This is a genomic window from Flavobacterium sp. 1355, from assembly GCF_017833415.1.
Taxonomy (GTDB): domain Bacteria; phylum Bacteroidota; class Bacteroidia; order Flavobacteriales; family Flavobacteriaceae; genus Flavobacterium.
On the sequence record NZ_JAFICC010000015.1, the window covers coordinates 1 to 115343 of the forward strand.

Consider the following 115343-nt stretch of genomic DNA (forward strand, 5'->3'; position numbering starts at 1 on the left):
ATTTCTCATATTTAACTGGATTAAAATCCAGCCCTACAATATATTAATCGAGCCGATGGCTCTTTCATTTCTCATATTTAACTGGATTAAAATCCTGCCCTACAATATTAATCGAGCCGATGGCTCTTTCATTTCTCATATTTAACTGGATTAAAATCCAGCCCTACAATATTAATCGAGCCGATGGCTCTTTTGAATATCTTTAATATTCTTAATTTGAATTTTATATAAATCATAGAACTTTTGACCCAAATTGTATAAGACATTTTTTATAGTGCTGCAGTAATTTTATTATTGAATATAAAACTCAACATCATGCAAAATAAAATTACACGTATGTTAATGGTATTCGTAATACTATTTTCATTTACAAGCTGCGAACTAGTAGGAGACATTTTTCAAGCCGGAGTGGGTGTCGGAATTTTTATTGTCGTTTTAATCATCGCAATAGTAATCTGGATCTTTGCCAGGTTTTTCAGGAAATAAAAAACATAAAAAAACCCAAATTCTATTTTAATTGGAATTTGGGTTTTTTAATATTTTAATTTTTATTATTAAAGATTATACATCTTTTTTCTTTGTTCCTGAATTTTTTCATCATCAAGATATTCGTCAAATGTCATGTAACGATCGATTACTCCGTTTGGTGTCAATTCTACGATTCTGTTACCAACTGTTTGTGCAAACTCATGGTCATGTGTAGTAAAAATTACAGAACCTTTAAAGTTTTTCAATGAATTGTTAAACGCTGTAATAGACTCCAAATCTAAGTGATTTGTTGGTTCATCAAGCATTAAAACATTAGCACGCTCCATCATCATTCTGGACAACATACAACGTACTTTTTCTCCTCCGGATAAAACCCTGCTTGTTTTAAGTGCTTCTTCTCCTGAGAAAATCATTTTTCCTAAGAAACCTCTAATAAATACCTCATCACGTTCTTCTTCTGTCTTAGCATATTGGCGTAACCAGTCTACTAATGTTAAATCATTTTCGAAAAAAGAATGGTTTTCTGCAGGAAGATAAGCCTGATTGGTTGTAATACCCCAGTCAAAAGTTCCGGCATCTGCTTTTTGGTTGTTGTTTAAAATCTCGTAGAAAGCTGTTGTAGCACGCGAGTCTTTGGAGAAAAGAACGATTTTATCGCCTTTTGCCATATTCAAATGAACGTCTTTAAATAAGATTTCACCATCTACAGAAGCTGCTAAACCTTCTACATTTAGAATCTGGTCTCCTGCTTCACGATCCTGATCGAAGATAATCGCCGGATAACGACGGCTGGAAGGTTTGATTTCTGAAATATTCAATTTAGAAATCATTTTTTTACGAGAAGTTGCCTGCTTAGATTTTGCAACGTTTGCACTAAAACGACGAATAAATTCTTCCAGCTCCTGTTTCTTCTCTTCTGCTTTTTTGTTTTGCTGTGCACGCTGTTTTGCTGCTAACTGGCTTGACTCGTACCAGAAAGTATAGTTTCCTGAATAGTGATTGATTTTTCCAAAATCGATATCAGAAATATGTGTACAAACTGCATCTAAAAAGTGACGGTCGTGAGATACTACGATTACGGTATTTTCATAATTTGCAAGGAAATTTTCTAACCAGGCAATGGTCTCAAAATCCAAATCGTTGGTAGGCTCATCCATAATAAGCAAATCAGGGTTTCCGAAAAGCGCCTGTGCCAAAAGCACACGAACTTTCATTTTTCCCTCCATATCGCCCATTAAGGTATAATGATGCTCTTCGTTAATTCCTAAGTTTGATAACATTGCTGCAGCGTCTGAGTCGGCGTTCCACCCGTTCATTTCTTCAAACTGAACCTGAAGCTCCCCTATTCTGTCGGCATTTTTATCGTTGTAATCTAAATAAAGTTCATCCATTTCTTTTTTAACAGCGTACAGAACTTTATTTCCCATTAAAACGGTTTCCAAAACAGTATGCTCATCGAACATGTTGTGATTTTGGTTTAAAACCGACATACGTTTTCCCGGTTCTAAATGAATGTGCCCGGAAGTCGGGTCCATATCGCCGGAAATGATTTTTAGAAATGTAGATTTTCCAGCACCATTGGCTCCAATAACGCCGTAAATATTTCCGTGAGTGAATGTGGTATTTACTTCGTCAAACAAAATTCGTTTGCCAAATTGAACTGATAAATTATTGACTGTTAACATGAATGTCTTTTTAATTAATTTGGTGCAAAAGTACGGAAAAAGGTTCTAAGTTGCAAAGGTGCTGAGGTTCTAAGTTTTTTTTGTTCAAACGTGGATTTTCTTGCAGAGGCGCAAGTTTTGTTTCACAAGTTGACTATTACCCCTTGTCATTTCGACGAAGGAGAAATCACACTAGAAACTCCGCACAGAATCTCGCCAATCTTTGTCGAATCCCGCGTGTGATTTGCTTCGCCAGTCGCTATCGCTCGAGTCTCCTTCGTCGAAATGACAAAAAATGAGGTTATTTTGCGCTCTTATGCCTTAGCGAGATTAATTCAACTACAATTTACTTTCCTTAGCCAAAGCTACTTCTAAACTTTCGAAGTTTGGCAGCACTTTAGATATCAAGCCTTCTTTATTTAGAATGAAATGCGTTGGAAATGAATTTAACTGCAAAGCTTCATTCATATAAATCTTCATATCCGGAATGACGGAATAAGACAGTGGCTTTCGCACCAAAAACGTTTTTAATTGTTCTGCTGAATCTTCGGCCAAACTCATAAAAACAATATCTTTTCGGTCTTTGTATTCTTCTGTAAGTTTATTGACCTGTGGAAATTCCCTAATACATGGTGTGCAGTGAATGTACCAGCATTTTATTACGATAATTTTTCCTTTCATGGATTCATTCGTAACCGGATTTCCGTCTAGATCTTTAAATGAAAATGAAGGAAAAGCAGTTCCTTCCATCTTGAAATTTTTATAGGCATCAAAACCAATCTGATTGATGGTTGCTTTTATACTGGTATCTGTTTTGGGCAAAATTTTGAAAAGTTTGTAAACATATACGCCATTCTCAGATTTTAGCCTAACCGGAATAAAATTTCCGTTTGCAAGCTTATCCAAAAATGCTTCTTCTGAAATTTCTTCTGAAGCAAGACCAAGCGGCGTAAAATCGCGCGAAAGCATTATATTTTTACTTTGATAAGCAGACCACTCACTGAAAGTTTTTTGAATTTGAATCGGATTAACTTCGGGTTTTCCGAATTTGGTCTGGGCGAAACCTGATGTGAAGATTAGGAAAAGAAGTATGTTGATTGCTTTTTGCATTTTTGATTTTATTGAAATTCAAAAGTAGCTATTTTTTTTTAACCGCGAAGAGTGGTAAGGTTTACGCCAGGTTCGCAAAGCTTGTCGGTAGAACGCGGATGACGCGGATTTGCTTTGCAAAGACACGGATTATTGCGGTTTTTTTATCGCAATTTTACTCGCATTTTATGTCAGTCTGAGCGTCCCGAAGCCTCGGGAGAAGGAAACACAAGAAACTCCGCACAGAAAATCGCTAATCTTTGTAGAGCCACTATCGTTTCTTCGACTCCGCTCAGGATGACAAACCTACCTGAAAATATATTACACTTTCTGATTAAACGTAAAGCCCTAGCCCTGATAGAAGTGGAAATCCTTTTGTGAAATGAAATGGAACAAAAGATTGAAACGGATAGCAGGAAATAGCTCCTGAAAAAAAATATTATTCTGTTTTTTGAATATCAGAAATAGAATTGGCTTTTCTTTTTTTAACCGCAAAGTTCGTAAGCTTGCTGGTTGAACGCGGATGACACGGATTTGCTTTGCAAAGACACGGATTATTGCGGATTTTTTATCGCATTTTTACTCGTATTTTATGTCAGTCTGAGCGAAGTCGAAGGAAACACAAGAAACTCCGCACAGAAAATCGCTAATCTTTGTAGAGCCACTATCGTTTCTTCGACTCCGCTCAGGATGACAAACCTACCTGAAAATATATCACACTTTCTGATGAAACGTAAAGCCCTAGCCCTGATAGAAGTGGAAATCCTTTTGTGAAATGAAATGGAACAAAAGATTGAAACGGATAGCAGGAAATAGCTCCTGAAAAAATATTATTCTGTTTTTTGAATATCAGAAATAGAATTGGCTTTCTTTTTTTAACCGCAAAGTTCGTAAGCTTGCTGGTTGAACGCGGATGACGCGGATTTGCTTTGCAAAGACACGGATTACCGCGGATTTACTCGCAATTTTGTCATCTCGACGGAGGAGAGATCACACACGAAACTCCGCAATGAAATTCGCCAATCTTTGTCGATTAGCTATTGTGATCTATCCTCCGTGGAGATGACAAGCTTGATCTTTTACTTCGGGTTAAAACCATAAAAAAACCCGACAATTAAATTGCCGGGTTCATAATGCGCTCCTCTAGGTGAAAACCAAATAACAAATCACTTAAATTCGCAGCATTTATTCGAAATAAAAATTAGATTAAAACATAAATAACCAAACTCAATTTTAACCATCCCATTTTTTTTATTTCTAGGTTTTTCATTCTTAAGTTATACTCTTAGTTTAAGAAGTTCATTACTTTGAATGATTTTTTGTTTCCTGATTTGTCTGTCACAATTACTATAAACATTTGTTTCTTAGAAAAACTGTGATTCTGAATCAGTACTTCTTTATTATTCTGAACATTTTTATAGTTCACTAATGGCTGTCCGATTGTATTGAACACATCTACCTGAGTGATATCGTCTGTATCATTTGTAACCGATAAAGCATCATTTTTAAAATAAGCTATTGTGGTGCTTTTCGCTTCAATTTTGTCAAGAGATAATGTTTTTGCTGCTGACTGTGATGCAAAATATGCCGCATAAGCTTTAGACAATTCAGATGAATTACCACAAGAAGATGCATCCCAGTTTACAGACCAGGTCATTAAACCTCTTAAAGAAGGATATGGTCCGCCTGGCTGCATAGTGTATGTTCTTCCAGAAAAAGTGGTTCCGGTTCTTAAATAATGCATAGCATTAATTCCTTCTGTCGGTGTTAAATAACCGCTGCCTGCTGCACTTGGACAAGCTGGCAAAGCAATAAGAACTTTTGAGGGCGGTAAACCATCAAAATGCATTCCTGTTGTAGCAATGTTATATCCTTTTATCACCATATCAGTCAGGGCTGTTACCATGTTTGATTTCTTAGCTGAACCATAATATTGGCCATCTAATCCGTTTTCTCCTCCTGTATTATACAATTGTACCGCTAACAAATCCAATTCATTACGCAAGTTTTGAATGATTGGCAGGAAGGAACCAAAAGTATCCGTATAGGTAGAATATCCACCTTGTACGTATTGTGTTTCCGGAGCTGCAGTTAATAAAAATCCAGGGCCATAGTAAGCTTTTAATTCTTTGAAAGCGTCTACTACGTTTTTTAATCTTGGATAAGCAGAAATACCTGTATAAGAAATATCTCTTAAGCCTCCTGCATTAAAATTCATCGATCCGCCTTCAAAATCAATATCAACTCCATCAAATTGATACTCATCAATAATGGCTTTCAGACCATTAACAAAAATATTTTTTTGAGCTACATTGTCCAAAACAACATGTCCATTTTGACCTCCGATAGAGACAATAACAGGAACGCCGCTATCTCTTAAGGATTTTATATCATTTTTTAACAATTGCTTATTGAAAACACCATTGGTCAGGTATCTGTTGTCATTTGTAGTTAATACTGGCGTATAACCATCACGATTAACTGTTTCTACGAAAGAATAATCAACTACGTTAAACTTACTTCCCACCATTTGAGAAAAATATAAAAATGGAGCACCTGCATTTTCCCAGGAATGGGCATATCCTAAAATAATTTTAGATGGAAGCGGAATGAATCTGTTAGTGCTTACCGGAGCAATTTTAATTGTATTGTTTAATGTAGTTACACCAGATTGATTATCGGTTGCTTTGATTACAACTGGATAATCCTGATAAGCAGATGGTGTAAAATTATACGTGTATGTATTATTTGTACCTGCTGTCATGTTAAATGTACCTCCATTTATTGTAATAGTAACACCTGAAACTGATCCGTTACTATCAACGGCTGTAACTGAAATTGGCACAACCTGAAAAGAACTTTGGGTTACAGTAGTATTCGATGGTGAATTCCATGTAATTACCGGCAATGAATTTGGGCAATTTGCACCTGAACAACTTAATGTAAAACTATATGTTTTTGATTCTGTTGTTCCGTTTGATGCAGTAGCCGTAACCGTTAACGTATGAGGAAGCGAAAACTGATTTGCTGCTGGTGTCCAAACCGCTGTATAAGTTCCGGAAGAATTGGCAGCACTCAGGCTTTGTCCATCTAAACTAAACACAACAGATGAGATTGTAGTCGCATCCGCAGCGCTTAAGCCAACACTTGCAACAAAATTAATTGCTGATCCTAAATTTATAGCAATCGCCGAAGCTGTTGGCGCTGTAATAGTAACCACTGGCTTGGTCGCAACCACCGCTTGTCTGTTAAAATTATAAATCGTTGGAGTTGTTGGAACTGCAAAGTTGGTTAAGTTATTTGGATAATAAGTCACTTCACCATTTTCCCATGAATTTAGTTTTAGACTTAAAATTTGCGTATAACCTGCTACAACTGAATTATCAAAAGTATAATTTCCTGAGGCATCTGTTGTTGCCAAAACGCTTTTCCAGTTGTGGGTGTTGTCTGTCCAGGGCAACACTATTTCTACTTTTGCACCAGCAACCGGAGTTGTTCCGTTTTTAACTGTTCCGCTGATTAAATTTACGGCTGCAGCCAATGCTGATTTTGCTGTAGAACTCGTATTAAAATTGTAAACTGTTGGGTTTGCAGGAACTGCAAAGTTTGCCAGATTGTTTGGAAAATAAGCTGTTTCTCCGTTTTCCCAACTATTTAATTTTAAGCTTGTAACGGTTGTGTAACCTGCTACAACCGAATTATCAAAGCTGTATTTTCCTTGTGCATCTGTTATAGCAATTACGCTTTTCCAGTTGTGTGTACTGTCTGTCCAGGGTAAAACAATTTCCACTTTTGCGCCTGCAACCGGAGTTGATCCGTTTTTAACTGTTCCGCTAATTTTACTTGAAGGAACTACAATTACATCTTGCGCAAAGTTTAATGTTTTGTTTGCTGTAAGGTTTGTATAAACTGTAGAAGCAGGAGTAAATGTTTGCCCGGCTAAAGCTGCTGTTACGGTATAATTTCCGCCTGCAGGCAAATTAGCTATTGAATACACTCCGCTTGAATTTGTAGTTGCTGTAAAAGTTCCGGTTGTTGATGTTGCCGTTACTGTTACGCCAGAAACCGGAGTTGTATTGTTTAAAACAGTTCCGCTTACTGTGTAATAAACAACTGGTGCACCCTGAGCAAAATTCAACGTTTTGTTGGCATCAATTGCGTTATAAACTGTTGAAGTTGGTGTATAAGAGAATCCTGTTTTTGCAGCTGTAACTGTAAAGTTAAGCCCGGCTGTTAAACCTGCAATGCTGTAAACCCCGCTTGCATTAGAAACTGCAGTTAAAACTGTAGCTCCTGAGGTTGCTGTAACCGTTACGCCAGAAACTCCTGTTGCTCCATTAAGAACAGTTCCGCTTACTGTGTATAAAGGCTGTGTTCCGTTAATAACAACTGCCGTTTGGTTCGTTGTTACATTGGTTAACGTTACCGGAGTAAAAGTATACGTTGCTTTTAATGCCGTTACTTTATAGGTCTGTCCGGAAGGTAAATTACTAAATGTGAAATTACCTGTTGCAGAAACTACAGTTTGTAGTATGGCATTTGCAGCATCTCTTAATTCAACTGTAACATTTGTAACTAAAGCTAATCCGCTTTTTGCAGAACCCGAAATACTTACTGCTCCCGGAACTACGCTGCCAAATGATGTATCAACCTGATTTAATAATGAGTTTGGAATTGAACCTCTTGTATCCTGAGATAATTCCCAAACCATACCTCCGGCAAGATTTCTCGATTTAATATACTGCACTTTTAAATCCATCGATTGCTTATCTTCATAAGAAATAAACTGTTTTAGAGTAGCATTGTATAAATAAGGAACTTTTGTTGTATTATCAAAATAGCGTACCCAGCCTGCAGAAGCTGCAGTTGGAGTAACCAACATTGTACTTGGATCTAGGTAAGGATGTGAATTTGTAACCGGATTTCCGACCAAATCGCAAATTTCGATACTTCCTGATTTTTCACAGGCTGCGGGACCATCCCAGGTTCCTGTTGGATTTTGCGGGTTTGTACATCCCGAAACGATATATCGTGGCGCAGCAACGAATAATCCAGGTAAATTTGGATTGGTTCCGTTATTGGCAACATTATCGAATTTTTTTCCGTAAAAAGGCAATCCCATGATTAATTTATTCGCAGGAAAACCAACAACGTTCAAATATTGATTCGTTAATTCGTCTAATGATTCTGATTGTGTTGCGCCATAAAGCGGATCGTTTGTGTTTCCACTTGCATATAATGGAGCATTGTAGCATGTTTTATCATACCAGTTTCCACCAAAATCATATCCAAAATAAGTAATGTAATCACAATAAGTCGAAATATCTTCTGTCATTCCGTATTGTGATCTGTTTGATGGCCCTAAATATTGCTGAGCCACTTTTCTAACATTGTTTCCGGCAGCAATAGTCACTAATTTATTTGGCATTGCCTGACGCATTGCTTTCAATAAATACACTAAATTTTTGTTGTCGTCCGGGCTGTATTTTTGTGGAGGAATTGGCGCTCCGTTAATTACTTCGGTACCGTCTGTTCCTCCCGAAAGAGGATATTCCCAGTCAATGTCAAATCCGTCAATAAAAGGATAAGTTGTAATGAAGTTTGCCATGTCTGCAGCCAAAGCAGCTCTTGCGACAGGACTAGCCGCAATTGGAGAAAGGTCCTGGCCTTTTGTCCATCCTCCAACAGAAATTAAAATTTTTAGATGCGGATACTTTTCTTTTAACTTTTTCAAGTCATAAAAGTTCCCTTTTACAGGAGCATCCCACGGAATTCCGCCTTCCATATGCTCAAAGTCGGCATAGGTATCCAAACAATGGAGTTTTGTATTCTCCGGATGGGCAGGATCAAAAGTTGTTCCATAAAAAGAATAATTCAAATGCGTAATTTTACTTCCGTCTATTTTCGGAACATTGAAATCCCGGGCATAAATAGACCATTGCGCATAATACCCTACTACTTTTTTACCATGAGCTGGTTGAGCCATGGCGAGCAGGGGAAACAGTAACAATAAAAGCAATCTGTAATAATGTTTCATAATTAATAAATATTGGTTAATAGAAAAAAATATTCCAATCATTATAAATTACATACTGACGATCAGTATGTAAAACAACAACCGGGATTCAATCAACTGCAAATGGAAACTTACAGCTGTTGGAAAATTAATTCGATTCACTTTCTATAAATAAATATTACTATTACTGATTTCTACCATAATCATTAGTCAATAGTATTGATTGATATTTATGTATAACTTCTTTTAAAAAATTAAGTATAAATAAAAAAGATAAATTTGGGGGCAACTCATCAATCTGGTATTCTACTTTTTTGTCATGTTTTTGTGTTATTCTTTTATTTGGTTTTTAAAGGTTAATAATATTTTTAAGGTTATTTTTTTAAGTCTGAAAAAGTATTTTGTTTCTGGTTTACCATAATTATCTCTACCGGAAAAATCCCGGCAGAGATAACTAAAACAATCTGGTAACTTAAACTCTCAATTACTAATTCAAACCAAATTTTTATATTAATTTCAACAAGCTTTTGTAAACTGCCAGCTCAACATCTGCATGATCTTTTGTATTGCATTGTTCAACCAGGGCTTTTAAATCGTCTGTTTTAAGTGTTGATTTGTTCTCCAAAACAAGTAACAACTGTTCTGAAACATCATTTAATTTTTTTGACAAAGGCAGGATTGGCTGTACCAAAGGTGCATTTGCACTTAACTCATTTAAACCTTTATTGACCGCAATCCATTTGTTGAAAAAAGCGGCAACCCTAGTTTTATTTTCTGCTGATTTATTTGTCAAATATTGACTAACAGCACTATCAAAAGCCAAAGCATCCTCAGCATCTGGTGTACAGGCGTCTGCAAAAAGAGTAAACGGAGAATACATCTGATATTCCGTTCCGTTTTTATTTCGTGTATATCCTTTTAATGGTTCACAAACATTAGAAAATTCGTTTAATGAACTTGTATTCTGATTATTAGAGATATTTCTCAATATAACTTCTTTGTTACGAATATGTGTCAGCCCAAGTTCTTCTAATCTAAAAGACATAACTTCCAGGCGTTTTCTCATATTGGCAACATCGGTAACAGTTTCCGCCGACCAAAGTCTTTCTGCAATGGCAGCCGTTCTTGGCCAAACTCTCGAATCTATAGTTGTCGGAGTTGCAAGTTCTGTCCACATTGTTGCTTCTCCTCCCAGAATCCTTGCTTTTTCTTCTGCAGTGAGCGAAGCATCTTTTGGCATCGGATCATTTAGATAATGACTTTCTACAGGATACATTAAATCGATATAATAACCGTTTGAAAGAACTGTTTTGTATCCTTTTTTAACTGCATCTACCAATGACTGTCCGGCTATTACACCCTCATTTGGTCCTCTCCACGAATGAATGATGGCTTCTTTTGACATGTTTTTTGTCAAAATTTCTTCCCAGCCCATTAATTGCTTTCCGTGTTTATTTAGCATTGGAACCAATTGCATGGTAAAATAAGTCTGCAATTCATGATTGGTCGCTAAGTTATGCTTCTTTTTAAATTCCTGAATTTTAGGATTTGCGTCCCAGTCTTTCCCTTCGTTTTCATCTCCCCCGATATGAAAATAAGACCCGGGAAATAATGGGCACACTTCGTCAAAAAATTCACTTAATAATTGATAGGTTTTAGGATTTGAAGGATCTAATGTTGGCGAAAAAATACCTGCATTTCTTTCAATTCCATAGGTTGCAATTGCAGTTCCCTGAATATTTTTTTCTGATGTTCCGCCAGTAAGCGTAATTACTTTACTGCCAATTTCAGGATAAGCTGTTAAAATGGCCGATCCATGACCGGGAACATCTATTTCGGGTACTATTAAAATACCACGCTCATCAGCATATTTTACAATGTTTTTGATTTCTTCTTGTGTATAATATAATCCATCCGAAGCTAATTCGATTAATTTAGGATGTTTTTTCATTTCAATTCTCCATCCCTGGTCATCTACTAAATGCCAATGAAAAACATTCATTTTCGTAGCTGCCAATGCATCAATATTTCTTTTGATAACATCAACCGGCTGAAAATGTCTCGAAGCATCAATCATCAGGCCTCGCCAGGTAAATCTTGGAAAATCTGAAATGTTTGAATTCGGAAAATAAAAGGAGTTATTGTTATTCTGCAACATCTGCAATAAGGTTTCAAGCCCATGCAAAGCTCCTAAATCACTTGTTGCATTTATTGTGATTTGATTTTGTTTGATGTCCAAATGATAACTTTCGTCTTCATACAAACCAATTTTTCCGCTTTTGGTACAGTTAATTTGTAATTGAGCGGTTGGAAATTCATTTAGTTGTGTAATGAAACCCTGTTCAAAAAAGATACCTGTTCTGCCATCCAGACGACGCAAAAAACGGGTTACACCACCAAAAATTCTTGGATTAGGATTTCCGGTAATGTTTACCTTAAAGTTTTTATTTAATGCAAAACTTCCATCGTTTAAAACAACACTCTGAGGCCAGGGCATAAGATTTAGTTGCTCTTTCTGAATTTGAGCACCAGATGTCAGACCCGCTAATAGTAGGACAAATAAATATTTCATTTTAATTTTTTTGAAATGATGTTATCGGCGATAACATTAATAAATAGATAAAAACAAAACTCAGAATGATTTCTATTGAACCTCACTAATCGCTATAAAAACAATCTGAGTTTTTGTTATTGATTCGCTCTCACCCGAATCGGTTTTAAAAAACAACTTTAATAATCAAAACGTTTGAAGGCTTCTATAGCTTCATATTCAGCTAAACCTAAATCATCATATAAGATGGCTGTATTTTTATTACGGTCTTCTGCCCTTACCCAAAATTCTCTTGAATCATTCCCCTGGAACATAACTCTGTCTTTTTGAGACTGATGGTATAAAATGGCATGACGTTTCAGTAATACTTCTGATGGGCTTAACGGTACTGCCATATCAATTTCGTGAATGTCCCATTCGTGCCATGCACCTCTGTACAGCCACAACCAGCAATCATCCATGTATTTTTCTGATTTTAGTGCTGCCATTGCAGCAAATATGGCATTCAGGCAAACTTCATGCGTACCGTGAGGATCGGCAAGATCTCCTGCTGCAAATACCTGATGCGGTTTTATTTTTGCAATTATATCTTTTACGATCGCGATATCTTCCGGACCTAAAGGATTTTTCTTTACTTGTCCTGTCTCATAAAAAGGCAGATCGAGGAAATGTGTATTTTCATCTTTTAAACCAATATATCTTGTTGCTGCATAAGATTCTCTTCTTCTGATAAGTCCTTTTAGTTTTCTTACTTCCAAAGAGTCAATTTGGTTTTGTGATTTATTATTTAAAAATTTAATTACCGATTTAAAGTCAATGTCTGCGCCTGCACCAATAAAATCGCTGCCAACTTCGGCAAATTTTAATGCTTCGTCATCTGTAACGGCTATATTTCCGGAGGTTTGATATACTACATGTACATCATGACCTTGTTTTATCAATTTTGAAAAAGTTCCTCCCATAGAAATGACATCATCATCTGGGTGTGGACTAAAAAGAATTACTCTTTTTTTAGCCGGATTGGCTCTTTCCGGACGGTGCGAATCATCTGTATTTGGTTTTCCGCCTGGCCATCCTGTAATCGTGTGTTGTAAAACGTTGAACATATTGATGTTCAAATCATAAGCTGAACCTTCTTGTGCCAAAAGATCAGACATTCCGTTGTTGTTATAATCACGGTCTGTCAATTTTAATATAGATTGTTTTGTTTTTTGGCATAACCAAACAATCGCTTTGCTTTTTAATTCTTGTGTCCAAATACATTCTCCTACTAACCAAGGCGTTTTAAAACGAGTTAGTTCTACTGCTGCAGACTGATCTAAAACGAAAGTCGCATTTGGGTGGTTTTGTAAAAATGTTGCCGGAACTTCAGAGCTTATATCTCCCTGAACCGTTCTTTTGATAATGTCTGCTTTGTTTTGTCCCCATGCCATTAATACAATCCTTTTAGATCGCATAATGGTAGAAACTCCCATTGTAATCGCTCTTTTTGGTACGTTGTCTATACCATTAAAGTCAGATGATGCATCTACTCTTGTAATGTGATCCAGTGTAATAATACGTGTACCTGAATTAATGTGCGATCCCGGTTCGTTAAAACCTACGTGACCAGTACGACCAATTCCTAAAAGTTGAAAATCAAGCCCGCCCGCTTGTTTAATATTCATTTCGTAGTCAATACAGTATTGATTTAATTCATCAATAGAAACTGTTCCGTCTGGAATATTAACATTATCGGGATTGATATCAATATGATTAAAAAGATGCTGATGCATGAAATAATGATAGCTCTGATTGTTCTCTTTTGACATCGGATAATATTCATCCAGGTTAAAAGTGATTACATTGCTAAAACTCAAGCCTTCTTCTTTGTGCATTCTAACTAGCTCTTCGTATACTTTTACAGGAGAAGAACCTGTTGCCAAACCTAGTACGCAAGATTTTCCTTTTTCTTGTTTAGATCTGATTAACTGAGCAATTTCCTGCGCAACAATTATGGAAGCCTCTGCAGAACTCTTGAAGATTTCGTTGTGGATTTTTTCGAATCTCGTTTCTTCAAATTTCCCCGCACTTTTGTAGCTGATATCAGGTTTTATTTCTAAAGCACTTTTCATTTTTTTCTTTTTTGTAGTAATTACCCCTTTGGTTTTTGAAATGGTATAAGCAACGAGTGTTACTTATACCATTTACTAACCAAACTTAAAATCTTATAATTTTTTGATATTTTTTAGAAATTTGGAGCATCAACATCCCACCAAAGTCTTGTCCCTCCATTGTCAGGACCACCAAGTTTAGCAATACCTGAATCAACACCAGCCTGATTACTGGCTTTCTCAGATTGAACGAAATTAATTCGACGAACTCCTAAAGTAGATGAAATTGTTCCACCACTATTATTTTTAAGAATAGGAAATAATTTAGGATAGCCCGTTCTTCTGTAATCTGACCAAGCTTCCTGTCCTTCAGGGAAACCGGCAATCCATTTTTGAGTAATTATTTTTTGCAATTTAACCTCATTAGTAGCACCTTCATTCCAAGCAACTGTAACATTATTAACAGCAGATGAATTATTTACCGGGAATTTTGGATCAACATACGCTTTAGGTAATTTTGTATCATCAGCAATATAAGCTGCTACTCCTGATGCATCTCTTTGTCCAAATGATGCTGCAATACCTTGCTCATATAATGTTTTGGCATCGCCTCCCATATCCCAGCCTCTTAATGCACCTTCGGCTCTAAGAAAATAAGCCTCTGCGGTAGTCATTAAAACTATTTCATTTGTTTTTGCAACACCTCCTAAGCCAGAAAAATCCTGGTGATCTGCTTTTGCTGCAATTTCAATTCCTGTACGGACACCTTTATACTGACCTGGAAACTGAGTTGAGGGATCAAAATAGCTTTCTATTCTAGGATCTTCATATCCGCCCATAATAGATTCCATATCAGCAGACATGCGAATATCTAACCATGAGCCACTAATTGTTGCAAGTGGATTTGTATAAACCGGAGATACAATTTTAAACAAATCTGCATTTGATGCCATGACTCCAAATTTATGGGATACAGCTTTCTCTGCTTCTATTTTAGCTAATGCCGGATTAACTTTTACGATACGCATCGCTAATCTTAGGCGCAATGTATTAGCAAATTTTACCCATTGTTTATATTTTCCTTTGTATCCAGATAAATCAGTTGTTTTAAAAGTAGCTTCACCAGTATCCCCATCATCCACTCTCTTTGTTAAATCTGCTACAGCAATATCTAACTCATTAAAAAACTGATTATAAACTTGCTCCTGACTGTCATATTCTGTAGAAATTGTATTCCCATATTTAGAATAAATTATAGGACCAAAAGTGTCGGTTAATCTATGCATTCCTTCTACTTTCAAAATCAATGATAAGGCATAAAATTGGTCAAATTTTCCTTTTGACTTTTTCTCTATGTCAACTGCATTATACATTACATTTTTATATGCATAATCCCATATAAACCCATTCCAACCATCAACCAACGAGTAAGTTGTATTATTTACACCTCCAGCAAAACCTGTAGGTGTAGCCATATAACCTGACCAAATATCACTATTAAGATTTTGTTGTAATTGATACACCCATTCAAAATTGGCTGTGATAACTTGTATATTATTAAATATAGGCCCAAACCCTTGTTTAATATGATTAAAATCCTGCTCCAATAATTCTGGTGTAATTCCTTGTTTATTGGTATTAATTTCTTCAAAATTATCTGTGCAACCAAACGTGGTCAACAATGATAAACAGACAGCTGCTTTTGTTATATTATTTAGTTTCATGTTTTTAATTTTAGAAAGTTACGTTTAAATTAAGACCGATACTTCTCGTAGATGGTAAACCATAAATATCTACTCCTTGTAAACCTTGACCTGTACTTAATGCAATGTTTGGATCGAAAGGTGCATCTTTGTAAATAAAGAATAAGTTTCTGGCAATTAAAGAAATACTAGCAGATTGAATAAAAGGTACAGCTTTAGGATTAAAATTATATCCAATAGACACCTCTCTTACACTTACATTTGTTGCGTCATAAATATATTCACCAGTGATACCTGCTCTTCCTCCAACTTGTGTATAATATGATTGCGCTGATACATTTGTTACTGCCACACCATCACTAGCTCTAACTGCATTCACTGCTACTCCACCTGCATTTCTAGCATCACCTGAAGCTTTTGAAACTCCAAAAGAATCATTTTGTGCTTCCGTTAAACTCATTACATCTCCGCCAAATCGACCATCAATCAATACGTTTGCGAAGAAAGAACCGAACTTAAATGAATTTGAAAAACCTAGCATAAAGTCTGGATTAGAATTTCCAACTTCCTCAAAATCAGTTTTTTGAAAAGTTCCATCATCATTCATTAAAATTCTTCCCTGACCGTCTTTTTTAAAGTTGATTCCTTCAATAACACCATAAGGCTTACCTTCAATCAGAGCATATCTATAGCTATTTACGCCAGCTTCAGTTAAATTAACTCTACCTCCTAATTCAGTAGGGATTTCTTTTACCTTATTCTTGTTTTGAGAAAAATTCACTGCGGTGTCCCATGAAAACTTATCTCCTCTAATAATTCCTCCGTTTAAAACAACCTCAATACCTTTATTTTCAATACTACCTGCATTTATTCCGTAAAAATCATATCCTAGATCATTTACCCCTGCTACTACTTGTAAATATTGATTCTTAGTTTCAGAATTGTAATAAGATACTTCAAAACCTAATCTATTATTGAACATTCTCCATTCTGTACCAAACTCAAATTCAGATTTTAACTCCGGTTTTAATTTTTCACCTGGTCTTGGTCCTACTTTAGGATTTATTCCTGAAACTCCAGGAGCAGAGTAATAAGTTGGATTGCTTACAAAAGGATAAATATCATTACCAACTTTTGCAAATGTACCACGCACTTTACCATAAGTAATCCATTCTGGCAATGTTGTCATTTCGCTAATAAGAGCAGTCAAACCTACAGATGGATAAAAATATGGGTCTGATACTGTAGATGACCAGTCATTTCTTCCTGAAAGCTCTAAGAACAACATATCTTTATATCCAAAAGTAGTTGTAGCAAGTACTGATTGTACTTCTCTTTGAGAATCTACTGTTTGATAATTACCAGTATTATTATTAAAATTATGAAGTGTAAACCAGTTTGCAATACCTAATCCGCCACTGATTCCAGAATCTAAAATTGTTTTATCATTTGTTATTGTATTAGTGATACTTGCACCAACATTTGCATTGAAAGAAAAATCAGTTGCAAATTTTGTATTGATTGTAGCAATTAAATCACCATAACGTTGTGTACTCAAAGAGTTTTCATTATAATACCTTCCGTTTACATGAGAAAGAGTACCTTGTGTTGTAGCATATATTTTTTTATCAAAAATACTTGTCACTCTGTTATAACTATATCTTGATGCAATGCTCAACCAATTATTTGCTTTATATGTTAAAGCTAATGCGCCATTAAAAAAGTCATTTTTATCTTCAGATTTATTTCTGTTAATAGCCCAATATGGATTTTGCATAATATCTCTATTAGTCATCCAGTTTTGAGCCATTAAATTTCTGGAAGGATTATACACCTCGAAATTATTTTTATAATAATTAAAATCATTTCCTCTTGGCATTAAATAAACACCAGTCAAAGGATTAAAATAAAATCCATTTACAGGTTTATTAGCAATAGTTTGACTTGTATAATTTGCATTTGCAGTAAAAGTTAATTTATCACCAAAAAACTTAGCAGTTTGTCGAATACCAAAATTATTTTTCTTCAAACTATTCCCTGGTACAATACCTGAAGCTGATGTATTTGCATAAGAAAATGAAGTTGAAGAATTTTCAGAACCTAGAGAATATCCAACTGAAGTAATTTGTGTTGTTCCTGTATTAAAAAAGTCCTTAACATGATCTTTAGTCTTTCCTGCTGGGCCCCAAGATTCATCTGCTCCTGGTGCAGCTATATAATCTGATTGAAATTTAGGCATATATGCAGCTTCCTCAAAAGTAGTAACGGAAGATGCAGTAATATTTGCTTTACCACTTTTAGCTTTTTTTGATGACAGCAAAATTACACCATTTGCTCCCTGAGAACCATATAACACAGAAGCTGCCGCACCTTTAAGAACTGTCATACCTTCATAATCATCAGGATTAACTAAAGAAATAACATCACCTCCGTCACGATTACCCCCTGCCAAACTACCAAATGAATCATTAGGCTGACCTGAACCTGAATTCAACATTGGGATACCATCAATAACATATAAAGGCTGACTATTCGAAATTGATGAGTTACCACGAATAACTACTTTTGTAGATCCTCCGGTACCACCAGAACTTTTCGTTACTGCAACACCGGCAATTTTACCTGCAATAGTATTAATAACGTTAGCATCTTTTACACGAGTCAACTCTTCACCTTTAAGCTCCTGAGCAGCATAAGTCAAAGATTTTCTTGTTTTCTTAATACCTAATGAAGTTACAACAACTTCATTTAAAGCATTTGATTGCGCTTGTCCCATTTTTACATTAATTGTAGCAACATCTCCTACAACTATTGATTGTGTTTCAAGACCCACATAACTGAAAACCAATGTTTGCCCTTTTTGTGCTTCAATTGTGTAAAGTCCGTCAAAATCGGTAGTTGCACCTTTTTGACCTCCTTGTACAGCAACAGATGCCCCTGGCAACGGCATCCCATCAGAATCTGTAATAATACCTTTGACGCTTTTTACCTGAGCAAGCGAAACTTGCGCTGTAAAAACAATCATAAAGATTACGAAAATTTTTTTCATGTCTATTTATTTTGTTAGTTATGGGGTAAAATTATTCTTAACGTATTGTTAAAAAAAATAAATTATACAAACGGTTATATTTTTTAAACGAACGACATTAAACATTCAATAATGTGTTTTTCGAAAACGTTTTCACAATGCTTTATGGTATCATATTTTGCAATTGATTATTAAATATTCAGTGTTTTAATATTTTTTACAAAATATTCTCAAAATCTCTAAACCTCTCTAAACATGCAGTTTACCTTAAATAAAACTTAAATTAAATTGATTTTAGAAATTTCTGGCAGTGAAGTTTTAATATCATTAATCATTTATTCTAATTCCCACACAATCTGGTAGTTTTGATTTTTAGTGAGGAATATTTTTTATGAATAACATCGAGTAGCGAATATTCATTGAAAGAATCTTGTGCAATTTCCCAAATCATAATTCCTCCGGTGTTTTCTGATGCAAACTCTACTTTCTGAGCAATTGTGGGTCTGCCGTTATAATAGATTTTTCCGATTTCATCCTGCTCTGCAAATTGCGTTCCGGCTTCTACAATTTGACCAAAAGTGGAACTTGTAACAGGTGTATAGGTAAAATTATAACCATAAAAGGGTACGCCCAGCGTTAATTTTTCGCTTGGAACATTTTGCATTCTGTGCCAAAAATTAATTCCGTCTTTTGCAAACTGCAAAGAACTATGCTGTTCGGCCTTATCTGGTGTCCACGGTCCTGTACTATCATATGCCATTATGTTTATAAAATCAAAAGCATTTAATGCCTCTGAGTTTATATTTTCGAAACGGGTATTATTAGGCAATGCAGCTGTCATAATTTTTTTATGCTCAGATAATATTTTTTTTAATTCTACTACAAAACCACTATAGCCAATCGTTACTGCATTCCATTCTAAATCGACATCAACGCCGTCTAATTTATGAAGGTTAACAAAATTGAGGATGTTTTGAATATAAGCTGGTCTATTTTCAGGTTTATCAATTAAGAAAGACCAGTTCGAAGCCTGCTCTTCTGAAATAACACCGCCTGCAAGCGAAATACATATTACAATATTTGGATTAACTGACTTTGCGTACGTGATAACTCCATCAATATCTCCATTAAAAATTATATTTCCATCTTTATCCGGATTAGCAAAAGCAATATTCAGATGTGTTAATTTACAAAACTGAATTGAAGATATTTTGTCGAAATTATCCGTTGATAGGTATCCGACAACGCGGGCATTTTTTGTTTTTGATTCCGTATCACTATCTGTCTCTTTTTGATTTGTACAGCTGTAAACTGAAACCAGGGAACATATATAAAAAAGGATGCCTAATAAGGCTTTATTTTTTATCATAATTTTGAATTTTAAACTTGTTGTTTTTAATTTTAATTAGATTGAAATAATACCTTATTAGGCATAACTTTTATTTTAGGGGCTTTAATTTACATCCCACCAAACTTTTCCAAGCCAATCATTTGTTCCTCCTAATCTTGCAACAGCCTCCTGATAATTTGCCGTGTTTTTCTGCATTTCATCATTTGGATAATACAAACGTGTTGGTGTAACTCCTCCTGTCTCAGAATCGGGATTTGTAATTGGCAATAAATGAGGAAATCCTGTTCTTCTCCAGTTTGAATAGGCTTCTATACTATTAAATAAATAAGTTACCCATAGTTGTGTCGCTATTTGTTCTTTTTCTGTACCTGCTGCAAGAGGTTTTGCAGATAGGTAAGTATTTATATTGGCCTGACTTGCAGCCGGAGCACCATAAATTTCTAATTGTTTTATTCCTGCTTCTACTCCTTTTTGATAATAATCAGCGGCAGAACCAGAAACCCAGCCTCTAAAGGCTGCTTCGGCCAGCAACAATTGTGTTTCTGAATAACTCACATGTAAAAAAGGAGTTGTTCTCAGTTTTATATAAGGCTGAATACCAGAGGCTGCATTAGAACCTCCCGGAATCTCCCATCTAAAAGTTCCCGGAGGAATGCCTTCATATAATTCTTCTCCCGGTGCAACTGGTCCCCAATTTACACTTCCTGTTTTTGGAGTGGCAATCATTGTTAATCTTGGATCTCCGTTATCTCTCAAATAATCTATAAGCAAGGAGCTGAAATGATCTCCGTGTTCATCTCCAATAAACCCGTAAGACAATCCATTTCCTCTAAAATCCAGTGAAGCAGGATTATCATTAAAGGGAAAATCTAAATGATGCATGATACAATTATCTTCATTACTTTCAAAAACACCATTCTGTAACGCTATTTTTGCTTGTTTTTCTGCTTCTGCAGGGCTTACTTCAGAAATTCTCATAGCCAGACGCAAACGCATGCTATTGGCTAGTTTTTTCCATTTTGAAATATCTCCATTATAGAACAAATCACCTTTTATAGCACCTCCTCCGGCATTTAACTGAACAAATGCTTCTTGTAACTGGGCAAAAAAGGCATTATATATATCTTCCTGTTTGTCGTATTTAGGTGTTACAATTCCTTTCGAGAAACCCAGACCAGCTTCAGAATAAGGAACATCACCGTATAAATCTGTTAAACGCTGTGCAATCATAACCTTCATGATTTTGGCTACAGCATTCATATTACCTGCCGCAGGATCTGCACTTGTTTTCTCAAGAATATCTACAATACTTTTCATTTCGTTAGCATACACATTTCTCCATAGAGCTGTTGCATATTCATCAACTTTTTTGAATTTGCTTCCGTATTCTGTAACTGCCCACGAGCCGGCATAATGCTGCACGAAACCTCCGGAATATATCAGATTAGTTCTGTGCTGATAGTAACCATCACCAGACATACACAATTGTGTAAATGTAAGTTGACCCGCAGGATTTGGAGATAACGCAACAGGGTCTTTCTCCAGCTCGTCAAAATTTTCGGTACAGCCAACCATTGCAAACAGGAACAGTATAGCTATTAATATTTGTTTAAATTTCATAATTTCTTTTTTTAGAATGTAACTTTAAGATTAAAACCATATGATCTTCTAAATGGTAAAGAACCATATTCAAAACCTTGACCGTTTCCAGATGTATACATAGACTCAGGATCAACGTTTGGCAAATCTTTATTAAAAGTCAATAGATTTCTTGCGAATGCAGAAACATAAATTGAGTTAATTTTTGCTCCGCCGTAAACACTTTTAGGTATAGTATATCCTAAACTTACTTCTCTTAATTTTACATAAGAAGCATCATAGATAAATGGCGCAGGGGTATTATTAAAAACAGTGTTCCAATAATCTTGCGGATTTACCGGTTTTGTGTTTTGTACATACACCGGATTAGCAGCTGTTCCTGTATTCACAACTCCGCTTGCTACATAACCCGCAGTTGGTATCCAGGTAGCCTGACTAAAGTTAGGATCGTTTGCAACCGCATCTGCTCTTGCAGCATTATAAGCATCTCTTCCCTCTGTGGTAATATCCAAAAGTCCTTTTTGTGCTGCAAGTGAGTTTGTCATAGAATAAACATCCATTCCGAATTTCATATCAATAAGGAATTGAAACGTAATTCCTTTATAAGACAGACGATTTGTTAAACCGGCTGACCAATCAGGAAGACCTTTTCCTAATTCGACTTTATTTTCTGTAAATAAAGGAAGACCATTTGCTCCAATAATCACTTCTCCCGATTCTGTTTTCTGAAAATCTTTACCAATAATAGTTCCGTATTGACCGCCTACTTGTGCTACGATAGCAGCTCCTGCCCAACGGGCTTCTGAGATAGTATATGTATTAATAGCGGGATGTAAAGAAAGGATAGAGTTTTTATTCTTAGAAAAGTTCAAATCAATTCCCCATTCAAAATTCTTTGTTTTGATTGGTGTACCAGACAAAAATATCTCAATACCTTCGTTTCTTAATTCTCCTGCATTTACAGAAATAAATTCGTAACCAGACGTAGCAGATGAAGGTAAATCAATAGTCTGATCAGCTGTATCTTCACGGTATACTGTTATATCTGCTTTTAATCTGTTTTTAAAGAAAGAAGTTTCAAGACCAAATTCAATTCCGGTTTTAGACTGATAAGTTAAATCAGGATTTGGTGCCGATGTGTTTTTAATATTTACAACGCTTCCTCCATTATAAGAAGAATAAGTAGTATAATTCAAAGCATTTTTATAAGCTCCGGGTGCATTAGAAACTTGTGCCCATGACGCTCTGAATTTTCCATAAGAGAAAGTATCATTCTGAATGCCAAAAGCATCAGAGAAAATAAAACCTAATGAAGCTGCTGGGTAGAAAGCATCTTTATTGATGACACTAAACCAGTCATTTCTACCTGTAAACTCTGCATAAAGATAACCTTTGTAATCAAATTTTGCTGAACCATAAACCGAATTTGTTCTTGTTTTGGTCTCAACCGGCGGATTTTCTGTCTGAGTAGAAAAGTTACTGATATATTCTGTTCCAGGCTCAATAATGTTGGTACCGAATCTTGAATTTTGCTCTCTTCTAAAGTCTCTTCTGCTTGTGCCTAAGATACCTGAAAAAGTAAAATCGGCAGCTAATTTAATATCACTTAAGGTTGCGATAAAATCTGTATTCATTTCAGAAACAGAAATATTCTCCAGACCAAGATAACCATTATCTCTTCCCGGCCATGTGCTTCCCGCTGCCATAAAATCTTTAGACCCAAAAGTATAGGTATCTAAACCAGTTCTAAAAGTTAAACCTAACCATCTTTGCAGCTGATAAGTTCCCGTCACATTTCCCGTAAAACGGTTTTTCTTAGATGCATTATGGTTTTCATTTACAACCCAATACGGATTCAGTAAATAAACATTATTATTCCATTGATACATAGAACCATTTTCTGGATTTTGCGCATTTTTCAACCAGGCCTGATCAATGTTTGGTGCTAATCCGCTTAAGGAATATCCAACGTTATTTGGAGAATCTCCTAAACCCGGTCTGTTATTGGCAGTTTCAACCATATAATTTACGTTAGCATCCAAAGTAAATTTTTCTGATTTTAAAGTTGCATTTAAAGTTGCATTATTTCTTTCTAAACCCGAATTAGGAATTACATCATCATTTTTTAGATTATTAAAACCAAAACGAACAAACGCATTCTCACTTCCGCCTGAAAGCGCAACTCCATTAGTCATTGTAACTCCGGTTCTAAAAAAATCCTGAATGTTATTATCAACTTTAGCATAAGGTCTCATTGACCCATCAAATATCTTAACCTGCTGCCCTACAGTTTCAGAAAATTTTGGTCCCCATGCATTTGTAGTGTATCCATAAATTTCAGACGGAGCTTTTGTAGGGTCTGGCAAAATTCCGTTAGAACCTGTTCCATAATCCGTTTGATAATCGTTGTATTTTGCATTTACTCTGTCAAAGCTTACACCGCTTGTTAATTCTACCTGAAGTTTTCCTTTGCTGCCTTTTTTAGTGGTAATTAAAATTACACCATTTAACGCTCTGGAACCATACAAAGCAGCCGCTGCTGCTCCTTTTAGTACTGTTAAACTTTCGATGTCATTTGGATTGATACTTGAGATACCGTCTCCGCTGTCTCTTCCGTCAAACCATTTACTCGTAGCCGAACTGTCATTAGACAAACCTGTATTATCTATCGGCACCCCGTCTACAATATAAAGAGGCTGATTATTCTCACCTATGCTCGAAATACCTCTAATAATCACTCTTGTACTTCCCCCCGCACCTGTAGCAGGAATAGAAACATCAACACCGGCAATTTTACCAGAAAGTGCAGTTGCAACGTTGGTAGTAATCACTTTATTCAATTGATCACCTTTTACATCTTGTACTGCATAACCCAGCTCTTTTTTCTGTCTTTTGATACCCAATGCCGTTACAACAACTTCATCTAAATTTTGAGTATCTTCTGCAAGTACTACATTTAACTGAGCGGAATCACCTACAGTTACAGTTTTAGTTTTAATTCCGATGTATGAAAATATCAAAACATTTCCTTTGGATGCTTCGATTACATACACTCCATCATAATCAGTTTGAGTTGCTTTTGCTGTTCCCTGAATAAGTACAGTAACTCCTGGTAGCGGCAATCCATTTTGATCGCTTACCACTCCTTTGATACTCTTTACCTGCGCAAACGTGGCTAAGGAAGTAAAGAATACCAAACAGATTAACACAATTTGTTTCATTATTGTCATGGTTTTGTTAGTTAAGCGATAAAAATATTGTTAAAATTAACATAAATAAAATATTTTATACAAACTACTCAAAAACTTAAACAAACGACACAAAACAATCAACATTATGTTTTACGAAAACGTTCTACCCGAAAAATAAGATACCGTTTCTCTTTTTTTTCAAAATTTTATTCAAAAGAATTGTGTTTTACCAACTAATTGTTTAAAGTTGCATAATCTTTATAAAAAAGGCTCAAACAGTCCCTTAATTCATCAAAATCGAAGTTGAACGAAATTCAAAAATTAAAATTCGACATTAAACTGCAAAATCACGTTTGGTTTTGGGGTAGCTATTTTACTCTCAACTTTCTAAGATGGGGAGCCTATTTCAACGATTATCCTTATTCATTCAAGTCAAATCTTATTGAATTTTCCCTGCACATTCCTCTTGTATATTTTAATCTCTTCATTTTAGTTCCTAAATTCGTTCTAAAACAGAAATACATACAGTATACATTTGCCTTGATTGCAAGCCTTTTTGGAATATATTTATTAAAAACAGCTCTTACCTATTATATAATTTCAGAAAATATATGGCCCGAGGCAAATCGTGAATACCATCCTTTTGAGATCAATCATATCGTAGCTGTTTGTATTGGAGAATTGTATGTATTAGCAATGGCATCTTCAGTATACCTGACACTTACCTGGCTAAGAGAACGTGAGAGAAACAGATCTTTGAGAGAAAACCAATTTAAAATCAAATTAAAATATCTCGAAAACCAGATTCAGCCGCATTTCTTCTTTAATACCTTAAACAACTTGTATGCTTTATCGTTAGAATCATCAAATAAGGTTCCGGATGTAATCATCAAACTATCTAATTTGATGGAATATGTATTGTATGATGTAAAAGGAACCAAATTCGTACCACTTATTAAAGAAATAGATTACATCCAGAATTATATTGAAATAGAAAAGCTACGTTTTGAGAATGTAGAGGTTACAATAAATCTGGAATCTGATATAGAAGAAGTGATAGTCCCACCGCTCATTTTTATTTCATTAGTCGAAAATGCTTTTAAACATGGAGGATTAAACAATAAAAACCTGAAAATCAAAATCAATTGTAAAGTTATCGACAATCAAATGTTAGATTTTGAAATCCTAAATAATTTTGTAATTTCACATAATCTTAACTTAAAGAAAGGTATCGGATTAACTAATACCAAAAAGAGATTAAAATTAATTTATAAAAGCAATTTCAGTTTAAAACACACAACAAAGCTTAATTACTATATAATCCGTTTGCAAATACCAATTCGTAATGAAAATTAAATGTGTATTGATTGATGATGAGCCGTTAGCCATAAAAGTCCTGCAAAATTATTTTACCAATTTTACTGACTTCGAAGTCGTAGCCACATTTAATAACTCTTTAGAAGCTCTCGATTTTATTAACAGCACTCCCGTTGATGCCGTTTTCCTGGACATCAATATGCCGATGATGACCGGCTTTGAGTTAATTAGCCTTATCGAAAACAAAACAAAAGTTATTATCACAACTGCCTTTCGCGAATTTGCCGCAGAAAGTTATGATCTCGATGTTCTCGATTATTTAGTAAAACCAATTCCGCTTCCTAGATTTATAAAATGCATCAATAAAATCACAACCGAATTCAACCTCAAAAACAACATAAAAGTAGAAACTTCAAAAGGTGACTCCCATATTTTTATCAAGGTCGATAAAAAGATGATGAAAATTAATATTGAAGAAATTCTCTTTGTCGAAGGGATGAAAGAATACATAAAAGTTGTCACCCCGGACAAGACTTATATTACCCACAAATCTCTAACTTCCCTGTCTGAAGAATTGCCTTCTGATCGTTTTTTACGCATACATAAATCGTATGTTATTGCGCTAAACAAGGTAAAATCTATTGAAGGAAACCGCATTCAGATTCAATCTTACACTATTCCAATCGGAAGAAATTACAGTAAAGAAGTAAAAAATAAAATTTTGGAATAAAATTCTTTGCATTTCCTGTTTTCTAAGTAAGTAAAAATTAACACATTGTTGAAAAAATGATGTTGTTGGTTTAAATTTAACATTATTTGTGTCTTTTTATTTTTTTTTGATAACCGTAACAAATATATTTACGGTCTTCAAAAAACATAAATAAAAAAAATTAACCTTTCTACTATTATGAGTTCAGAAAATGTTCAAACCAAATGGGGGCAATTTATCTCATTGATAATCGTCTTCTTTTTTTGGGGTTTTGTCGGATCAGCAAATGACATCCTTATCCCAGTATTCAAAAAAGTATTTACTTTATCACAAGTTCAGTCACAATTAGTTGCCTGGGCATTTTATGCTGCATATTTTGTGGGATCAATTATTTTCTTCCTGGTATCTCTAAAATCAGATGTTTTGCAAAAATTCGGATACAAAAAAACACTTTCTGCAGGGTTACTCCTATCTGCAGTTGGTTCATTTTTATTTGTACCCGCAGCAACAATGCAAAGTTTTCCGTTCTTCTTAACCGCTTTATTTACAGTAGGTTTAGGATTTTCAATCCAACAAATTGTTGCCAATCCTTTAGCTATTAAAATGGGAAGCCCGCAGACCGGAGCTCACCGTTTGACTCTGGCAGGAGGTGTAAACTCTTTTGGAACAACAATTGGTGCAATTTTATTAGGAATTGCTCTTTTTGGAATGGGAGACAACAAAAAAACAAACCTTTCTCTTGAAGATATTAAATTACCATTTATAATCTTAGGTCTTGCGTTTATCGTAGTGGCTATTTTTATGTATTTTTCTAAAATTGAAGACCCTGCAAAAATAGAGGAAGCTCAAATAGATCACAAACACGCTGCATTCAACATCTTAGACTATCCACAATTATACTTAGGTATGTTGGGAATCTTTATTTATGTTGGAACTGAGGTTACTATTATCAGTAACTTACCTGCTCTTCTGCACACAAGCGAATTCGGAAATGTTCTCGAAGATGCAATCGCTCCATTTATCGCCCTGTATTGGGGAAGTTTAATGATTGGACGTTGGAACGGTGGTGTAAATGTTTTCAACACATCAAACCTTGTTAATACTGCACTTAAATTCATCGTACCGGCACTGGCATTTGGAGTAATTATCGGAGCAAACATTTTTGCTGCACACGATGTATCTGCATTCTACATTTACCCAATCTGGATTTTATTATTTATTGCCGTAAGTTTTGTAGGTGGTAAAAATGCCGGAAAAACATTAATGCTTTTCGGAATTTCAGGTTTATTAATGATGGTATTAGGACTTGTTTGGCCAAATCCCGAAATTGCTAAATTCTTCTTTATCTCAGGCGGATTGTTCTTATCTATCATGTGGCCTTCAATTTTCGATTTAGCAATCGCAGGTTTAGGAAAAAACACAGGAAAAGCATCATCTTTCCTAATCATGATGATTCTTGGAGGTGGAGTTATTCCATTGGTACAAGGAAGTATCTGTGATTTAGACGCAACACATCCAAACGGAATTCTTGGAATTACTTACACTCACTTCTCTTATATCGTACCACTTCTTGGTTTTGCTTATTTAGCATTTTATGGTTTCTATTGCCCTAAAATATTAAGAAAACAAGGAGTAAGCCACGTTATTAGCGAAGGCGGAGGACACTAATCTCAGCAATATAAAAAAATCCCGTTTTTACTTTATCGTAAAAACGGGATTTTTTTTGCTCAATAATTTTATTTAGCTTTCATAATTGCATTTAAATTCTTTTTAAACAAATCCTTATTCTTTTCAGATAAAGTGTATACCACATCCTTATCAGCATGAACAATTACTTTATCAATATTAGCCTCTAAAAGCGCTTTTGGATCCTTTATTCTCAAAGTACACGCTCCATCAAAAAAACCATCATCCTCAATCACTTTTTTGGCCTGAAGAATAGTTCCGTCATTTAAAACAGCCGAAATAGTCATTTCCTTATTCAAAGTTTTAGAATAAAAACCATCCATCACCAGCATTAACCTATATGAGTTCTTCAATTCCGGGCCTTTAAACTCATGTCTGGTAATATTGTAGCGCAACCCTTTTGCCAAAGTCTGAAATTTTACAGAACAATCCAGTTCATAAGTTGCCACATCACCGGCTTCATTTATACTCGTTAATACTCTGGCCTGCGCATGCAGCTGAAATACAACCGCAAAAAACATCAAAAAAACAGATAACTTTTTCATATACAAAACTTTATAGTATATAAAAATAAAAAAAATCGCTGTCTTTTTAACAAAAACAGCGATTTAATTTTTTATAAAGTATTGACTACTGCTTATTTCCTTTTTCAAAATCAGCAACAAACTGTGCTAATCCGATATCTGTTAATGGGTGTTTCAATAAACCATAAATTGCAGAAAGCGGTCCTGTCATAACATCAGCACCAATTTTAGCACAATTTACAATATGCATAGTATGACGCACAGAAGCAGCCAAAATTTGAGTCTCATAACCGTAATTATCATAAATTTCTCTAATTTCCTGAATCAGGTTCAATCCATCTGTAGAAACATCGTCTAAACGTCCGATAAAAGGAGAAACGTAAGTTGCACCCGCTTTTGCAGCCAATAAAGCCTGACCAGCAGAAAATACAAGAGTTACATTTGTTTTAATACCTTTATCAGAAAAATATTTTGCTGCCATTACACCTTCCTTGGTCATTGGCAATTTTACTACGATTTGATCATGTAATTCAGCCAGTTCTTCACCTTCTTTCACCATTCCTTCAAAATCCAGTGCATTAACTTCAGCACTCACATCACCTTCAACAAGATTACAAATATCAACGTAATGCTTCAAAATATTGTTTTTTCCGGTAATACCTTCCTTTGCCATCAAAGACGGATTTGTAGTTACACCATCCAAAACACCTAAAGCTTGTGCCTCTTTAATCTGAGCTAAATTAGCTGTGTCAATAAAAAATTTCATATTTATTTATATTTAATTGTGTTATTATCAGGGCGTGACCCCATTTACAAAAGGCGCACTCACAAAGCCGCATATACGCGCCTTTTGCAAATGCGGTCGGGCTATCCGCACTACTTCGGTAGTCTGCTCCTATCCCCTCACGCAAACAGCCGTAAAATTACAACATATAAACGTGTTATTACAGATATCAGAAAATCAATTTTCTACAATCTATATTAAGCAGTAAAAGTAAAGTTTTAAATTTTTAATTCAAAATAAATGAAAGTTGGAGAAATGGTATTTGAAAAACAGTTTGTTACAATTTCTTCACTAACGCAATCAAACCGCAACTATATCTTGTAATAATTACAATTTATAATGATTCATCAACATCTTCTCATAAACGGTATCAGGAAGAATTCGCTTTAATACGATTGAAAACTTCTGCATAAAAACACCCACTTTGTAGTGTACATTTGGTTTCTTAGCCAGCATAATTTTATATATCGCCTCAGCCATTTCATTCGGATTACTTCCTGCATCTACATGTTCGTTCATAGTAGACAAAGTATCTCCATAAACTTTCTCATAAGCAGAACCAGAAATTAGAGGTGCATGATAACGTCCGGCAGCAATATTGGTTGCAAAATCGCCCGGGGCAACATTTGTAATATTAATCCCGAAAGATTTCACTTCCATACGCAACGCTTCGGTAATCAATTCCAAAGCTCCTTTTGAAGCCGAATAAACACTTCGGTAAGGCAATCCCATATATCCTGCAATAGAAGTAATATTAATGATAAGACCCGATTTTTGTTCGCGCATTTTTGGTAAGGCCGCTTTCATAACTTCAATAGGACCAAACAAATTAGTTTCAAAATTATTTTTGATTTCCTCCATCGGAATTTCTTCCAATGGCCCGGTAATTCCAACCCCGGCATTATTAATCACCACATCCAGCCTGCCTGTTGTTGCAATAATGTGATTAACCGCCATTTTAATAGACTCTGTATTACGAACATCCAAAGCAACCAACGGAAAAATAGAATTTACTACTTTTTCAGGATTACGGCTGGTGCCATAAACAACATATCCTTTTTGATGTAAAAATTCTCCAATTGATTTTCCGATTCCTGATGATCCTCCGGTAATTAAAACGACTTTACTCATTTATGTTAGGTGTTAAGAGTTATGGGTTATGGGTTATGGGTTATGGGTTATGGGTTATGGGTTATGGGTTATGGGTTATGGGTTATGGACTATGGGTTATGAGTTATGAGTTATGGGTTATGAGTTGAGACGTCAGAGATTAAACTTGAGTAATACAAACACTCAACTTTTAAATTCTAACGATATATTAACGAATAACATTTAACTTCGACACGGTCAAAAATAAAAAAATCTTCCATAAGGAAGATTACAAATTAAATTTATTCTAAAAAAAGTGGCAAGCGACCTACATCGCACCGCTCAACCGCGTACCCTTGCTATGTTCCCATCCTGGGGGAGTCTGCAGGAGCTGGTCGTGTAGGACTTGCCGGTGCAAATATACAATCTTTTTATATTTTTGCAAGAGCTTTGTTGCTATAAAAATATCGTCGTATATTGGCTTATTCAAATTTTTAACTATGAAAAAATATAACTTCCTAGCTGTCATTTTATTAGGAATCACATTAATTGGTTGTAATGGTGCAAAAAAAGGTGAAAATTCTTTATTTACTATCGATGATTCTGCTTTTCCGGCACATTTTACATCAAAAGACGCTGTTTCAATCGCTATTTTGAATCCAAATTCTAAAGAAGTTGATAGTACAGTTTACTTTGTAAACGATAAAAAAGTGGGAAGCACAAAAGGTGCTGAGAAATTCAAATTTGAATTAAAAGATCAAAAATTAGGATACCAATATCTAAAAGCAACTGTTTATTATGGCTCTGAATGGTCTGATGCTACCAAAAGAATCGAACTAGTTTCTGATATTGAGCCTAAATTATTAAACTATAAAATTGTAAATACTTATCCTCACGACACAAAGGCTTTTACAGAAGGTCTGGAATTTCATAACGATGCTTTGTTTGAAAGTACTGGTCAAAAAGGAGATTCTTATTTTAGAGAAGTTGATTATAAAACCGGAAAAGTAATTACACAGGTTGATCTTCCTAAAGAATATTTTGGAGAAGGGATTACTTTCATCAACGGGAAAATATTTCAATTGTCGTGGGAAGAAAAGACAGGTTTCATTTATGATGCAAAAACTTTTAAACTCGAAAAAACTTTTAAATACGATAAGGACATTGAAGGCTGGGGAATGACAAATGACGGAAAATTTATTTATCATTCTGACGGAACGGAGAAAATCTGGAAAATGGATCCAAATAATCAAAAATTAGTTGATTATATCAATGTTTATTCGGGAACTTCTAAAATAAAAGCCATTAATGAATTAGAATACATTAATGGAAAATTCTTTGTAAATGTATGGCAAAAAGATGCTATTGCTGTTGTAAATCCAACTTCTGGAGCTGTTGAAGGAATTTTGAATATGTCTGGTTTACGCAAATTCATCAAACATCCGCAAGCTGAAGTTTTAAACGGAATCGCTTACAATCCAAAGACTAAAACCATTTTTGTGACTGGTAAATACTGGGAAAAATTGTTTGAAATATCAGTTTCAGAAAATTAAATTCCAATCCCGGCACTTCGGGATAAATTCCAAATTCCAATCAACACGAGTTTCACAAGTTTTCACGAATTGATTAGTGTTAATTTGTGGCCCGGGACCGTAGGGCGAACTGGCGTAGCAAATTTGTGTTTTATATAATTACTACAATAATTAAATTTTTAATAATGATTACTTTAATCACAAATATAAAAGAATTGCTTCAGGTTCGCGAAACGTCTGTTTCTAAGGTTTCGGGTGCCGAAATGGCGGTTCTTCCCACGATAAAAAATGCATTTTTATTAATTGAAAATAATCTAATTGCAGATTTTGGTTTGATGGAAAACCTTCCCGAAGTAAAAGCTGACGAAATTATTGATGCAACAGGAAGAATTGTATTGCCAACCTGGTGCGACAGCCACACACATATCGTTTATGCAGGAAATCGTGAGCAGGAATTTGTAGACAGAATCAACGGATTTACTTATGAAGAAATCGCAAATCGGGGTGGCGGAATCTTAAATTCGGCAAAAAAACTCAATGAAACCTCTGAAGAAGAAATTTACGACCAGTCTAAACTTCGGCTTGAAGAAGTAATGCGTCTAGGAACAGGAGCCGTAGAAATAAAATCAGGTTACGGACTGACTGTTGAAGGCGAATTAAAAATGCTCCGCGTTATTAAAAAACTGGCTGCAGACTACCCTGTTTCTGTAAAAGCGACATTTTTGGGAGCTCATGCTTTCCCTCTTCATTATAAAGAAAATAAAACAGGTTATATCGATGAAATCATAACCAAAATGCTGCCTGAAATTGCAAAGCAAAAACTGGCTGATTATGTTGATGTTTTTTGCGAAACGGGTTATTTTTCTGTTGAGGAAACCGAAAAAATTATGCAAGCGGGAATTGAATATGGCTTAACGCCAAAAATTCATGTCAACCAATTTAATTCTATTGGAGGAATACAGGCTGGAATCAAGTTTAAAGCCCTTTCTGTTGATCATCTGGAAATTATGAATCCGGAAGACATTGAAGCTTTAAAAAACACAGAAACAATGCCTGTAGCTCTGCCATCGTGTTCGTATTTCTTAAGTATTCCGTATACGCCGGCACGCGAAATGATTCAGGCAGGTTTACCTTTAGCATTAGCAACAGATTTTAATCCTGGCTCTACTCCATCGGGAAATATGAATTTTGTGGTTGCTACGGCCTGTATCAAAATGAAAATGACTCCGGAAGAAGCAATAAACGCCGCAACTATAAATGGCGCCTATGCAATGGGAATCTCAGATACGCATGGCAGTATTACCAAAGGCAAAAAAGCAAATTTAATCCTGACGAAACCTATTTCTTCTTATTATCAGATTCCGTATGCTTTTGGCAGCAATCTGATTGAGAGTGTTTTTATCGAAGGGCAAATTATTAAATAAAAAAACAATATTTTAAAACACAAAAAAGGTCTGTGAGTAAATTCACAGACCTTTTTTAGTAGTATTCTTTTATCTAAAGTTTATCTTAAAGAAAAACTTGTTTTAGAAACTAATTCGTCATTATCAAAAACATTGATAAAATAAGTTCCTTTTGCGAAATCTTTTCCAGGAAGGTCTTGTACTACGTTAACTGATTTGTTTTCGTACTGCACTGTAGTTTTAAAACTGTAAGTTAATGTGTTATCTCCAAAACTTTCTGTTTTCTTATCTCCCAAAACATTGTTTTTAGCATCAATAACCTGAACATAATAGGTTTTGTCACCAGATTTTGCGATTTGATTTTCAGCAATTGTAAAACTAATTTTTAAGACATCAGCACGGCTGGCTTTGTCAGTCTCAACTTGTTTTCCTGAGCTTCTTAGTTTGTAAGCTGCAGTTTTTGTATTCAAAATTGATAACTTAGATCCTTTTTCTACAGTTTTAGCCAGTTCTTCGTTTTGACCAACTAATACTTCGTTATATTTTTTTGATTCTCCTAAAACGACAATAGTACTATCTCTTTGAACTGTCAAAACACCATTTTGTTTTTTCAGTTCATCATTTTCAGCAACTAAAGTTTTCATTTTAGCCTGCATCCCCTGAACCTGATTTCTGTATTTAGATACATCTCCTTTAGATTTATTTAAATCAGACATCAAAGCTACTACTTTGTCTCTTTCCTGAATTAACTCATCAGACATTGAAGTATTTTCAGCGATGGCAGCATCATAAGTTGCTTTCAATTCCTGTAAATCCTTCATTACAGATTCCTTTTCAGTTAAAGTAGAAGTTAGTTCAGTCTTAACTACGTCTGTATCAGAAGACAATTTAAAAATATACACTAAGCTACCAATTAGTAGGACTGCTAAAACAGCGATAACCGCCTTTAGACTTGAGTTGTTGTTGTTCTTTGGGTTTTCCATATTTAATAATTTTCTTTAAAAACAAATTTAATAATTAATATATCGTAATAACGTAAGTTAACACAATTATATTATTTTTGGTCAATAATTTTTTTTTATGGAGAAATTAATCCCTTTTACTATAAATGATTTAGCAAAAGTCACAAATCACCGAAGTGGTGAAATAAAATTCGGAGAAAAAATGATTATTATTCCAAAAGGAGTTGAAATCATTAATTTTCTAAAAGAAAGTGAGGCTAAATATGTCCTTTTGGGAATTCCCGAAGATATTGGTGTGCGTGCAAATTACGGAAGGCCCGGTACTGCATCTGCATGGGAAAATGCTATAAAAGCTATAGCCAATATACAGCATAACCGTTTTGCAAAAGGAAGCCAGATTATTGTTTTAGGACAAATTAATGTTGCTGATGAAATGCGTGATGTTGAAAACCTGGATTTTAACGACATTGATGATCGTTCAAAATTAAGTCAGCTGGTTGAAAAAATTGACAAGGAAGTTTCTCATATAATTTTTACCATTATCAAAGCCGGAAAAACTCCAATTATCATTGGCGGGGGACATAATAATGCGTACGGAAATATCAAAGGATCGGCTCTGGCCAAAGGGAAGCCAATTAATGCTATCAATTTTGATGCTCATTCTGATTTTAGAATCCTGGAAGGCCGTCATAGCGGGAATGGTTTCTCATATGCTTATGAAGAAGGTTTTCTGAAAAAATATTTTATTTTCGGTTTACATGAAAATTATACTTCAAAAAGCGTTCTTGATATTATAAAAAAACTGGAAGACCGCGTACGATATAATACTTACGATAGTGTAAATATTCGCAAGGAGAAAGACTTTAATAATGAAATGATCCATGCTTTGGATTTTATAAAGTCTGATTCTTTTGGAATTGAAATTGATTTGGATGCTATACCAAATATTGCCAGCAGCGCCATGACAATCAGCGGATTCTCGATTGAAGAATTACGTCAGTTTGTTTCGTTTTTTGGAGAACATAAAAATGCCACGTATCTGCATATTTGCGAAGGTGCTCCAGACCTGGACCAGTCTCCGAACAATCATTTAATTGGAAAATTAATTGGGTATCTGATAACTGATTTTATTAAAGCAAACAACGAAAAAATTTAAAAACCATAAATTATTACCATCAAAAAAGGTCGTTTTGCCAAATAAAACAGGATTCAAAGAAACGATTGACTGAATAAACTTATCTTTGCACAGAATTTTAGTACTTATAACTAAAATTCTTAATACCTAAGATATGTTATTCGAAGATTTATCACTTTCAAAAAGTATACAAAAAGCCGTATTTGAAGAAGGCTACCTTAACCCCACTCCTATTCAGGAACAATCTATCCCGATCGTTTTATCGGGCAGGGACTTGATTGGCTGCGCACAGACTGGTACAGGGAAAACAGCTGCATTTGCTATCCCGATTATACATCAGCTGCACCGAATTGTGGGTTCATCAAAAAAAGCAAAACAAATACGTGCCCTTATAGTTACTCCTACTCGTGAACTCGCTGTTCAGATTGGACAGAGTTTTGATACGTATGCAAAATATACCAACTTAACACAATTGACTATTTTTGGAGGAGTTTCACAAAATCCACAAGTCGATGCGTTAAAGCAGGGAATTGACATTCTGGTAGCCACTCCGGGAAGATTATTAGACTTGCAAAAACAAGGCTTTCTTGATTTAGATCATCTCCATACTTTGGTTCTGGATGAAGCTGATCAAATGCTGGACATGGGTTTTATAAACGATGTAAAAAAGATTGTAAAACTAACACCTAAAAACCGTCAGACTTTATTGTTTTCTGCTACAATGCCTATTGCAATTCGTGAATTGGCAGAAATGTTTTTGCAGGATCCTGCAAAGGTTGAAGTTTCGCCAGTTTCGTCAACAGCTGAAACTGTAGAACAGCGCATTTATTTTGTAGAGAAAACAGAGAAAAGAAATTTGCTTTATCATTTAATCAAAAACGAAAATTTATCAAACGTTTTGGTATTTTCAAGAACCAAACATGGTGCTGATAATGTTGTAAAAGCATTGCGTAAAAAAGATATACCTGCCGAAGCCATTCACGGAGATAAGTCTCAGAATGCCAGACAGCGTGTTCTCGATGCGTTTAAAAACAAAGAAGTTGGTGTTCTCGTAGCTACAGATATTGCCGCAAGGGGAATTGATATTGATCAGCTGCCTTATGTAATTAATTTTGACTTGCCAAATATTCCTGAAACATACGTTCACAGAATCGGAAGAACGGGCCGTGCAGGAAATGGCGGAATAGCAATCTCATTTTGCGGGAAAGATGAAGAACCGTATTGGAAAGATATTCAAAAACTAATAAAAGTTGATGTAAAAACCATTACCGATCATCCGTATCAATGGCATTCGGGAAGTCCGGAAGCCACTGCCGAAAAACCAAAAAACTCTAACAGAAGCGGCGGAGCTCACAAATCGAGAAAATCAAATGCATCTAAGCAAAATAAAAAACGTTGGTATTAACCAACGTTTTTTGTTTCAGATATTAAGTAATTAATTATTTTAAAAAGCTTAACGGGCTCAAATGGTTTAATTATAATATCATTCATGCCTGAAGAAATTGCTTCGTCTGTAATTTCATCCTTATCAAAGGCTGTTAGTGCTACAATTGGAGTTTTTATTCCGAGCTGGCGTATTCTTTTTGTTGTTTCGAAACCATTCATTACCGGCATATTAATATCCATCAAAATGAGATCGAAATATTCGTTATCAAGAATTTGCAGTGCCCTAAAACCATCATCTACTACTTTGCAGATATAATTATTCTTTTCGATTATTTTTTTGGTTACCAGCTGATTGATTACATTATCTTCGACAATCAAAATTTTAAAGACTTCATCTGATGTCAGGTCAACCTGAATTTCGTCAATAATTTGCTTTGTTTTTACCGGATCAGATTCAAAGGGAATTGTAAATGTAAATGAAGTTCCTTCTCCTATATTACTTTGCAGGATAATACTGGTATTAAAAAGTCCTAACAGCCTTTTTACAATGCTCAGTCCTAGTCCTGTACCTTGATAATCTTCGTCTTTTCTTCCTACCTGAACAAATTTTTCAAAAATTTTAGCCTGGTCGACAACTGCTATTCCGACACCATTATCTTTTATCTGAAATTCCAGAAAATAAAATTTTCCTTCAACTTTACTAAGGTTTATAATTATTTCGACTTCTCCGTCATTGGTAAATTTTAAAGCATTACTTACCAGGTTCATCAGGATTTGTGCAAGTCTCAATTTATCTCCAATTAGATATTCAGGGATTTCAGGATCTATTCTTATTGAGATTTTATTATTATTTTTTTGCGAAAGAAAAGAAAGGGAATTTTTAATCATCGAAACTTCATCAGAAATATTAAATGTCAGCGTTTCTAAAACCACCTTATTTTCTTCAATTTTATTGATTTGCAGAAGATCATTTACCAACGACAGCAGATATCGGGCAGAGAACTTTAAGGAACTAAGATGTTGGCTTGTTGATAATTCCTTATGTTCTTCCAGAAGCATATTGGTGATACCAACGACACCATACAAAGGAGTGCGCAATTCATGGCTTATAGTCGAAATAAATTGTGTTTTGAGCAAAGAGGCTTCTTCTGCGATTTCTTTTGCTTTTAGAAGCTCTAAATTGTGTTTCTTTTTAAACCTGATATTTTTAATTAACGTTATTATAAACAGCAACAGGATAAAAGAAGTTATTACAAACAAAACAACAATAATCCTGGACTTTTTAAGACTTTGATATTGCGAATCTTTTTCATCTTCGATTTTATCAATCTGTCTTTTGTATTCGTCCAGTTCAAGGTTTAAACCTGCTACAGAAGCTTTCTTCAGTTTTTCATCATTATAGATTTGTTGCGTTATCCTGTTGTAAGCAAGCAAATTGGCATAGGCTTCATTATGCTTTCCTATTTTGGCCAGAAATTTTGAATATTCCAGATGTGCGTATGATAAATCAGGTCTTTCAAGGCTGTTATCCTTTATATTAATTGCTCGTTGAAAATATTCATTGGCTTTATCATTATTGCCCTTGTAACTCGAATACATGCCATTTAGCATATTAGATACTATAACGGTATCATCATCCCCAAATTTTTTATTGTTGTTTACAAAATTCAGATAGGCATAACCTTTATTAAATTCTCCAATATCAAAATAGGACCAGGCAAGATTAACATTGGTAAAATAGATTTGGGTTGAATCCTTAATTTCTGAACTCAACTGGAGAGATCTTTTATAATAATCAATTCCAACTTTGTATTGTTTTTTCTCAAAGCAGTATATGTTACCCAGATTATTATACAACATATTAATAAAGCTGTCGTTTTTTGCTTTTTTAGCGTATGCCAGGCTTTTTTTATAAAAGAAAATTGCTTTATCAATTTCTCCAAGTTCGTTATAATTGGCACCTATAATGTTGTAAGAACGTGAAATAAAATAATCGTTTTTGGCTATTGTAGAATGATTTAGTGCAGCTCTGGAAACAATAAGTGATTTCTCAAAATTTGCCTCTCTGAAATCAGAAAGTGCTTCTAAGATAAGTTTATCAATTTTAGCTGTTGGTAAATTACTTTGTGCCGATAAGGCGAATGAAAGAAAATTCAGAAAAAGCCATGATAAAAAAAATCGTGATCGGAATATCATTTGGGAAAATTTATTCAAATATACATTATTAACAAATAAAATAACATATTGATTCTTACAAAGTTAATTTACGTATACTTAATTTATTTAATACTTAAGACAGATAAGAAACGGTTTAATTAAATAAAAATTATTTTAAATTAATCAATAAATAAAAATATTAGCTTAAAAATAAACAGCATTTTAAGAAAATAAATGAAATTAAATTTTATCTTTAACAAAATTAACAAACACAAGCTCCAAGTGTTTTTATTTAGATTGGAGTATTTAAAACCAAAAACATGTTAGAAAACTTTTTAAAATTCGAAGAATCTGAAAAATTAACTAAGACTCAACAAAAAGCTATTCAGGGAGGCGATACGCTTCCAGATGATTCTGATGAAGGCAGAAAAGGAAAAGTTGCTGCATAGTTAATAGTGCTTTAGATTAAAAAAATAAAAAGCCGTAATAATTATTTATTACGGCTTTTTCAATATAAAAATCTTTATTATTTCTAATTTTCAGCTGATACTTCTGAATCATTACCATTTTCCCATTGTCCTACAACAGAAGTTGCCAAAGCATTACCCAAAACATTGGTTGCACTTCTAAACATATCACAAAAATGATCAATTGGCAAAATAAGAGCAATCCCTTCAATCGGAATATCAAACATTCCGCAGGTTGCGGCAACAACAACCAAACTGGCGCGCGGCACACCGGCAATTCCTTTACTTGTTAACATTAAGACTAAAAGCATGACCATCTGAGTTCCCAGATCGAGATGTACGCCATAAAATTGTGCAATAAAAATACTTGCAAAAGTCATATACATCATACTCCCGTCAAGATTAAATGAATAACCCAGCGGCAGCATAAACGAAACAATCTTATCTTTTACACCAAATGCTTCTAATTCTTCAGTCAATTTAGGAAAAACAGCTTCACTGCTTGTCGTACCAAAAGCGATTGCCAGAGGCCCTACAATACGTTTTAATAAATCTGTCATTCTTCCTTTCAGGAAAATATAACCTACTGCAATTAAAACGACCCATAATGTACTGATTCCTACTAAGAATGATCCGAAAAATTTAAAATAGGTGATAACTAATTCTTCTGCATCACGTATCGCAAATACTCCTGCAATGGCTCCAAATACTCCAATCGGAGCAAATTTCATCACATAATTAACCATTTTCAAAACAATATGCGAGGCTTTATCCAGAGCATTTATAACTGGTTTTACAGTGCTTCCCAATGATGCTGCTGCTAATCCGAAAAAGATTGAAAAAATTACAATTTGCAAAATTTCATTGGTCGCCATAGCCTCAAAAATACTTTTGGGCACAATGTGTTCAACAAAATTTTCAAAAGATAAAATTTTAGTTTTTCCTGTTACTTCGCTGGCAGCTGCCATATTCACATTTCCTAACTTTATACCTTTTCCGGGTTCTAAGATATTCACATAAAATAGTCCGATTAACAGGGATATAAAAGATGCTGTAAAAAACCATCCTAAAGCTTTTCCTCCAACTCTTCCTACCGTTTTGATATCACCCAACTTAGCGATTCCAACCACGAGGGTTGTAAACACCAAAGGAGAAATAATCATCTGCACTAAACGAATAAATACTGTTGCCAGCATTTTAATTTTAGCGCTAAAAGATTCTGCTGCTTCCTGCGAAATCGAATTGTGTATAATGATACCCAAAATGGCACCAAGAACCATTGCAATTATAATTTGCCCGGTAAGACCAGAAAGAAATGATTTTTTTTTGATTTCAGTAACTTGCATTATTTGTTTTTTTTATAATTAAAATATTAAGACCCTCACTGCCTTAATTTTTATTAATATGTTTTGTTGATCAGATAAAAATCAGCCAAAACAATCGCAGCCATTGCCTCAACAATTGGTACTGCGCGAGGTACTACACACGGATCATGACGTCCTTTTCCTGTCATTGGTGTAATATTTCCTTTATTATCCAATGAATCCTGTGTCTGCATAATTGTTGCCACAGGCTTAAAAGCCACTTTAAAATAAATATCCATCCCGTTACTTATTCCTCCCTGAATCCCTCCAGAAAGATTTGTTTTTGTCGTTCCGTCCGGGTTATACAAATCGTTATGCTCACTTCCTTTCATTTCAGAACCTGAGAAACCGCTTCCGTATTCAAAACCTTTTACAGCATTTATAGACAGCATCGCCTTTCCTAACTCTGCGTGTAATTTGTCAAAAACAGGTTCACCTAATCCAACGGGAACATTCTGAATTACGCAAGATACAATCCCCCCCACAGTATCTCCTTGTTTTCGTATATCACGAATATATTCTTCCATAATCGCTGCCGATTTTTCATCGGGACAACGAACAGGGTTGCTTTCTATTTTAGAAAAGTCTAAATCCTGATATGGCGTATCTAAATGAATCGGCCCAACAGACGAGACATAAGCATTAATTTTAATTTCCGGCAGCATTTGTTTTGCTATCGCACCTGCCACTACCCGGCTTGCTGTTTCACGTGCAGAGCTTCTTCCGCCACCGCGATAATCACGAAAACCATATTTCTGATCATATACATAATCAGCATGACTTGGTCTGTAGTTATCTTTTATATGAGAGTAATCGTCTGATTTTTGATTGGTATTCGGAATAATAAAGCCAATTGGGGTTCCTGTAGTTTTTCCCTCAAAAATCCCTGATAAAAACTGAACTGCATCGGGTTCTTTTCTTTGGGTTACGATTGCGGACTGTCCTGGCTTTCTGCGGGACATTTCAAATTCAATTGCTTCCAGATCAAGTTCAATTCCTGATGGACAACCGTCTATAATTCCCCCCAAAGCTTCTCCATGGGATTCTCCAAATGTTGTTACTTTATATAGGGTGCCGTAGCTATTTCCTGCCATTGTAATTAGTTTTGAGCAAATGTAAGTTTTATGAATTAAATTAAAAAATTTAAAATTGGTAATATTAAGTAAAGATTAAATTGAATAAAAATCACAATTTATTAAAATTGACCGCATTTTGATAACCTTTTCATAAAATAAAATACGTTTAAGTTTCATTTATTTGTTAAACTTCAAATCAGGAAAAATTGAAAAAAAGAAATGTCGAATTGGTCATTATTTCAGATGTCCATTTAGGAACATACGGCAGCCACGCCAAAGAATTAAATAACTATCTGTCAAGTATAAAACCAAAAATATTAGTCTTAAATGGTGATATTATTGATGCATGGCAATTTAGAAAATCATATTTCCCAAAAGCACATCTACGAGTTATTCAGCGAGTTATAGGAATGGCTTCTAAAGGAACAAAAGTGTATTATATCACTGGAAATCACGATGAAATTCTTCGAAAATTTACCGACATGAATATGGGTAATTTTTCGTTGGTCGATAAATTGGTTCTGGATTTAGACGATAAAAAGGCCTGGATTTTTCACGGAGATGTTTTTGATGCTTCTGTACAGCACTCAAAATGGATTGCAAAACTAGGCGGATTAGGTTATGATTATTTAATCCTTATTAATCGTTTTGCCAATTGGTTTTTAGCAAAACTGGGGCGTGAACCTTATTCTTTTTCTAAAAAAATAAAAGCCAGTGTAAAAAAAGCAGTGAAATTTATTTCTGATTTTGAAACTACTGCTACCGATTTGGCAATTGAAAAAAAATATGATTATGTTATTTGCGGACATATTCATGAACCTAAAATATTGACAAAAGAAAACAAACACGGTTCTACTTTATATTTAAACTCAGGAGACTGGGTCGAAAATTTAACAGCACTGGAATATCATAAAAAACGCTGGAAATTGTTCTCCTATAAAGCTGCAAATTTTATAGACGAGGAAAATCTTTTTGAAATGGAAGATATTCTGACTTCTCAAATGTTAACTTCAATAATTCTAAAATAGTTTAGGCTCATAAACAACCCTGAAACCAACAAGGACAAGGTTTGGCTAAAATCAACCCAATAATAAATGTGAATTATATAACAATTTTTAAAAATATTATACGTTCTCTCTGAAACTGTAACAATACATTTGAAAAAAATTAAGACCACATTTATGAAAAAAATTATTTTGTCTGCCATTATGCTATTAGGTTTAGCTTTTACGGCACAATCACAAGAAATTTCTAAACACGCTTTAGGATTACGTTTAGGAGACAACAACGGATTTGGAGGTGAAGTATCATATCAACTAGGATTAAATCAAAAAAACAGACTTGAATTTGATTTAGGATGGAGAAACAACCATGATGTAGATGCCATTAAAGGGGTGGCTCTTTACCAATGGGTTTGGAATATCGATGGAGGCTTTAACTGGTACGCTGGTGTCGGTGGAGGTTTAGCCGCCTGGGATTATAATTATCATTACAACAATGACAGATATAGTGATAGCGGAACATATGTTTTTGCTGCAGGAGATATCGGTATAGAATATAGATTTAAAGAAGTGCCTATTACGCTATCATTAGATGCAAGACCTGAAATTGGTTCTGGCTACTATGATGATGACAATTTTGGATTTGACGTCGGTTTAGGAGTTAAATTCAGATTCTAAAATAAAAACCTAAAAAATAATTGTAAGAAGAAACCTGTCGCTTGATACGACAGGTTTTTTTTATGCTATTTAATAATAATTTCTTTCTTTGAGCGTACTTTTACCACAGTATACGGGTAAGTTATCACCTGCATCGTCATTGCATCCGGAGCCGGGCTCTTTTCTTTTACTGTAATAATGATGTTCTTATCGGTTTCTTCTACCTTTTCAACTCCTATAGAATAACCACCTGTGTTTTTTTCTCCCATGTTCAGAATAACATAATTAGAGTTATTAATATCATCCTGTTTCATTTTGTCTTTTAAAAGCGGATCGTTTTCAAGCATTTTAATTTCATTTGGCTCAGTCAGGATTTCAAAGAATTTAATATTTCCTCCTCCGTCAGACTGCTCAGTTAAAACCTCATACAGCGCTTTTGGATCGGATGTTTTTGTACTTCCGCACGAAATCAGAATAAAAACAGTTAAAACAGAAATTACTTTTTTCATTGATGTCTTTTTAAAGATTAGAGTTTTTCATATTTATAATCATCGATTGCTTTTTTATACAAAGCTTCGTATTTTGGAAGAATATTTTTAATATCAAATTTTCTTGCAACCTCTAATGCGTTTGCTTTAAACTGACTTAAAACAGCATCATCTTTTAAAATCTTCAAAGCATTTTCAGCCATTTCCTCTACGTTTCCGACATCACTCAAATAGCCTGAAAAACCATCAAAATTTACTTCAGGCAATCCTCCTGAATTACTTGAAATTACCGGAACTCCACAAGCCATAGCTTCTAGTGCCGCCAAACCAAAACTCTCCGTTTCTGAAGGAAGCAGAAATAAATCTGTCATACACAATATCTTGTCGATCTCGTGGCTGTTCCCAAAGAAAATCACCTTATCCAGAATACCTAATTCCTGACAAAGCATTTCGGCTTTTTCTTTTTCCGGGCCATCTCCAACCATCATTAACTTAGCCGGAACTTCTTTCTGGATATTATAGAAAATCTTAATAATATCCGGGATACGTTTTACTTTTCTAAAGTTACTGATATGCGTAATAATGCGTTCATTTTCCTTTGCCATTACATAACGATGACACGGAGCCAGAGGATCTTTCTTGACTTTATCCAATTCAATAAAATTCGGAATTACCTTAATTTTATTCTTGATTTTGAATAATTTCAAAGTATCATCTTTCAGACTCTGAGAAACAGAAGTCACATAATCTGATTTATTAATACTAAAAGTTACTGCCGGTTTATAAAAAGGATGATTCCCAACCAGTGTAATATCAGTTCCGTGAAGCGTCGTAATCATTGGCAGATTAATCCCTTCATTTTTCAGCATTTGCTTCGCCATATAGCCAGCATAAGCATGCGGAATGGCATAATGCACATGAAGAACCTCAATTTTATATAATTTTACCATATCAACCAATTTGCTCGAAAGAGCCAATTCATAAGGCTGATAATGAAAAAGTGGATATTCAGGAACGTTTACTTCGTGGTAATGCACGTTAGGATTCAAAAGTGCCAGCCTTACTGGCTGACTATAAGTTATAAAGTGTATTTCGTGTCCGCGTCTGGCTAATTCAAGACCTAACTCAGTGGCAACTACCCCACTACCGCCAAAAGTCGGATAACAAACTATTGCTATTTTCATGTATTAAATTTAATAAACTACGAAAGTACTCAAAAATCACCTTTAATCGAGATATTAAATTGTTAGATTTTTGACAAAATTAGATTTATTACAGTTAATGATTTATTCCAGAAGCAGAACATTCCTGATCAAAAGAACTTCCATTCCCGCTGTCCGCTATATCTTTTTCTGTCTAAAGAAGCCAGAAAAAGGATACCTCTCCCATCGGGGCTAGATTAGAGGTTTTTGTTTTCATAAAAATGAAAGTTCCCCAATCTTGTCATCCTGACAAAGGAAGGATCAAACAAGAAACTCCGCACAGAAAATCACCAATCTTTGTCGAGCTATAGTGTGATCCTTCCTACGTCAGGACGACAATCGTTGGCAAAAGCCTGAAATTAAAATAACTATTTTTACAAAAAAAAGGCATAAAACCTAAATTTTATGCCTTTTAATATATTATAAAAAACTTCTAGAAAAACCTACTGTGCCAGCTGTCTCCGGCAGGAACTTCCCAGGATTCGTTATATTCTTCAATATTATTAACAAGATTATTAAAAACAATAGTATTTGCCGTAACAGCTTTATCCTTAACCATTTTTTTAAAATCAATCAAAGGTTTGTGGGCAATATGTTCTCCCAATTTAAAAGTAACGTTCATTTTATCTAGTAAATCAACGTTATATTTTTTCTCTAAACCCTGAATAAATTCAACCGAACTATCAATAGAACATCCGGTTGCAGCCTGTACGTCCTGATTTACAGCCAAAATAATAAATCTGTTGTATTTCAATTCAAAAGAAGCCTCTAAGCTTGTTCCGTGTGCTGCCCAGCCTTCAACAAAAGACTTTAGATCAGACTCAATTTCAGAAAATTCTTCCTCAGAAAATTTTCTGTTCGATTGATAAATCCATATTCTGGATTCACCAGGTAAATTTTCAAAAGGTATATACATTTTTAATTTTTCTTTTAGTTTTTTTTGTTTCAAATTTCAGGTTTCAGGTTTCAGGTTTGAAAACTTAGAACCTTAGCGCCTTAGCATCTCAGAACCTAAAATCACAAATCTTGTGCGTTCGCGATTAACTCCGCAATATCCATTACTTTAACTTGTCCTTCTTTCTCCTTATGTTTGATACCATCAGTTAACATAGTATTACAGAAAGGGCAGCCTGCAGCGATAATGTCCGGCTGTACTTCAAGAGCATCTTCAGTACGCAAAACATTTACTTCTTTGTTTCCTGGTTCAGCATCTTTAAACATTTGTGCTCCACCAGCTCCACAGCATAAACCATTTGCTTTAGAACGTTTCATTTCGACTAATTCAACATCTAGTTTCTGAATTAAATCTCTTGGTGCTTCATATACTTTATTTGCTCTTCCTAAATAACAAGGGTCGTGAAAAGTGATTTTTTTCCCTTTAAACTGACCGCCTTCTACCGTTAATCTTCCTTCGTCAATTAATGACTTTAAGAATTCGGTATGATGAATCACCTCATATTTCCCACCTAATTCAGGATACTCATTTTTTAAAGTATTAAAACAGTGAGGACAAGCTGTAACGATTTTCTTTGCTTCATAAGCATTCAAAACCTCAATATTCATCATGGCCTGCATCTGGAATAAAAATTCATTTCCGGCGCGTTTTGCAGGATCACCTGTACAACTCTCTTCTGTACCAAGAACTGCAAAAGAAACATTTGTACGATTTAATATACGCACAAAAGCTTTTGTAATTTTTTTTGCTCTATCATCAAAACTTCCTGCACAACCTACCCAAAACAACACTTCCGGCTGTTTTCCTTCGGCTAGCATTTCTGCCATTGTTGGCACTACTAAACTTTCTGACATTTTCTCTCTTTTGTTTAAAGTTTAAAGTTCAAAGTTTCATGTTTTAATCTGAAATCTGAATTCTATTTATTGTTGAGAATGTTATTAATTCTCGTTTTTCCAATTCGCCCTGTCTTGCTGACTGTACTGCCAAGGCGCTCCATTATTTTCGATATTGGTCATCATTGCATTCAATGACATTGGAGCAGCACTTTGCTCCATCACCAAATAACGTCGCATATCCATGATAATAGACAACGGACTGATATTTACCGGACATTCTTCTACACATGCATTGCAAGAAGTACACGCCCATAGTTCTTCAGGAGTAATGTAATCGTTTAATAATGTTTTATTATCAGGAACAAAAACGCCTTTATTAGCATCAATATTTTTTCCAACTTCCTGTAAGCGATCTCTTGTATCCATCATGATTTTGCGGGGAGATAACTTTTTGCCTGTTTGATTGGCAGGACATGCAGATGTACAACGCCCGCATTCTGTACAGGTATAAGCGTTTAGTAATTGTACCCAGTTTAAATCCTGAACATCACTGGCTCCAAATTTAGCCGGAGCCGCATTTTCATCAGCTGGCGGTGCTGCTGCAAATGGATCAGCATTTGGGTCCATCATTAATTTCACCTCATTTGTAACTGACTCCAGATTATTAAACTTTCCCTGCGGGTTTAAATTCGCAAAATAAGTATTTGGAAAAGCCAATAGTATGTGAAGATGTTTTGAAAAATATAAATAATTCATAAAAATCAAAATACCTGTAATATGCAGCCACCAAAAAACTTCATATAATAATGCAACCAATTCATTAGAAACTCCATTAAAAATTGGTGCTATAAACTGACTTACAGGGTAACTTCCTGCTTTATGAAAATGTGAAAATCCTCCAGGAACATTTTGTAAATGAAAATCTGAGGCATTCATCAATAGAAACAAAATCATTAAAACTGTTTCGAAGTATAAAATATAATTCGCATCACTTTTAGGAAATCCTTTTAAATCAGAATGAATAAAACGTTTCAGCCTTATTATATTTCTTCTAATCCAGAAAGTGACCACAGCCACGATAACAAGTATCGCTAATATTTCAAAAGAAGCTATCAGAACATCATAAACAACTCCCAAATAAGGGGCAAAGATTCTGTGTGTACCAAACAATCCATCAATGATGATTTCCAGTAATTCTATATTGATTATTATAAAACCTACGTAAACAAAGATATGCAGCACTCCTGCTACAGGTCTTTTTACCATTTTTGACTGCCCAAGTGCAATCATAGCCATATTCATCCAACGAGCTTTCGGATTATCTTTTCGATCTACATCAACTCCCAAATTAATGTTTCGGATGATTTTTTTTACGCTCGCTGCAAAAAAACCGAAACCTACTATAAGAAGTATAGCAAACAAAATATTATCTAAATAACTCATACTAATTATTTTTTAGTTGAATTTGCGTCTTCTTTAGGAGCAACGTATGGTTTGTTTTTCTTTCCAAAAAGAGAAACATTTACATAACGTGTTGGATAAAGTCGAACGTCTTGTAATAATAATTCTAACTCTTTTGATGTCTTAGACAGATTGTTGTATAAGGCATCGTCATTTAACAATTTACCGGCAGTACCTTTTCCTGAGTTTAAGTTACTCATTATACCATCTACTTTAGCTAAAGTCTGGTTTAGGTTTCTTACTGTTTTACCAAGATCAGCTTTGTTTAAGGAATCTGAAATTTTAGTAAAGTTATTTGACATTTTATTAAAGTTGGTAACAACACCATTAATTTGTGCTTTATTGCCATCTAAAATCGAGTTAAGAGTTCCCGAAGCTCTGTGAAATTGCTCCATGGTCTGGCTTAACTCTGCCAAACTCTTTTTAATATCTTCCTGACCTTTTTTATCCAGAACATTATTCAATCCTGTTACCAATGTATTAATATTGGCCAGCATCAGGTTTAATTTTTGCTCAATGGGCTGGATTTTTCCTCCTAAAGATTCTGTAAGTCCTAATTCTACAGTCGCTCCTAATGTTTCACCATCTTCTGCCAGTACTTTATCTTCAAGATTAGGTATAATTTTAATTTGCTTTCCTCCAATTAAACTTGGAGCATATAAAGACGCTTTACTGGTTTTAGAAATAGGAAAGTCTGTCTTTAACTGAAGTTCTACCAATAATTTACCAGTAGTTTCATTAATTGTAATTTTATTTACTTTACCAATTATAAGTCCGTTTAAGGTAACTGGTGCAGAAGCTGATAATTCCTCAACATTATCATATTCAACATATAAGGTTTTGTAATTTGTAAAAAGGTCTCTACCCTTTAAAAAACTGTAGCCCCAAATAAATAGTAAAATTGACGCGATGACTAAAATAGCCGTTTTAATTTCTCTTGTTAGTTTCAAAATTCTAAGTGTTTGTACAAAATTAATATAAATATTCGAACTTGTGACTATTATTTAATTGCGTCCTGAATACTGATTTTTTCTCCGTCCTTGTATGCTATCAAAAAGGCTGCTCCATATCCTTTACCTTTAGCCTCTTTCAAATATTTCTGAGCTGCATCGTAGCTTGAAGTTTCTTCATAGAAGTACTTATAAATATTGTTTTCAAATAACATAGTGACATTTTTAAGTCCTTTGAAATTTTTAGGTTCCAATGGTGTTTTCTTAATGCTGGCAATAAGCTGTACTTTAAAAATAGTTCCTTTTGGTGTGTTTTTAGCAACCGAAGTCTCTGTTACTTTTTTTGCCGGTGTGGTATCTTTTACCGGTTTTGCTTCTGATACTTCCGGCGTTCCAGAACCAAAATATTCTCTTTTATAACTTAAGATTGCTTCGGCAATAGCTCTGGCGATATCATTTTGTCCTTCTTCAGAATTAAGAATATTTCCTTCTGTTGGATTAGATACAAATCCTGTTTCTACCAAAACTCTTGGCATATATGCTTTATGAAGTACCATAAATGGCGCTTGTTTTACGCCACCCTGACGAAGCTTTTTTCCAAGTTTGTCAAAATTATCTTCAATTTTACTTGCCAGCGAAATACTGTTGTCCATATACTCCTCCTGCATTAACGTCAGTCCGATCATTGATTCGGGAGAATTTGGGTCATACCCTTCATATTTGCGTTTGTAATCTTTTTCTAAGGTAATAACCGAGTTTTCTTTCTTAGCTGCTTCAAGATTTGATGCCACTTTACTTAAACCCATTACATACGTTTCTGTTCCGTCTGCTGCGGTATTTTTGTTTGCATTGCAATGTATAGAAACAAAAATATTAGAATTTGCCCTGTTGGCAATATTGGCTCTTTCGACAAGATCTATAAAAACATCTGTTTTACGGGTATAAATAACATCAACATTTGGATTAAGTTCCAATATCTTCCCTACTTTTAACACAATTGCCAGCGCAATATTTTTTTCTATCCTTCCGCTATATACGGCTCCAAAGTCATGATCTCCATGTCCGGCGTCAAGTGTTACCTTAAAGACATTGGACTGGCTGTAAGAATAAAAAGAGGTTATCATTAGAAAAAAACTAAATATTAGTCTAGTTTTGTTAAATATATTCATAAATCTAAAAGTTAATTTTAATAAAACACAACTGCTATAATTTTTATAATTGTCTATTTTTGACAAAAAATTATATGTAAGTTTGACACGTCAAAAAACAAGCCATACTTTTACAAAAATAGCATTTAAACCGTTGCACACAAACTTATTTAATATCGTTTTAATATCATTTTTCCTAACAATAGGATGTGGTAATCTATATTCGCAGGAGATAAAACCAAAAAAAACTTCGTTACCAACTGGTAAACAAACAGATAAAACCACAAAACAGGAAGAAAAACCTGAAATCACTCCAAAAGATACAATAAAACTAGATACCGTAAGGCCTAAAAAAACTTTTCTTGACGGAAAAGTAAAGTATGTTGCCAAGGATTATGCTAAAATTGACCAGAAAAAGAAAACAATCACTCTTTATAATGAAGCCGAACTTTATTATAAAGATGTAGAATTAAAATCGGGTATTATCGTACTTGATTATGAAAAAGATGAAGTTTACGCAGGAAGAATCAAAGATTCTGCGGGGGTTCTGGTACAATATCCAAATTTTAAACAAGGTGCAAGTGAAGTACAGCCGGACTCTATTCGATTTAATTTTAAGACTAAAAAGGCTTTAATATACAATTCAAGAACAGAACAGGGAGAATTTAAAATAAAAGCTGCTGTAACCAAAAAGGAAAATGATTCTGTTTACTTTTTGAAAGGGGCACGTTTTACAACTTCAAAAGATATTGATAATCCTGAATACTATTTCCAGACTAATAAGGTGAAATTTATTCCAGGAAAAAAAGTTATAACCGGTCTGACAAATATGGTTATTGCCGATGTTCCTACTCCCCTGGCCCTGCCTTTTGCCTATTTCCCAATGAGTCAGGAAAAAAGCGTTTCGGGAATTATTATCCCAAGTTACAACGATTCGAATACCCGTGGATTTTCACTTCAGAATATGGGATATTATTTTGCCCTAAGTGATAATTATGACTTAACCGTTCTCGGAGATTATTATACAAACGGAAGTTATGCCCTGCGATTTGAATCTGCCTATGCAAAAAGATACAAATACAGAGGGAATGTTAATATCCGTTATGAAAACCTGATAAGCAGTGAAAGAGGGTATCCTGATTATTCTAAACAAAACATTTACAATATTCAGTGGTCGCATTCAAAAGACACAAAATCGAACCCTAATTCGACTTTTTCTGCTTCTGTCAATTTAGGTAGTAGTAAATATTTTAAGCAATCTATAAACCAGGCAAACGTAGGATCAAACCTGAATAATACCTTAAGTTCATCGATATCTTACAACAAAACATTCAATACGATACCACAGGCGCGACTTTCGTTGACAGCCACGCATTCACAAAACACACAAACTGAAGTAATTAATATGACATTACCTACTTTGCAGGCAAGTATTGATCGTGTATATCCGTTTGTTGGTAAAAATGGTGTAAAAAAAGGTTTAATTAAAAATATAAACCTGCAATATAACTTAAGTGGTAAGAACAACATTGTTACTACAGATTCTTTGTTTTTTAAGCCACAAATGTTTAGAGATGCTCAAATTGGCATGCAGCACAGTATTCCGATTAGTACAAACTTTAAAATCTTTAAATATTTTAGTGCCGGAGCTTCTACCAATTACCAGGAAACCTGGGTTACCAAAACTATCGACAGAACTTACGATTTAGAACAAAGCAAGGTTGTAGATAAAACAATCAACGGATTTGATGCTTTTAGAACTTATAATTTCAGCTCGAATTTAGGGACTACTATTTACGGAACTTTCAATTTTGGTGAGGACAAAAGAATCCAGTCGATTCGTCACGTGATGAGACCTTCTGTTACGTATGCTTACACACCAAGTTTTGAAAAATATTATGACAATTATGCTGTTGATGCTTCTGGCAGAATCACAACGCAATATACCCGATTTGAAAATGGTGTTTACGGGGTTCCTAGTAAAGACAATTCAAACATCGTAGGTTTCGCCTTAAGTAATACTTTTGAAGCCAAGGTAAGGGATATTGACAGCACAAAAACAGAACCTAAAAAGATTATGCTGCTTAACAATTTAAATTTTAGCACCAGCTATAATTTTAATGCTAACGGAAAAGAAACTTTAGCATGGCAGCCTTTACTTGTAAGTGGTGGAACTCAATTTTTTGACAACAAAATGAATGTCAATTTTGGTGCAACACTTGACCCTTATGCTATTGATAATTCGGGGGTGAGAATAAACACCTATAATATCGATAATGGGGGAAGTTTATTTAGAATGACCAGTGCGAATGTTACCATGAACTATTCGTTCTCTAATAAGGGCGGAAAAGAAGAAAATAAGCAGAGTGAACGGAATGGAGGCCGAAAGGATGATTTATTTGGTACAAATACCGACTTAAATGATACCAGAAACAGTCAGTTTGCAAATGACGGTAATGATGATGAGGAAAATGTAATAACTGAATTTTTTAATTCTAAAATTCCGTGGGACATGACTATGGCGTATTCATTAACTTATTCGAATGTAAACCGGGAAAGTAAAATTACCGGAAACTCAATTATGATTTCTGCCAACATGGACATAACCCCAAAATGGAAAGGCGGAGTTTCTACAGGTTATGACTTCGTGCAAAAAGGAGTTACGTTTACACAATTTCGTTTTGAAAGAGATTTATTAAGCTGGAGAATGGCTTTTAACTGGAGTCCGCTTGGAACTAACTCTAACTGGAATTTCTTCATTGGAATCAAATCTGGTGTTCTTAGTGACATCAAATGGAATAAACGAAGCACTTCTAATCGATAAAAAATCGTATTTTAGGGAACAAAATCTTTTGAACCATTATTATATTTAATGGTTTACAAATCGTTATTTAGCATATTAAATTTTACTACTATGAAAAAAATAATCTTTACCGAAAAAGCACCAGCTCCTATCGGACCTTATAACCAGGCGGTATTATCAGGAAATACATTATATGCTTCCGGGCAGATTGCTATTAATCCGGCTTCGGGAGAGTTGGTTACTAATAACATCAATGATGAAACAACGCAGGTTATGCAAAATATTGCAGCTATACTAGAAGCTGCTGACATGACTTTTGAGAATGTTGTAAAAGCAACAATCTTCATCATGGACATGAATAACTTTGGTGCAATAAATGCGATCTACGGATCTTATTTTAACGAAAAAACCGCTCCAGCTCGTGAAACGGTTCAGGTGGCTTGTTTGCCAAAAAATGTAAATGTTGAGATTTCTATAATTGCAGTGCAATAGCATCCAATAATAATTGTGCCGTTGCTTCATTAGTCGCCAGCGGCACATTATGCACATCACATACACGAATCAGCATATTAATATCTGCTTCATGAGGATGACTTGAAAGAGGGTCTTTAAAAAAGAATACCATTTTTGTTATTCCTTCTGCAACTCTTCCTGCAATTTGGGCATCACCGCCTAAAGGCCCCGAAAGCATTCTTTGGGTTTTAAAACCAGCAGCTTCGGCTTTTCCTCCAGTTGTTCCTGTACCAATTAATCTGATTTTTTCATTGTGCAAAATAGCTTCATTTTTAATTAAAAAATCAATTAAATCGGCTTTCTTACCGTCATGTGCGATAATCGCAATTTCCATAAAACCAGAACTATTGGTTAGCAACGTGATAGGCAATTAATCCGTCGATAGGTCTTCTTAGAACATTTCCCAGCTTCAGTTCATATTTATCGAATGTTTCCTGCAATTCATCTTTTAAATAAAAAGCGATTGAACCAACAAAATGTACTGGAACTTCTTTACAATTATCAAATTGTTTAATATAATTTTTCACAAAAGACTTCATCCCTTTGAAGATGATTTTTCTGCAAAATTCAGAATCTTTATGTTTGATCAGAAACTTAGCAAAAGTTGCTAAATAAGCATTTGGGTTTGGTTCTTTGTATAATTTGTTTTTGATAAAATCGGCATCAAGATTATATTCTTTTTCAAATTCTGCAGCCAAATCTTTTGGCATTTTATTGAAATAATATTTTCTGATTAATTCTTTTCCGAAAACATTTCCGCTACAGTCATCCATAGCTATATATCCTAATGACTGTACTTTTTGATGCAATACTTTACCATCAAAATAACTACAGTTCGAACCAGTTCCTAAGATACTAACGATGGCTTCTTCTCCTTTTGGAGTAGTTGCATAAACTGCTGCATAAGTATCTTCGTGAACTTCTACAATTGCATTTGTAAAATATTCTCTGAATATTTCTGTCAATGCCTTTTGCATTCTTTCAGTTCCACAACCTGCCCCGTAGAAGAACAAATGTGTTGCATTTTTTTTATTTTGTAAGATATCAAAACGGTCATTTAATCTTGTTACGATTTCAGGTCCGTCCAGAATTTCAGGATTTAATCCTAAAGTTTGTGTGGTGAATAATACTTTTCCATTATCATCTATTGCAATCCAATCGGCTTTAGTAGATCCACTATCAACAATTAATTTCATTTCTTTTAGTTTTTGGATTAGTTTTGCTTCAAATAAGTGTGTTTTTTACATTAATTAAAGACATAACAAAATAAGAAAATCCCGTTATTTGGAGATAACGGGATTTTGCAAAAATATGTATTATTATTTTAAACCTGCAATATGTACAGATAAATCAATTAATTTGCTAGAGTATCCGTACTCATTATCGTACCAAGATACCAATTTGAAGAAAGTTGAATTTAATCCAATTCCAGCAGTAGAATCAATGATAGAAGTTCTTTTGTCTGAGATAAAATCCTGAGATACAACAGCGTCTTCAGTAAATCCTAAGATACCTTTTAAATCAGTTTCAGAAGATTTTTTCAAAACAGCCATAATTTCTTCATAAGTAGTTTCTTTAGCCACTTTTACAGTTAAATCAACTACAGAAACGTCAGCAGTAGGAACACGGAAAGACATTCCTGTCAATTTTCCATTCAAAGCCGGGATAACTTTTCCAACCGCTTTTGCAGCACCTGTTGAAGAAGGAATGATATTGATTGCAGCTGCACGTCCGCCTCTCCAGTCTTTTCTTGAAGGTCCGTCAGCTGTCATTTGAGTTGAAGTAGTTGCGTGAACAGTAGTCATTAAACCTTCAACGATTCCGAAATTATCATTAATTACTTTAGCTAAAGGAGCTAAACAGTTTGTAGTACAAGACGCATTAGAAACAACTAAGTCTGTAGCTTTTGCAGTTTCGTGGTTTACTCCCATTACAAACATTGGTGCATCTGCAGACGGAGCTGAAATGATTACTTTTTTTGCACCACCTTTAATGTGCTCGTTTGCAGTTTCGATAGTTGTGAAGATACCAGTACATTCTGCAACAACATCAACATCAACTTCGTTCCATTTTAAATCAGCTGGATTTCTTTCTGCAGTAATACGGATATTTCTTCCGTTTACGTAAAGTTTTCCTTCTTTAACTTCTACAGTTCCGTTGAAACGACCGTGAACTGAATCATATTTTAATAAATAAGCTAAGTGATCTACATCTAATAAGTCATTGATTGCAACAACTTCTACATTATCTCTATTGAAAGACTCTCTAAAAACGATTCTTCCGATACGTCCAAATCCGTTTATTCCTAATTTTACTTTTGACATTTTACTTGATTTTTGCTTTTGTTTTTATTACACTATTAAAAAGTCTAATTTCCTCACAATAAACTTTCTTCTCTTTAAACTTTTATATTTTATGTTGACATGATATCAGAAACTCTCAAGAGTTCTCTGTCAATCTCAGATTTTCCTTTAATTGCTTGTTCCAATGGCGTTAAAATTATTTTATCAGCCTGAAGACCAACCATATAATTTGACTTTCCTTCAATTAAAGATTCAACAGCTTTTACACCCAGACGGCTTGCCAAAACACGATCAAAACAAGATGGAGAACCACCACGCTGCATGTGTCCCAGTACAGAAACCCTTACGTCATACTCAGGTAAATTAGCTTCAACATAATCTTTTAGTTCGAATACATTTTTACCAATTTTATCTCCTTCTGCAATAACTACTATACTAGATGATTTTCCTGAAGCTTTACTTTTTTGAAGAGAATCAAGTAATCGGTCTAAACCCAAATCTTCTTCAGGAATAAGAATTTCTTCTGCACCTGCACCAATTCCGGCATTAAGAGCAATATGTCCCGCATCTCTACCCATAACCTCTACAAAAAACAGACGGTTATGCGAACTTGCGGTATCTCTGATTTTATCAATACAATCCACAACAGTATTCAGAGCAGTGTCATACCCTAAAGTAAAACTTGTACCATAAATATCATTATCAATTGTTCCTGGAATTCCCATTACAGGAAAATCATATTCTGAATTAAAAATCAAACCTCCGGTAAAACTTCCGTCTCCACCAATCACAACAAGAGCATCAATACCTGCTTTTAAAAGATTTTCGTGTGCTTTTTTTCTACCTTCCGGAGATCTAAAATCAACTGAACGAGCTGATTTCAGGATCGTTCCACCTTTATTTACAATATTATTTACGCTTCGTGGTCCCATTTCCTTGAAGTCTCCTTCGATCATTCCCTGGTATCCTCTATAAATTCCTATGCATTCAATATTATGATAAGCACATGTTCGAACAACTGATCTTATTGCAGCATTCATTCCTGGTGAGTCACCTCCTGAGGTTAGAACACCAACTTTTTTTATTGTTTTTGGCATTATTTAAGTATTAAAGTGTAAAATTAGCAAACATTCACCACTTTTCGGGTTATGATTATAATAAATTAATAAAATATGTTAAATTCAAACGTTTTCGTTAATAAGTTTTTTGATATGAAAAAATTCATTAAAAATAATAAAAGGCACTTATTTTAATTAATTCCTTAAAATTAACAATACATTCATGAAGTGTTACAAAAATCTACGGTATCATAAAATCCTGAAAAAAGTCCAGGACGCTAAAATTAAGCATAAAAAAACCATTATGCTTAATAATGGTTTTCGAATAGAATATTTTAACAAAAATTTAAAAATCGTCATTATCAGGAATCACACCCTGATTATTAGTTGACTGAGGTTTTTTATCTTCTTTCTTGTCGTCTTTTTTCTCCGGATTCTTTTGTTTTTTTTCGGTTTCCTTTTTATTCATAAAATTGATATAATCAGGATTTAAGTTAGAATCCTGCAGATCATCAGAGGAGTTTTTTAGGGCTCTTTCTATTTTATGACTTTTGAATATCTTATTTACTAATTCACTAAAAGTGTCAAAATCTACTTCATATGAAATACCAACTCCTTGTGTATAACCAATTCCCTGTCCTATATAGTTGATATCATTTTCCTTATTAAACAAACGAAGGTTCATAGATCCGTCTTCGTTAACTCTGTACAGGATTTCAATATCACCAACGATTGCAGATTCGTTTATACCTCCTACCGGTACACCTACCTTACCATTAATAGTAATCCTGTCGTTTACCTGAGAGGTTATGTTTGCCACAAACTGTCCATCTGCTTCCTGGCCTAATCGTTTGTCGGCAGAAATATAATTTAAATCAATATTGACCTTATCATTTTCTGATTTGATAATACCTCCAAAAAGACTGGAAACAGTTTCAGACAGCGTTCCTGAAAAATCGCCCTGACTAAATCCGTCTGTACTCATAAAGGAGCCTGTTGACAGTAAATATAATGCCTGTGTCTGGCGAATATCCTTATCATCCAGTTTATATTGTATTTCAGACTTTAATACGCTGCTTACCGATGGGAACTGAATATCAAAATTAGGTTCCGGACTAGCCAAATCTCCTCTTAAACCAATTACTACTTCGACCGGCACTTTCTTATTAAATGAAGATGTGTTGTCTAATAATACGGCAGGATTTGCAGTTGTTTTATAAACAGCTTCCAGGTTTAGCTGTGCTTTCATTGGGTTTCCTTCCCAAATAATTGATCCTCCTTTTTTTACTGCAAATTTCTTATCAATCAGACCTCCATATTTAAAATTATAAGTTCCTTCATATGCCTGGAAATCTCCCCACATATTAAATTTACCTAGTGTATTAATTTTAAATAATAACGAACCATATCCTTTTCCTTTCATACCGTGCCCTGAGTTTCTGTCCAGGATTACTTCTACTTCGGCATCGGGTGTGATATCAAAATCAAACTCCAGCTCAAGACCGCCATAATTCCTTGTCTTTTCGACAATACCATTGGCTAAATTGAACTTTTCTTTTGGTGTTATAAAATGAATAAAACTACTCTCATTTACACTCTGTACATTATTAATAGGGATTTTTACTTCTGTACCTTTTTCAGATTTCGCATCTACTTTAATAAATAAGCTCGAAACCGGGCCGGTAATACTTGCCGTACCATTTATAAAAGCGGTACCAAAATAAGCCGCATCATCACTGTCTTTTGTATCGAGTGCCAGCAATCGTTTTGATGTAATATTCAGATCCAGTTTCCAGTCTCCAAAATTATGGTGTTCGATACTTCCGTTTAGTAAACCTTTAGTTCCGTATTTTGTATCTGTCAGCTGGTTGTTTCTGAATAGAAATTTCTCATCTGTCAAATCGATAACGGTACGGTCACTTAATTCATAATCTGTATTTAGGTACGGAACAGTCATTCCCGCTTTTTCTACATACAATCTTCCGTTGATTTCAGGTTTCTTGACATTTCCTACCACTGCTGCATTTCCTGAAACCGAACCGCGTATATTAGATAAAACATCTCCGCCTATAGTTCCTAAAGTCGCAAGATTAAATCCCTGGAGTTTTAAATTTATATCCAGAAGTGTTTCTTTATTTTCTATTGCAAAAGTTCCATCTGCTTTAAACGATTCTGTAAAACCATTTTGGATAGAAGAATTTATAGTAAACTTTCTAAAACTCTGATCTCCCGAAATATCAAAATTTAATGTTCCAAGTTCGGTTTTATTTAAGTTAAGGTGATCAATTACAATTGAGGCCGTTGGCTGATAAACATTTTTATTCTGCTTATAATTGACACTTCCGTTCAGGTTACCATTAAAGACAAATTTGGAATTTAAAGGTGTGATTTTATTGATATCAACATCTTCAAAATTAAGAACAAGATCTTTGTAATCTGTACCTTTAATTATACCATTTAAGTCAATTTTCTGATCTTCATGCGAAAGAACAATATTGTCTATCGTAAAATTCGTAAAGTTTTTATCAAAAATAATCTGATTATCTTTTTCTTCCCCAGCATTTAAATACCATAGATAGTCTTTAAACTTCATCTCAGATTTATGAATACCAACAATATTATTTTTGTTTTTATCAATTGTGTGATAAAGGTTCAGGTTGTAATAATCTTCACCCTGATTTCCTCCTTTAAATTCTGAACGAACAAACAAAGTATCTTTTGAGGTTACATTAATCAGACTAAAATCACGTACTTTATAATAGGGTGTTTTGATACTATCCAATTCCACATATGCATTATAAAGCGGGTTTTTATTGTCAATATTGATACGGATATTATCAAATGTATTTTTGTCTGCCGTAATTTTCTGAGATCGAAACCTGAATTTGAATTCCTGCAAATCTGAATCTATTTTTCCGCGTAAAACTGTCGACGAATCGATTTGGATTTGAGGATACAGCATTTCCACCACCTTATTATATACATGCAGGTTGAAACGCAGGAACTGGCCTTTTTTAACTTTATAAGGTTTATAATTGGTATAAAGACTTCCAACAGAATTCATTACCAGTTTGTCTAATTCCTTAAACTGAAATTTACCGACAATCTTTCCGTCTATAACATCAGATGAATTGATTGTTATTGTACGGATTCTGCTTTCATCAAAACTCGAATTTACTGTCAATTCATCAAAAGCATAAGTGGCTTTTGGGTTTTGATAGGCTGCATCTTTAATGTAAATATTTCCATGAAGAGTTTCAATCGAGTTTCCGCTCACCTCTACAACTGCATCTCCTGTAAAATGTGAAATAGAATCATTGACAAATTTTAGTTTTTTCAAATCTGCATTTTCAACATTGATATGAAAGTCATACTTGTTTTCGCGTGTGCTCAAATCCACAAGACCATCAAAAGTCAGATTCAGGTTGGGGTCGTTAACAGATACTTCTCCCTTGTAATATGGCAATTTAAAATTACCGTTTATTACAATATTGTTGTAAGTGTATTTATTATATTCTAGTTTAGAAACATCTCCTTTTACAATAGTATTCAGGTATTTTTGTGTAAAACCAACACCGTCAACATCAAGGTTTAAGGTAGTTCTTCCTACATCTTTTCTTTGAAGCAGGGCGCCTACGTCGAAATTATCCAGAATAATATTTCCCGAATAAGAAGCCTTATCAATAAAATCCATATTATTCATATGGAGATCAACCTGACCATTTCCTAAATCGGTAATCATTTTAAAATCTGTCTCTAAGTCTGTGGTCGAGACCTTTGCCTTACCTACGATATTAAATTTACCCAGTCGCTTAATTTCTACAGGAAGCTTTTTTCCTAAAACAACTGGCAGTAAAACGACCAGATTATCATAACTCGAGACCAGTCTATCAAATTTTCCTTCCATTGAAAATTTTTGGTCCTTGTTACCCAAAAGGTTTCTGAAATTTATATTTCCGACAATTCTTGAGCCGTTTGTATCGCTAAGCCTCAATCTTCTCAAATTAAGATTATTAAGCGTTCCTTTTATTTTTGATCTGACTTTAAAGTGCTGGTTTTTGCCCAATCCGTCGTAAAAATAACGGAGATCATTGGTCGCGATTGAAGCAGAATCAAGAGCAACATCAAACTTTACCTTATCGGTAAAAGCCAGGAAATCACCAACATCATAATTTAATATAGCCTGACCATAAATTGTTGATCTTTTAGTCTTTATGGCTAAATTTTCGACTCTGATCTGTTTTTTGGTATAACTGAATTTACCCGCAAAATTAGACACATACAAACCACGATGATCCTGAAATGAAAATCTGTGGATAATGGTATTCACATCCGGTCCGTACAGTTTAAAATCACTGATATAAGCATTAAGCTTTTTAAAATCAATAAGTTTTGGGGTCTTTTTATTCTCATCTATTACAGAAAAAACACCTTGGGAAATATAGGCGTTTTTGGCTGTCAGCAAAAAATGACGGTTCGTCTTTGAAGGTTTATCCGAATCAAACAGCCTAATAAATTTATTGATGTTATTTTCGTTTTCGTTTTTATAGGTTTTCAGGTTAAAAAGCAGTCCTGTAAGTCTAAGGTCACCAAAAATAAGATCACCGTCGAGCAATCTTTTTACACTCAGAATATCGGTAGAAATGATATCTGAATAGATCATGGTTTTATTATGATGGTCTAAAATCAATACTTTTTTTAGTTTTACACCGCCAAAAATATTTATCGCCACCCTGTCTACGCTTATTTTAGTCTTAAAATCGGTATTAAGAGATTCTGTGACATAATCAGCAATTTTGCTTTGCACGACAGGCAAAGACAGAATGATAGCAAGTGCCAGCAAAAGTAAAATCAACCCAATTAAGGTTCGTGATATTATTTTCTTTACTTTTTTGATAGCTCTTTAATTTTAGTTTTCTTTTAATTTATTTTTGAACAGGCAGAAGACGCCTGTTTTTGATAAAATTTCTCTAATTTTGGCGTTTACTTCAATCAAAGAAAATTTTAGAAATTTGATTTTTCAAATATAATCCAAAATCGTGCCTTTATATGCAAAATTCAGAGGTTTTTATTCTTGCCATCGAAAGTTCATGCGATGATACTGCTGCTGCAGTTTTACATAACGATAAAGTACTCTCAAATGTTGTAGCGAATCAGTTAATTCACAATCAATATGGCGGTGTCGTTCCTGAATTGGCTTCAAGAGCGCATCAGCAAAATATAGTCCCTGTAATCGATGCTGCACTTCGTAAAGCAAATGTACAAAAAGAACAATTAACTGCCATTGCATTTACGCAGGGACCTGGTTTAATGGGGTCACTTTTGGTCGGAAGCTCTTTTAGTAAATCATTATCTCTCGCCCTAAAAATTCCGTTAATTGCTGTGAATCATATGCATGCACATATTTTGGCGCATTTTATAGACGAAGAAGGGTTTGACAAACCTGAATTTCCGTTTTTGGCTTTGACCATTAGTGGAGGACATACACAGATTGTAAAAGTAAATGGCTTTTTTGACATGGAAATTATCGGCGAAACTACTGATGACGCGGTTGGTGAGGCTTTTGACAAAAGCGCCAAAATCCTTGGACTTCCCTATCCGGGCGGGCCATTGATTGATAAATATGCCAAAGAAGGAAACCCAAAGGCTTTTGCCTTTACAAAACCAAAAGTTCCCGGATTAGATTTTAGTTTTTCCGGACTAAAAACTGCCATTTTATATTTCATTCAAAAGAAAAAACAGGAAAATCCAAATTTTATTGAAGAAAACCTGAATGATATTTGTGCTTCTATCCAGTACACAATTATTGAAATTTTGATGGATAAACTGAAACTTGCCGTAAAAGAAACCGGAATAAAACAAATCGCTATTGGCGGAGGTGTTTCTGCAAATTCTGGCATCAGAACACGATTGAAAGAAAGTGAAGGCAAATACGGCTGGAAAACTTTTGTTCCAAAATTTGAATACACTACAGACAATGCAGCGATGATTGGAATTGTAGGATATCAGAAATATTTATCAAAACATTTTGAAACTGCTGCTGTGGTTTCTAAAGCAAGAATTCAATTTTAATTATGCAATTATTTTACAATCCTGATATAAATGAAATGACAGAAAGTTTTTCTTTTGATAAAGAAGAAAGCCGTCATATCATAAAAGTTTTAAGAAAAAAAGATTCCGATATTCTGCACGTTACAAACGGGTTAGGTTTATTATTTGAAACTGAAATAACGTTGGCTTCAGATAATAAATGTACTGTTAAGGTTCTTAATGTTACCAAAGCCGCTGCACCAAAATTTCATTTGCACCTGGCTGTTGCACCGACAAAAATGAATGACCGGTATGAATGGTTTCTGGAGAAGGCTACCGAAATTGGAATTCAGGAAATCACACCCGTTTTTTGTGATCGTTCTGAAAGAAAAGCCATTAATCCTGAGCGATTTGAAAAAATCATTCTCTCTGCGATGAAGCAATCTAATGAAACTTTTTTGCCAAAATTAAATCCGGCTGTTTCTTTTAAAGAATTCATAAAACAAAAAAAGGAAGGATTGAATCTGATCGCGCATTGCGAGGAGACCGATAAAAAATCATTGAAAGAAATCCTGAAACCAAATGAAAATGTTACTATTTTAATTGGTCCCGAAGGAGATTTTTCTGAAAAAGAAATTACCTTGGCGCTAGAAAATAATTTTAAACCTGTAATGTTAGGAAATACTCGCTTAAGAACTGAAACTGCAGCAATTGTAGCCTGTCATAGTGTTGTTTTCTTTAACGAATAAATTGATTTTAATTTGTCATTTCAAGAGCTTAAATTAACTCAATATTGTCATTTCGACGAAGGAGAATCTCCATGAGAAGCTCCGCAACGAAAAACCAAACTTTGTAGAGTTACTTACGGAGATTTCTCCTCCGTCGAAATGACATAAAGCCTTATAATAAAAGGAAAATTACAAGATAATTATGAAAAAAATATTTTACTTATTATTACTTTTTTCAGTTTCTTCGTTCTCACAAGAAATCGCTTTGCTTAAGTACAACGGTGGTGGCGACTGGTATGCCAATCCAACATCGTTGCCAAACCTAATCAGATTTTGTAATGCGAACATTAATACGCGCATAAAAGAAAAACCTGCAACGGTTGAGCCCGGAAGTCCTGATTTGCTTTCTTATCCTTTTGTTCACATGACGGGACATGGAAATGTTGTTTTTAGTGACAATGATGTAGAAAATCTACGCAATTATATGTATGGCGGTGGTTTCCTGCATATTGATGATAATTACGGAATGGATCAATACATTCGAAAAGAAATCAAGAAAATGTTTCCAAATAATAATCTGACAGAGATTCCTGCAAATCATCCTATTTTTCAAAAGCCGTTTCCTTTCCCGAACGGACTGCCAAAAATTCATGAGCACGATGGTACACGCGCACAGGCTTTTGGAATTTTTGTTGAAGGCAAATTAGTTTTATTATATACTTATGAAAGCGATTTGGGCGATGGCTGGGAAGATGAAGAAGTTCATAATGACACTGCAAATGCAAGAGACAAAGCTTTGAAAATGGGCGCTAATATTATCAATTATATTTTTACCAATTAATATTTACAAGTGCAGTTATCCCACGCAGAGAATCAATTTGAAAGAAAAACGTTTCCAATAACGCTGGTTTGTGACCATATTTATTTTCAGCAAAATATTGGTTCGCTTTTCAGGATTAGTGAAGCTTTTGGCGTCGAAAATATTATCTTTTTGGGGAAAGATATTCCGCTTACGCCCAGAAAGATAAATAAAACTTCAAGAAGTACGCATTTGCATGTTGCACACGAGGTTATAGAAGAAACAGCTGTTCTTACTGATTATCTGATTAAAAATAACTTCGAAACAATTGCTCTGGAGATTGCCAGTACCAGCAAACCTCTTAAAGAAGTTACAATTCCCGAAAACAAAAAAATTGCCCTTTTGATAGGCAGCGAAATAGACGGAATTTCAGAAGAGCTTTTAAAAATTTCTAACCAGATTGTTCATATCAATATGTTTGGCAATAACAGCAGTATGAATGTAGTACAAGCAGCAAGTATTGCGTTGTATGAAATCACTTCCTTGCTATAATACATTAAAAAATAAATTAACTTTTGTAAATGCAAATTCTTAACGGAATTTGCATTTTTTTTGTCTTAAAAGCACTTTACAAACAACAAAAAATCAATAACATAAGGTTATTAAAAATTTAATTATAAGATTTTTCGTCATAAAAAAAATAGCAGTTTTTTTGTAAGAACTAGACCGTGTAAGGGTTTGCAAAATTTCTCACAAATAATTTATTGTAAAAATTTTGACACAACACAATTTTGTTATAAAATTGCGTTATTGTTTAACTAATCAACAATATTGTAACAAAAAACCCCTATTATTATGAAAAAAGTTTTTTTATCTGCAATTACAGCCTTATTGCTGTTTTCTTGTCAAAATGACCAATCTGAATCTGCTGGTTCAGAAACAAGCGCACTATCACGTCGTGCATGTGCAACTCAGGACGTATTAGAAGCACAATTGAAAGCCGACCCTACTTTGGCAATCAGAATGAATCAAATTGAAGCTTTTACTAATGAGCAAATTATTAAAGGTTTTTCAGGCCGTTTAGTTAATGGTAAAATCGAAATTCCAGTTGTTGTAAATGTTTTATACAGAACTACAGCAGAAAATATTTCTAATACACAAATTCAATCTCAGATTGATGTATTAAACAAAGACTTTAATGCATTAAATTCAGACTTCAATAGTGTACCTACTTTATTTTCAGGTGTAAAAGCTAATGTAGGAATCACATTTGTATTAGATCAGGTAATTAGAAAATCTACAACAAAATCTTCATGGGGAACAAGAGATGCCATGAAAAAACCAAATCAGGGTGGTATTGCACCAACTTCTCCAACAACAAAACTTAACTTATGGTCTTGTACAATTGGTGGCGGAATCCTTGGTTATGCACAATTTCCTGGAGGATCCAGTGCTACAGATGGTGTTGTAATTGATCCTAAATATTTTGGTGTTTCTGGTTCTGCAAATGCGCCATATAACTTAGGAAGAACTGGTACTCACGAAGTTGGACACTGGATGAACTTACGTCACATTTGGGGAGATGCAACATGCGGAAGTGATTTAGTATCTGATACTCCTACTCACAACACTGCAAATTATGGTGTACCGGCTTACCCTCACTACAGTACTTGTTCTGGAACTCCTGTAGAAATGACTATGAACTACATGGATTATACTGATGATGCTGGTATGTACATGTTCTCAAATGGTCAAAAAAGCAGAATGGCTGCGATCTTTGTTTCAGGAGGTCCAAGAGCTGCTTTTGGAATCTAATCCAAAAAAAAACAAATATATTTTTAAGGCGGGATGTATTCATCCCGCTTTTTTTATTAAGTCAATAAATTCAAAAAGGTTTTGCTATATTTACTTTAGAAATTTATTCAAAATCTAACATGATAACATCAAAAATTATATCAAACGGAATCTTAAGGGCACTGGCGACCATATTAATTGTAGCTGCTGTTTTATACTTTTTATACCAAATACAAACCGTAATTGTATATTTATGCATTTCGCTGATATTATGCCTTATCGCAAACCCTTTGGTATTGTTTTTAAAAAACAAATTAAAGTTTGGCAACTCCTTAGCAGCTGCAACAACAATCTTCTTTTTTATATTAATAATTACCGGTTTTATTTTCCTCTTTGTTCCGCTGATAATTTCACAAGCAAATAATTTATCCTTATTGGACACTCATAAATTACAGGAACAGTTTATCGCTACAGAACAAAGTATTGAATCTTATTTTAATGTTCAGCATGTTGATTTGAATAAAATGCTGAAAGACTCCAAAATAACGTCAATGTTAGACTTTAGTTATTTTACAAGGTTTATCAATTCCATTTTAGGTTTTGTAGCCGATATGGGAATGGGATTGGTTTCTGTATTCTTTATTACTTTCTTTTTTATAAAAGATCAGGATTTGTTTAAATCGCAGGCAAAAGAAATTCTTCCTGATTCTAATGAAGATAAAATTATAAATTCAATTACAAAAATAAACCACTTACTGACACGCTATTTTATTGGTTTATTGCTTCAGTTGACTGTTGTTTTTATTCTTTACTTAATTGTTTTAGTAATTTTTGGTAATAAAAATGCGCTTGTAATAGCATTTCTTTGTGCCATATTAAATGTCATTCCTTATATCGGCCCAATTATAGGAACCGTTTTAGCCGGAATTTTAACTATGATTAGCATGATTGGAAGCGATTTTCAAACCGAAATCCTGCCAAAAACCATTTATGTCATAATCGGGTTTTTGATTGTTCAGGCAATTGATAATAATATTAGTCAGCCAATAATTTCATCAAAAAGTGTAAATTCGCACCCGCTGGAAATATTCCTGATTATTTTAATCAGCGGAATCACTTTTGGGATTGTGGGAATGGTAATCGCTGTACCGGTTTTTACAATGTTAAAAGTAATCCTTAAGGAGTTTTTTCCTCAAAACAAAATTGTCTCCGTATTAACCGAAAGAATTTAGCATTGAACACTTCTATTCTGCACCAAAACATTCAGGACTTTATTAGTCAGAATATTGGGACGCCGATTTCAAAATTAGCCCTTCAGAAAAATCCGTTTCCCGAGGTTGACTGGATTTTAATTTTAAATCAGATAGAAGCCAAATCAAAAGCAAAAGAAAAATTGCCAACCTGGTTTGCGACAGAAAACATTATTTATCCGGGCAAAATCTCTGTAGAACAAACTTCTTCAGAAAAAACGGCTGCTTACAAAGCTTCTTTAGTATCAGGAAAAACATTAATTGATCTTACAGGAGGCTTTGGCGTTGACGATTATTATTTCTCAAAGAAATTTGAAATCGTTGCACACTGCGAAATAAACCCGGATTTATCGGCCATTGTAAAACATAATTTTAAACAACTGGGAGTAGAAAACTGCACTTTTTATGCTGAGGATTCAACAAATGTCTTAAACAAATTAAATCAAAAATGGGATTGGATTTATATAGATCCATCCCGAAGAAATGATGCAAAAGGCAAAGTTTTTATGCTAAAAGACTGTTTGCCAAATGTACCTGAATTACTGGATTTTTACTTTGAAAAATCGGATTCTCTTTTGATTAAAACAGCACCTCTGTTAGATATTTCTGCAGGCTTATCTGAACTGAAATTTGTAAAAAACATTCATATTATTGCGCTCGAAAATGAAGTTAAGGAACTGCTTTTTGAAATTCACAATCATTATTCTGGCGGCATAACCATAAAAACAGCTAATCTCTTAAAAGACAAAACCGAAACATTTGATTTTGTTTTGGATAACAGTGCTGATTCTGCCCTTTATCATCTACCGCAAAAATATCTGTACGAACCCAATTCTGCCATTATGAAATCGGGAGGTTTTGATCAGGTCGGTTCATTTTTCAACATCAATAAACTTCATAAACACTCGCATTTATACACATCAGAAACGTTAATTGATTTTCCGGGGCGGCGTTTTGAGGTAGAAAAAGTGATTTCATACAACAAAACCGATATGAAAACAGAGCTGTTAAACCAGCAGGCAAATGTAACAACGAGAAATTTTCCGGAAACGGTAGAGAACATTCGAAAAAAATGGAAAATAAAAAATGGTGGAAATTTGTATTGTTTTTTTACAACTGATAAAAATGAAAACAAAATAGTTTTAATTTGCAGAAAAATAACCTAAAAATGAAACAACTAATTACCCTGACTTTTTTCTTGTTAACCCTTACTGCATTTGCTCAAAAACCATGCGAATACAGTGCAAACGTAAATGACTCAATTGGTACATATAAGGTAACAAACGAATACCTGATGAGCGAAAAATATTTTGGAGGAAGCTTCAATTATGTTTTCTTTTCATTGGCACAGACAGACGGATTGCCAACTCTTAATCTCCAGCTTATCCAAAAAAGCAAAGACTTTATAAAAGCGAATTGTTTTGACAAAAACTCAAAAGTTTTCCTGCAATTGGAAAATGGTAAAATAGTAACGCTTATTCATATCAATCAGGAAAACTGCGGAACACTTATTCGTGACGACAAAGGTTTTGACAATCGCGTGAATACCGGGATTTTTATGTTTATGAAAGATAATTTTGAGGAACTCAAAAAATCTCCCATTTCAATTATGCGTATAAAATATTTAACTGATATCGAAGATTATATTGTAAAAAGAGAACTGACATCTGAGCTAAACGGCAAAGTCACACATCCCAATACGTATTTCATAGAAAACATCAGATGCGTAGAATAAATTAGTCACACTTCCATTTTTCGTTAGAAACATTTTCTTTCAGACCAGTTTTTAAATTATAATGCCACCATTCTGAATCAAAAGAATTAAAGCCATTTTTGACCATTATTTTTTTGAGGAATTTTCGATTCGAAAGTATTTCTTTAGAAAATTTAGTGTACTTATGACTGGCCTGAATTCCGAAGAAATCAAAAGAAGTTCCCATATCAATTTCTTTTCCATTGGCATCTACAATAGAAATATCAACGGCTCCTCCTCTATTATGGATGGAGCCTTTTTTTGGGTCTGCCACATATTTTGGGTCCGACACAATCTCCCACATTTTTTTCTGAATCGACAAGGGCCTGTAGCAATCATACAACTTGATTTTATAGCCACGTTTTATAAAATCATTATTGGCCGAAATAAGCGCTTTAACGGTTTTTAAACGCAGAAAACACTCGGCGCAGTCATAAACTCTAGCTTTTAGAAAATTATCTTCTGTTGCATACTTCATATCATAAACAAAATCTTTGCTGTAATCCCTGAGGTTTACAAAAGCCGTATCTGCAATTTCGTGTTTTACCGGACTTGAATACATTTCGTTTTGGGCATTTATAGAAAACGTAGAAAAAATAAATCCTAATAAAAATAATATATTGCTGTATTGTGGCATGAAAATGTTGTTTTGATTTAAAGCTTTTCTCAAAAGTAAGTAATTTATTTACAATTTATTTTAGAAAATGCAATTTCCTGCCACTTACTGCCTGAGGCTTATATACCATTATCCTTTCTGTAATACAAACCAGCCAAAGGCACGCAGCCTTACTTTAAAAAATGAGTCTGGGAATACCTCATCGACGTGCTTCCAGGCTGCCTCCAGAAGATTCTCTGCTTCTAACCTGCATGCTTCTATTGCCCCGCAATTTTGCAATAAAATAATCACCGATTCTATTGTAGTTTTATCAGTAGGCATAGCCTGAATCGTTTTCCATACATATTCTCGCTTATCTAAAGGTAATAAGCTCATTGCTTTTGCCACAGGCATTGTTATTTTTCCTGCTGTTATATCTTCTCCTTTATCTTTAAGATTACCATCAAAACCCTGCAAATTCAGTACATCATCCATAATTTGGTAAGCAACACCAATGGCCTCAAAAAAATTACACAATGCCTCTATTTCTTCATGTTTTCCGTTCCCTATCAAACCTCCCATTTTGACTAATGTACAGGCGGGAGCTGCGGTTTTTAAACGGTGTATGGTATAAATTCTTTTTTCCAGCGATGAGCTGGATCCGGTACTTACCGCATCTGGCATGAGGGAATGAAGTCCGCTTATATCCATTGCCTGACCTGCATGTGCAGCACGCATCATTTCAAAAAACAACTCATATACTTTAAGCCTTATGTTTTTGGGAAGCTGCGGTGTGTGTGTAAACAATTCACCAACAAAATAACAAACATTACCAGCATTGATTGCCAGCGGCTCGCCATAAAGATGGTGCAGCGCTATACCTCCTCTTCTTGTATCAGATTTATCCTGGACATCATCTACTATTAATGATCCGGTATGTATTAACTCAGGCATTGCCAACCAATCTATAAATGGCTGGGAGTTTCCTCCGACAATATCTATACTGGCAAGAAATACATAAGACCTCCATGCTTTTTTATTGCGGTCAACGACTTCTCTAATGGGTTTGATAACTGACGAAACGTATTGTTCCTTATCTTCAGCAGTAAAAAAACGTATACCCAAAGGGCTATTAACCAATCTATGAAATTGATCGTCAGTTGGGTTTACAGGCAGCAAGGATTCCGTTGCTCTTTGGGTGGCCTTGCCAATGGCCTTTAAGAAGCTTTCAATGCTTTCTTTTGTATCAAATCCGTTTATTTCAACATAACCAGCACCAGAGACTTCTTTTCCCATAAAACTTCCGAAGGCATTTACTCGTCCTTCCCAAAATGCAGGTGCAGAGAGAATAGTAACAAACTCCTGTTCTTCAAAATCGGCTGTAATAGAAAGAAAAATGTTTTGTGTGGGTATTTCTAATCTCCACGAAACCGGATATGACATAAAGGTACGGGAGCTTGTCCAGTGGTATTCAGGAAAAAAAGAGTAATTTTCTTCGTTAATTATTTTACCATCAGCATCAATTATAATCATGGTACCACCGGCATGTTTGCCATTATCAGTATTATCAAAAAGATCATATCCTGATATCTGGCAGCCATTATCTAATTGCAAGGATATCCAGTTCCAGGCCATATCACCCTTAAACTCAAATGTTGTGGTTTCATCAGCCGGTCTGCTAAATTGATGATCGTACCAGCCGTTTCCTTCTGCCTTATATGTTGTACTACCTATTTGGATCTCACCGCTTACGGCACAATTTGGAATGAAGTAATAAAACATATCCCCTCTGCCTACTTTTCCAACTAATCCATTATTGCCATGTCTTACCGGCTCTGTTAATGGAACAAAAGTAAGTCTGCACGCCACTTCACTAACTGGATTTTGAAGTTGTAACTGATAGTTCCCTGACGCATCTTTTTTAAAAGAGTTTTCGTCATATTCAAGCGAGAAATTATTATTACCAATTTTTGCATGATTTTTAAGAAGCCTGTCCGGCAGTGGTATATTTCCTTTTTCGTACACTTCTTTTATTGCACGTCGGATTGATTTACTTCCTTGATTGCTTTCCTCGTTTTTCTTCATAATTTTTAATGCATGAACTGGAGTATCTGGATCAACAAGAGAATCCATATAATATTTTTTTCCATCCACGTCTGATAAGGACCAAATTACTGAATGTGCGTATGTACAATTTTCTGAATCTTTGTCTTTTCCTGTTGCCAATCTAAAAAACGAAGCAAATAGGGAAAACTTTTTGCCATCTGTCGAAGTAACATGGCAGTTTTGGTACCACCACTCAAGTACAGATTCGTGGTGCGGAAGATCGTGAACAGCCAAATCAATTGGTCCCTCAGTTGGCCATGTCAATGGATAATGATTTAAAGTAACGTTTAAATTTGGTTCTTCTGTGTTGCTTTCTTTCTTCATACTAAAATATTTATTAGAGAATAATATTATTTTTTTGCCTTTGAAATAATATTTTTTTTTAATCTAACAAAGCATGCAAATACAATAAAAAAAATATAATAAATATTTGATTATTAATATTTTAAAACATTACCTACAGGCCATTATTTTTTTGTAAAAATAAACACATACTATATTTGTACATTTTTTTTGTAAACAAAGTAGGTTGCAAATTATAATATGAAACCAAATGCTATAAACATATTTCCAGAAATAAAGAATCTACTTTTATTAAGTGGATTTCATAAAAACTTCAAAAACATCCTATACTTCTCCAGTCAGCATAATATTCTCCTTTGCAACCCTAGTTTTTAGCATTTTAAAATGAGAACGAAAGATATTATGCAGCAAGAACATTCATTTTCAAAACACCTTATGTCCCGCTATTCGCTGTATCTCTTGTGGTGGTCCCGAAGCCTCGGGATCACCACAAGAGGATGCCGCTTCTATCAGGGCTGGGTTTGAGATTTCGTTTTTTTTAAGAATTTTGAACCCATATAAATTCCTGAGGATAAATTCTGTTATATTTACTTCTTGTAAAACCTTTATAATTAAAAACAACTCAATTTAAAGAACACAAATGAATAATAAAACATTAGTTAAAATCAGTAACATCATTGGTATAGCTTCTATACTACTATTAGTATATTGGGTTTTTATATTTATTTCAATTACGGTGTTTGGCTTAAAGGTTTTTCGTGAAAATTTAACTGAAAGTTTTTACTTAAGCATTGTTGGAATTTTGGCTTTGATGTTTGGGGCATTGATTATTAATATAATGTTTAACCTGACCAGAATTGCCGAAAACCACAATCAAAACAACAATCAGGAATCAAAACAAGCAAGTAAAAAACTGGGGGTATTATTCATTTTAAGTTTCCCTGTAATATTTGTTCTTTTATTTGGAGGTGATTATCTAAGTTCACAAAAAAAGGAAAAAATGCTCATTAATTCTGCAAAATCAATTATCGATGAGAATACAGAAAAATCAAATCAGATTGTAGCATATTCATTCGATAAAAAATGGGTGAAAAATACCGCCGATATTCTGAAAATTTATTCAAAAACAGACATTAATTTTCCTGATGTAAGCGTTATTGTTGCTGACACATTAGATAATTCAAAAGTTTTTCTAGGTTTTAATACCTTTTTTCATGAAAATGACACAATTGCTTTAGACAAAAAGGATTACATAGAAGAGCTGTCAAAAGAAGAAAGAGATTATTTATCAAAGATCTTTTATAAAAACTCAGATGAAATACGCTTTAATGCCAATGATGGAAAATATCAGTTATTTTATCCTTATTCAAAAAATGGAAAAAAAATAGTTTTGTATTTTACCGACTATCAGCGCTATGGAAAAATAGGCAGCTAAGCTAAACATTCAGATTTCTCCAGTCATCATAATATTCTCCTTTGTACCCTTGTTTTTGAGCATTCTAAAATGAGAGCGAACTGCATGATAAAAAGGATAAGAAGTATAAGGAAGATTGTATTCGGCAGCATAACGCCTGATTATTGGTGTTATATGCGGATAATAAGTATGACCCACATTCGGAAAAAGATGATGTGCTACATGATGCGTAAACCCTCCATATAAAAAATTAGCAAGTTTACTTTCTGTACTAAAATCTTTGGTGACCACCATTTGATGCATAGCCCAGGTATCCGAAAGATTTCCGTTTTCGTCTGTATCAGGAAAATGCGCATCTTCATCTACATGCGTAGATACAAGCGCGACTACCCCGACTATACTTCCAGACATGTGCATGGCCAACCAGGCACCCAAAACGAGATACCAGGGCTGATTTAAGAAAAACATCGGAATAAAAAGGAGGTAAACCAGATTAATAATTTTTGCAGCAAACAGTCTGTAAATTTCTTCACGAGGAATTTTGTCTACTATTTTTTTGACGTAATTATTCTTTTTTCCAAAAAAATCTTTGAAGTCTCTGATATAAATCCAGTTCAGACTGTAAAATGGATAAATCAGCCACATATAAATGTGCTGATATTTATGATAATTATACAACGGACTGTTTGGAAAAATCCTGATAATATCGCTTTGCTTGATGTCAATATCCCAATCCTGAACATTTGTAAAGGCGTGGTGTAGGCCAATATGGCGACGCATCCAAAGCCAGTGGTTGCTGCCAAATAATTCTAAAACATAGAGAAAGCATTCGTTATTTCCTGACTTTTTGAATAGTGCTCCGTGCGCAGCATCATGAAAAGCATTGATAAACAAGACAATCATGGTTATTCCCGAAAGTATATAAAAAACGAACAGTAATGAAGTATGATTTCCGAAAACTAAAATACAGGCATAAAACAAAAAGAAAACTATCAAAAGTCCCAGAGACTTTATAATATTTGTCATGTACAAAGATGAGTTCTTTAAGACCGTTTCATTTACTTCTAAACGCATCTTTTTAAAAAAATCATCAGTTCCGGCTTTTAAAAAAACCGGTCGTTTTAATTTTTCCATATGGCTTTGGTTAGAAATTCTGTACCAAATTTACTAAAAAAACACAAACAACTAACAGTCATTGATTTACAACCCTAAATTTAATCAAAATAAACACAGCAATGTTTTTTGGATGATAGCATTGGCAAATTAAAATGCAAATAGGCGGGAAATAAAAATAATAAAGAAACCGGGAGATAAAAATAATTGCCAATTAGATATTAATTGATTGGTATATTTATAACAGTAATCGTAGTGTAAGAAATTAATATACAGATTTTGACTTGACCTCAACTGGATTTATACATTCTATAAGAAGAACCACATTCTTTTATTTATCTAATCCTTTTTGAATTAGCTTTTCTTTTATTCTGTTTAATTTGGTTTCTATTTCTCCTATGTCAGTAAGAATAGTTGTTCTCTCGTATGCTTCTGTAGGTTCATTGAGTATGTCTAAATCATTTCCTTTATTTTCAGTAAAAATATACTGCAAATCTATATCAGGAAATTTTTCTACCAGCAAAGTTATAAATACAGCATCGACCTTATTAATCCCTTTAAAGTATCGGCCAATCATGGTTTCGCTATAGCCCATTATTTCGGCCACTTCTCGCTGCTTAAGCCCTTTTTCCTTAAAAAACTCTCTTATCTTTTCGTAATACATTATTTGTAATTATTATAAATTATATATCAGGTAGATTTTTTTAACAAGAAATACACCTATTGTATAATATTTTTCCTACATTTGTTTCAGTTAACAAGAATAGGCAATAAATATTAATTATATGGCAAAATTAGTAAAAAATAACAAGAAAGAAGATACTTTATCTCATAATGAGAAGGCATACAAATATTTAGACGAACATTTACCATACACCTATGTTGACCTTACAGTAGACTGGTTAATAAAGAGAGGACACAAATCACCAAATAAGGCCTTAATAAGAAATGTAAGAAACAAGACTATTTTAAGAAATGATATTCTTCTGGCTCTGGTCGAGGTTGCTACAGAAAACAAAAACTCTATTGAAAGGATAAATTCAATAGTGAGTTAATAATTATAGCAATAAAAAACCACTCCTATTGAGTGGCTTTTTATTACTAATAATTTACAAAATCAAATGATTTCTATTTGGCATTGCTTGACTATTATTTCCCTACCGTTTTTTGTAAATACTGTGGATATCTTTCACCAACAATTTCTATGGCAGACAAAGCAATTTCTATTTTAGCCAGATCTTCTGTGGTCAGATGTACATTTACTGCTCCGATGTTTTCCTGTAAACGATGTATTTTGGTTGTTCCCGGTATTGGGGCAATCCACGGTTTTTGGGCCAAAAGCCAGGCTAATGCAATCTGGGCCGGAGTACAGCTTTTTTCTGCTGCTATGCTTTTTAATAAATCAACAAGGGCCAGATTTGCTTTTCTGTTTTCATCTGAAAATTTTGGAAGTGAATTTCTAAAATCGTTAGCATCAAATTTTGTATCCATATTAATTGCTCCTGTCAGAAAGCCTCTTCCAAGCGGGCTAAAAGGAACAAAGCCGATTTCTAATTCTTCCAGTAATGGCAGAATTTCTTTTTCTGGTTCGCGAAAAAACATAGAATATTCGCTTTGCAAAGCGGCTACAGGTTGTATTGCATGAGCTTTTCGAATACTGTCTACTCCTGCCTCCGAAAGCCCCCAATGTTTTATTTTACCTTCTTTCATCAAATCCTGAATAGTTCCTGCAACATCTTCCATAGGTACATTTGGATCTACCCTGTGCTGATAAAATAAATCTATATAATCTGTATTAAGATATTTTAATGAATTCTCAGCAACCTGACGAATTCTTTCAGGACGGCTGTCTACACCTTTTGTAGCATCGCCATCCAGAAAGCCAAATTTGGTAGCTATTATAATTTTGTCCCTAAACGGTGCAACTGCTTTACCTAATAAAGTTTCGTTTCCGCCCTGCGTATATGCTTCTGCGGTATCAAAAAAGGTGATGCCGGATTCGTAGGCATTTCTAATTAAATCTATTGCATCTTTTTCATCTGCCGCTGGTCCGTAAGCAAATGTTAAACCCATGCAGCCTAAACCTAATTCAGAAACTTCTAAACCTTGTTTTCCTAATGTTCTTGATTTCATCTTTTATTATTTAATTTTAAATTTTAGTACTATTGTATCAAATTGACAATACAAATTTCAACATACAGGCAACAATAAACAGTATATAGATTACGGTATTTTATACCATTATTACTGATTAACCTTTACACTCTAAAGTCCTGAATAAAAAAGCTTTAATTTTGTTTATATAAATATATAACATATGGATCCTATTATAAATTTCAGCAGTATTAATGACTATAATTCTTTCAATAATAACGAAACACTTCATCCATTGGTAAGCATTGTAGATCTTTCTAAAGCTTCTCCACGTAAGAATTATAAAATGAATTTTGGAATCTATTGTGTTATTCTCAAAGATATAAAATGCGGGGATCTTAAGTATGGAAATAATTATTACGATTATCAGGAGGGAACTTTGGTGTTTTTTGCCCCTGGACAAGCTGTAGAAGTGAGCAATAATACGGAGTACTATCAGCCGTTTGGGAAAGCTTTGATTTTTCATCCAGATTTGCTTCACGGGACCACATTAGGAAAACATATGGAACAATATAACTTCTTCACTTACAATACCAATGAAGCGCTCCATTTGTCTGAAAAAGAAAGAAAGATTATTCTGGACTGTTTTTTAAAAATAGAATACGAGCTGGAGCAATCTATTGATAAACACAGCAAAACCCTTATTACCTCTAATATTGAATTGTTTTTAAACTATTGCAACCGTTTTTACGACAGGCAATTTATTACACGCGAAACGGTCCATAAAGGTGTTCTGGATAAATTCGAAAATCTGATAAATACTTATATCAATTCAGAAAAACCACGAAATGAAGGCTTGCCATCCGTAAGCTGGTGTGCAGAACAATTAAATTTGTCTGCCAATTATTTTGGAGATTTAATTAAAAAAGATACTGGTTTTACGGCTCAGGAATTCATTCAGTCTAAAGTAATTGATCTCGCCAAAGAAAAGATTTTTGATGCAAATAAATCGATTAGTGAAATTGCTTATGAACTGGGTTTTAAATATCCTCAGCATTTTACCCGTTTATTCAAACAAAAAGTGGGCATGTCTCCTTTGGATTATAGAAATTTGAATTAAATAAATTTAAAAAATTCCCATATTGTCAGGCTTGAGGACAAACCCTATTCGCAGCATACTTTTGTGCTCCTGATAATCAATTAAACTTTCGGTGTAACCGATAAACCATTGCAGCGTAAAATAATAATTTTGGTTCTTATAAGGCCTATAGTTTACTTGTGTCTGTAGAGATCCATAATTAATGAGTCCGCTCCCTTTTCTGAAAAGTATGTCTGCACTCCATCTTTCGGGCGTTATTTTATAGGTAGCGCTTGCTTCTCCGTAACCCACATATTTGGTCAGTTCGGGATTATCATCTTTATCTACAAGCGGAATCCATCCTCTTAATCCGACAGTCCAGCGTGGAGAAATTTGTGATTTTAAAGAAAAAGCCAGCATGTTCCAGGTTCTCGAATAGATAGAATCTCTTCCGTTTGATTCGTGTTCAATAGAAATTGTTCCATAAGTAAGTCTTCCGCCTTTTAGATAAAAGGGACGGACAATCGCAAAACCGGGATTAAAGTTAATTTCTGCAAAGGGTTTAGAGTTCGCATAAATATCCCAAAAAGCTTTTTGGGTATACATCAGGTAAGGAAAAAATCCTCCCAACATTGGTTTGGAACTTAATCGCTGTTTAAAACTTACCTGGTATTTTACATCTGCAGTAGTGCGGGTAATGTCTTCGTCTAAAGGTACGCCAGTCAAAAAATAGTTATCTCTGTGGATCGAAAAACTGGCTTCTTTTAACAATGAATCTGCGGCGCGGAAATTCTTTTTTTCTTCTAAAAGTTGTGAATTTGCTTGTATGGAAAATAAAACGCAGCAAATTAGTATATATTTTATGTACATTACAATAGTTTAAAATGGAGTGTATTCAAGCTTTTTACACTAATTTACGCTATTTACTCCATATTAAAAAGAAAGGTCAAAAAATATAATTAATAAATGCCAAATAAAATTTAATTATCGTCTTTACAGGTAAAAACATGCCCGGAACCATCTGTTTCTAATTGATATAATGCTTTTCTAAGATTGGCACCAAGATTTAATGCAATAGAACGTAATATATGTTTTAAATCATTAAAATCATACGGTTTTACAAAATAACACATAGAACCAAGCTCTAATGCAATATCCATATCTTTTTTATGTGAAGACGTCGAAATCATAATCACAGGTATATCCTGATAACGTTTATCGTTTTTTAGGATTTTTAAACATTCCCAACCACTCATAATAGGCATATTTACGTCAAGAAAGATAAGTTCAGGAATCTGATCAAGGCTTTCAAGTACTTGTAGCGCTTCTTTACCATTCGCAGCACATTCACAAATAATATTTTCATCAATATCTTCTAATGCCTCACAGAACATTTCTGTATCATCCATATCATCATCGGCCAGTAAAATTATTTTTTTTCTCATATTAAATGTCATTTTCATTTTGCTTTATTGGGAGTGTTATAACAAATGTGGCGCCTTCATCTGGAGTACCAATAGCTTTTATGTTTCCGCCATGTCGCTCTACTATCTTTTTGCAAAGTGACAATCCTAATCCCGTACCTTCATAACTGTCCTTAGAATTGAGGCGCATAAAAGTTTCAAAAATACGTTCGGCCTGACTAGGCTCAAAACCAATTCCATTATCTTTTAAGGTAATTAAGGCGAAGTCTCCGTCTTTTTCTGATGTAATCGTTATAACCGGAGGTGTATCTGCTTTTGCAAATTTGATGGAGTTATTAATAAGATTATAGAAAAGCTGATAAAGTAACACTAAAGCCCCTTCTAGCTTTGGAAGATTAGAATAATGGATTTTTCCGTCTGTTCTTTGCAAAGAAACCTCCAAATCAGTTTCAATATTTTTTATGATCTCATTTAAATCTACGAGTGTGTGTTTTTGCAGATCTGCATTGATCTTAGAATAGGCTAAAACACCATCGATCATATTAAACATACGATCTGTCGCAACATGGATTCTTTCTATATATCGTGCAGAAGTTTTATCTAATCCTTCCTGAAGATGTTCTTCTAACCGGCTGGTAAATGTTTTTATTTTGCGTACAGGCTCTTTTAAGTCGTGAGATGCCACGTGGGCAAACTGCTGCAAATCTTCATTGGAGCGCTGGAGTTCTTTTGTACGTTCGGTCACAAGGCTTTCCAGTCTTTCGGTAATTGATCTGTGTTCGTGAATATCAGTGCAGGTACCAAACCATTTTGTAATAACTCCTGACTCATCTTTTATGGGTATTGCTTTACCTAAGAACCATTGATATTGTCCCGTATTAATATTTTTTATCCTGAATTCAAGTTGAAATAATTTGCCGCTTTCAACACAGCCGTACCAGGTGTCCATTGCCAATTTCAAATCATCAGGATGTGTAAATGGTGTCCAGCCGATAGCAACTGCTTCTTTTTCATTGACACCAGTAAGTTCCTGCCAGCGCTTATTATAATAATCCAGGTGACCGTCTGCCCTTGACGTCCAGATTATTTGGGGAACAAGATCTGCAAGCTGCCTGAATTTTTCTTCGTTTTCTTTTATTATTTGCTCTATTTCTTTTTGTGAAGTAATATCGCTTGCTGCTCCAAACCACTCTAAGATATTATTATCATTGTCAAGAATAGGAATTGCCCTTGAAAAAGTCCAGCCCAAAGTACCATTCTCGTTTAATACCCGATATTCTAATTCAAATACGCTTTTATCAGCTATAGATTTAGCAATTAGATTCTTTACTTTTTCACGGTCATCCGGATAAATATGTTCATCAATCCAGTTAAATATTGGTTCTCTGGTATCTGATAAAAATCCGCGTCCGTCTTCCATGTTATACATTATAGTCCAATCCGGATTCATGCAATAAACTACGTCAGAGGAAGCGTTTACCAAAGCGCGGAAACGATTTTCACTTTCTTCCATTTTTTTTCTGGCAACCACTTGCTGTGTAACATCGATTGCCACCTGAATCATACCTGTGATCTGACCATCTTCTATTAATGGACGATAAGACAGATTGTAGTAATAATTGCTCGTAATACCTGTGCGGTTATGCCGGACAAGTACTTCACTTTGATCAAAAGGAACTCCTTTATGATACACCTTCTCGACCTGCTCCCACACATACTGCCCTTTGAGCTCAGGTAAAACATCGATAAGCGGCATCCCAACAATTTCTTCTCCACGGCCAATCATTTGCAGCATGTGTTTATTTATCTGCTCAATAACCAAATCGTCTCCTTTTAGTATCAAGGTCGGGCAAGGAGTCTGGTCAATCATTGATTTTAATCTTCTCTCACTATCTTCTAATTTTCTTCTGGCATGCACTTGTTCTGTAACATCTATAGCCATATGCAATACAGCCGAACTTCCTTCAGCTTCTAATATAGAATCGTATGAAAAATTAAAATAGCGACGTTGCAGCTTCCCTTCAATCATTAAATCAACAGGCTGTTCATTTCCTCTGAAGGGTATTCCGGTTCTTTGAACATTAATAACAGTTTGAAGTGCCGGCTGACCACTAAGTTCAGGCAAGGCATCAACCATTTTTTTTCCAAGTGCTTCCTCTGCAGTATTTTTATTCATAAACTGCAGCATTGGCTTATTGATGGTCTCAATAACAACATCTTCACCTTTAGATAGCAGCATGGCAATCGGAGATTGCTCAATCATAGTCCGAAAACGGGTTTCACTTCGCTGCATTTTTTCTTCCGCTTGTTTTATCTCCGTAATATCCCGGGTTGTTCCCGCAATAGATTCCACTTCTCCCTGATCATTAAAAACAGGAGCAAAAATATAATCGTAAATGCGTTTACCTAATACAGCGTGCGGAAAAGATACTGTGCCCCTAACCCTTTCTTTAGTAGCCACAACTTCATCAATTTCCCTTTCGTGCATTAGTGCATGCCATTCCTCATACCCATTTTCTCTTAAACCGCGCCCGATTGCATCTTCTTCAGATTTACCCCACATAGTGAGTAATGCTTTGTTAGCATAAGTAAATTTATAAGAGAGGTCAAAGACATACACCAGATCAGGTGTATTGTTTGTAATAGAATCAAATAGGCGTTTTTGCTGATCTGCAGCAATTAGTGCATTATCTGCAAATAGTTCTGCTTGTTTTTTTTCTGTTATGTCTTCTGTAGTGACAATCAAAAGCTCATCTTGTTTTGAGGCAGTAAATCGGAACCAGTGGTTCATTCCCTCACCAGTATACCATTTTTCAAAATTAGCAGTGGTACCAGTTTCGGCAACTTCAATAAATTGTTCCAGTATTCCGTTTTCTTTCACAATAGGAAAAAGTTCGCTGTACCGTTTGCTTTTATAATCTACATCACCAATCCAGTTATGTGCATAATTTGTATTGAATAGCAATATAGAAAAATCTTCAACTCTGGCTTTGTCATTGTATACAAATTGCATCACAGCAATACCATTTGATGCAGAGTTAAAAACGGTTTGAAAGAGATTTTTGTTTTCTATTAACTCCATTGTTATTTTTAATGCATAAAAAGCACTGCTGCTTTTTTTAATTATTGAACCTAATTTATAATTTTTTAGTCCATAAATTATCTCTTATAACAATGCTAATGAATATCTATGTACTGATTTATTTACTATAGCTAATATAAAATATTATTACAAGAATCCCTAAAATTATTGAGAAGTAAAATGAAATGCCGGGAACATCAAATAAATAAAGGAATTGAAAATATTTTCCTAAAAAAAAACAGAAGAATCTTTTAGATGTTTTGAAACCTTTCCTATAAAAATAATTCATGATAATGAAACATTTTAAAACAAAAAAGTCACTGATTACAGTGGGTTTAAGTGTGAACGCAGAAGGATTCGAACCTTCGATCGTCCCGATTGAAATCGGGATGCTTTTACATCTGAGCTATGCACACTAAAAACCATTACAAAACAAAAAAGCCACTCGGTTTGAGTGGCTTTTCGTGAACGCAGAAGGATTCGAACCTTCGACCGCCTGCTTAGAAGGCAGGTGCTCTATCCAGCTGAGCTATGCGTCCATTTGTTTTTAAACTTTATGGCAAAGTTCTTGTCGGGGTGGCAGGATTCGAACCTGCGGCCTCCTGCTCCCAAAGCAGGCGCGATAACCGGGCTACGCTACACCCCGAGCTTTAGACATAGATTCGTATCTGTGGTCTTCCCGATCTCAATCGGGACACGATAACCGGGCTACGCTACACCCCGAAGGCAAAAATTAAGCGGAGAGACAGGGACTCGAACCCTGGCGACGGTTACCCGTCGACAGATTAGCAATCTGCTCCATTACCGCTCTGGCACCTCTCCATGCTCAAGGAACGTGTCCTATTTTGCGGTTGCAAATGTAGTACAACATTCAATATCTCACAACTATTTTCGTGCTTTTTTTATATTTTTTTTAATCTTTTTTTTAAAAGACTTCACAATCAAACAAATAGAATTAATAAAAATTTCATCTTAATTTAAAATACATCCGAATTAAACCAAAATTTGAATTTGTTCAAATAATGAGTAAATTTGCTAGATTAACTAATATTACACAGAAAATGAACAAAAGAGTTGTTATCGTTTCTGCCGTTAGAACACCTATCGGAAGTTTCATGGGAGGTTTATCTACCGTACCCGCACCAAAATTAGGTGCTGCCGCTATAAAAGGAGCACTGCAAAAAATTAACCTTGACCCAAAATTAGTTGATGAAGTTTTTATGGGGAACGTTATTCAGGCCGGAGTCGGACAAGCTCCTGCACGTCAGGCGGCAATTTTTGCCGGTTTGTCTGATGAAGTTTCCTGTACAACTGTAAACAAAGTTTGTGCCTCAGGAATGAAATCTGTAATGTTAGCTGCCCAGGCAATTAGCTGCGGAGATGCTGAAATCGTAGTGGCCGGAGGAATGGAAAACATGAGTTTGATTCCACATTACGTACAAATGCGTGCAGGAAACAAATTTGGCCCTGCAACAATGCTGGACGGAATGCAAAAAGATGGCTTAACAGATGCTTATGATAATAACGCAATGGGAGTTTGCGCTGACTTATGTGCATCAGAGTATAAAATTACTCGTGAAGAACAAGACAATTACGCTATTCAGTCTTATGAAAGAAGTGCAAAAGCATGGGATGCAGGAAAATTTGACAACGAAGTTGTGCCTGTAGAAGTACCACAAAGACGCGGAGAACCTGTTATCTTTTCTAAAGATGAAGAATATACTAATGTGAAATTGGATAAAATCCCTTCATTAAGTCCTGTTTTTACAAAAGACGGAACTGTAACTGCCGCAAACGCCTCAACAATCAATGACGGAGCTGCTGCATTGGTTTTAATGTCTGAAGAAAAAGCAAATGCATTAGGTTTAAAACCTCTAGCTTACATAAAAGGATACGCAGATGCAGCGCAGGAACCAAAGTGGTTTACCACAAGTCCGGCAAAAGCATTACCAAAAGCATTAGACAAGGCCGGAATCGCTATTGGCGATGTTGATTATTTCGAATTCAACGAAGCTTTTTCTGTAGTTGGTTTAGCCAATTCAAAAATACTAAATCTTGATAACAATAAGGTAAATGTAAACGGTGGAGCCGTTTCCTTAGGACATCCGCTGGGTTGTTCGGGAGCGAGAATTATCGTAACTTTATTAAATGTTTTAGAGCAGAATAATGCTAAAACCGGTGCAGCAGCAATTTGCAACGGCGGTGGCGGTGCTTCAGCAATTGTTATCGAAAGAGCTTAAATAATAATATTTTAGATTAGGAGTTATCTAAACTTAACTCCTAATTTTCAACTTATAAATCACCCTAAATGTTCGGAATTTGTAATCTAGCCATAGTACCCGTTCGATCTGAACCTAGTGACAGAAGTGAAATCGTTACACAACTTTTGTTTGGTGAGCACATCGAAATTTTAGAACGACAAAACCAATGGTCCAAAATAAAAATTCAGTTTGATGATTATCAAGGCTGGGTCGATTCTAAACAATATCAAATAATTTCCGAAGCAAATTATAATCAGCTGAGCAACGAAGCCATTATCCTCAATGCCGACTTAATTGATTACATTACCGCACCCAACAATTTATTGCTGCCAATTCCGCTTGGTGCCTCACTGTCTTTTCTTAACAATAGCGAAATCAATACTTCTAATTTCGATTTTGAAGGAACAAAAACCAGCGGTGTAAAACCAAAAAATGCCTTAATAGCCACAGCATTTATGTATCTGAATGCGCCTTATCTCTGGGGCGGAAAAACACCATTTGGCATAGATTGCTCCGGTTTTACTCAGATGGTTTACAAACTAAACGGTTATAAAATACATCGTGACGCCTCACAACAGGCATTAGAAGGAGAACCTTTGAGTTTTATTGAAGAAAGTGAAGTTGGCGATCTGGCTTTTTTCGACAACGAAGAAGGCAATATAATCCACGTTGGCATCATAATGGAAAACAACTATATCATTCACGCCAGCGGAAAAGTTCGCATTGACCGTCTGGATCACTTAGGAATTTACAATCCTGAATTGAATAAACACACTCACAAACTTAGAGTGATTAAGAAGATTATTTAAACACCAATTTCACAAATTAACACAAATCTACAGCGAAAAAAATCTCTTTTTTTCTGCCACAAATTTCACAAATTCACACAAATTAAAAATCATTTAAATCTGTGTAATCAGTTGCAAACAAAAGAAAAAAACCGCGATAATTCGTGTTTTCGCTAGCGAATCCGAGTCATCCGCGGGCCAATTTATCATGCACTAATCCGAATCGTCTTCCTAAATTCCGAAGGACTATTCCCTTTTTGCTTTTTGAAAAATTTATTAAAGTGACTTTCATCCGTAAAGCCAAATTCATAAGCAATTTCATTGATTCGCTTATCACTAAACTGCAAACGATGTTCAATCAGTTTCGTTTTATAATTGCTGATATATTGCTGCATTGTTTCATTAGCATGCTTCTTAAAATAGCGTCCTAAATACGTATTCGAAATCCCGAAATACACACTAAGCGACTCCGCCTTAATCCTTTCCGGATAATAAATATTGTTCTGAATATATTGCAGAATATCCATCGCCTTAGCCTCACAGCCAATATTTACCTGTTCCGGCAAATACTTCGCAATATTTCGCGCTACAACAATAATCAGGGTATTCACCAACTGCTGAATCAGTTCCTTATTATAAACATCCTTGTCCTGATGTTCACGAATAATCGCTTCCACCATAACCTTTACCAGACACTTATCTGCATCATTTTTCAAAATACAGCCCGGCTGGTGATTTGCATTCTGCAAAATATATTCCAAACGCTGAATATTCTCATTTTGCAGACTCGAGTTCTTCAAATAAATATCATTAAACCTCAAAAAGAAAAACTTTGTTTTGGTCTCAATAGTAAAATTATGGCAATCCTCTGGCGACAATAAAAACATATGTCCCGCATCATATTCAAAAATATTTTTATTAATGCATTGCGAACCTGTTCCGCTTAGAATATAAACCAATTCAAAGAAATTATGACGATCCCCAACATCCGGATATTTATCCAGAGTTTCAAAGGAAACAGTAAACGGTTCGTATAAATTTTCTTTTTTCATAACGTACAAATTATTTGAAGCTGCAAATTTACATAAAAAACACAAATATATACAAGTTAACACTCTTAAAAATGGTATAATTTTGCCAAATGAAATTTAAGATTTAAAATATAACATTATGGAATATAGAAAATTAGGCAATACCGAACTTGAATTATCAACTATTACATACGGCGCATTTGCCATTGGCGGAAACATGTGGGGCGGAAACGAAAAAGCAGATTCAATCGCTTCTGTTCAGGCATCAATCGACCACGGCGTAACGACAATTGACACTGCTCCTTTTTACGGATTTGGTTTAAGCGAAGAAATGATTGGCGAAGCACTAAAATCTCACGACAGATCAAAAGTGCAGTTATTGACAAAATTTGGCCTGGTTTGGGACGGAAGCAATAACAGAAAAGGCGATTTCTTCTTCGATGCCGATGACAACGGAAAGAAAATCCCGATTTATAAATACGCCTCAAAAACCAACGTTATAAAAGAAATAGAAGAAAGCCTAAAACGTCTTCAAACCGATTATATTGACCTATTGCAAATTCACTGGCCAGATACCACAACGCCAATTTCTGAAACTATGGAAGCCGCAGAAACCTTAATTCAACAAGGAAAAATCAGGGCTTTTGGAGTTAGCAATTATAGTACTGAGCAAATTAAGGAAGCACAAAAAACAATCAAAATCGCATCAGATCAGGTGGCCTACAGTATGCTGAACCGCAAAATCGAAGCGGAGCTGATTCCCTTTACAATGTCAGAAAATATCGGAATTATTGCCTACAGCCCGATGGAAAGAGGATTGCTAACAGGTAAATATTTTACAGACGGTAAACTAAAAGACAACGATCACAGAAATGGATATTTTAATCAGTTTGATCTTCAAAAAGTAAAAACTTTAGTCGAAGAGCTAACTTCTTTGGCACATGCAAAAGAAATAAGCTTATCACAATTGGTTTTGCGCTGGACCACATTACAAAAAGGAATTTCAATCGTTTTGGCCGGTGCCAGAAATGCAGAACAAGCCATTTCAAATGCAAACGCAATGAGTTTCGATTTATCAGCTTCAGAATTAGAATTTATAGATCAGGCAATTTCAAAATTAAAATAAAATAATTTAAAAAGAAAAAAGGCTGCTTTAAGCTTTGTCAAAGTTCAAAATTTTGACAAAGCCTGACATAGCTATGCCTTTAAAAAATTAAAATCATAAAAAAAAATTGGGTGTGTCCCTTCGGGCCGGGCTATCCGTTCCAATCTTTTTGTGCATCCCGAAGCCTCGGGACGGCACAAAAAGGATTTACACTCCTATCCCTCACACAAACATTTTCATAATAATATTAAAGACATGAAGAAAATATTTATCATAAACGGCAGTCAGAATTTCGCACATTCAGGCGGAAAATTCAATCAAACCATTACAGAATGGACAATCGAATACTTAACAAATAATAAGCAATTCGAAATTAAAACAACCGACATAAAACAAGAATTTGACCTTGATGAAGAAGTCGAAAAATTCGTTTGGGCAGATGTTGTAATATACCATACACCTGTTTGGTGGTTTCAGTTACCAAACCTTTTCAAAAAATATATCGACGATATTTTTACAGCCGGACACAACAAAGGAATCTACAAAAGTGACGGAAGAACCAGAACCAATCCCGACATAAATTACGGAACCGGTGGGCAACTACACGGTCGTAAATACATGCTTACCACAAGCTGGAATGCGCCTGCAACAGCTTTTACAATTCCGGGAGAATTCTTCGAAGAAACATCTGTAGATGACGGAGTGATGTTTGGTTTCCATAAAATGAATAAATTTGTAGGAATGGAAAAACTGGACAGCTTCCATTTCCATGACGTTGAAAAAGGTGCCACTGCCGAAAACATTGACATCTTCAAAGAAAATTATACAAAACATTTACAAAAAACCCTTAACCCTTAACTCATAACCCATAACCCTTAACTCATAACCCTTAACTCATAACTCATAACCCTTAACTCATAACCCTTAACCCTTAACCCTTAACTCATAACTCATAACTCATAACCCTTAACCCTTAACTCTAAACAAAATAATCATGATAACCATCACCGCAATTATTAAAAGTAAACAGGAAAACATAGAACAGGTTCGAAACATGGTTCATTATTTAGTTACCGAAACCAGAAAAGAAGCTGCTTGTGTGCGCTACGACCTGCATACAAACGAAAATGTTTTTATCATTTGGGAAGAATGGAAAGATCAGGCTGGTTTTGACTTTCATAACAATCAACCTTATTTGCAGGATTTCATCACACAAAGTGAAAGTTTAGTCGCCTCTCCTATTCAGGTTTATAAAACAGTGCAGGTTTTATAGTCTATGACATATCAACTATAAACTCTTTAACCTAAATTCAATAAGTTAAAGAGTTTTTTTAGTATCATTTAAGAAAGTATTTTCTTACAATTAAATATATTTGCAGTAATAAAAATCAATTTAATATTATGATTACAATTACAGCTTTAATAAAAAGTAAAAAAGAGAATACTCAGGAAATTCAAAACATGCTGCAACATCTGGTAAACGAGACTCGTAACGAAAAAGCCTGCCTGCGCTATAGTGTGCAAAAAGCTAAAAACGTTTTTATCTTTTGGGAAGAATGGCAGGATCAGGCCGGATTCGATTTACACATGACACAGCCTCATTTGCAAGACTTTATTACTAAAACTGTCGATTTAGTAACTGATCCTATTGAGGTACATTTAGGAACTCAGATATTGTAGTTTTTCGCCACGCATTACACGAATTTTCACTAATTAAGACTTTGCTATTGTAAATAAAGCAAGCTTTATAGAAAATAAAAAATTCGTGAAAATTCGTGTAATTAGTGGCAAACAATTTTTACTTTATCCCCCCAAAAGCACCAAAACACATATTCTTGTGCAAAATTTCAACACTGGTAAAACCTACTCTTTTCATCAAATCCAATTGGTAATTCATTGATCTTGGTGAATCCTCTTTTTCTACATAATCCAATACCTTCTGGCGGTATTCAGCCCCACCAATTCCTTCCAGATAATCACCATAACGCTGCCAGGTATACTCATTTAATAAATCAGTATCCTGCGTAATCAAATCCGAAATCATAAAACATCCGCCTGGTTTTAATAATTTGAATATTTTAGAGAAAGTAGTTTCCCAATCCTCATCATCTCTCAAATGATGCAAAACCGCTCCCGCCAAAATAACATCAAAATGATGCTCTGGTAGATCAACATCACGAATATCGCCTTGCTTCACCTCTGTTTTTCCATTGGTTGCATTAGAAACCCGCTCAAAAGCCCGATCCAGCATTGGCAGGCTCAAATCTACTAATGTGCAATTTAAGTTTGGTAATTTCGACAACATTTTCAAAGTATAATTCCCGGCACCACAGCCAATATCCAAAACGTTTTGAGCATTGGGAACAATTCTTTTCGAAGCTTCTGTAATTAATTCCAAAGAAATTGTTGCGTCGATAGTCGCCACCTGCCCTGTTTCTAAATTCGAAAATCGTTCGACATCATTATCAAAACGTTCCCTGATCTCTTCAATAGTTGATTTTTTCATAGTTTATGTTTTTTTTTGCCACAGATTCAAAGGATTAAAAGAATTTTTTAAAGTTGCATGCAGATTTGTTCGCCACGAATTACACAAATTTTCACGAATTCAAAAAATAATTAATTCGTGAAAATTTGTGTAATTCGTGGCTAAATAAAATTCTTTTAATCCTTTGAATCTGTGGTAAAACTTTTTTATAAAACTAACACTTTGATATATACTTCAAAAATACTTATTTTGTCAATTATCAATACTTAATAGGTATTTATGGAATTACGTCATTTAAAATATTTCCTGGCTGTCGCCGAAGAATTAAACTTTACCAAAGCAGCAGAAAAACTATTTATTTCCCAACCTCCCCTGAGCCGGCAGATTGCAGAACTCGAAGAAGAAATTCAGGCCCGTTTATTTATTCGCAACAACAAAAAAGTAGCACTGACCGAAGCCGGAAAATATTTTAAGAACGAAGTAACAGCTCTTTTTCAGAATCTGGAACACATCACTGTTAAAACAAAAAAAATAGCCGAAAATGTTTCGGGCGAATTCAGGATCGCCTATATCAGCTCAATTTATTCAGCAGTAATTTCAGATTTGATAAAACATCTCAAAGAACAATTTCCTTACGTCAACTTCAAATTATTTGAAGTTTCGACAACCAAACAGATTTCAGCTTTGGAGCAGGGGAAAATCGATTTGGGCATTATACGGTCGCCCGTAAAATCTCCCAAAATAAAATCGCAATTGTGGTTTCGGGATGGCTTTTCTGTGGTTTACAACAAGAGTTTGATTCAAATTAAATCCGAAGAAGACATTCCGAATTTAAAAGGCGAAACCTTTGTTTTTTTCAATAAAGATTATGCACCGCACTATCATGAAGTTTTGCTGGAGCTATGTGCCTTTTATGGTTTTGACCCGCAAGTCGTTCACGAATCAAACAACATCAATTCGATTGTGCAATTGGTCAAAAATGGTTTGGGCGTTTCGATTGTGCCCTCCAACATTGCAAAAAACAATTCAGATGCCGGGATTGGTTTCATTGAATTAAAAAAAGTCAATTTATATACCAATGTTTCGTTAATCACTTCAAAAGAAGACGATTCTGAAATCACAAAATCTGCAATTGCGTTTTTGTTGAGTTTTAAAAAATAATCTAGTAAATGGTAGCGATTATTTGTCATCCTGATCCCGTCCCGATCCCGTCCCGAAGCTTCGGGATCGGGAGAAGGATCTCACAAAAAACTCCGCAAAGAATGGCTTTGTCATCCTGAGGAACGAAGGATCTCACAAGAAACTCCGCAAAGAGCGGCTTTGTCATCCTGAGGAACAAAGAATCTCACAAGAAACTGCATAAAGAGTAGCTTTGTCATCCTGAGGAACGAAGGATCTCACAAGAAACTCCGCAAAGAATGGCTTTGTCATCCTGAGGAACGAAGGATCTCACAAGAAACTCCGCAAAGAGTAGCTTTGTCATCCTGAGGAACGAAGGATCTCACAAGAAACTCCGTAAAGAATGGCTTTGTCATCCTGAGGAACAAAGGATCTCACAAGAAACTCCGCAAAGAGTGGCTTTGTCATCCTGAGGAACAAAGGATCTCACAAGAAACTCCGCAAAGAGTGGCTTTGTCATCCTGAGGAACTAAGGATCTCACAAGAAACTCCGCAAAGAATGGCTTTGTAATCCTGAGGAACAAAGGATCTCACAAGAAACTCCGCAAAGTAATTCGTCCTGCTTTGTCGAGCTTCTTTGTCGAGCTTCTTTGTCGAGCTTCTTTGTCGAGCTTCTTTGTCGAGCTTCTTGTGAGATCCTTCGTTCCTCAGGATGACAAACTAAACTAGATGACAAACTAAACTTAAAAAAACTTTGCGACTTTGCGCGATTAACCAAATTATGGAAATCCATAAAAATTAAAAACTTAAAGTAATTTAATTGCACAAAAAGAATTAGTACAAATTCATGTAATCGTGGCAAAAAAGTTACAATTTATCACAAGCAAATTACCTGAAAAGACCGAACTTTTAAATACCTTAGCAAATTATAATTCCCGTTAAAAAATCAATAAAAAATGGCTGAGCAATCTTCAATTATATGTCCAAATTGTGGGACACCAATCGATGTAAACGATGTTTTAAAACATCAGTTGGAAGATAGTATCCGTAAAGAATTTCAACAAAAAGCCAATGCTCAAACCAGGGAACTGGAGCTTAAAAACGAACAATTCGAAAAAGCAAAGGCCGACTTTGAAGCCAAAAAGAAACAGGAAAATGAACTTTTTGCTGAACGCCTGGAACGCGAAAAAAAGACAGCCGAAAAAGAAATTACCGAAAAACTAAAAGCCAAACTCGAAGAAGAAAATAAAGATCGTCTGACCTTAATGGAAAAGGAACTTTCTGAGAAATCAGAAAAACTTCGCGAACTGAATAAAATGGCGGGTGAAATTGCCAAACTCCAGCGCGAAAAACTGGAAATGAAAGAAGCAATCGAAGCCGAAGCCCAAAAACAGCTGAACGCCACATTGATTTTGGAACGCGACAAAATCCGCAAACAGGAAGAAGAAAAAAACGAACTTAAAATAAAAGAATACCAGAAACAGTCTGACGACCAGAAAAAACTGATCGAAGAAATGAAACGCAAGCAGGAACAAGGTTCTATGCAATTACAGGGCGAAGTAATGGAATTGGCAATCGAAGAATGGCTGGCCAACAACTTCCCGTTAGACACTATCGATGAAGTCAAAAAAGGAGCCAACGGCGCCGATTGTCTTCAGATAGTGAATACCCGCGAACTTCAAAATTGCGGTTCTATCTATTACGAAAGTAAACGTACAAAAGCATTTCAGCCTTCATGGATTGAGAAATTCAAAAATGATATCCGAAACAAAAGAGCCAATATCGGCGTTTTAGTTACCGAAGTAATGCCAGCAGGAATGGACCGAATGGGAATGCGCGACGGAATCTGGATTTGTACGTATGAAGAGTTTAAAGGCTTAAGTGCCGTTTTGCGTCAGTCGCTTATACAGGTAAGCCAGGCCGTACAGGCGCAGGAAAATAAAGGCGACAAAATGTCGATGCTGTACGATTTTTTAACCAGCAACGAATTCCGTTTGCAGATTGAAGGAATCGTAGAAGGTTTTACACAAATGCAGGGCGATCTCGATGCCGAAAAAAGAGCCATGCAGAGAATCTGGAAACAACGCGAGAAACAAATCGAAAAAGTAGTTCATAATACACTGGGGATGTACGGATCGATTCGCGGCATTGCCGGAAACGCAGTTCAGACCGTAAGGGCCTTAGAACTCGATTTTATTGAAGAAGAAAACGAAGATCCCAATGACTTAAAAGACTTATTATAATAGTTCACGATTAGATCGTTATCTGGATATCTGTAAAACTTTCTTTGGGACAGAATTTGGTTATTATAGAATTTTCAAGGTTTATTTTTTTATAAATCCCCCATCACAGATCGCAGACAACAGACACTCAAAAGAACTACTGAAAATATATTTTCCCTATAATACACTGACTTTTAAATCTTTAAAGTCAGTGTATTTTTTTTCATATATTAAATAGTATTTTCTTACATAAAGCCTTTTTTTAAAAAAAATCTTACTTTTTGTTGTTTTGTTTAATAAATATCTTATACCTTTGTGCGCGAATTGAATAACTAAAAAATTTTGTAAGAATATGGGGCAAAAGAAAGTTATAGTCAGGGTATAAAAAAGTATACCTTAATAAGTATGTCTTTTTTATTTCAACATTAGAAAGTCAATCAGGAGAAAATTGCATCGACACTATCAAAGTTAAAAATATACGACAAGCATTACCATAAAAAGTAATAAATAAAATCAGTCTGATAAAAAAATAATTATACTCCAAAATACAAGTCAATCTCCTCCCAAGAAAATTTGACAGCGCTATATACTTTCAACTTATAAAACAATAAACAATTATTGCAAGGCATTTTTTTGAATTCTTTGTTTCAATAATTGAAAGTAAATTACAAAAGGTTATTAAATAATAACCGCAGGCATTTCGCCGAAAGGCAACACGGAAACAAACCGGACAAATAAAAAAATACCACATAGAAACACAAGACAGCTACCAATAACACTGTCTCAATCTTATTTGAGAAAAAGGTTATAAACAGCAATTTATAAGCATCATTATTTGTGCCCAATACTTTTTGACACAAATATTTCCAAAAACACCCCTATGATCATGGCTGTATTACGGCCATGATCAATGCTATTTTGTATCATAAACAAGACTAAAATAATTAACAAAAGAAAAAGCCATGTCAAAAAACACGGTAATAAAAGTGAAATAAAAACTAAATCAAACTATGACTAATTCAAAATGTATGTGAAAATGAGATTTATTCTCCCAGAAAAAATTAATAAGTAATAATGTAAAATTAAGAACTAATGAAAAAAAATCTATTTAGTCTTTGGCTCTTTATATTGGCCGTGTTTTTCTCCACCAATATAAGCGCACAGGTTACCCTGGGTAACACAAATGGTATTCCTAAACCCGCCGAACCATTCTCGGCAGTCGAAATGATCAGTAACGGAAAAGGAGGTCTGCGTTTACCACAGTTAACAACACTTGAGAGAAACGCTTTGTTGCCTCCAACTCTTACAGCAGCTCAAAAAACATTGGCAAATGGCCTTACCATTTTCAACACATCAACAAATTGTGTCGAATACTGGAACAGCACACGCTGGATCAGTTTATGTGAGGGAACAAGTATGGCCAAAATAAGCCCTGATCCTTGTACCAATGTAGCGGCAGACGGAACAGGCTGCGACCAGACCTTTACCGTTACAGATCCTGATTGTCCAAATGGTCCATTCTCTATTGCGATTATGGCAGGAAGCGAATATGCTGTTTTAACCGATATCAATTCTGGAGCAGGAACATTTAAGGTAAACTTTAAGGTAAACGAAACTACTACGCCCCACACTGTAATGGTAAGGGTAACAAGCTCTTGTACAGGACAGTTTAAGGATTTTATGTTTATGCAGAATGGCGTAATTTGTGATACAACCCTGGGAACTGCTCCGGCAATCAGCCCAAGCAGCCCTGCCCTGACTTTATGTGCAGGCGGTGCAGTATATCTATCGATACCGGCAAATACACCAAATTTGGCTAGTGTAATCTGGACCCGTAATGGGGTACCGGTAGCAACAGGCGTTAATTTTTACACCGCTACCATGCCCGGTACTTATGATATTTCTCTTGGTGCTGCAGGCTGTAATATGAACTCTGGCAATGAGCGTGTTATTACAAACTCAACAACTCCGGCTCCAACAGTAATCAATACTATTGTAGCTTCAAATAACGGCGTGATGTGTGGCACAAGCGGTACGGTTACCTTAACGGCAACAGGCGCATCAGGTACGGTTTCATGGTTTAAAAATGGAGAATTGACTTCTAAAACAGGAACAAAAATTACCCTGAACGGTTCTGCAGATGCAGGAAACTGGTTTGCAGCAGCAGGGAGCGGAGGCTGCTACAGTAAACCGTCGAACACGGTTACAGTTACAGTACAGACGCCAACAGGAACACCAATTGTAGTAAACAATGCAGATGTATTGATCAACAACAAACGAATCGATCAGGTTACTTCTTTTTGTTCAGGAGGAAGTTTAATATTAAAAGTAAACAACCCACAGGTGGGAGTTTCGTATACTTGGTACAATGACCAGACGATCATTGCAAGTCCTTACACAATTCCTGCAGGCGCTACAAGTCTTTTAATTCGTATGGTAGCTACAGACAACAGCGGTGCAGCCTGTCCGGTAGAAGCCAGTACAACAGAAGCACCAATTACGGGCGGTACAGCTCCTAAAACACCAACCATTTCAAGTCTTACGGGTGGCGTTCTTTGCAACGGAAGGGCAGACTTAACGATTACACCGCAGGAAACGGGAACATACACATATCAATGGTACAAAGATGGTGTGGCAATGTCTGACACTACACAGGCTATAACGGCAGATACACCGGGCGTAACTTATACAGCAACGGTAACCAATGCTACAGGTTGTGTGAGTGCTCCTGCAACCATGACAATTCCAACGCAACAGTCTACTATACCGGTGCTTGACTGGAAAACAACCAGTACGACAGCCAATAATGGTGACAGAATATTTTATGAGACAAATTTAGTAGCAGGAACAGCCGACACTTATGAGTGGTCACTAGACGGGGTTAAATTGAGTGCAACAACATCAAGTACGACAATTACCTTACCTACAACTGGTTCAACGGCTACTATTAAAGTTAAGGGTACGAACGCTTGTGGTACATCTGCAGAAATCACTAAAACGGTTGCTTTAAGCCCGCTTTGTCCAACACCAGCAGTTACAGCGTCTACATCTACAACATTGTCTACAGTTGCAGGAATTGGAGTAGCTGCAGGCGTAGCGGTAACAAATAATAATCAGGAGACCTATCAATGGTACACCAATACAACAGCAGTAGCAAGTGGCGGAACTGCAATAAGCGGTGAAACAAGGGCTACAACAACATACACTCCGGCAGCTAATGCAGCAGCTGGTACTGTATACCTATATTGTATAGTAACAAATGGCTGTACGCCAACAACACCAGTGGCATCTCCTGTCTTTACAGTAAATGTATCAGCAAACCCTGCGAACCTGACTCTTGGTGCTGGTACTTTCTCAGGACCAACATGTTTTGATATTAACAAATCGAATTGGGGTGCTAATTGTGGGAATCAGACTGATCGTGCCCTGAAGGCTACTAATTTTGCGACTGATAACGTACAAAAATATTATTTTACGGCAAGCGCAACCGGTACTAAAACTAACCTTAGATTTGCAATTGTAGACAAAGATAATGTTGTTCAGGGTAGTGATGCAGAAACTGTTAAAATAACAGGAACAGTTGCCGATAGCCAGACCGTAACACTTACCGTAACTTACAAAAATACATTAAGTAATCCGGGTAGTATAGTTTGGGGGAAAACGACAGCCACTGCTATAAAAGTACAAATCTATGCTATATATAATAACGGCAGCGCAGATGTAGCGGTACCGCTAAATGTAAGACTTCAGGATTGTGCATGTTGTGGGGCAAAAATATCTGCATCGGTTTGGAAAAACTTTATGTGCCATAATTTAGGGGCTGATCAAACACTTGACCCTTCAAAAGCTGCACAAGGACTGATTGGAGATTATTACCAATATGGACAAAAAACTCCAATATCAGCAGGCTGGATTACTATTGCTGCTACTTCTACTGCCCCTGCTAATCTATGGGCTTTGACTACTGCAAATCCATTAAAAGGAGTTAATGACCCATGCCCTGATGGCTTTAGGGTGCCAACAAAAGCAGAATGGGCAGGAGTTGTTGCTAATAACACTTTTACAAAAGTCCCTACCTGGACTGGTAGTGGTTCAACATTGACAAACGTTTTACAAGTGGGCACACAATTGTATTTACCGCTTTCCGGGGGATTTTTGGGAGGCAGTCCGACATATGTAAATACTAATGCATATTATTTCGCATCTGATTCAGCTCCCTATAACCCTAGTAATAGCGCCACATTTATGATGAGTTATTTTACTATGTATTATACTAGTTCAGTACCTAGTGCTACTACTGGTGCAATGAGTAAGACAAATGAGGGATATTCTGTTCGTTGTATCGAGCAATAAGTTTTTAAACAAAACATTTTAATATAAGACATTAAATGCCAATAAACCTGCAGGCGGGTCGTACCGCCTGCAGGAACTAAGAAAAGGCCGGGTTACAACTAGTAATACCGGTCTTTTTTAATAATACGTTCTTATTTGTTATTGTAAAAGTTAGGCATTCCGTTTTGTCATCGTGAGAAACAAAGGAACCCACAAAGTTCCGCAAAAAACACACGTATGTCATCGTGAGAAACAAAGGATCACACAAGAAACTCAACAAACAAAACACAACATATGTCAAAAAACAATAACAAAATTTTGTATAAAAATACTTACATATTAACATACTGTTTTAAGAAAATGATTTAATTTTGCAACTTATCAAAAAAGAAAAAGATGAAACAATTTTTTTTAGCATTTATAGCAATTTTAGGCACAATATCAGCAAAAAGCCAAACCATAAATATTGATTTAAGTCATTTTGGCGGTAAATCATACTATTGTCTGGCGGTTGAAGGACAAAAACGATACGATTGCTAAAGGTAAATTAGACAAATCGGGTAAAGCGGTCATCGTTTTTAAAGACCGTTATAAAGGTTACAAAGGCATGTCACGTTTTTTACTGACCGAAGGCGGAGGATTGGATCTGGTAATAAACAAAGAGAATTTTACAGTAAGCTGTAAAGAAGAAGTACCCAATTTGGAAAATATTCATTTTATAGGTTCCCCAGAAAATGAATACTTTATTAATACTTCTATGAAAAAGACACAGCTTTTGCAAAAAGCAGAACTTGCAAAAGCCGTATTAGCAACCTACAATAAAGCCGATGCCGTTTATGCACCGTTTGAAAAAGAACAGACACAACTAAACGACCAATATAAAGCGCTTAGAAACAGTAATACACAAAGTCCGTTATATGCTGCCCGCGTACTGGAAATATTTGATTTTTTAATGGGCAATTCCAATGATCTCAAAGACAGTCCCGAGCAAAAAGCGGCGGCGGCAAATGATTTTGTACTATCAAAAGTAAACTTCGACGATCTTTACAACAGTAACGCCTGGAATGAAGTTTTTGCCGGATGGTTAAACATACAAATTCAGCAATCAAAAAGTGATGAACAATTACTGGCAGACATACAACAGGTTGGGGCAAGAATAAAAAGCAATGCCCAATTTACAGAATTCGCAGATATAATGGTGAGACAATTATCTCAAAAAGGAAAAGACAATGTAGGAAGTCCGTTTGGTGCCTACTTAGCAAAATCAGGCAGAATAGAAAAACCAACCCCTTTCTTATTATCTGCTATGGGAGGTCCTCAAACAGGTATGGCCGCACCAGATTTACTTTGGAAGTCGGGACCCTACAGTTTCGATAAAAAGCAAAAAACAGTTTTAGTTTTCTACGAAGCAGGATGCAACAACTGCGATAACGAAATAAACCTTTTAATAGGCAATTATCAGGAACTGCAGAAAAAAGGCTATGAAGTAGTTTCCGCAGCCTCAGACATGGACAAAACCGAAAGCGAAAAATATTCTGCCAGATTTCCGTGGAAAAACAAATACTGCGATTTTAACGGAAGCACAGGATATAACTTTACCACTTTTGGCGTAATAGGAACACCAACCATTTTTATTATAGACGAAAACGGCATCATCACCGGACGTTACGCCCGATTGGTTGATGCACATATATTGAATTAAACTATTCAAAAGTTATAGTTTCTAAAGCAACAAGAAAAAGGTCGGATTTACGTAGTAGTAAATACCGGCCTTTTTTCTATATTACACAATGTATGTCATCCTGAGGAACGAAGGACCACACAAGCAACTCCGCAAAGTGATTCGTCAAAGAAAACACAATGTATGTCATCCTGAGGAACGAAGGACCACACAAGCAACTCCGCAAAGTGATTTCCGCACCGTTTTGTCGAACTTCTTGTGTGCCAATCTTTGTCGAGCTCCTTGTGTGATCCCTCGTTCCTCGGGATGACAAAGCAGGAGTGAAATACTTTGGCGAATTGCTTTGTCGAGCTCCTTGTGTGGTCCTTCGTTCCTCAGGATGACAAAGCTGGAGTGAAATACTTTGGCGAATTGCTTTGTCGACCCCCTTGTGTGGTCCTTCGTTCCTCAGGATGACAAAGCTGGAGTGAAATACTTTGGCGAATTGCTTTGTCGAGCTCCTTGTGTGATCCCTCGTTCCTCGGGATGACAAAGCAGGAGTGAAATACTTTGGCGAATTGCTTTGTCGAGCTCCTTGTGTGGTCCTTCGTTCCTCAGGATGACAAAGCAGGAGTGAAATACTTTGGCGAATTCCTTTGTCGAGCCCCTTATGTGGTCCCTCGTTCCTCGGGATGACAAAGCAGGAGTGAAATACTTTGTCGAATTGCTTTGGCGAGCCCCTTGTGTGGTCCCTCGTTCCTCGGGATGACAAAGCTGGAGTGAAATACTTTGTCGAATTGCTTTGTCGAGCTCCTTGTGTGGTCCTTCGTTCCTCAGGATGACAAAACTGGAGTGAAATACTTTGTCGAGCTACTTGTGGTCCTTTTCCCGATCCCGAAGCGTCGGGACGGGATCGGGACGGATCAGGATGACAAAACAAAACGCAAAAAACTCCACAAAGCAATTCGACAAAATCTGTAATTTTGAAGAACGAATGAACACAAAAGAACTCCATACAAAGTTTGTCATCCTGACATACGTTGTGTTTTATAACATACGGTGAGTAATTTTAATCTACTTTCTTAAAAACAATCAGTTTTCCGGTAGGATTAGACAACGTCAATCTGTTATTTTCTATTGAATATGTGGTAGAATTTTGCAATGCTTTCAAAAATTCAGCTTCCTTATTTCCCTGCTGGCACGCCATTAAAGTCGAAACTACTTTTGTAAACCGCAGTACATCTTCCTCATAAAAGATTTGGCCTGTGATGGCATTACAGCCACCAAAACCAGAAAATCTATTTTCGGCAGAGTTAATTTCCATACGGGGAAATTCTTTCTGGAAATCGGTAATAAAAACTTTATAACCATTTAATTCTTCCAGAACCCAAATATCATGCAATCTATAATCTGTAATATATTTACCGCAGCCGGTTAGTTTTTTAGTCTCCAGGTCTCTGTTATTTTTTATTTCAATTTTTGCACTGTAAGGAGACACAGCACCCGACATAGAATCCTGACAATCTAATTGTTGAATAGTCACGGTCGCCGAAGTTTTATCATTTTGCAGATTGTACATTTTGACATTGGCATCCATTGCGGGAATTGGGGTTGCCGAATCAAACGTTACGCTTTCCATTCCTTTTATCAGGGAGGTAAAAACGGTCTTCTCCTTCCCTATTTTAATCCCCCAGAAAGGCTCATTTCCATTTGCTTTAAAATAATAATTCATATCATCTACCTGTTCAGTTACAGGATTGGATTGTTTTATATCAGAACTTTTTCCGGCCGTAGATTTACAACCAACGGTCACGGAAAATACTAGCAATAATAAAAATATTTTTTTCATAAGATTTCTATTTGATACTGTTTTAAGAAAAATACAAGTAAAATTCTTATGAATTTACGATTTATTTTTGAGATTATTATTTAGAATCTTTTCAAATTTAGTTAAATAATAATAATTGCGATTCCTCTTTATCCTACGCCAGACAACAGATTACGATAAAATACGTAATTCTCAAATCAATTAAGAGAACAAAAATTGAATACAATACGTATTTTTATAAGTATAAATACTTATATTTGCGTAGTAATACTTAATTGAAGAAATCATGATTAGAGTAATAGTAGTTGGAAACGGCATGGTTGGTTATAAATTTTGCGAAAAATTCATTGCAAAATCAGGACAGGAAAAGTATCAGATCACTGTATTTGGAGAAGAACCGAGACGCGCTTATGATCGCGTGCACTTAAGTGAGTATTTTGGAGGAAAAACAGCAGATGATTTGGCACTCTCTACAAGCGACTGGTATGCAGAAAACAATATTATTCTAAACACATCTGAATTAATTACAGATATTAATCGTGATGTTAAAACAATACATACACACTTAGGAAAAACACATACGTACGACTACTTAGTTCTGGCAACAGGCTCTTCTGCATTTGTACCGCCAATAGAAGGCGTAGAAAAAGAAGGCGTTTTTGTATACAGAACTATCGAAGACCTGGATGCTATTATGGCATACGCCAGAAAAATAAAACAAAAAGGAGCAACAGAAGCCGCTGTTTTGGGAGGCGGCCTATTGGGTCTTGAAGCTGCAAAAGCGGTTAGGGACCTGGGATTGAACCCTCATGTGGTGGAATTTGCGCCACGCCTGATGCCAAGACAATTAGATCAGGGAGCAAGCGATATGCTTAAATCCAAAATAGAAGAACTGAATATCGGAATTCATCTTAACAAGGCAACCCAATATATTGACGGAAAAGAAAGTATAACAGGAATGATGTTTGCAAACGACGAATTGTTAAAAGTAGACATGTTGGTTATTTCTGCCGGAATTAAACCCCGCGACGAACTGGCAAGAGTTTCAGGACTGGAAGTTGGCGTAAGAGGCGGAATTGTGGTAAACAATCAAATGCAGACATCAGATCCTTCTATCTTTGCGATTGGCGAAGCGGCACTTTATAATCAGAACATTTACGGGCTTGTTGCTCCGGGTTACGAAATGGCCGATGTAGCCGCTGAGCAAATCTTAAACGGTTCTAAAACCATGAGAGAAACCATCGATATGTCGACACAATTAAAATTAATTGGCGTTGAAGTAGCGAGTTTTGGTGACCCATTTATCGAAAACGAACAGGTTACTGCCATTGTTTATGAAAATAAACTGAGCGGTGTTTATAAAAGAATCAATGTTACAAAAGATTCTAAAACTTTACTGGGCGGAATTCTGGTGGGAGATTCAAGTGATTATAATTCTCTTTTTCAGATTTATAATAATGGAATCGCGTTGCCTAAAAACCCGGAAGACTTAATTTTAGGCTCACGCGACGGTTCTGAAGGTTCTTCGATGGGAAGTGTGATGGACTTGCCGGATACAGCCGTAATCTGTTCTTGCGAAAATGTAACAAAGGGCGCAATATGCTGTAAAATCCTGGACGAATCCTGTGCTTCTTTATCAGATGTTGTCAAAGCAACCAAAGCAACATCTGGCTGTGGCGGCTGTAAACCAATGGTTTCTGATTTGGTAAAAGCGACTCAAAAATCTTTAGGCAAAGAAGTAAAAGAAGTGATCTGCGAACATTTCAGTTATACGCGTCAGGAATTATTCGACTTAGTAAAAATCAACAAATACGAGAATTTCTACGATGTTTTGGATCATCACGGAAAAGGCGACGGCTGCGAAGTATGTAAACCTGTTGTAGCCTCAATTTTCTCCAGTATCTATAACGACACAGCCAATAAACACGTAACCACTCAGGATACAAACGACAGATTTTTGGCAAATATTCAGCGAAACGGAACCTATTCTGTAGTGCCAAGAGTAGCCGGAGGAGAAATTACAGCCGAAAAACTTATCGTAATTGGTGAAGTGGCCAAACAATTTGATTTGTACACAAAAATTACCGGAGCGCAAAGAGTAGATTTATTCGGCGCGCATTTAAGTGATTTGCCAAAAATCTGGAAAATATTAATTGACAATGGTTTTGAAAGCGGTCATGCTTACGGAAAATCGCTTCGTGCCGTAAAAAGCTGTGTTGGAAATGCATGGTGCCGTTACGGAATGGACGACAGCGCGGGATTTGCAATTGAACTCGAAAACAGATATAAAGGAATTCGTTCTCCGCATAAATTAAAAGGTGGTGTTTCGGCCTGCATTCGCGAATGCGCAGAAGCCCGTGGAAAAGATTTCGGATTAATCGCTGTTGAAGGCGGCTGGAATTTATACATCGCCGGAAATGGTGGTGCCAATCCAAAACATGCTGTTTTACTAGCCGAAAAAATCGACAAGGAAACGGTTATTAAATATATGGACCGCTTTCTGATGTATTACATCCGCACTGCCGGTCCGCTAATCAGGACTTCGACCTGGCTGGAAAAACTGGACGGCGGCCTGGATTATCTGAAACAGGTAATTATTGAAGACAGTCTGGGAATCTGCGAAACGCTTGAAGCCGAAATGCAGACTTTGGTAAATACTTTTGAATGCGAATGGAAACAGGTATTGGAAAAACCAAGATTATTAAAACGTTTCAGCCATTTTGTAAACTCTGACGAAAAAGACGATAACATTGCTTTTGTTCCGTTAAGAGATCAAAAAGCGCCAAAAGCCTGGTCGTAATTTATCAAAATATAGAATTAAAGTGACGGAGTTCTTTTTTGCCACAGATTTCACAGATTAGAATGATTAATCTTTTAATCCTTTAATCTGTTGCAAAATAAACAGCCTTCAAAACTCATTCTTAATAAGTGCAAAAATAAGCTCCAAAAAAAAAGAAAAAATCATTAAACGTTTGCTGTCCTTCTTACCCTCTTTTTTACTGCGCCATCAAAACTCTCTTGATTGTAAAAAGAGGGCTAAGAAACAGGAACAAAAATCTAATCAAAATGGAAGAAATCTTAAATCAATATGAAACTGTACATGCAAGTGATGCGACAATCTGGTTCAAAGCCGGCAAAGTAGAAGATTTTCCAACAAACCGAGGCGGATGCATTAAATATAAAAACAAACAAATTGCGATTTTTAATTTTGCACGCCGCAACGAATGGTATGCCTGTCAAAATGCATGTCCGCATAAAATGGAAATGGTTTTGTCAAGAGGAATGACAGGATCTGCAGATGATATCCCTAAAATCGCCTGTCCTATGCATAAAAAAACCTTTTCTCTTGTTGACGGTTCCAACCTGAACGGTGACGATTTGAAAATTGCAACTTATCCCATTAAGATTGTTGATAACGACGTATTTGTTGGGTTTGTGGACTGATTTACAAAATCTTATCATTTCGGGGAACGAGAAATCGCACGCGGGATTCTACAGATTGGGTAATTTATTTTGCAAAGTTTCTAGTGTGATTCTCGTTCCCCGAAATGACAAAACTGCCGCAAAAATTAAAAATGCTTAGCAACACTTAGAATTTAATTCGTGCTAATTCAAGAAATCCGTCGCAAAAAAAACTTAATTCCGTATCTTTGAAATCTATTATCAACCAAAAAAATGAATACACCTTTTCAAAAAGCGAGTGAATGGATTGATGCCGAAAACGCTCAGGATCCGAACATTGAATTAGATCAAAATACCGAATATCCAAAAGAATTATTGTATTCGAACAGGATGTATGAAAAACTGATGCAGTTTGAACCAAACGCTTCAGAAGAAGTTCAGATTGCCTCAAAAGCACAACATATCTGCAGGTGGAAAGTAGCACGCGAATCGTATCCAATGAATCGCGTTGGATATCTGAAATGGCGGGAAGAACTCAAAAGATTTCACGCTAAAACTACCGCAGAAATATTAGAAAAAGCAGGTTACGACCAGGCTTTTATCGATCGCGTTTCCTTTTTAATCGAAAAAAAATTACTCAAAAAAGACGCAGAGACCCAATTGCTGGAAGATGTGATCTGTCTTGTATTTTTAGATTATTACTTAGAACCTTTCGTTCAAAAACATGATGAAGAAAAACTAAAAAACATCATCAAAAAAACCTGGGACAAAATGTCGGACAAAGGACATGAGGAAGCACTGAAAATCAATTATTCTGAAGAAAACTTAAATTTAATAAAAGCTTCTTTAGGATTATAACAGTATGAAAAAAAGCAATCAGGAAGCTGCAGAAAAAATCACTTTCAAAAATTTACGCCGTCTGTATTTTTTTGCGCTTCTTACTATTGCCTTAACCATAATTATAAGTCAGATTCTGGTTCAGTACAACCTTAACCAGCAGTTAAGCGATTCTAAAATCATCAATTTTTCGGGCAAACAAAGAATGCTGAGCCAGAAAATTGTAAAAGAAGTATTGATTTTACATTATGTTTCTGATACTGCCTCTGCCCGTCAGATCTTGCATTTAAAGGAAGTTGTATCCCTTTGGAAAAAAAACCAAAATGCACTCGAAAAAGGAAATGACAGCCTTGCTTTTCCAACAGAAAAAAGCCCGACACTCAATAAACTATACCTTGAAATCAATCCGATTTTCAATAAAATAGCGCAGACTACAGATTCTTTTCTGCTGAATTTACAACAGAAAAAACAATCAGCCGAAAATCAAAAACTCGTTCAGACTATTCTGGAAAACGAAGGTTCATTTCTCTTAAAAATGAATCAGATTGTAACCCAATATGATCTTGAAGCACATGAAAAAGTAACTGAACAGCGCCGAATCGAATACTGGATTTTTGGTTTTACACTACTTGTACTTCTATTAGAATTCTTTTTTATTTTTAAACCGACAAATAAGAAAATCGAAAAATTAATTGCCAAACTTTTATCTTCTGAAAAGAAAGCCTTAAAACTGGCATACGACACCGAAATCATTAGTGAAATAAAAGAAAACTCGGTAAAAGAATTAAAATCGCTCAATTATGCGATGGAGAATACTTTATTGTACTGCCGCATTTCTCCAGACGGATCGATCATTCACATTGGTGAGAAATTTGCCAAACTTTTAAATTACACCAAGTTTTCATCCAACAAAAAATTCTCTGAAGTGCTTACTGCAGACGAAAAAGAACAGGTTAATTTTGACCGTTTGATTTTTGAAAAACAGCGCAGCGGCTGGCAGGGCGAAATCAGTATCATCAATAAAGAACAGCAGACTATTTGGCTTGATTTATCAATGGTTCCGGTAATGATCAAAAAAGACGAATTAGAACTTTTGATTGTCTGTTTTAATATCACCGAACGCAAAAAAGCGCAGCGTGAAGTAGAACGTTTAAATCTTGAAAACACAACCGAAAAAATCAATCAGCAAAAGATTATTTCGAGCAAAATTGTCGAAAATCAGGAAAACGAACAAAACCGTATTGCCAAAGAAATTCATGACGGAATTGGCCAGATGCTGACGGGATTAAAGTTTAGTCTCGAAAGTATTAACCTCGACGACAGAGAAAAAGCAGAACAAAAAATCGAGTATTTAAAGAAACTTTCGCTTGATATCATCAAAGGTGTAAGAACGGCAACTTTCAACTTAATGCCTCCGGAATTAAGTGACCACGGAATCGTTTCCTCACTTTCAAAACTAACTCAGGAGCTTTCAAAATTAACCGGAAAAGAAATCCTTTTCTACAACAAAACCGATTTTGATCAGCGGTTAGATTCCTTAATCGAAATCAATATTTACCGTCTTACCCAGGAAGCGATAAATAATGCCATAAAATATGCCGAATCATCGCATATAATTGTCGGACTTTCGCATAGCGACACGCTGTTGAGCATTGTTGTAGACGACAACGGAAAAGGTTTTGACATCAATTCTGTAGACAAAAAACGAAACAGCGAATCCGGAATGGGACTTTTATTTATGAAAGAAAGAATTCAATACGTCAACGGACGCGTTTTCATGAACTCCATACCAGGCGAAGGAACAAGAATTACTTTTAATATTCCGATATTGAAGTGAACTTCCAATTTTTAAAACCCAAATTCCAACTCTTTACGGTTAGAAAACTTTGTCAATTTTAGCACTAAACTTCTATACATAAATCACGCTGAGCGAAGTACGTCTCTCACGTTGAGCGAAATACGTAATGTCAGGCTGAGCGAAATACGTCTGTCACGTTGAACGAAATACGTAATGTCACGTTGAACGAAATACGTAATGTCAGGCTGAGCGAAGTCGAAGCCCCACAAGCAACCCTATAATCAATAATACTAAATCTAAAATCTACCCTCTAAAATCAAAAAATAATAATGGCGAGACAGCATTACGATAAGAGGACAAATTTACTTTGCGCGTATACGCCCTCTTATCGCAATGCTGTCGGGCTGTCCGCGCTACTTCGGTAGCCTGCTCCCATCCCTCTCGCGGGCAAATCGTTTTCAAAAAATCTTTTTTTGTCATCCAGACGCCCGAAGGATGAATATTACTTAACATTTCCTGTCCAAAACTTTGCCAAAGTTTGAAACTTTGACAAAGTTGAAACGCTCCGGTATTTGCAATTTGGCACTTATAAATTAGAGTTTAATTTTTCTAATGTTATTTTAATATTAGAATTACTTTTAAAAAAAGTACGTATATTAGCATCTTCTTTTAGATGAATATACGTAAAAATTCAGAATCAAAATTAAGTAAACTATGAGTAATATCATTCGTGTGGTGCTGGCAGATGACCATGTTTTTGTTAGGGATGGAATAAAATCTTTATTAGAAAACGAAGCAAACATTGAGGTTGCAGGTGAAGCAATTGACGGAGCAGATGCACTTGAAGTAGTAGCAGAAACTAAACCTGATTTACTTATAGTAGATATTCGTATGCCAAACTTAACCGGTATCGAGGTAGTAGAAAAACTTAGAAGTGAGAACAATAATGTAAAAATCATTATGCTTTCGATGCACGAATCTGAAGAATATGTATTGAAATCAATAAAAGCCGGAGCCGATGGTTATTTGCTAAAAGGTTCAAGCAAGGAAGAATTTTTAAAAGCACTTCATACTGTTGCAGGCGGAGGAAAATACTTTAGCGGTGACATTTCTTCGATTTTAATCAGTCAATTAACAAATCCGGCTGCATCTTTTGAACCTAAACAAAATTTAGGTGACGAAATGATGATTACCAAAAGAGAAAAAGAAATCCTGACGCTTTTACTATCCGGCAAAGGAAACAAGGAAATTGCAGAAGCGCTTGACATTAGCAAAAGAACGGCAGAAGTGCACCGTTTTAATTTGATGAAAAAGCTGAAAGTAAAGAACTTAATGGAACTTTCTAATAAAGCTACGGAATATTCTCTTCTCTAAATCTGCTTAAAAGATAAAAATCATATTCTTAAAATAGTATTTTAACAAAATAACGAATCATTTTTATGATGTTGTGAAATCTTCACATTTAGATAAAAATACTTAATTAAAAAATACGTATTAATACTTATAAGTACTTACATTTGATTATACAAAATCTAAGTACTATGAAAAACACAAACTCTTTATCAAAATCACACAAGATTTTATTCTTGAATACTTTGGCCTTTACCGTATGTTTTGCATGCTGGACATTAAATGGTGTATTAGTTACTTTTTTAGTAGATAATGGAATTTTTCATTGGAGCGTCGTACAAGTAGGCTGGCTGCTTGGAATTCCGATTTTGACGGGCTCAATAATGCGATTACCAATCGGAATCCTGACGGATAAATTTGGAGGCAAATACGTATTTTCTCTTTTACTTCTCCTCTGCTCCATTCCTTTATTTTTACTACCGCTGGCCGACAGTTTTTTTATGTTTGCTTTACTGAGTTTTTTCTTCGGAATGGTAGGAACAAGTTTTGCAGTCGGAATTGGCTATACCTCAATTTGGTATCCAAAAGAATGGCAGGGACGCGCTTTGGGAATTTTCGGAATGGGAAATGCCGGTGCCGCAATCACTACTTTTCTGGCTCCTTCCTTATTAAATCATTTTTCTCTTGCAGATGCTCAAAATGGGTGGAAAATACTTCCGGTTATTTATGCGGTTGCGCTTCTTGTAATCGGAGTTGCATTTTTGATTTTTGCTGAAAACAAAAAAATAGAAAACCAGACAAAAACGGTTTCACAAATGCTTACATCCTTAAAAAGTGCCCGTGTATGGCGTTTTGGGGCCTATTACTTTTTGGTCTTCGGTTGTTTTGTGGCCTATTCGCAATGGTTATTGCCCAACTTTATGAATGTTTATCAAACCAGTTTGGTAATGGGTGGTTTGTTTGCCACCATGTTTAGTCTGCCGTCAGGCGTTATAAGAGCCTTTGGAGGATACTTATCTGATAAATTTGGTGCCAGAAAAGTTATGTACTGGGTATTGAGTTCATCTGTAATTCTTAGTGCCCTCTTAATGATTCCAAAAATGGAAATCATAACTGCTGGTCCCGGTATTTTGGCTGCAAAAAAAGGAGTGGTAAAAGAAATTAATTCAAAATCTGTAAAAATTGGCGATAAAGAATATCCTATAACCCAAAAAGCATCGATAGTAAACGAGAATGCCATTTTTCCGACCAGTTCGAGCTGGCAGGATGTTGTGGTCTCTCAAAATCAAAATGTTGCAAAAAAAGAACTGATCGCAAAAGGCGTTACGGTGATTAAATTTGATGCCAATATGTGGGTCTTTTTAGTTTTAGTAATTTTAATTGGAATTTCCTGGGGAATCGGTAAAGCAGCTGTTTACAAACACATTCCGGAATATTTCCCGACAGAAGTTGGGGTTGTCGGCGGTATGGTAGGCATGATTGGCGGACTGGGAGGCTTCTTCGGACCTATTATTTTTGGATATCTCCTGACTGCAACTGGAATCTGGTCGAGTTCATGGATTTTTATATTACTGTTCTCTGCCATTTGTTTGATCTGGATGCATTATACCATTACAAAAATCATGAACGAAAAGCAGCCCACTTTATCTAAGGTTATTGACAGACAATAAAAACAATAAAATGATTTTTGTCAGAATATTTATGAAAATTTATTCTTTAAATTTGGACCATCAAAAATTCAATTATGAAAAAATTAAAAACTATCATTTTATTCCTTTTGGGAGCTGTATGCGTAGAAACACAGGCGCAGGAATTGGATGTAAATTTACAAATCAGGCCTCGTTTTGAGTATAGAAACGGTTACAAAACATTACTGCCATATGGTCAGAAAGGAACATCGCAGATTTCGCAGCGTTCAAGATTAAACTTCGATTATAAACAAGATGAGCTAAAAGTAAAATTAACGCTCCAAAATACCAGAACCTGGGGAGACGTAGTTCCGGCTACACCTGCAGACAAAAATGGAGTTGCGGTTTTTGAAGCCTGGGCACAATACAATTTTAACGAAAAATGGAGCACCAAATTAGGAAGACAGGTTCTTTCTTATGATAACCAGCGTATTTTAGGTGAACAGGATTGGGGACAGCAGGCACAAAGCCACGATGCCGCTACGGTAACATATCAGACAGAAAATCAAAAATTAGATTTTGGAGGCGCTTATAATTCTACTGCAGAAAATGTAATACAGACTCCTTATACTGTCGCTAATTACAAAGCAATGCAATTTGCATGGTATCACAGAAAATTTGAAACTCTTGAAGCAAGCTTTTTGCTTTTAAATACCGGTTACGAATATGCTAACGCCGATGCTAAATTGCTGATAGATTACAAACAAACATTCGGTCCATACATTACATTCAAGCCAGGAAAACTGGATTCTAATCTTTGGGTTTACGGACAAACAGGAAAAAGCACCGACCAGAAAGTAAGTGCATGGAATGCCGGGGCAAATTTGAATTATGCATTTTCAGAAACTTTTAAAGCAGGTCTTGGATTTGAATTTTTATCTGGTAAAGATATGAATGACGACAGTACGGTTATCAAATCTTTCAATCCTATTTTTGGAACAAATCACGGGTTTAATGGTTTTATGGATTATTTTTATGTTGGAAATCACTTGAACAACGTTGGTCTTGAAGATGCATTTTTGAAATTCAACTATACCGTAAACAAATGGCAGTTTTCTTTAAGTCCGCATGTATTTTTGGCTCCAAGCAAAGTTGTAACAACGCTAAATGAAGAATTGGATTCTTATCTGGGGACTGAAGTTGATTTTATGGCGACCTTTAACTTTAAAAAAGACATTGTTTTAACGGGAGGTTATTCTCAAATGTTTGGCTCAGAAACGTTAGAATTCATAAAAAGTGGAGATGCAAGCCATACCAACAACTGGGCATGGCTGATGATTTCTGTAAATCCTCGAATTTTTAGCTGGAAAAAATAGTTTTTCTTCAAAATTAACATATAAATTTTACCCTTTTCCTATTTCGGAGAAGGGTATTTTTTTTTATGTACCAAAAACGTATTATCTGCTTTAATTAGTTATATTTGAACCGATTATGAACCCCCAATTCTATCCCAATGAAACCATTTCTAAAATTATCCATGTTAACCTTTTTTGTAACGCACACTGGTATCGCTGAAAAATACAATGATGCCTTAATTTCAAAAAACTCAGAAATAAATTTTGCAAAAACACAAAAAAGAGGAATTAAAAAAAACAACATTATTTATTATGTTGAAAATGATTTACAAACGATATCTGCCTACAAAAAAAGCAAATTGAAATGGCAGACCAATGTAATTTCGGTTTGCGGAAAACCAAAAGTGGGAGACCCTCAAATAAGATATGTAGGATATAATACAAACAAACTGCTTATCGTTATGGGAAAACATAATTTTGCAGAAATTGACATAAATAGCGGCATAACAACACTTGTGGGTTAAGAGAAAAAAAGCAGACTCCCCAGCCATAACAATAATTTGAATTGCATTAATGATTTCTGTAATCCCAGAGTTTTTGGCTGACAGAAATAAAAAAGACTTAAAATCATATAAAACTACCCTTTTCAAAATTTAGAAAAGGGTAGTTTTTTATTGGTACATTTGATACATCAAGAAACTTGAGTTTCAAAAAAAACATCTTTTAAAAAAATTAAATTCAAAAATATAAATCATGAGCAACTGGATTCAGCGATGGGACGACCGGTATAGTAGTGAAGAATTCGCATACGGTGAAGCACCCAACAATTACCTAAAAGAACAAATCGAAAAACTAAATCAAGGCGCTATTCTTTTTCCTGCCGAAGGTGAAGGCAGGAATGCCGTTTTTGCTGCAAAATCAGGCTGGAATGTCTCGGCTTTTGATATTAGTGCAGAGGGGAAAAACAAGGCAATTCAACTAGCTGAAGCAAATAATGTCTCCATTGATTATCAAATTGGAGAATTGGAAACACTAGATTTTCAGGAAAAACAATTTGATGCGATTGCTTTGATTTATGCTCATTTTCCGGCAGAAATAAAATCGGCTATTCACAAGCAGCTCGATAAACTTTTACGCAAAGACGGTATTATTATTTTCGAAGCTTTTAGCAAAAAACATCTGGAATATTTAGCTGTAAATGAAAAAGTAGGCGGGCCAAAAGACATCGAATCTTTATTTTCTATTGAAGAACTTAAAGCCGATTTCCCAAATTACGAAATCATTGAACTAGAAGAAAAAGAAATAGAACTCAACGAAGGTTTATTCCATAACGGAACAGGCTCTGTAATTCGATTTATCGGTAGAAAAAAATAAATTATACCTGAGTTAAGATGTATTGTGTTGTCGTTTCTACACAATGGTTTCAAAAATTACTTTAAAAAACTATTCTCTTGGAAGATATTCGTAAATTTGAAAAAATTAGCAATGTGATGGATTTACAAACTAGAAAAATAGAGTTTGTTCAGAAGTTTTTAAAAATTCAAAGTGAAGAATTGATTTCTCAACTTGAAAATTTATTAAAAAACAAAAGTACTTTCGATGATAATGATTTTTTCAATCCAATGTCAATTGAAGAATTTAATAATAGAATAGACCAATCAGAAGAGGATTTTAAAAATGGAAGACACAAAACTACTTCTCAACTTCTAGAAAAATACAAGTAATGAAATTGAAAATTGTATGGTCGCAATTTGCAGAAAATGAAATTGATAAAATTTATAACTATTATCTTCAAAAAGCAGGAATTAGAGTTGCAAGAAAAATTATCAAGGAAATAATCTCTGAACCCAACAAACTTATAAGCAGAACGCAATTCTGAAACTTCTAAAATCTCAATACGTTTGCCTTTGTTTGTTTAATCCATTGGCATATTACAACATTATCTTTCGGACATTCAGTCCCAGTTTTAAAAGTTCGACTTTCCATTGCAAAAAAAATAAAGACCCTGTAAAGGCTCATCTCCTTTCTTACGAGTTCTGATTTTAGCAGATTAAAAACTAATTTGTTGTCCCTCATTTAATTTCACCAAAAATAAAAAATAAAGTTCAAAAATTAAGTATTAATACGTAAAAATACTTATTTTTGTATACGTGATTTATTTAGAATCACAAATGCAATAGTAAGTATCAAAAAAGAACTGTAATGCAAAATACCAAAATCAAAACTACCTGTTCCTATTGTGGCGTTGGCTGTGGCATAATTGTCACCAACGATGCCAAAAATGGTGTAATGGTCGAAGGTGACAAAGATCATCCTGTAAATAAAGGAATGTTATGTTCTAAAGGAATGAATTTGCATTACGTAGTTAATGATACTTCAGACCGAATTCTGTACCCAGAAATGCGTGGCAGCAAATCGTATCCGCTGGAACGCGTAAGCTGGGATACTGCTCTTGACCGCGCCGCAGCTGTTTTTACTTCAATCATAAAAAAACACGGACCAGACAGCATTGGTTTTTATATTTCAGGCCAGTGTTTAACCGAAGAATATTATCTGGTAAATAAACTGGTTAAAGGCTTTCTGAAAACCAATAATATCGACACCAACTCCAGGCTTTGCATGAGCTCTGCCGTTGTAGGTTACAAAAAAACTTTTGGAGAAGATTCTGTACCAATCGCTTATGATGATATTGAACTGGCTGATACATTTCTAATTACAGGTGCAAATCCTGCCTGGTGCCACCCTATTCTATTCAGACGAATTGAAAAACATAAAGAGAAAAATCCGAAGATAAAAATCATTTGTATTGATCCGCGCCGAACCGATACCGCTGCTTTTG

At 35.2% G+C, this 115343-nt stretch carries 87 protein-coding genes, 3 tRNA genes and 1 other RNA gene (1 of these 91 running past the window's edge); 47 read left to right on the forward strand and 44 right to left on the reverse strand.

The window, feature by feature from the left end:
- The first annotated feature begins 315 nt into the window (after positions 1–315).
- Positions 316–486 (forward strand): hypothetical protein, encoded by a 171-nt coding sequence (locus JOD96_RS18350; RefSeq protein ID WP_209565681.1) that lies wholly within the window; start codon positions 316–318, stop codon positions 484–486.
- A gap of 68 nt (positions 487–554) precedes the next feature.
- Here JOD96_RS18350 and JOD96_RS18355 read toward each other — a convergent pair whose 3' ends face one another.
- From JOD96_RS18355 to JOD96_RS18400, 10 genes are all read right to left on the reverse strand, one after another.
- Positions 555–2174, reverse strand: a complete 1620-nt coding sequence (locus JOD96_RS18355) for an ABC-F family ATP-binding cassette domain-containing protein (protein ID WP_209565682.1) — start codon at positions 2172–2174, stop codon at positions 555–557.
- Between the two features lie 318 nt (positions 2175–2492).
- Positions 2493–3263: a TlpA family protein disulfide reductase gene (locus tag JOD96_RS18360; RefSeq protein ID WP_209565683.1), complete on the reverse strand. Its 771-nt coding sequence runs from the start codon at positions 3261–3263 to the stop codon at positions 2493–2495.
- 1264 nt (positions 3264–4527) lie between these two features.
- Positions 4528–9279, reverse strand: coding sequence for a T9SS-translocated chitinase ChiA (gene chiA, locus JOD96_RS18365; protein WP_209565684.1), 4752 nt, complete (start codon positions 9277–9279; stop codon positions 4528–4530).
- 484 nt (positions 9280–9763) lie between these two features.
- Positions 9764–11830 (reverse strand): beta-N-acetylhexosaminidase, encoded by a 2067-nt coding sequence (locus tag JOD96_RS18370; protein ID WP_209565685.1) that lies wholly within the window; start codon positions 11828–11830, stop codon positions 9764–9766.
- Between the two features lie 158 nt (positions 11831–11988).
- Positions 11989–13923 (reverse strand): glucosamine-6-phosphate deaminase, encoded by a 1935-nt coding sequence (nagB, locus tag JOD96_RS18375; RefSeq protein ID WP_209565686.1) that lies wholly within the window; start codon positions 13921–13923, stop codon positions 11989–11991.
- A gap of 113 nt (positions 13924–14036) precedes the next feature.
- Positions 14037–15626: a RagB/SusD family nutrient uptake outer membrane protein gene (locus tag JOD96_RS18380; RefSeq protein WP_209565687.1), complete on the reverse strand. Its 1590-nt coding sequence runs from the start codon at positions 15624–15626 to the stop codon at positions 14037–14039.
- A 10-nt stretch (positions 15627–15636) separates the two neighbouring features.
- The gene (locus tag JOD96_RS18385; protein ID WP_209565688.1) at positions 15637–18654 is read right to left on the reverse strand and encodes a SusC/RagA family TonB-linked outer membrane protein; all 3018 of its coding nucleotides are present in this window, start codon (positions 18652–18654) and stop codon (positions 15637–15639) included.
- Positions 18655–18973: 319 nt separating this feature from the next.
- Entirely contained in the window at positions 18974–20002 is a 1029-nt protein-coding gene (locus tag JOD96_RS18390; protein WP_209565689.1) for a glycosyl hydrolase family 18 protein, read from the reverse strand.
- An 84-nt stretch (positions 20003–20086) separates the two neighbouring features.
- On the reverse strand, positions 20087–21604 hold the full coding sequence (locus JOD96_RS18395) for a SusD/RagB family nutrient-binding outer membrane lipoprotein (RefSeq protein WP_209565690.1): 1518 nt from the start codon (positions 21602–21604) through the stop codon (positions 20087–20089).
- A gap of 11 nt (positions 21605–21615) precedes the next feature.
- On the reverse strand, positions 21616–24804 hold the full coding sequence (locus JOD96_RS18400; protein WP_209565691.1) for a SusC/RagA family TonB-linked outer membrane protein: 3189 nt from the start codon (positions 24802–24804) through the stop codon (positions 21616–21618).
- A 273-nt stretch (positions 24805–25077) separates the two neighbouring features.
- On the opposite strand from JOD96_RS18400, the gene JOD96_RS18405 reads away from it, so the two are divergent.
- The 3 genes from JOD96_RS18405 (at position 25078) to JOD96_RS18415 (ending at position 28468) form a co-directional block, all read left to right on the forward strand.
- Positions 25078–26130, forward strand: coding sequence for a sensor histidine kinase (locus tag JOD96_RS18405; protein WP_209565692.1), 1053 nt, complete (start codon positions 25078–25080; stop codon positions 26128–26130).
- Entirely contained in the window at positions 26120–26821 is a 702-nt protein-coding gene (locus JOD96_RS18410; RefSeq protein WP_209565693.1) for a LytR/AlgR family response regulator transcription factor, read from the forward strand. The genes JOD96_RS18405 and JOD96_RS18410 overlap by 11 nt, the downstream gene beginning before the upstream one ends.
- A gap of 177 nt (positions 26822–26998) precedes the next feature.
- The gene (locus tag JOD96_RS18415; protein WP_209565694.1) at positions 26999–28468 is read left to right on the forward strand and encodes an MFS transporter; all 1470 of its coding nucleotides are present in this window, start codon (positions 26999–27001) and stop codon (positions 28466–28468) included.
- Positions 28469–28536: 68 nt separating this feature from the next.
- On the opposite strand, the gene JOD96_RS18420 is transcribed toward JOD96_RS18415, so the two are convergent.
- The 4 genes from JOD96_RS18420 to ffs form a co-directional block, all read right to left on the reverse strand.
- Positions 28537–29031 (reverse strand): hypothetical protein, encoded by a 495-nt coding sequence (locus JOD96_RS18420; RefSeq protein WP_209565695.1) that lies wholly within the window; start codon positions 29029–29031, stop codon positions 28537–28539.
- Between the two features lie 85 nt (positions 29032–29116).
- Positions 29117–29776, reverse strand: a complete 660-nt coding sequence (gene fsa, locus JOD96_RS18425; protein WP_209565696.1) for a fructose-6-phosphate aldolase — start codon at positions 29774–29776, stop codon at positions 29117–29119.
- A 345-nt stretch (positions 29777–30121) separates the two neighbouring features.
- Positions 30122–30925 (reverse strand): SDR family oxidoreductase, encoded by an 804-nt coding sequence (locus JOD96_RS18430; RefSeq protein ID WP_209565697.1) that lies wholly within the window; start codon positions 30923–30925, stop codon positions 30122–30124.
- A 272-nt stretch (positions 30926–31197) separates the two neighbouring features.
- An RNA gene (gene ffs / locus JOD96_RS18435) (signal recognition particle sRNA small type) lies at positions 31198–31295 on the reverse strand.
- Positions 31296–31383: 88 nt separating this feature from the next.
- On the opposite strand from ffs, the gene JOD96_RS18440 reads away from it, so the two are divergent.
- Positions 31384–32436 (forward strand): glutaminyl-peptide cyclotransferase, encoded by a 1053-nt coding sequence (locus tag JOD96_RS18440; RefSeq protein WP_209565698.1) that lies wholly within the window; start codon positions 31384–31386, stop codon positions 32434–32436.
- 164 nt (positions 32437–32600) lie between these two features.
- A complete protein-coding gene (hutI, locus tag JOD96_RS18445) occupies positions 32601–33839 on the forward strand; it encodes an imidazolonepropionase (RefSeq protein ID WP_209565699.1) in 1239 nt (412 codons plus the stop codon).
- Between the two features lie 80 nt (positions 33840–33919).
- On the opposite strand, the gene JOD96_RS18450 is transcribed toward hutI, so the two are convergent.
- The gene (locus JOD96_RS18450; protein ID WP_209565700.1) at positions 33920–34801 is read right to left on the reverse strand and encodes a hypothetical protein; all 882 of its coding nucleotides are present in this window, start codon (positions 34799–34801) and stop codon (positions 33920–33922) included.
- Between the two features lie 97 nt (positions 34802–34898).
- On the opposite strand from JOD96_RS18450, the gene JOD96_RS18455 reads away from it, so the two are divergent.
- Both JOD96_RS18455 and JOD96_RS18460 read left to right on the forward strand, forming a co-directional pair.
- Positions 34899–35936 carry a formimidoylglutamase gene (locus tag JOD96_RS18455; protein WP_209565701.1) on the forward strand — a complete coding sequence of 346 codons (1038 nt, stop codon included), beginning with the start codon at positions 34899–34901 and terminating at the stop codon, positions 35934–35936.
- Between the two features lie 133 nt (positions 35937–36069).
- Entirely contained in the window at positions 36070–37320 is a 1251-nt protein-coding gene (locus JOD96_RS18460) for a DEAD/DEAH box helicase (protein ID WP_209565702.1), read from the forward strand.
- On the opposite strand, the gene JOD96_RS18465 is transcribed toward JOD96_RS18460, so the two are convergent.
- A complete protein-coding gene (locus tag JOD96_RS18465; protein WP_209565703.1) occupies positions 37317–39497 on the reverse strand; it encodes a response regulator in 2181 nt (726 codons plus the stop codon). The two genes, JOD96_RS18460 and JOD96_RS18465, sit on opposite strands and share 4 nt — an antisense overlap.
- A 281-nt stretch (positions 39498–39778) precedes the next feature.
- On the opposite strand from JOD96_RS18465, the gene JOD96_RS22550 reads away from it, so the two are divergent.
- Positions 39779–39907, forward strand: a complete 129-nt coding sequence (locus JOD96_RS22550) for a hypothetical protein (protein ID WP_262898526.1) — start codon at positions 39779–39781, stop codon at positions 39905–39907.
- Between the two features lie 83 nt (positions 39908–39990).
- Here JOD96_RS22550 and JOD96_RS18470 read toward each other — a convergent pair whose 3' ends face one another.
- Positions 39991–41271, reverse strand: coding sequence for a dicarboxylate/amino acid:cation symporter (locus JOD96_RS18470; RefSeq protein WP_209565704.1), 1281 nt, complete (start codon positions 41269–41271; stop codon positions 39991–39993).
- A gap of 53 nt (positions 41272–41324) precedes the next feature.
- Positions 41325–42383, reverse strand: a complete 1059-nt coding sequence (gene aroC, locus JOD96_RS18475) for a chorismate synthase (protein ID WP_116753512.1) — start codon at positions 42381–42383, stop codon at positions 41325–41327.
- 188 nt (positions 42384–42571) lie between these two features.
- Between aroC and JOD96_RS18480 the strand changes: the two genes are divergently transcribed.
- Both JOD96_RS18480 and JOD96_RS18485 read left to right on the forward strand, forming a co-directional pair.
- Entirely contained in the window at positions 42572–43393 is an 822-nt protein-coding gene (locus tag JOD96_RS18480; RefSeq protein WP_209565705.1) for a UDP-2,3-diacylglucosamine diphosphatase, read from the forward strand.
- Positions 43394–43546: 153 nt separating this feature from the next.
- Complete coding sequence (locus JOD96_RS18485; RefSeq protein WP_209565706.1) at positions 43547–44044, forward strand: hypothetical protein; 498 nt, start codon at positions 43547–43549, stop codon at positions 44042–44044.
- A gap of 65 nt (positions 44045–44109) precedes the next feature.
- Here JOD96_RS18485 and JOD96_RS18490 read toward each other — a convergent pair whose 3' ends face one another.
- The 7 genes from JOD96_RS18490 to JOD96_RS18520 all read right to left on the reverse strand — a co-directional run bounded on the left by JOD96_RS18490 (position 44110) and on the right by JOD96_RS18520 (position 51084).
- Positions 44110–44532 (reverse strand): protease complex subunit PrcB family protein, encoded by a 423-nt coding sequence (locus JOD96_RS18490; protein WP_209565707.1) that lies wholly within the window; start codon positions 44530–44532, stop codon positions 44110–44112.
- Positions 44533–44549: 17 nt separating this feature from the next.
- Complete coding sequence (gene bshA, locus JOD96_RS18495) at positions 44550–45695, reverse strand: N-acetyl-alpha-D-glucosaminyl L-malate synthase BshA (RefSeq protein ID WP_209565708.1); 1146 nt, start codon at positions 45693–45695, stop codon at positions 44550–44552.
- A 451-nt stretch (positions 45696–46146) separates the two neighbouring features.
- Positions 46147–46629, reverse strand: a complete 483-nt coding sequence (locus JOD96_RS18500) for an ABC transporter ATPase (RefSeq protein WP_209565709.1) — start codon at positions 46627–46629, stop codon at positions 46147–46149.
- A gap of 101 nt (positions 46630–46730) precedes the next feature.
- A complete protein-coding gene (locus JOD96_RS18505) occupies positions 46731–47522 on the reverse strand; it encodes a (Fe-S)-binding protein (RefSeq protein WP_209565710.1) in 792 nt (263 codons plus the stop codon).
- 84 nt (positions 47523–47606) lie between these two features.
- Positions 47607–48947 carry a (Fe-S)-binding protein gene (locus tag JOD96_RS18510; RefSeq protein WP_209565711.1) on the reverse strand — a complete coding sequence of 447 codons (1341 nt, stop codon included), beginning with the start codon at positions 48945–48947 and terminating at the stop codon, positions 47607–47609.
- Between the two features lie 5 nt (positions 48948–48952).
- Positions 48953–49915, reverse strand: coding sequence for an MlaD family protein (locus tag JOD96_RS18515; protein ID WP_209565712.1), 963 nt, complete (start codon positions 49913–49915; stop codon positions 48953–48955).
- Positions 49916–49965: 50 nt separating this feature from the next.
- Entirely contained in the window at positions 49966–51084 is a 1119-nt protein-coding gene (locus JOD96_RS18520) for an N-acetylmuramoyl-L-alanine amidase (protein WP_209565713.1), read from the reverse strand.
- An 82-nt stretch (positions 51085–51166) separates the two neighbouring features.
- On the opposite strand from JOD96_RS18520, the gene JOD96_RS18525 reads away from it, so the two are divergent.
- The gene (locus JOD96_RS18525; RefSeq protein WP_209565714.1) at positions 51167–53887 is read left to right on the forward strand and encodes a putative LPS assembly protein LptD; all 2721 of its coding nucleotides are present in this window, start codon (positions 51167–51169) and stop codon (positions 53885–53887) included.
- A 90-nt stretch (positions 53888–53977) separates the two neighbouring features.
- Positions 53978–54358: a RidA family protein gene (locus JOD96_RS18530; protein WP_209565715.1), complete on the forward strand. Its 381-nt coding sequence runs from the start codon at positions 53978–53980 to the stop codon at positions 54356–54358.
- Here JOD96_RS18530 and JOD96_RS18535 read toward each other — a convergent pair.
- The 5 genes from JOD96_RS18535 to JOD96_RS18555 form a co-directional block, all read right to left on the reverse strand.
- Complete coding sequence (locus JOD96_RS18535; protein ID WP_209565716.1) at positions 54339–54713, reverse strand: methylglyoxal synthase; 375 nt, start codon at positions 54711–54713, stop codon at positions 54339–54341. The two genes, JOD96_RS18530 and JOD96_RS18535, sit on opposite strands and share 20 nt — an antisense overlap.
- 10 nt (positions 54714–54723) lie before the next feature.
- A complete protein-coding gene (locus JOD96_RS18540; protein ID WP_209565717.1) occupies positions 54724–55575 on the reverse strand; it encodes an N-acetylglucosamine kinase in 852 nt (283 codons plus the stop codon).
- Positions 55576–55698: 123 nt separating this feature from the next.
- Positions 55699–56703 (reverse strand): type I glyceraldehyde-3-phosphate dehydrogenase, encoded by a 1005-nt coding sequence (gap, locus tag JOD96_RS18545; protein ID WP_209565718.1) that lies wholly within the window; start codon positions 56701–56703, stop codon positions 55699–55701.
- An 89-nt stretch (positions 56704–56792) separates the two neighbouring features.
- Positions 56793–57779: a 6-phosphofructokinase gene (gene pfkA, locus JOD96_RS18550; RefSeq protein WP_209565719.1), complete on the reverse strand. Its 987-nt coding sequence runs from the start codon at positions 57777–57779 to the stop codon at positions 56793–56795.
- Between the two features lie 307 nt (positions 57780–58086).
- Positions 58087–62595: a translocation/assembly module TamB domain-containing protein gene (locus JOD96_RS18555; RefSeq protein WP_245188449.1), complete on the reverse strand. Its 4509-nt coding sequence runs from the start codon at positions 62593–62595 to the stop codon at positions 58087–58089.
- Positions 62596–62789: 194 nt separating this feature from the next.
- Between JOD96_RS18555 and tsaD the strand changes: the two genes are divergently transcribed.
- The 8 genes from tsaD (at position 62790) to JOD96_RS18595 (ending at position 70076) form a co-directional block, all read left to right on the forward strand.
- On the forward strand, positions 62790–63812 hold the full coding sequence (gene tsaD / locus JOD96_RS18560) for a tRNA (adenosine(37)-N6)-threonylcarbamoyltransferase complex transferase subunit TsaD (RefSeq protein WP_209565720.1): 1023 nt from the start codon (positions 62790–62792) through the stop codon (positions 63810–63812).
- A gap of 2 nt (positions 63813–63814) precedes the next feature.
- Entirely contained in the window at positions 63815–64519 is a 705-nt protein-coding gene (locus tag JOD96_RS18565; protein ID WP_209565721.1) for a 16S rRNA (uracil(1498)-N(3))-methyltransferase, read from the forward strand.
- A gap of 181 nt (positions 64520–64700) precedes the next feature.
- Positions 64701–65339 (forward strand): DUF4159 domain-containing protein, encoded by a 639-nt coding sequence (locus tag JOD96_RS18570; protein ID WP_209565722.1) that lies wholly within the window; start codon positions 64701–64703, stop codon positions 65337–65339.
- A gap of 9 nt (positions 65340–65348) precedes the next feature.
- Positions 65349–65849 carry a TrmH family RNA methyltransferase gene (locus JOD96_RS18575; protein ID WP_209565723.1) on the forward strand — a complete coding sequence of 167 codons (501 nt, stop codon included), beginning with the start codon at positions 65349–65351 and terminating at the stop codon, positions 65847–65849.
- 303 nt (positions 65850–66152) lie between these two features.
- Complete coding sequence (locus tag JOD96_RS18580; protein ID WP_209565724.1) at positions 66153–67112, forward strand: zinc metalloprotease; 960 nt, start codon at positions 66153–66155, stop codon at positions 67110–67112.
- A 119-nt stretch (positions 67113–67231) separates the two neighbouring features.
- Positions 67232–68323 (forward strand): AI-2E family transporter, encoded by a 1092-nt coding sequence (locus tag JOD96_RS18585; protein ID WP_209565725.1) that lies wholly within the window; start codon positions 67232–67234, stop codon positions 68321–68323.
- A 2-nt stretch (positions 68324–68325) separates the two neighbouring features.
- Entirely contained in the window at positions 68326–69507 is a 1182-nt protein-coding gene (locus tag JOD96_RS18590; RefSeq protein WP_209565726.1) for a THUMP-like domain-containing protein, read from the forward strand.
- Positions 69508–69509: 2 nt separating this feature from the next.
- Positions 69510–70076 (forward strand): hypothetical protein, encoded by a 567-nt coding sequence (locus JOD96_RS18595; protein WP_209565727.1) that lies wholly within the window; start codon positions 69510–69512, stop codon positions 70074–70076.
- A 1-nt stretch (position 70077) separates the two neighbouring features.
- On the opposite strand, the gene JOD96_RS18600 is transcribed toward JOD96_RS18595, so the two are convergent.
- Together JOD96_RS18600 and JOD96_RS18605 are read right to left on the reverse strand one after the other, a co-directional pair.
- Positions 70078–70731 (reverse strand): M15 family metallopeptidase, encoded by a 654-nt coding sequence (locus JOD96_RS18600; protein WP_209565728.1) that lies wholly within the window; start codon positions 70729–70731, stop codon positions 70078–70080.
- A gap of 108 nt (positions 70732–70839) precedes the next feature.
- Positions 70840–73119, reverse strand: a complete 2280-nt coding sequence (locus JOD96_RS18605) for a polyprenyl synthetase family protein (RefSeq protein WP_209565729.1) — start codon at positions 73117–73119, stop codon at positions 70840–70842.
- A 619-nt stretch (positions 73120–73738) separates the two neighbouring features.
- On the opposite strand from JOD96_RS18605, the gene JOD96_RS18610 reads away from it, so the two are divergent.
- Positions 73739–74533, forward strand: coding sequence for a hypothetical protein (locus JOD96_RS18610; protein ID WP_209565730.1), 795 nt, complete (start codon positions 73739–73741; stop codon positions 74531–74533).
- 9 nt (positions 74534–74542) lie between these two features.
- Here JOD96_RS18610 and JOD96_RS18615 read toward each other — a convergent pair whose 3' ends face one another.
- Both JOD96_RS18615 and JOD96_RS18620 read right to left on the reverse strand, forming a co-directional pair.
- Positions 74543–75646 (reverse strand): fatty acid desaturase family protein, encoded by a 1104-nt coding sequence (locus tag JOD96_RS18615; protein WP_209565731.1) that lies wholly within the window; start codon positions 75644–75646, stop codon positions 74543–74545.
- Between the two features lie 310 nt (positions 75647–75956).
- Positions 75957–76289, reverse strand: a complete 333-nt coding sequence (locus JOD96_RS18620; protein WP_209565732.1) for a helix-turn-helix domain-containing protein — start codon at positions 76287–76289, stop codon at positions 75957–75959.
- Between the two features lie 121 nt (positions 76290–76410).
- Between JOD96_RS18620 and JOD96_RS18625 the strand changes: the two genes are divergently transcribed.
- On the forward strand, positions 76411–76680 hold the full coding sequence (locus tag JOD96_RS18625; RefSeq protein WP_209565733.1) for a hypothetical protein: 270 nt from the start codon (positions 76411–76413) through the stop codon (positions 76678–76680).
- A gap of 94 nt (positions 76681–76774) precedes the next feature.
- Here JOD96_RS18625 and JOD96_RS18630 read toward each other — a convergent pair whose 3' ends face one another.
- Positions 76775–77758 (reverse strand): aldo/keto reductase, encoded by a 984-nt coding sequence (locus JOD96_RS18630; RefSeq protein ID WP_209565734.1) that lies wholly within the window; start codon positions 77756–77758, stop codon positions 76775–76777.
- A gap of 184 nt (positions 77759–77942) precedes the next feature.
- On the opposite strand from JOD96_RS18630, the gene JOD96_RS18635 reads away from it, so the two are divergent.
- Positions 77943–78839: a helix-turn-helix domain-containing protein gene (locus JOD96_RS18635; protein ID WP_209565735.1), complete on the forward strand. Its 897-nt coding sequence runs from the start codon at positions 77943–77945 to the stop codon at positions 78837–78839.
- A gap of 6 nt (positions 78840–78845) precedes the next feature.
- Here JOD96_RS18635 and JOD96_RS18640 read toward each other — a convergent pair whose 3' ends face one another.
- From JOD96_RS18640 to JOD96_RS18665, 6 genes are all read right to left on the reverse strand, one after another.
- Complete coding sequence (locus JOD96_RS18640; protein WP_209565736.1) at positions 78846–79667, reverse strand: phospholipase A; 822 nt, start codon at positions 79665–79667, stop codon at positions 78846–78848.
- A gap of 110 nt (positions 79668–79777) precedes the next feature.
- Positions 79778–80242, reverse strand: a complete 465-nt coding sequence (locus JOD96_RS18645) for a response regulator (protein ID WP_209565737.1) — start codon at positions 80240–80242, stop codon at positions 79778–79780.
- Position 80243: 1 nt separating this feature from the next.
- A complete protein-coding gene (locus JOD96_RS18650) occupies positions 80244–83303 on the reverse strand; it encodes a PAS domain-containing protein (RefSeq protein ID WP_209565738.1) in 3060 nt (1019 codons plus the stop codon).
- A 465-nt stretch (positions 83304–83768) separates the two neighbouring features.
- Positions 83769–83842, reverse strand: a tRNA-Arg gene (locus JOD96_RS18655).
- A 32-nt stretch (positions 83843–83874) separates the two neighbouring features.
- Positions 83875–83949, reverse strand: a tRNA-Pro gene (locus JOD96_RS18660).
- 92 nt (positions 83950–84041) lie between these two features.
- Positions 84042–84125, reverse strand: a tRNA-Ser gene (locus tag JOD96_RS18665).
- 239 nt (positions 84126–84364) lie between these two features.
- Between JOD96_RS18665 and JOD96_RS18670 the strand changes: the two genes are divergently transcribed.
- Positions 84365–85543 carry an acetyl-CoA C-acyltransferase gene (locus JOD96_RS18670; protein ID WP_209565739.1) on the forward strand — a complete coding sequence of 393 codons (1179 nt, stop codon included), beginning with the start codon at positions 84365–84367 and terminating at the stop codon, positions 85541–85543.
- 68 nt (positions 85544–85611) lie between these two features.
- Positions 85612–86373, forward strand: coding sequence for a C40 family peptidase (locus JOD96_RS18675; RefSeq protein ID WP_209565740.1), 762 nt, complete (start codon positions 85612–85614; stop codon positions 86371–86373).
- A gap of 185 nt (positions 86374–86558) precedes the next feature.
- Here the strand turns inward: JOD96_RS18675 and JOD96_RS18680 are convergent, their stop codons facing one another.
- Entirely contained in the window at positions 86559–87404 is an 846-nt protein-coding gene (locus tag JOD96_RS18680) for an AraC family transcriptional regulator (protein WP_209565741.1), read from the reverse strand.
- 118 nt (positions 87405–87522) lie between these two features.
- On the opposite strand from JOD96_RS18680, the gene JOD96_RS18685 reads away from it, so the two are divergent.
- The 4 genes from JOD96_RS18685 to JOD96_RS18700 all read left to right on the forward strand — a co-directional run bounded on the left by JOD96_RS18685 (position 87523) and on the right by JOD96_RS18700 (position 90168).
- Positions 87523–88509 (forward strand): aldo/keto reductase, encoded by a 987-nt coding sequence (locus tag JOD96_RS18685; protein WP_209565742.1) that lies wholly within the window; start codon positions 87523–87525, stop codon positions 88507–88509.
- 234 nt (positions 88510–88743) lie between these two features.
- Positions 88744–89346, forward strand: coding sequence for an NAD(P)H-dependent oxidoreductase (locus JOD96_RS18690; RefSeq protein ID WP_209565743.1), 603 nt, complete (start codon positions 88744–88746; stop codon positions 89344–89346).
- 136 nt (positions 89347–89482) lie between these two features.
- On the forward strand, positions 89483–89761 hold the full coding sequence (locus JOD96_RS18695; RefSeq protein WP_209565744.1) for a putative quinol monooxygenase: 279 nt from the start codon (positions 89483–89485) through the stop codon (positions 89759–89761).
- A 128-nt stretch (positions 89762–89889) separates the two neighbouring features.
- On the forward strand, positions 89890–90168 hold the full coding sequence (locus JOD96_RS18700) for a putative quinol monooxygenase (protein WP_209565745.1): 279 nt from the start codon (positions 89890–89892) through the stop codon (positions 90166–90168).
- A gap of 118 nt (positions 90169–90286) precedes the next feature.
- Here the strand turns inward: JOD96_RS18700 and JOD96_RS18705 are convergent, their stop codons facing one another.
- Positions 90287–90994, reverse strand: a complete 708-nt coding sequence (locus JOD96_RS18705) for a class I SAM-dependent methyltransferase (protein ID WP_209565746.1) — start codon at positions 90992–90994, stop codon at positions 90287–90289.
- 258 nt (positions 90995–91252) lie between these two features.
- Between JOD96_RS18705 and JOD96_RS18710 the strand changes: the two genes are divergently transcribed.
- The 5 genes from JOD96_RS18710 (at position 91253) to JOD96_RS18730 (ending at position 100348) form a co-directional block, all read left to right on the forward strand.
- Positions 91253–92134: a LysR family transcriptional regulator gene (locus JOD96_RS18710; protein ID WP_209565747.1), complete on the forward strand. Its 882-nt coding sequence runs from the start codon at positions 91253–91255 to the stop codon at positions 92132–92134.
- Between the two features lie 914 nt (positions 92135–93048).
- Positions 93049–94335 carry a DUF2130 domain-containing protein gene (locus JOD96_RS18715; RefSeq protein ID WP_209565748.1) on the forward strand — a complete coding sequence of 429 codons (1287 nt, stop codon included), beginning with the start codon at positions 93049–93051 and terminating at the stop codon, positions 94333–94335.
- Positions 94336–95406: 1071 nt separating this feature from the next.
- Positions 95407–98667 carry a hypothetical protein gene (locus JOD96_RS18720; RefSeq protein ID WP_209565749.1) on the forward strand — a complete coding sequence of 1087 codons (3261 nt, stop codon included), beginning with the start codon at positions 95407–95409 and terminating at the stop codon, positions 98665–98667.
- A gap of 375 nt (positions 98668–99042) precedes the next feature.
- Positions 99043–99186 (forward strand): hypothetical protein, encoded by a 144-nt coding sequence (locus JOD96_RS18725; protein WP_209565750.1) that lies wholly within the window; start codon positions 99043–99045, stop codon positions 99184–99186.
- Entirely contained in the window at positions 99158–100348 is a 1191-nt protein-coding gene (locus tag JOD96_RS18730) for a peroxiredoxin family protein (protein ID WP_209565751.1), read from the forward strand. Before JOD96_RS18725 ends, JOD96_RS18730 begins: the two co-directional genes overlap by 29 nt.
- Positions 100349–101375: 1027 nt before the next feature.
- On the opposite strand, the gene JOD96_RS18735 is transcribed toward JOD96_RS18730, so the two are convergent.
- On the reverse strand, positions 101376–102155 hold the full coding sequence (locus JOD96_RS18735; RefSeq protein ID WP_209565752.1) for an META domain-containing protein: 780 nt from the start codon (positions 102153–102155) through the stop codon (positions 101376–101378).
- A gap of 265 nt (positions 102156–102420) precedes the next feature.
- On the opposite strand from JOD96_RS18735, the gene nirB reads away from it, so the two are divergent.
- The 12 genes from nirB to JOD96_RS18795 all read left to right on the forward strand — a co-directional run.
- Positions 102421–104934 (forward strand): nitrite reductase large subunit NirB, encoded by a 2514-nt coding sequence (nirB, locus tag JOD96_RS18740; RefSeq protein ID WP_209565753.1) that lies wholly within the window; start codon positions 102421–102423, stop codon positions 104932–104934.
- A gap of 266 nt (positions 104935–105200) precedes the next feature.
- Complete coding sequence (gene nirD, locus JOD96_RS18745; protein ID WP_209565754.1) at positions 105201–105578, forward strand: nitrite reductase small subunit NirD; 378 nt, start codon at positions 105201–105203, stop codon at positions 105576–105578.
- Between the two features lie 231 nt (positions 105579–105809).
- The gene (locus JOD96_RS18750; RefSeq protein ID WP_209565755.1) at positions 105810–106394 is read left to right on the forward strand and encodes a DUF4202 domain-containing protein; all 585 of its coding nucleotides are present in this window, start codon (positions 105810–105812) and stop codon (positions 106392–106394) included.
- 4 nt (positions 106395–106398) lie between these two features.
- Positions 106399–108210, forward strand: a complete 1812-nt coding sequence (locus tag JOD96_RS18755; RefSeq protein WP_209565756.1) for an ATP-binding protein — start codon at positions 106399–106401, stop codon at positions 108208–108210.
- A 675-nt stretch (positions 108211–108885) separates the two neighbouring features.
- Complete coding sequence (locus JOD96_RS18760) at positions 108886–109545, forward strand: response regulator transcription factor (protein ID WP_209565757.1); 660 nt, start codon at positions 108886–108888, stop codon at positions 109543–109545.
- A gap of 167 nt (positions 109546–109712) precedes the next feature.
- Positions 109713–111191, forward strand: coding sequence for an MFS transporter (locus JOD96_RS18765; RefSeq protein ID WP_209565758.1), 1479 nt, complete (start codon positions 109713–109715; stop codon positions 111189–111191).
- A gap of 74 nt (positions 111192–111265) precedes the next feature.
- A complete protein-coding gene (locus tag JOD96_RS18770; RefSeq protein ID WP_209565759.1) occupies positions 111266–112525 on the forward strand; it encodes an alginate export family protein in 1260 nt (419 codons plus the stop codon).
- Positions 112526–112662: 137 nt separating this feature from the next.
- Positions 112663–113028 carry a hypothetical protein gene (locus JOD96_RS18775; RefSeq protein WP_209565760.1) on the forward strand — a complete coding sequence of 122 codons (366 nt, stop codon included), beginning with the start codon at positions 112663–112665 and terminating at the stop codon, positions 113026–113028.
- Between the two features lie 229 nt (positions 113029–113257).
- Positions 113258–113878, forward strand: coding sequence for a class I SAM-dependent methyltransferase (locus tag JOD96_RS18780; RefSeq protein ID WP_209565761.1), 621 nt, complete (start codon positions 113258–113260; stop codon positions 113876–113878).
- A gap of 77 nt (positions 113879–113955) precedes the next feature.
- On the forward strand, positions 113956–114228 hold the full coding sequence (locus JOD96_RS18785; RefSeq protein ID WP_245188450.1) for a hypothetical protein: 273 nt from the start codon (positions 113956–113958) through the stop codon (positions 114226–114228).
- Positions 114228–114383 carry a type II toxin-antitoxin system RelE/ParE family toxin gene (locus JOD96_RS18790; RefSeq protein ID WP_209565762.1) on the forward strand — a complete coding sequence of 52 codons (156 nt, stop codon included), beginning with the start codon at positions 114228–114230 and terminating at the stop codon, positions 114381–114383. The genes JOD96_RS18785 and JOD96_RS18790 overlap by 1 nt, the downstream gene beginning before the upstream one ends.
- A gap of 323 nt (positions 114384–114706) precedes the next feature.
- On the forward strand, positions 114707–115343 hold the beginning of the coding sequence (locus tag JOD96_RS18795; RefSeq protein WP_209565763.1) for a nitrate reductase. 2882 nt of this gene lie beyond the right edge of the window; the window shows 637 of its 3519 coding nt (coding positions 1–637); it begins with the start codon at positions 114707–114709; its stop codon lies beyond the right edge, outside the window.

Bases quoted from the DNA above. Each gene is read 5' to 3' on its own strand.
- JOD96_RS18350 (WP_209565681.1), top strand. From the start codon at position 316: ATGCAAAATAAAATTACACGTATGTTAATGGTATTCGTAATACTATTT.
- JOD96_RS18355 (WP_209565682.1), bottom strand. From the start codon at position 2,174: ATGTTAACAGTCAATAATTTATCAGTTCAATTTGGCAAACGAATTTTG.
- JOD96_RS18360 (WP_209565683.1), bottom strand. From the start codon at position 3,263: ATGCAAAAAGCAATCAACATACTTCTTTTCCTAATCTTCACATCAGGT.
- chiA (WP_209565684.1), bottom strand. From the start codon at position 9,279: ATGAAACATTATTACAGATTGCTTTTATTGTTACTGTTTCCCCTGCTC.
- JOD96_RS18370 (WP_209565685.1), bottom strand. From the start codon at position 11,830: ATGAAATATTTATTTGTCCTACTATTAGCGGGTCTGACATCTGGTGCT.
- nagB (WP_209565686.1), bottom strand. From the start codon at position 13,923: ATGAAAAGTGCTTTAGAAATAAAACCTGATATCAGCTACAAAAGTGCG.
- JOD96_RS18380 (WP_209565687.1), bottom strand. From the start codon at position 15,626: ATGAAACTAAATAATATAACAAAAGCAGCTGTCTGTTTATCATTGTTG.
- JOD96_RS18385 (WP_209565688.1), bottom strand. From the start codon at position 18,654: ATGAAAAAAATTTTCGTAATCTTTATGATTGTTTTTACAGCGCAAGTT.
- JOD96_RS18390 (WP_209565689.1), bottom strand. From the start codon at position 20,002: ATGATAAAAAATAAAGCCTTATTAGGCATCCTTTTTTATATATGTTCC.
- JOD96_RS18395 (WP_209565690.1), bottom strand. From the start codon at position 21,604: ATGAAATTTAAACAAATATTAATAGCTATACTGTTCCTGTTTGCAATG.
- JOD96_RS18400 (WP_209565691.1), bottom strand. From the start codon at position 24,804: ATGAAACAAATTGTGTTAATCTGTTTGGTATTCTTTACTTCCTTAGCC.
- JOD96_RS18410 (WP_209565693.1), top strand. From the start codon at position 26,120: ATGAAAATTAAATGTGTATTGATTGATGATGAGCCGTTAGCCATAAAA.
- JOD96_RS18415 (WP_209565694.1), top strand. From the start codon at position 26,999: ATGAGTTCAGAAAATGTTCAAACCAAATGGGGGCAATTTATCTCATTG.
- JOD96_RS18420 (WP_209565695.1), bottom strand. From the start codon at position 29,031: ATGAAAAAGTTATCTGTTTTTTTGATGTTTTTTGCGGTTGTATTTCAG.
- fsa (WP_209565696.1), bottom strand. From the start codon at position 29,776: ATGAAATTTTTTATTGACACAGCTAATTTAGCTCAGATTAAAGAGGCA.
- JOD96_RS18430 (WP_209565697.1), bottom strand. From the start codon at position 30,925: ATGAGTAAAGTCGTTTTAATTACCGGAGGATCATCAGGAATCGGAAAA.
- JOD96_RS18440 (WP_209565698.1), top strand. From the start codon at position 31,384: ATGAAAAAATATAACTTCCTAGCTGTCATTTTATTAGGAATCACATTA.
- hutI (WP_209565699.1), top strand. From the start codon at position 32,601: ATGATTACTTTAATCACAAATATAAAAGAATTGCTTCAGGTTCGCGAA.
- JOD96_RS18450 (WP_209565700.1), bottom strand. From the start codon at position 34,801: ATGGAAAACCCAAAGAACAACAACAACTCAAGTCTAAAGGCGGTTATC.
- JOD96_RS18455 (WP_209565701.1), top strand. From the start codon at position 34,899: ATGGAGAAATTAATCCCTTTTACTATAAATGATTTAGCAAAAGTCACA.
- JOD96_RS18460 (WP_209565702.1), top strand. From the start codon at position 36,070: ATGTTATTCGAAGATTTATCACTTTCAAAAAGTATACAAAAAGCCGTA.
- JOD96_RS18465 (WP_209565703.1), bottom strand. From the start codon at position 39,497: ATGATATTCCGATCACGATTTTTTTTATCATGGCTTTTTCTGAATTTT.
- JOD96_RS22550 (WP_262898526.1), top strand. From the start codon at position 39,779: ATGTTAGAAAACTTTTTAAAATTCGAAGAATCTGAAAAATTAACTAAG.
- JOD96_RS18470 (WP_209565704.1), bottom strand. From the start codon at position 41,271: ATGCAAGTTACTGAAATCAAAAAAAAATCATTTCTTTCTGGTCTTACC.
- aroC (WP_116753512.1), bottom strand. From the start codon at position 42,383: ATGGCAGGAAATAGCTACGGCACCCTATATAAAGTAACAACATTTGGA.
- JOD96_RS18485 (WP_209565706.1), top strand. From the start codon at position 43,547: ATGAAAAAAATTATTTTGTCTGCCATTATGCTATTAGGTTTAGCTTTT.
- JOD96_RS18490 (WP_209565707.1), bottom strand. From the start codon at position 44,532: ATGAAAAAAGTAATTTCTGTTTTAACTGTTTTTATTCTGATTTCGTGC.
- bshA (WP_209565708.1), bottom strand. From the start codon at position 45,695: ATGAAAATAGCAATAGTTTGTTATCCGACTTTTGGCGGTAGTGGGGTA.
- JOD96_RS18500 (WP_209565709.1), bottom strand. From the start codon at position 46,629: ATGTATATACCTTTTGAAAATTTACCTGGTGAATCCAGAATATGGATT.
- JOD96_RS18505 (WP_209565710.1), bottom strand. From the start codon at position 47,522: ATGTCAGAAAGTTTAGTAGTGCCAACAATGGCAGAAATGCTAGCCGAA.
- JOD96_RS18510 (WP_209565711.1), bottom strand. From the start codon at position 48,947: ATGAGTTATTTAGATAATATTTTGTTTGCTATACTTCTTATAGTAGGT.
- JOD96_RS18520 (WP_209565713.1), bottom strand. From the start codon at position 51,084: ATGAATATATTTAACAAAACTAGACTAATATTTAGTTTTTTTCTAATG.
- JOD96_RS18530 (WP_209565715.1), top strand. From the start codon at position 53,978: ATGAAAAAAATAATCTTTACCGAAAAAGCACCAGCTCCTATCGGACCT.
- JOD96_RS18535 (WP_209565716.1), bottom strand. From the start codon at position 54,713: ATGGAAATTGCGATTATCGCACATGACGGTAAGAAAGCCGATTTAATT.
- JOD96_RS18540 (WP_209565717.1), bottom strand. From the start codon at position 55,575: ATGAAATTAATTGTTGATAGTGGATCTACTAAAGCCGATTGGATTGCA.
- gap (WP_209565718.1), bottom strand. From the start codon at position 56,703: ATGTCAAAAGTAAAATTAGGAATAAACGGATTTGGACGTATCGGAAGA.
- pfkA (WP_209565719.1), bottom strand. From the start codon at position 57,779: ATGCCAAAAACAATAAAAAAAGTTGGTGTTCTAACCTCAGGAGGTGAC.
- tsaD (WP_209565720.1), top strand. From the start codon at position 62,790: ATGCAAAATTCAGAGGTTTTTATTCTTGCCATCGAAAGTTCATGCGAT.
- JOD96_RS18565 (WP_209565721.1), top strand. From the start codon at position 63,815: ATGCAATTATTTTACAATCCTGATATAAATGAAATGACAGAAAGTTTT.
- JOD96_RS18570 (WP_209565722.1), top strand. From the start codon at position 64,701: ATGAAAAAAATATTTTACTTATTATTACTTTTTTCAGTTTCTTCGTTC.
- JOD96_RS18580 (WP_209565724.1), top strand. From the start codon at position 66,153: ATGAAAAAAGTTTTTTTATCTGCAATTACAGCCTTATTGCTGTTTTCT.
- JOD96_RS18585 (WP_209565725.1), top strand. From the start codon at position 67,232: ATGATAACATCAAAAATTATATCAAACGGAATCTTAAGGGCACTGGCG.
- JOD96_RS18595 (WP_209565727.1), top strand. From the start codon at position 69,510: ATGAAACAACTAATTACCCTGACTTTTTTCTTGTTAACCCTTACTGCA.
- JOD96_RS18600 (WP_209565728.1), bottom strand. From the start codon at position 70,731: ATGCCACAATACAGCAATATATTATTTTTATTAGGATTTATTTTTTCT.
- JOD96_RS18605 (WP_209565729.1), bottom strand. From the start codon at position 73,119: ATGAAGAAAGAAAGCAACACAGAAGAACCAAATTTAAACGTTACTTTA.
- JOD96_RS18610 (WP_209565730.1), top strand. From the start codon at position 73,739: ATGAATAATAAAACATTAGTTAAAATCAGTAACATCATTGGTATAGCT.
- JOD96_RS18615 (WP_209565731.1), bottom strand. From the start codon at position 75,646: ATGGAAAAATTAAAACGACCGGTTTTTTTAAAAGCCGGAACTGATGAT.
- JOD96_RS18620 (WP_209565732.1), bottom strand. From the start codon at position 76,289: ATGTATTACGAAAAGATAAGAGAGTTTTTTAAGGAAAAAGGGCTTAAG.
- JOD96_RS18625 (WP_209565733.1), top strand. From the start codon at position 76,411: ATGGCAAAATTAGTAAAAAATAACAAGAAAGAAGATACTTTATCTCAT.
- JOD96_RS18630 (WP_209565734.1), bottom strand. From the start codon at position 77,758: ATGAAATCAAGAACATTAGGAAAACAAGGTTTAGAAGTTTCTGAATTA.
- JOD96_RS18635 (WP_209565735.1), top strand. From the start codon at position 77,943: ATGGATCCTATTATAAATTTCAGCAGTATTAATGACTATAATTCTTTC.
- JOD96_RS18640 (WP_209565736.1), bottom strand. From the start codon at position 79,667: ATGTACATAAAATATATACTAATTTGCTGCGTTTTATTTTCCATACAA.
- JOD96_RS18645 (WP_209565737.1), bottom strand. From the start codon at position 80,242: ATGAGAAAAAAAATAATTTTACTGGCCGATGATGATATGGATGATACA.
- JOD96_RS18650 (WP_209565738.1), bottom strand. From the start codon at position 83,303: ATGGAGTTAATAGAAAACAAAAATCTCTTTCAAACCGTTTTTAACTCT.
- JOD96_RS18670 (WP_209565739.1), top strand. From the start codon at position 84,365: ATGAACAAAAGAGTTGTTATCGTTTCTGCCGTTAGAACACCTATCGGA.
- JOD96_RS18675 (WP_209565740.1), top strand. From the start codon at position 85,612: ATGTTCGGAATTTGTAATCTAGCCATAGTACCCGTTCGATCTGAACCT.
- JOD96_RS18680 (WP_209565741.1), bottom strand. From the start codon at position 87,404: ATGAAAAAAGAAAATTTATACGAACCGTTTACTGTTTCCTTTGAAACT.
- JOD96_RS18685 (WP_209565742.1), top strand. From the start codon at position 87,523: ATGGAATATAGAAAATTAGGCAATACCGAACTTGAATTATCAACTATT.
- JOD96_RS18690 (WP_209565743.1), top strand. From the start codon at position 88,744: ATGAAGAAAATATTTATCATAAACGGCAGTCAGAATTTCGCACATTCA.
- JOD96_RS18695 (WP_209565744.1), top strand. From the start codon at position 89,483: ATGATAACCATCACCGCAATTATTAAAAGTAAACAGGAAAACATAGAA.
- JOD96_RS18700 (WP_209565745.1), top strand. From the start codon at position 89,890: ATGATTACAATTACAGCTTTAATAAAAAGTAAAAAAGAGAATACTCAG.
- JOD96_RS18705 (WP_209565746.1), bottom strand. From the start codon at position 90,994: ATGAAAAAATCAACTATTGAAGAGATCAGGGAACGTTTTGATAATGAT.
- JOD96_RS18710 (WP_209565747.1), top strand. From the start codon at position 91,253: ATGGAATTACGTCATTTAAAATATTTCCTGGCTGTCGCCGAAGAATTA.
- JOD96_RS18715 (WP_209565748.1), top strand. From the start codon at position 93,049: ATGGCTGAGCAATCTTCAATTATATGTCCAAATTGTGGGACACCAATC.
- JOD96_RS18720 (WP_209565749.1), top strand. From the start codon at position 95,407: ATGAAAAAAAATCTATTTAGTCTTTGGCTCTTTATATTGGCCGTGTTT.
- JOD96_RS18725 (WP_209565750.1), top strand. From the start codon at position 99,043: ATGAAACAATTTTTTTTAGCATTTATAGCAATTTTAGGCACAATATCA.
- JOD96_RS18735 (WP_209565752.1), bottom strand. From the start codon at position 102,155: ATGAAAAAAATATTTTTATTATTGCTAGTATTTTCCGTGACCGTTGGT.
- nirB (WP_209565753.1), top strand. From the start codon at position 102,421: ATGATTAGAGTAATAGTAGTTGGAAACGGCATGGTTGGTTATAAATTT.
- nirD (WP_209565754.1), top strand. From the start codon at position 105,201: ATGGAAGAAATCTTAAATCAATATGAAACTGTACATGCAAGTGATGCG.
- JOD96_RS18750 (WP_209565755.1), top strand. From the start codon at position 105,810: ATGAATACACCTTTTCAAAAAGCGAGTGAATGGATTGATGCCGAAAAC.
- JOD96_RS18755 (WP_209565756.1), top strand. From the start codon at position 106,399: ATGAAAAAAAGCAATCAGGAAGCTGCAGAAAAAATCACTTTCAAAAAT.
- JOD96_RS18760 (WP_209565757.1), top strand. From the start codon at position 108,886: ATGAGTAATATCATTCGTGTGGTGCTGGCAGATGACCATGTTTTTGTT.
- JOD96_RS18765 (WP_209565758.1), top strand. From the start codon at position 109,713: ATGAAAAACACAAACTCTTTATCAAAATCACACAAGATTTTATTCTTG.
- JOD96_RS18770 (WP_209565759.1), top strand. From the start codon at position 111,266: ATGAAAAAATTAAAAACTATCATTTTATTCCTTTTGGGAGCTGTATGC.
- JOD96_RS18775 (WP_209565760.1), top strand. From the start codon at position 112,663: ATGAAACCATTTCTAAAATTATCCATGTTAACCTTTTTTGTAACGCAC.
- JOD96_RS18780 (WP_209565761.1), top strand. From the start codon at position 113,258: ATGAGCAACTGGATTCAGCGATGGGACGACCGGTATAGTAGTGAAGAA.
- JOD96_RS18790 (WP_209565762.1), top strand. From the start codon at position 114,228: ATGAAATTGAAAATTGTATGGTCGCAATTTGCAGAAAATGAAATTGAT.